This is a genomic window from Cupriavidus taiwanensis LMG 19424 (genome assembly GCF_000069785.1).
GTDB classification, from domain to species: domain Bacteria; phylum Pseudomonadota; class Gammaproteobacteria; order Burkholderiales; family Burkholderiaceae; genus Cupriavidus; species Cupriavidus taiwanensis.
Genome location: NC_010528.1, coordinates 3140001 through 3250385, shown reverse-complemented (window position 1 = coordinate 3250385; position 110385 = coordinate 3140001). Strand labels below are relative to the sequence as shown.

Annotated in this window: 109 protein-coding genes, 2 tRNA genes and 2 riboswitches (2 of these 113 running past the window's edge); of the genes, 49 read left to right on the top strand and 62 right to left on the bottom strand. The window is 68.5% G+C overall.

The window, feature by feature from the left end; all coding sequences use genetic code 11:
- The 7 genes from RALTA_RS15055 to RALTA_RS15025 all read right to left on the bottom strand — a co-directional run.
- Nucleotides 1-283 carry the 5' portion of an OsmC family protein gene (locus RALTA_RS15055; protein ID WP_012354265.1) on the bottom strand. It extends 191 nt beyond the left edge of the window, so only the first 283 of its 474 coding nucleotides appear in the window; it begins with the start codon at nt 281-283; its stop codon lies off the left edge, out of view.
- Nucleotides 284-312: 29 nt separating this feature from the next.
- Nucleotides 313-1050, bottom strand: a complete 738-nt coding sequence (locus RALTA_RS15050; RefSeq protein WP_012354264.1) for an MBL fold metallo-hydrolase — start codon at nt 1048-1050, stop codon at nt 313-315.
- Nucleotides 1051-1105: 55 nt separating this feature from the next.
- Complete coding sequence (locus tag RALTA_RS15045) at nt 1106-2482, bottom strand: L-serine ammonia-lyase (RefSeq protein WP_012354263.1); 1377 nt, start codon at nt 2480-2482, stop codon at nt 1106-1108.
- Between the two features lie 92 nt (nt 2483-2574).
- Nucleotides 2575-5505, bottom strand: coding sequence for an aminomethyl-transferring glycine dehydrogenase (gene gcvP / locus RALTA_RS15040; protein WP_012354262.1), 2931 nt, complete (start codon nt 5503-5505; stop codon nt 2575-2577).
- 151 nt (nt 5506-5656) lie between these two features.
- The gene (gene gcvH / locus RALTA_RS15035) at nt 5657-6037 is read right to left on the bottom strand and encodes a glycine cleavage system protein GcvH (RefSeq protein ID WP_012354261.1); all 381 of its coding nucleotides are present in this window, start codon (nt 6035-6037) and stop codon (nt 5657-5659) included.
- 99 nt (nt 6038-6136) lie between these two features.
- Nucleotides 6137-7264 carry a glycine cleavage system aminomethyltransferase GcvT gene (gcvT, locus tag RALTA_RS15030; protein WP_012354260.1) on the bottom strand — a complete coding sequence of 376 codons (1128 nt, stop codon included), beginning with the start codon at nt 7262-7264 and terminating at the stop codon, nt 6137-6139.
- A gap of 94 nt (nt 7265-7358) precedes the next feature.
- A riboswitch (glycine riboswitch) is annotated at nt 7359-7484 on the bottom strand.
- Nucleotides 7485-7505: 21 nt separating this feature from the next.
- A riboswitch (glycine riboswitch) is annotated at nt 7506-7593 on the bottom strand.
- A 74-nt stretch (nt 7594-7667) separates the two neighbouring features.
- Complete coding sequence (locus RALTA_RS15025; protein WP_012354259.1) at nt 7668-7895, bottom strand: glycine zipper 2TM domain-containing protein; 228 nt, start codon at nt 7893-7895, stop codon at nt 7668-7670.
- Between the two features lie 269 nt (nt 7896-8164).
- Between RALTA_RS15025 and RALTA_RS15020 the strand changes: the two genes are divergently transcribed.
- On the top strand, nt 8165-10261 hold the full coding sequence (locus tag RALTA_RS15020; RefSeq protein ID WP_012354258.1) for a UvrD-helicase domain-containing protein: 2097 nt from the start codon (nt 8165-8167) through the stop codon (nt 10259-10261).
- Nucleotides 10262-10285: 24 nt separating this feature from the next.
- Here RALTA_RS15020 and RALTA_RS15015 read toward each other — a convergent pair whose 3' ends face one another.
- Nucleotides 10286-11320 (bottom strand): ABC transporter substrate-binding protein, encoded by a 1035-nt coding sequence (locus tag RALTA_RS15015; RefSeq protein ID WP_012354257.1) that lies wholly within the window; start codon nt 11318-11320, stop codon nt 10286-10288.
- A 295-nt stretch (nt 11321-11615) separates the two neighbouring features.
- Between RALTA_RS15015 and hemN the strand changes: the two genes are divergently transcribed.
- The gene (gene hemN, locus RALTA_RS15010; protein ID WP_050976462.1) at nt 11616-13088 is read left to right on the top strand and encodes an oxygen-independent coproporphyrinogen III oxidase; all 1473 of its coding nucleotides are present in this window, start codon (nt 11616-11618) and stop codon (nt 13086-13088) included.
- An 81-nt stretch (nt 13089-13169) separates the two neighbouring features.
- Here the strand turns inward: hemN and RALTA_RS15005 are convergent, their stop codons facing one another.
- Nucleotides 13170-14069 carry a c-type cytochrome gene (locus RALTA_RS15005; RefSeq protein ID WP_012354255.1) on the bottom strand — a complete coding sequence of 300 codons (900 nt, stop codon included), beginning with the start codon at nt 14067-14069 and terminating at the stop codon, nt 13170-13172.
- Nucleotides 14070-14533: 464 nt separating this feature from the next.
- Here RALTA_RS15005 and RALTA_RS15000 point away from each other — a divergent pair.
- The 5 genes from RALTA_RS15000 to arfB all read left to right on the top strand — a co-directional run bounded on the left by RALTA_RS15000 (nt 14534) and on the right by arfB (nt 16994).
- Nucleotides 14534-14609, top strand: a tRNA-Arg gene (locus RALTA_RS15000).
- A gap of 321 nt (nt 14610-14930) precedes the next feature.
- Nucleotides 14931-15200: a BrnT family toxin gene (locus RALTA_RS14995; protein WP_012354254.1), complete on the top strand. Its 270-nt coding sequence runs from the start codon at nt 14931-14933 to the stop codon at nt 15198-15200.
- Entirely contained in the window at nt 15184-15531 is a 348-nt protein-coding gene (locus RALTA_RS14990; protein ID WP_012354253.1) for a BrnA antitoxin family protein, read from the top strand. Before RALTA_RS14995 ends, RALTA_RS14990 begins: the two co-directional genes overlap by 17 nt.
- Before the next feature lie 312 nt (nt 15532-15843).
- Nucleotides 15844-16551: a MipA/OmpV family protein gene (locus RALTA_RS14985; RefSeq protein ID WP_157877131.1), complete on the top strand. Its 708-nt coding sequence runs from the start codon at nt 15844-15846 to the stop codon at nt 16549-16551.
- A 38-nt stretch (nt 16552-16589) separates the two neighbouring features.
- On the top strand, nt 16590-16994 hold the full coding sequence (gene arfB, locus RALTA_RS14980) for an alternative ribosome rescue aminoacyl-tRNA hydrolase ArfB (RefSeq protein ID WP_012354251.1): 405 nt from the start codon (nt 16590-16592) through the stop codon (nt 16992-16994).
- 9 nt (nt 16995-17003) lie between these two features.
- Here the strand turns inward: arfB and htpX are convergent, their stop codons facing one another.
- Nucleotides 17004-17882: a protease HtpX gene (htpX, locus tag RALTA_RS14975; RefSeq protein ID WP_012354250.1), complete on the bottom strand. Its 879-nt coding sequence runs from the start codon at nt 17880-17882 to the stop codon at nt 17004-17006.
- Nucleotides 17883-18006: 124 nt separating this feature from the next.
- Nucleotides 18007-18396, bottom strand: coding sequence for a hypothetical protein (locus RALTA_RS14970; RefSeq protein ID WP_012354249.1), 390 nt, complete (start codon nt 18394-18396; stop codon nt 18007-18009).
- Nucleotides 18397-18602: 206 nt separating this feature from the next.
- Between RALTA_RS14970 and RALTA_RS14965 the strand changes: the two genes are divergently transcribed.
- The 3 genes from RALTA_RS14965 to RALTA_RS14955 all read left to right on the top strand — a co-directional run bounded on the left by RALTA_RS14965 (nt 18603) and on the right by RALTA_RS14955 (nt 20644).
- Complete coding sequence (locus RALTA_RS14965; protein WP_012354248.1) at nt 18603-19034, top strand: Cd(II)/Pb(II)-responsive transcriptional regulator; 432 nt, start codon at nt 18603-18605, stop codon at nt 19032-19034.
- Between the two features lie 517 nt (nt 19035-19551).
- A complete protein-coding gene (gene rnk / locus RALTA_RS14960; RefSeq protein WP_012354247.1) occupies nt 19552-19971 on the top strand; it encodes a nucleoside diphosphate kinase regulator in 420 nt (139 codons plus the stop codon).
- A 259-nt stretch (nt 19972-20230) separates the two neighbouring features.
- The gene (locus RALTA_RS14955) at nt 20231-20644 is read left to right on the top strand and encodes a hypothetical protein (protein ID WP_012354246.1); all 414 of its coding nucleotides are present in this window, start codon (nt 20231-20233) and stop codon (nt 20642-20644) included.
- A gap of 113 nt (nt 20645-20757) precedes the next feature.
- Here RALTA_RS14955 and RALTA_RS14950 read toward each other — a convergent pair whose 3' ends face one another.
- From RALTA_RS14950 to gcl, 7 genes are all read right to left on the bottom strand, one after another.
- Nucleotides 20758-23898, bottom strand: a complete 3141-nt coding sequence (locus tag RALTA_RS14950; protein ID WP_012354245.1) for an efflux RND transporter permease subunit — start codon at nt 23896-23898, stop codon at nt 20758-20760.
- A gap of 300 nt (nt 23899-24198) precedes the next feature.
- Entirely contained in the window at nt 24199-25068 is an 870-nt protein-coding gene (gene ypfJ, locus RALTA_RS14945; RefSeq protein ID WP_012354244.1) for a KPN_02809 family neutral zinc metallopeptidase, read from the bottom strand.
- Nucleotides 25069-25314: 246 nt separating this feature from the next.
- A complete protein-coding gene (pyk, locus tag RALTA_RS14940; RefSeq protein WP_012354243.1) occupies nt 25315-26778 on the bottom strand; it encodes a pyruvate kinase in 1464 nt (487 codons plus the stop codon).
- A gap of 107 nt (nt 26779-26885) precedes the next feature.
- Entirely contained in the window at nt 26886-28208 is a 1323-nt protein-coding gene (locus tag RALTA_RS14935) for a glycerate kinase type-2 family protein (RefSeq protein WP_012354242.1), read from the bottom strand.
- 81 nt (nt 28209-28289) lie between these two features.
- Nucleotides 28290-29210 carry a 2-hydroxy-3-oxopropionate reductase gene (locus tag RALTA_RS14930; protein ID WP_012354241.1) on the bottom strand — a complete coding sequence of 307 codons (921 nt, stop codon included), beginning with the start codon at nt 29208-29210 and terminating at the stop codon, nt 28290-28292.
- A 68-nt stretch (nt 29211-29278) separates the two neighbouring features.
- Entirely contained in the window at nt 29279-30061 is a 783-nt protein-coding gene (gene hyi / locus RALTA_RS14925; RefSeq protein WP_012354240.1) for a hydroxypyruvate isomerase, read from the bottom strand.
- Between the two features lie 128 nt (nt 30062-30189).
- Entirely contained in the window at nt 30190-31974 is a 1785-nt protein-coding gene (gene gcl, locus RALTA_RS14920) for a glyoxylate carboligase (RefSeq protein WP_012354239.1), read from the bottom strand.
- Nucleotides 31975-32256: 282 nt separating this feature from the next.
- On the opposite strand from gcl, the gene RALTA_RS14915 reads away from it, so the two are divergent.
- The 3 genes from RALTA_RS14915 to RALTA_RS14905 all read left to right on the top strand — a co-directional run bounded on the left by RALTA_RS14915 (nt 32257) and on the right by RALTA_RS14905 (nt 34407).
- Nucleotides 32257-32955, top strand: a complete 699-nt coding sequence (locus RALTA_RS14915) for a hypothetical protein (protein WP_012354238.1) — start codon at nt 32257-32259, stop codon at nt 32953-32955.
- A 142-nt stretch (nt 32956-33097) separates the two neighbouring features.
- The gene (locus RALTA_RS14910) at nt 33098-34018 is read left to right on the top strand and encodes a LysR family transcriptional regulator (RefSeq protein ID WP_025586057.1); all 921 of its coding nucleotides are present in this window, start codon (nt 33098-33100) and stop codon (nt 34016-34018) included.
- A 17-nt stretch (nt 34019-34035) separates the two neighbouring features.
- Nucleotides 34036-34407 carry a DUF2784 domain-containing protein gene (locus tag RALTA_RS14905; RefSeq protein WP_012354236.1) on the top strand — a complete coding sequence of 124 codons (372 nt, stop codon included), beginning with the start codon at nt 34036-34038 and terminating at the stop codon, nt 34405-34407.
- Between the two features lie 10 nt (nt 34408-34417).
- On the opposite strand, the gene RALTA_RS14900 is transcribed toward RALTA_RS14905, so the two are convergent.
- From RALTA_RS14900 to RALTA_RS14880, 5 genes are all read right to left on the bottom strand, one after another.
- A complete protein-coding gene (locus RALTA_RS14900) occupies nt 34418-35251 on the bottom strand; it encodes a crotonase/enoyl-CoA hydratase family protein (protein ID WP_012354235.1) in 834 nt (277 codons plus the stop codon).
- A gap of 34 nt (nt 35252-35285) precedes the next feature.
- Nucleotides 35286-36065: an enoyl-CoA hydratase-related protein gene (locus RALTA_RS14895; RefSeq protein ID WP_012354234.1), complete on the bottom strand. Its 780-nt coding sequence runs from the start codon at nt 36063-36065 to the stop codon at nt 35286-35288.
- A 52-nt stretch (nt 36066-36117) separates the two neighbouring features.
- On the bottom strand, nt 36118-36921 hold the full coding sequence (locus tag RALTA_RS14890; protein ID WP_012354233.1) for an SDR family oxidoreductase: 804 nt from the start codon (nt 36919-36921) through the stop codon (nt 36118-36120).
- Nucleotides 36922-37516: 595 nt separating this feature from the next.
- Nucleotides 37517-38209, bottom strand: coding sequence for a GntR family transcriptional regulator (locus RALTA_RS14885; protein WP_012354232.1), 693 nt, complete (start codon nt 38207-38209; stop codon nt 37517-37519).
- Between the two features lie 47 nt (nt 38210-38256).
- Complete coding sequence (locus tag RALTA_RS14880) at nt 38257-39654, bottom strand: C4-dicarboxylate transporter DctA (RefSeq protein ID WP_012354231.1); 1398 nt, start codon at nt 39652-39654, stop codon at nt 38257-38259.
- Nucleotides 39655-40050: 396 nt separating this feature from the next.
- Between RALTA_RS14880 and RALTA_RS14875 the strand changes: the two genes are divergently transcribed.
- Together RALTA_RS14875 and RALTA_RS14870 are read left to right on the top strand one after the other, a co-directional pair.
- Nucleotides 40051-41307: an allantoate amidohydrolase gene (locus tag RALTA_RS14875; RefSeq protein ID WP_012354230.1), complete on the top strand. Its 1257-nt coding sequence runs from the start codon at nt 40051-40053 to the stop codon at nt 41305-41307.
- Between the two features lie 57 nt (nt 41308-41364).
- A complete protein-coding gene (locus RALTA_RS14870; RefSeq protein WP_012354229.1) occupies nt 41365-42633 on the top strand; it encodes a M20/M25/M40 family metallo-hydrolase in 1269 nt (422 codons plus the stop codon).
- 123 nt (nt 42634-42756) lie between these two features.
- On the opposite strand, the gene RALTA_RS31085 is transcribed toward RALTA_RS14870, so the two are convergent.
- The 3 genes from RALTA_RS31085 to RALTA_RS14860 all read right to left on the bottom strand — a co-directional run bounded on the left by RALTA_RS31085 (nt 42757) and on the right by RALTA_RS14860 (nt 44001).
- A complete protein-coding gene (locus RALTA_RS31085) occupies nt 42757-43053 on the bottom strand; it encodes a type II toxin-antitoxin system RelE/ParE family toxin (RefSeq protein WP_354002660.1) in 297 nt (98 codons plus the stop codon).
- Entirely contained in the window at nt 43026-43310 is a 285-nt protein-coding gene (locus RALTA_RS14865) for a hypothetical protein (RefSeq protein ID WP_012354227.1), read from the bottom strand. The genes RALTA_RS31085 and RALTA_RS14865 overlap by 28 nt, the downstream gene beginning before the upstream one ends.
- Before the next feature lie 97 nt (nt 43311-43407).
- Nucleotides 43408-44001, bottom strand: coding sequence for a GNAT family N-acetyltransferase (locus RALTA_RS14860; RefSeq protein ID WP_012354226.1), 594 nt, complete (start codon nt 43999-44001; stop codon nt 43408-43410).
- Nucleotides 44002-44174: 173 nt separating this feature from the next.
- Between RALTA_RS14860 and arsC the strand changes: the two genes are divergently transcribed.
- The gene (gene arsC / locus RALTA_RS14855) at nt 44175-44534 is read left to right on the top strand and encodes an arsenate reductase (glutaredoxin) (RefSeq protein ID WP_012354225.1); all 360 of its coding nucleotides are present in this window, start codon (nt 44175-44177) and stop codon (nt 44532-44534) included.
- A gap of 87 nt (nt 44535-44621) precedes the next feature.
- Here arsC and RALTA_RS14850 read toward each other — a convergent pair whose 3' ends face one another.
- From RALTA_RS14850 to RALTA_RS14840, 3 genes are all read right to left on the bottom strand, one after another.
- The gene (locus RALTA_RS14850) at nt 44622-44849 is read right to left on the bottom strand and encodes a hypothetical protein (protein WP_012354224.1); all 228 of its coding nucleotides are present in this window, start codon (nt 44847-44849) and stop codon (nt 44622-44624) included.
- A 205-nt stretch (nt 44850-45054) separates the two neighbouring features.
- On the bottom strand, nt 45055-45711 hold the full coding sequence (locus RALTA_RS14845; RefSeq protein ID WP_012354223.1) for a 3'-5' exonuclease family protein: 657 nt from the start codon (nt 45709-45711) through the stop codon (nt 45055-45057).
- Nucleotides 45712-45715: 4 nt separating this feature from the next.
- Entirely contained in the window at nt 45716-46366 is a 651-nt protein-coding gene (locus tag RALTA_RS14840) for an MBL fold metallo-hydrolase (protein WP_012354222.1), read from the bottom strand.
- A gap of 270 nt (nt 46367-46636) precedes the next feature.
- Here RALTA_RS14840 and RALTA_RS14835 point away from each other — a divergent pair, with 270 nt between their 5' ends.
- On the top strand, nt 46637-47383 hold the full coding sequence (locus tag RALTA_RS14835; RefSeq protein WP_012354221.1) for a septal ring lytic transglycosylase RlpA family protein: 747 nt from the start codon (nt 46637-46639) through the stop codon (nt 47381-47383).
- 90 nt (nt 47384-47473) lie between these two features.
- Here the strand turns inward: RALTA_RS14835 and rsmI are convergent, their stop codons facing one another.
- Complete coding sequence (gene rsmI, locus RALTA_RS14830) at nt 47474-48379, bottom strand: 16S rRNA (cytidine(1402)-2'-O)-methyltransferase (RefSeq protein WP_012354220.1); 906 nt, start codon at nt 48377-48379, stop codon at nt 47474-47476.
- Between the two features lie 18 nt (nt 48380-48397).
- Here rsmI and RALTA_RS14825 point away from each other — a divergent pair, with 18 nt between their 5' ends.
- From RALTA_RS14825 to RALTA_RS14740, 18 genes are all read left to right on the top strand, one after another.
- Entirely contained in the window at nt 48398-48790 is a 393-nt protein-coding gene (locus RALTA_RS14825) for a YraN family protein (RefSeq protein ID WP_041232225.1), read from the top strand.
- A 61-nt stretch (nt 48791-48851) separates the two neighbouring features.
- Nucleotides 48852-49439: a phosphoheptose isomerase gene (locus tag RALTA_RS14820; RefSeq protein ID WP_012354218.1), complete on the top strand. Its 588-nt coding sequence runs from the start codon at nt 48852-48854 to the stop codon at nt 49437-49439.
- Between the two features lie 55 nt (nt 49440-49494).
- Nucleotides 49495-50373, top strand: coding sequence for a BON domain-containing protein (locus RALTA_RS14815; protein WP_012354217.1), 879 nt, complete (start codon nt 49495-49497; stop codon nt 50371-50373).
- A gap of 163 nt (nt 50374-50536) precedes the next feature.
- Entirely contained in the window at nt 50537-50902 is a 366-nt protein-coding gene (locus RALTA_RS14810; RefSeq protein WP_085960180.1) for a c-type cytochrome, read from the top strand.
- A 12-nt stretch (nt 50903-50914) separates the two neighbouring features.
- Nucleotides 50915-52180 carry an NAD(P)/FAD-dependent oxidoreductase gene (locus RALTA_RS14805; protein ID WP_012354215.1) on the top strand — a complete coding sequence of 422 codons (1266 nt, stop codon included), beginning with the start codon at nt 50915-50917 and terminating at the stop codon, nt 52178-52180.
- A 141-nt stretch (nt 52181-52321) separates the two neighbouring features.
- Nucleotides 52322-53212, top strand: a complete 891-nt coding sequence (locus RALTA_RS14800; RefSeq protein ID WP_012354214.1) for an O-acetylserine/cysteine exporter — start codon at nt 52322-52324, stop codon at nt 53210-53212.
- Between the two features lie 51 nt (nt 53213-53263).
- Nucleotides 53264-53683, top strand: a complete 420-nt coding sequence (locus RALTA_RS14795) for an ArsR/SmtB family transcription factor (protein WP_025586038.1) — start codon at nt 53264-53266, stop codon at nt 53681-53683.
- 118 nt (nt 53684-53801) lie between these two features.
- Nucleotides 53802-55160 carry a sulfite dehydrogenase gene (soxC, locus tag RALTA_RS14790; protein WP_012354212.1) on the top strand — a complete coding sequence of 453 codons (1359 nt, stop codon included), beginning with the start codon at nt 53802-53804 and terminating at the stop codon, nt 55158-55160.
- On the top strand, nt 55144-56181 hold the full coding sequence (locus RALTA_RS14785) for a c-type cytochrome (RefSeq protein ID WP_012354211.1): 1038 nt from the start codon (nt 55144-55146) through the stop codon (nt 56179-56181). The genes soxC and RALTA_RS14785 overlap by 17 nt, the downstream gene beginning before the upstream one ends.
- 117 nt (nt 56182-56298) lie before the next feature.
- A complete protein-coding gene (locus RALTA_RS14780; protein ID WP_012354210.1) occupies nt 56299-56625 on the top strand; it encodes a c-type cytochrome in 327 nt (108 codons plus the stop codon).
- A 156-nt stretch (nt 56626-56781) separates the two neighbouring features.
- Nucleotides 56782-57237 (top strand): thiosulfate oxidation carrier protein SoxY, encoded by a 456-nt coding sequence (gene soxY, locus RALTA_RS14775; protein ID WP_012354209.1) that lies wholly within the window; start codon nt 56782-56784, stop codon nt 57235-57237.
- Between the two features lie 56 nt (nt 57238-57293).
- Complete coding sequence (gene soxZ / locus RALTA_RS14770) at nt 57294-57605, top strand: thiosulfate oxidation carrier complex protein SoxZ (RefSeq protein ID WP_012354208.1); 312 nt, start codon at nt 57294-57296, stop codon at nt 57603-57605.
- A 97-nt stretch (nt 57606-57702) separates the two neighbouring features.
- Nucleotides 57703-58158, top strand: a complete 456-nt coding sequence (locus RALTA_RS14765) for a DsrE family protein (RefSeq protein ID WP_012354207.1) — start codon at nt 57703-57705, stop codon at nt 58156-58158.
- An 82-nt stretch (nt 58159-58240) separates the two neighbouring features.
- Entirely contained in the window at nt 58241-59065 is an 825-nt protein-coding gene (gene soxA, locus RALTA_RS14760; RefSeq protein ID WP_012354206.1) for a sulfur oxidation c-type cytochrome SoxA, read from the top strand.
- A 19-nt stretch (nt 59066-59084) separates the two neighbouring features.
- Nucleotides 59085-59747 (top strand): sulfur oxidation c-type cytochrome SoxX, encoded by a 663-nt coding sequence (gene soxX / locus RALTA_RS14755; protein WP_012354205.1) that lies wholly within the window; start codon nt 59085-59087, stop codon nt 59745-59747.
- Between the two features lie 5 nt (nt 59748-59752).
- A complete protein-coding gene (locus RALTA_RS14750; RefSeq protein ID WP_041232223.1) occupies nt 59753-60247 on the top strand; it encodes a TlpA family protein disulfide reductase in 495 nt (164 codons plus the stop codon).
- Between the two features lie 57 nt (nt 60248-60304).
- Nucleotides 60305-62026 carry a thiosulfohydrolase SoxB gene (gene soxB, locus RALTA_RS14745; RefSeq protein ID WP_012354203.1) on the top strand — a complete coding sequence of 574 codons (1722 nt, stop codon included), beginning with the start codon at nt 60305-60307 and terminating at the stop codon, nt 62024-62026.
- 73 nt (nt 62027-62099) lie between these two features.
- A tRNA-Ala gene (locus RALTA_RS14740) sits at nt 62100-62175 on the top strand.
- A gap of 93 nt (nt 62176-62268) precedes the next feature.
- On the opposite strand, the gene RALTA_RS14735 is transcribed toward RALTA_RS14740, so the two are convergent.
- Both RALTA_RS14735 and RALTA_RS14730 read right to left on the bottom strand, forming a co-directional pair.
- Nucleotides 62269-63300 carry a hypothetical protein gene (locus tag RALTA_RS14735; RefSeq protein ID WP_012354202.1) on the bottom strand — a complete coding sequence of 344 codons (1032 nt, stop codon included), beginning with the start codon at nt 63298-63300 and terminating at the stop codon, nt 62269-62271.
- 202 nt (nt 63301-63502) lie between these two features.
- Nucleotides 63503-65539: a hypothetical protein gene (locus tag RALTA_RS14730; RefSeq protein ID WP_242405235.1), complete on the bottom strand. Its 2037-nt coding sequence runs from the start codon at nt 65537-65539 to the stop codon at nt 63503-63505.
- Between the two features lie 715 nt (nt 65540-66254).
- On the opposite strand from RALTA_RS14730, the gene RALTA_RS14725 reads away from it, so the two are divergent.
- Nucleotides 66255-66977: an aspartate/glutamate racemase family protein gene (locus RALTA_RS14725; protein WP_012354200.1), complete on the top strand. Its 723-nt coding sequence runs from the start codon at nt 66255-66257 to the stop codon at nt 66975-66977.
- Nucleotides 66978-66985: 8 nt separating this feature from the next.
- Here the strand turns inward: RALTA_RS14725 and RALTA_RS14720 are convergent, their stop codons facing one another.
- Nucleotides 66986-67237, bottom strand: a complete 252-nt coding sequence (locus tag RALTA_RS14720) for a hypothetical protein (RefSeq protein ID WP_012354199.1) — start codon at nt 67235-67237, stop codon at nt 66986-66988.
- A gap of 218 nt (nt 67238-67455) precedes the next feature.
- Between RALTA_RS14720 and RALTA_RS14715 the strand changes: the two genes are divergently transcribed.
- Entirely contained in the window at nt 67456-68400 is a 945-nt protein-coding gene (locus RALTA_RS14715; protein ID WP_012354198.1) for a cation diffusion facilitator family transporter, read from the top strand.
- A gap of 362 nt (nt 68401-68762) precedes the next feature.
- On the opposite strand, the gene RALTA_RS14710 is transcribed toward RALTA_RS14715, so the two are convergent.
- Nucleotides 68763-69389, bottom strand: coding sequence for a DNA-3-methyladenine glycosylase I (locus RALTA_RS14710; RefSeq protein ID WP_012354197.1), 627 nt, complete (start codon nt 69387-69389; stop codon nt 68763-68765).
- Nucleotides 69390-69494: 105 nt separating this feature from the next.
- Here RALTA_RS14710 and RALTA_RS14705 point away from each other — a divergent pair, with 105 nt between their 5' ends.
- A complete protein-coding gene (locus tag RALTA_RS14705) occupies nt 69495-69851 on the top strand; it encodes a DUF2314 domain-containing protein (RefSeq protein WP_025586021.1) in 357 nt (118 codons plus the stop codon).
- A gap of 73 nt (nt 69852-69924) precedes the next feature.
- Here RALTA_RS14705 and RALTA_RS14700 read toward each other — a convergent pair whose 3' ends face one another.
- Nucleotides 69925-71235 carry an MFS transporter gene (locus RALTA_RS14700; RefSeq protein ID WP_025586020.1) on the bottom strand — a complete coding sequence of 437 codons (1311 nt, stop codon included), beginning with the start codon at nt 71233-71235 and terminating at the stop codon, nt 69925-69927.
- Between the two features lie 79 nt (nt 71236-71314).
- The gene (locus tag RALTA_RS14695) at nt 71315-71647 is read right to left on the bottom strand and encodes a hypothetical protein (RefSeq protein WP_012354194.1); all 333 of its coding nucleotides are present in this window, start codon (nt 71645-71647) and stop codon (nt 71315-71317) included.
- 272 nt (nt 71648-71919) lie between these two features.
- Here RALTA_RS14695 and RALTA_RS14690 point away from each other — a divergent pair, with 272 nt between their 5' ends.
- Nucleotides 71920-72804, top strand: coding sequence for a DODA-type extradiol aromatic ring-opening family dioxygenase (locus RALTA_RS14690; protein WP_012354193.1), 885 nt, complete (start codon nt 71920-71922; stop codon nt 72802-72804).
- Between the two features lie 68 nt (nt 72805-72872).
- Here the strand turns inward: RALTA_RS14690 and RALTA_RS14685 are convergent, their stop codons facing one another.
- From RALTA_RS14685 to RALTA_RS14670, 4 genes are all read right to left on the bottom strand, one after another.
- Entirely contained in the window at nt 72873-74072 is a 1200-nt protein-coding gene (locus RALTA_RS14685) for an MFS transporter (RefSeq protein WP_012354192.1), read from the bottom strand.
- Nucleotides 74069-75364 carry an MFS transporter gene (locus RALTA_RS14680; RefSeq protein WP_012354191.1) on the bottom strand — a complete coding sequence of 432 codons (1296 nt, stop codon included), beginning with the start codon at nt 75362-75364 and terminating at the stop codon, nt 74069-74071. Before RALTA_RS14680 ends, RALTA_RS14685 begins: the two co-directional genes overlap by 4 nt.
- Before the next feature lie 99 nt (nt 75365-75463).
- Complete coding sequence (locus tag RALTA_RS14675) at nt 75464-75883, bottom strand: VOC family protein (RefSeq protein WP_012354190.1); 420 nt, start codon at nt 75881-75883, stop codon at nt 75464-75466.
- A 4-nt stretch (nt 75884-75887) separates the two neighbouring features.
- Entirely contained in the window at nt 75888-76238 is a 351-nt protein-coding gene (locus RALTA_RS14670; protein WP_012354189.1) for a GFA family protein, read from the bottom strand.
- Nucleotides 76239-76382: 144 nt separating this feature from the next.
- Here RALTA_RS14670 and RALTA_RS14665 point away from each other — a divergent pair, with 144 nt between their 5' ends.
- Nucleotides 76383-76994, top strand: a complete 612-nt coding sequence (locus RALTA_RS14665) for an HD domain-containing protein (RefSeq protein WP_012354188.1) — start codon at nt 76383-76385, stop codon at nt 76992-76994.
- Nucleotides 76995-77246: 252 nt separating this feature from the next.
- Here the strand turns inward: RALTA_RS14665 and RALTA_RS14660 are convergent, their stop codons facing one another.
- On the bottom strand, nt 77247-80852 hold the full coding sequence (locus RALTA_RS14660; protein ID WP_012354187.1) for an indolepyruvate ferredoxin oxidoreductase family protein: 3606 nt from the start codon (nt 80850-80852) through the stop codon (nt 77247-77249).
- A 340-nt stretch (nt 80853-81192) separates the two neighbouring features.
- Between RALTA_RS14660 and RALTA_RS14655 the strand changes: the two genes are divergently transcribed.
- Nucleotides 81193-82473, top strand: coding sequence for an NYN domain-containing protein (locus tag RALTA_RS14655; RefSeq protein WP_012354186.1), 1281 nt, complete (start codon nt 81193-81195; stop codon nt 82471-82473).
- A 96-nt stretch (nt 82474-82569) separates the two neighbouring features.
- Here the strand turns inward: RALTA_RS14655 and gspF are convergent, their stop codons facing one another.
- The 11 genes from gspF to gspG form a co-directional block, all read right to left on the bottom strand.
- Nucleotides 82570-83787 carry a type II secretion system inner membrane protein GspF gene (gene gspF, locus RALTA_RS14650; protein WP_012354185.1) on the bottom strand — a complete coding sequence of 406 codons (1218 nt, stop codon included), beginning with the start codon at nt 83785-83787 and terminating at the stop codon, nt 82570-82572.
- Nucleotides 83788-83802: 15 nt separating this feature from the next.
- Nucleotides 83803-85278, bottom strand: coding sequence for a type II secretion system ATPase GspE (gspE, locus tag RALTA_RS14645; protein WP_050976489.1), 1476 nt, complete (start codon nt 85276-85278; stop codon nt 83803-83805).
- Between the two features lie 95 nt (nt 85279-85373).
- A complete protein-coding gene (gspD, locus tag RALTA_RS14640; protein ID WP_041232221.1) occupies nt 85374-87863 on the bottom strand; it encodes a type II secretion system secretin GspD in 2490 nt (829 codons plus the stop codon).
- Nucleotides 87864-87897: 34 nt separating this feature from the next.
- A complete protein-coding gene (gene gspN, locus RALTA_RS14635) occupies nt 87898-88707 on the bottom strand; it encodes a type II secretion system protein N (RefSeq protein WP_012354182.1) in 810 nt (269 codons plus the stop codon).
- Nucleotides 88707-89312, bottom strand: coding sequence for a type II secretion system protein M (locus tag RALTA_RS14630; RefSeq protein WP_041232391.1), 606 nt, complete (start codon nt 89310-89312; stop codon nt 88707-88709). The genes gspN and RALTA_RS14630 overlap by 1 nt, the downstream gene beginning before the upstream one ends.
- A gap of 16 nt (nt 89313-89328) precedes the next feature.
- Nucleotides 89329-90783, bottom strand: coding sequence for a type II secretion system protein GspL (gene gspL, locus RALTA_RS14625; protein ID WP_012354180.1), 1455 nt, complete (start codon nt 90781-90783; stop codon nt 89329-89331).
- 270 nt (nt 90784-91053) lie between these two features.
- A complete protein-coding gene (gspK, locus tag RALTA_RS14620) occupies nt 91054-92100 on the bottom strand; it encodes a type II secretion system minor pseudopilin GspK (RefSeq protein WP_085960206.1) in 1047 nt (348 codons plus the stop codon).
- Nucleotides 92100-92807 (bottom strand): PulJ/GspJ family protein, encoded by a 708-nt coding sequence (locus RALTA_RS14615; RefSeq protein ID WP_012354178.1) that lies wholly within the window; start codon nt 92805-92807, stop codon nt 92100-92102. Before RALTA_RS14615 ends, gspK begins: the two co-directional genes overlap by 1 nt.
- Nucleotides 92785-93195, bottom strand: coding sequence for a type II secretion system minor pseudopilin GspI (gene gspI, locus RALTA_RS14610; RefSeq protein ID WP_012354177.1), 411 nt, complete (start codon nt 93193-93195; stop codon nt 92785-92787). Before gspI ends, RALTA_RS14615 begins: the two co-directional genes overlap by 23 nt.
- Nucleotides 93192-93692 (bottom strand): GspH/FimT family pseudopilin, encoded by a 501-nt coding sequence (locus RALTA_RS14605; RefSeq protein ID WP_012354176.1) that lies wholly within the window; start codon nt 93690-93692, stop codon nt 93192-93194. The genes gspI and RALTA_RS14605 overlap by 4 nt, the downstream gene beginning before the upstream one ends.
- 33 nt (nt 93693-93725) lie before the next feature.
- Nucleotides 93726-94187 carry a type II secretion system major pseudopilin GspG gene (gspG, locus tag RALTA_RS14600; RefSeq protein ID WP_012354175.1) on the bottom strand — a complete coding sequence of 154 codons (462 nt, stop codon included), beginning with the start codon at nt 94185-94187 and terminating at the stop codon, nt 93726-93728.
- A 243-nt stretch (nt 94188-94430) separates the two neighbouring features.
- Between gspG and RALTA_RS14595 the strand changes: the two genes are divergently transcribed.
- The 5 genes from RALTA_RS14595 (at nt 94431) to RALTA_RS14575 (ending at nt 98760) form a co-directional block, all read left to right on the top strand.
- Nucleotides 94431-94883, top strand: coding sequence for an RrF2 family transcriptional regulator (locus RALTA_RS14595; RefSeq protein WP_012354174.1), 453 nt, complete (start codon nt 94431-94433; stop codon nt 94881-94883).
- 93 nt (nt 94884-94976) lie between these two features.
- Nucleotides 94977-96197 (top strand): globin domain-containing protein, encoded by a 1221-nt coding sequence (locus RALTA_RS14590; protein WP_012354173.1) that lies wholly within the window; start codon nt 94977-94979, stop codon nt 96195-96197.
- A 126-nt stretch (nt 96198-96323) separates the two neighbouring features.
- On the top strand, nt 96324-97091 hold the full coding sequence (locus tag RALTA_RS14585; RefSeq protein ID WP_012354172.1) for a type II secretion system protein N: 768 nt from the start codon (nt 96324-96326) through the stop codon (nt 97089-97091).
- Nucleotides 97092-97245: 154 nt separating this feature from the next.
- Entirely contained in the window at nt 97246-97851 is a 606-nt protein-coding gene (locus RALTA_RS14580) for an EF-hand domain-containing protein (protein WP_012354171.1), read from the top strand.
- Between the two features lie 414 nt (nt 97852-98265).
- Nucleotides 98266-98760 (top strand): Lrp/AsnC family transcriptional regulator, encoded by a 495-nt coding sequence (locus tag RALTA_RS14575; RefSeq protein WP_010813460.1) that lies wholly within the window; start codon nt 98266-98268, stop codon nt 98758-98760.
- A gap of 83 nt (nt 98761-98843) precedes the next feature.
- Here the strand turns inward: RALTA_RS14575 and RALTA_RS14570 are convergent, their stop codons facing one another.
- Nucleotides 98844-99542, bottom strand: a complete 699-nt coding sequence (locus RALTA_RS14570) for a GNAT family N-acetyltransferase (RefSeq protein ID WP_012354170.1) — start codon at nt 99540-99542, stop codon at nt 98844-98846.
- Between the two features lie 329 nt (nt 99543-99871).
- On the opposite strand from RALTA_RS14570, the gene kefF reads away from it, so the two are divergent.
- On the top strand, nt 99872-100426 hold the full coding sequence (kefF, locus tag RALTA_RS14565; protein WP_025585997.1) for a glutathione-regulated potassium-efflux system oxidoreductase KefF: 555 nt from the start codon (nt 99872-99874) through the stop codon (nt 100424-100426).
- Entirely contained in the window at nt 100423-102237 is a 1815-nt protein-coding gene (gene kefC / locus RALTA_RS14560; protein ID WP_012354168.1) for a glutathione-regulated potassium-efflux system protein KefC, read from the top strand. The genes kefF and kefC overlap by 4 nt, the downstream gene beginning before the upstream one ends.
- Nucleotides 102238-102264: 27 nt before the next feature.
- Here the strand turns inward: kefC and RALTA_RS14555 are convergent, their stop codons facing one another.
- The 7 genes from RALTA_RS14555 to paaA form a co-directional block, all read right to left on the bottom strand.
- Complete coding sequence (locus tag RALTA_RS14555; RefSeq protein ID WP_012354167.1) at nt 102265-102882, bottom strand: TetR/AcrR family transcriptional regulator; 618 nt, start codon at nt 102880-102882, stop codon at nt 102265-102267.
- Between the two features lie 10 nt (nt 102883-102892).
- The gene (locus RALTA_RS14550) at nt 102893-103690 is read right to left on the bottom strand and encodes a DUF1835 domain-containing protein (protein ID WP_012354166.1); all 798 of its coding nucleotides are present in this window, start codon (nt 103688-103690) and stop codon (nt 102893-102895) included.
- Between the two features lie 196 nt (nt 103691-103886).
- Nucleotides 103887-104990 (bottom strand): 1,2-phenylacetyl-CoA epoxidase subunit PaaE, encoded by a 1104-nt coding sequence (paaE, locus tag RALTA_RS14545; protein ID WP_012354165.1) that lies wholly within the window; start codon nt 104988-104990, stop codon nt 103887-103889.
- A 24-nt stretch (nt 104991-105014) separates the two neighbouring features.
- Nucleotides 105015-105584: a 1,2-phenylacetyl-CoA epoxidase subunit PaaD gene (gene paaD / locus RALTA_RS14540; protein WP_025585992.1), complete on the bottom strand. Its 570-nt coding sequence runs from the start codon at nt 105582-105584 to the stop codon at nt 105015-105017.
- A gap of 31 nt (nt 105585-105615) precedes the next feature.
- Nucleotides 105616-106467, bottom strand: a complete 852-nt coding sequence (paaC, locus tag RALTA_RS14535; RefSeq protein WP_012354163.1) for a 1,2-phenylacetyl-CoA epoxidase subunit PaaC — start codon at nt 106465-106467, stop codon at nt 105616-105618.
- A 10-nt stretch (nt 106468-106477) separates the two neighbouring features.
- Nucleotides 106478-106765: a 1,2-phenylacetyl-CoA epoxidase subunit PaaB gene (gene paaB / locus RALTA_RS14530; RefSeq protein ID WP_012354162.1), complete on the bottom strand. Its 288-nt coding sequence runs from the start codon at nt 106763-106765 to the stop codon at nt 106478-106480.
- A gap of 26 nt (nt 106766-106791) precedes the next feature.
- Nucleotides 106792-107811 carry a 1,2-phenylacetyl-CoA epoxidase subunit PaaA gene (paaA, locus tag RALTA_RS14525; protein WP_012354161.1) on the bottom strand — a complete coding sequence of 340 codons (1020 nt, stop codon included), beginning with the start codon at nt 107809-107811 and terminating at the stop codon, nt 106792-106794.
- A 202-nt stretch (nt 107812-108013) separates the two neighbouring features.
- On the opposite strand from paaA, the gene RALTA_RS14520 reads away from it, so the two are divergent.
- On the top strand, nt 108014-108484 hold the full coding sequence (locus tag RALTA_RS14520) for a universal stress protein (protein ID WP_012354160.1): 471 nt from the start codon (nt 108014-108016) through the stop codon (nt 108482-108484).
- Between the two features lie 18 nt (nt 108485-108502).
- Here the strand turns inward: RALTA_RS14520 and RALTA_RS14515 are convergent, their stop codons facing one another.
- Complete coding sequence (locus RALTA_RS14515; RefSeq protein ID WP_012354159.1) at nt 108503-108781, bottom strand: DUF1488 family protein; 279 nt, start codon at nt 108779-108781, stop codon at nt 108503-108505.
- 387 nt (nt 108782-109168) lie between these two features.
- A protein-coding gene (locus RALTA_RS14510; protein ID WP_012354158.1) for a nucleoside recognition domain-containing protein crosses the window boundary here: on the bottom strand, nt 109169-110385 show its 3' portion. It continues 28 nt past the right edge of the window; 1217 of the gene's 1245 nt are visible here — the last part of the coding sequence; its start codon lies off the right edge, out of view; the stop codon is at nt 109169-109171.

Genomic DNA, 110385 nt, shown 5'->3' with positions numbered 1-110385 from the left:
TCACACCGGTGGCCGCGTCCAGGTAGCGGTCGACCACCAGGCGCTGCTTGGCGGCGAGCGACAGGAACCACAGCATGTGGCAGCTCGACAGCGAGGCGATGAACATCTCCTCCGGATCGACCGCGCTGGCGTCGGACATCGGCACCGGCACCACATGGGGTGATGACGAGCCCGGTACTTCGGCGCCGCCGTCGAAGCGCAGCAGATGCCGGCGGCTGTAGCGGTTGCCGGCGAAATCCTGTCCGTCGCGTTGCCACAGGACTTCAGCGGTGTAGGTGGACATGCAGGGACTCCTGGGGTTGGGGAAAGATTTCAGGCGCCGTGCGGCACGCTCTCGCCATCGCGCAGGCCCAGGCGCTGGTTGGCCGGCACGGCGACATCGATCAGCCTGGGGCGCGGCAGGTTCAGGTTGCGCATCATCTCGACGAACTGCTCGCGCGTGCGGCCGGCGACGCGGCTGTTGTGCGCGCGTTCATGGCCGATGGTGGACACGGTGCGGCCCTTGTAGTCATGGGCCGGATAGACCAGCGTGTCGTCGGGCAGCGCGAACAGCTTGCGGGTCAGGCTGTCGTACAGCGTGCCGGCGTCGCCGGACTGGAAATCGGTGCGGCCGCAGCCATCGATCAGCAGCGCATCGCCGGTGAAGACGCGGCGCACGATGCCGTCGGCGGTGGGCTCTTCCCACAGGTAGCTCATGCTGCCGGCGGTGTGCCCGGGCGTCTGGATCGCGCGCAGCAGCTGCTTGCCGAAGGCGACGGTATCGCCGTCGATCAGCTGCTTGTGCGCGGGCTTGATGTCGCAGCCGGACGGCGCCGCGGTATGCGCGCCGGTCTGCAAGGCGAGGTGGCCGGCCGAGGTGATGTGGTCGGCATGGGCATGGGTCTCGATCACCCACGCCAGGCGCGCGCCGGTCTCGTGCAGCAGCTGGAGGTCGCGCTCGAGCTGATGGTCGACCGGATCGATCAGCAGCGCGTCCCCGGTGGCGGCGTCGATCAGCAGGTAAGTGAAGGTGGACGAGGTCTCGTCGAACAGCTGGTGGAAGGTCTGCATGGCCGTCCTCTTGTTGTTTGGCCGGGGAACGCCGCCATGATACGCCGCGCCAGCGCTAGCACTCCACGATATTCACCGCCAGGCCGCCGCGCGCCGTTTCCTTGTACTTGGTCTTCATGTCGGCCCCGGTCTCCCGCATGGTCTTGATCACCGAGTCGAGCGACACGTAATGCGTGCCGTCGCCGCGCAGCGCCATGCGCGCCGCGTTGACTGCCTTGACCGACGCCATCGCGTTGCGCTCGATGCACGGGATCTGCACCAGCCCGCCGACCGGGTCGCAGGTCAGGCCCAGGTTGTGCTCCATGCCGATCTCGGCAGCGTTTTCCACCTGAGCCGGGCTGCCGCCGGTGACCGCGGCGAGTGCGCCGGCCGCCATCGAGCACGCCACGCCGACTTCGCCCTGGCAGCCGACCTCGGCGCCGGAGATCGATGCGTTGAGCTTGTACAGCAGGCCGATCGCGCCCGCGGTGAGCAGGAAGTCGACCACGCCCTCGCGATTGGCGCCAGGCACGAAGCGGTCATAGTAGTGCAGCACCGCGGGGATGATGCCGGCCGCGCCGTTGGTCGGCGCCGTGACCACGCGTCCGCCGGCGGCGTTTTCTTCATTGACGGCGATGGCGTACAGGTTGACCCAGTCCATCACCGAAAGCGGGTCCGACAGCGTGCGCTCGGCACGCTCGGTCAGGCTGCGGTACAACTCGGGCGCGCGCCGCTTGACCCTGAACGGCCCCGGCAGTTCGCCATCGGTACGGCAGCCCCGCGCCACGCAGGCCTGCATCACGTCCCAGATATGCAGCAGGCCGTCGACGACTTCCTGCTCGCTGCGCCACGTCAGTTCGTTCTCCAGCATCAGGCGCGCAATGCTCTTGCCGCTGTCCTGTGCCATCTGCAGCATGTCCTTGCCGCTGCGGAACGGATGCGGCAGCTGCTGCGCGGCGTTGAGCACCTGGGTGTTGGGCGCACCCGCCGTGACCACGAAGCCACCGCCCACCGACAGGTAGCGCGCTTCGCGCAGGCTCGCGCCGCTGCCGTCGAAGGCATGGAACTTCATGCCGTTGGGATGCTCGGCCATGGCCTCGCGCCGGTAGAAGGCGATGTGCTCCTTCTCGACGAAGGGCACGATGTGGCGGCCCAGCAGCGACAGCTCGCGCGTCTTGCGCAGGGCCGCCAGGCGCGTGTCGATGGAATCGGGGTCGATGGTGTCGGGCGCCTCGCCCATCAGGCCCAGGATCACGCCCTTGTCGGTGCCGTGGCCCTTGCCGGTGGCGCCGAGCGAGCCGTACAGCTCCACCCGCACGCTGGCGACTTGCGGCAGCAGCCCGTCGCGCTCCAGCCCCTGCGCGAACATCAGCGCCGCGCGCATCGGGCCCACGGTGTGCGAGCTCGACGGGCCGATGCCCACCTTGAACAGATCGAATACGCTGACTGCCACGGACGGCCTCCAGATTGACGCCGGACCAGGCCGGCGGGCGCCGCGTTGCGCGGCGCCCTGAGTACAGCTTAGCTTGTGGCCGGGATGCCGGCTCAGTCCACCACGTAGTCGCTGACCGGCACGCAGGCGCAGAACAGGTTGCGGTCACCGTACACGTTGTCGGCGCGGCCGACCGGCGGCCAGTACTTTTGCGTGCGCAGCGATGCCACCGGGTAGGCGGCTTCCTCGCGCGTGTACTGGTGGGTCCACTCGTTGGCGGTCACCACCGCGGCGGTGTGCGGCGCGTGCTTGAGCGGGTTGTCCTCGCGGTCGAACGTGCCGTCGGCAACGCGGCCGATTTCCTGGCGGATCGCGATCATCGAGTCGATGAAGCGGTCCAGCTCATGCAGCGCCTCGCTTTCGGTCGGCTCGATCATCAGCGTGCCCGGCACCGGGAAGCTCATGGTCGGCGCGTGGAAGCCGTAGTCCATCAGCCGCTTGGCCACGTCTTCGTTGCTGATGCCGGTTTCTTTCTGCAGCGGGCGCAGGTCCAGGATGCACTCGTGCGCGACCAGGTCGTGCTGGCCGGTGTAGAGCACCGGGTAGTACGGTGCCAGGCGCTTGGCGACATAGTTGGCGGCAAGGATGGCGTTTTCGGTCGCGGCGGTCAGGCCGGCCGAACCCATCATCGCGATATACATCCACGAGATCGGCAGGATGCTGGCCGAGCCGAACGGTGCCGCCGACACGCCGCCGATGCCGCGCTCGTCGCGCCGGTAGCCGACGCTGTCCTGGTTGGGCAGGAAGTCCGCGAGGTGCGCGCCGACCGCGACCGGGCCCACGCCCGGGCCGCCGCCGCCGTGCGGAATGCAGAAGGTCTTGTGCAGGTTCAGGTGCGACACGTCGCCGCCGAACTGGCCCGGCGCGGCGGTGCCGACCATCGCGTTCATGTTGGCGCCGTCGACATAGACCTGGCCGCCGTGCCTGTGCACGATCTCGCAGATCTGCTGCACGCCCTGCTCGAACACGCCGTGCGTGGACGGGTAGGTGATCATGATCGCAGCCAGGTTCTGGCTGTGCTGCTCGGCCTTCTTCGCCAGGTCTTCCAGATCGACGTTGCCGTTCTCGTCGCAGGCCACCACCACCACCTTCATGCCGGCCATCTGCGCCGACGCCGGGTTGGTGCCGTGCGCCGACGACGGGATCAGGCAGATGTCGCGATGGCTTTCGCCGCGGCTGGCGTGATACGCATGGATGATCAGCAGGCCCGCGTACTCGCCCTGCGAGCCGGCGTTGGGCTGCAGGCTGACCGCGGCGTAGCCGGTGGCGGCGCAAAGCATGGCCTCGAGCTGGTCGATCATCTCGCGGTAGCCCACGGTCTGGTCCAGCGGCGCGAACGGGTGGATCTGGCTGAACTCGGGCCACGTCACCGGGATCATCTCGCTGGTGGCGTTCAGCTTCATCGTGCACGAGCCCAGCGGGATCATGGTGCGGTCCAGCGCCAGGTCCTTGTCTGCCAGCATGCGCAGGTAGCGCAGCATCTCGTGCTCGGCGTGGTGCGTGTTGAAGACCGGGTGCGTCAGGTATTCGCTGGTGCGTGCCAGCGCTGCGGGGAACGCGTCCTGCGTGGCGGCTTCGAGCTTGTCGAAGTCCAGGCCAGCGGGCAACGGCTTGCCTTGCGTAAAGACTTCCCACAGCGCGACCACGTCGGCGCGGGTGGCGGTCTCGTCCAGCGAGATGCCCACACGCGTGGCGCTGACATGGCGCAGGTTGATGCCGCGCGCAGTCGCAGCGGCGTGGATGGCTTCGGTGTTGAAGCCCGTTTCCACGGTCAGCGTGTCAAAGAAGGTAGCGTTGGTACGCGCGAAGCCGAGCGTTTCCAGGCCGGCAGCCAGCGTCGCGGTCAGGCGATGCACGCGCTGCGCGATGCGTTTCAGGCCTTGCGGGCCGTGGTAGACCGCGTACATCGACGCCATCACCGCCAGCAGCACCTGCGCGGTACAGATGTTGGAGGTGGCCTTCTCGCGGCGGATATGCTGCTCGCGCGTCTGCAGTGCCAGGCGGTAGGCCTTGTTGCCCTGCGCGTCGATGGTCACGCCGACCAGCCGGCCCGGCATCGAGCGCTTGAACGCATCCTTCACCGCCATATAGCCGGCGTGCGGGCCGCCGAAGCCCAGCGGCACGCCGAAGCGCTGCGAGTTGCCCACGGCCACGTCGGCGCCCCATTCACCCGGCGCGGCGATCAGCGTCAGCGCCAGCAGGTCGGCGGCAGCCACCACCAGGCCGCCGGCCGCGTGCACGGCGTCGGCGATGGCGCGGTAGTCATGGATGTCGCCGTTCACGCCCGGGTACTGCAGCAGCACGCCGAAGGCGCCCGCGGAAGCGGCGTCGGCGGCGGGGCCGACCTTCACTTCGATGCCCAGCGGCAGCGCGCGCGTGCGTACCACTTCCAGCGTCTGCGGCAGCACGTCGTCGGCGACGAAGAAGACGCTGGAATCGTGCTTGTTCACGCGCTGCAGCAGCGTCATCGCTTCGGCGGCGGCGGTGCCTTCATCGAGCATCGACGCGTTGGCGATATCCAGCCCGGTCAGGTCGGTCACCATCTGCTGGAAGTTCAGCATCGCTTCCAGGCGGCCTTGCGAGATTTCCGGCTGGTAGGGCGTATAGGCGGTGTACCAGGCGGGGTTTTCGAAGATATTGCGCAGGATGACGCCGGGCGTAATGGTGTTGAAGTAGCCCTGGCCGATGAAGCTCTTCAGCACCTTGTTCTTGCCCGCCAGCGCGCGCAGCTTGGCCAGCGCGGCCTCTTCGCTCAGCGGCTCGGTGAACTCGCCCATCGGCATGCCGTCGCGGCGGCGGATGGCGGCGGGGATGACGGCGTCGATCAGCGCGGCGCGGCTGTCATAGCCGAGCACCTTCAGCATGTGCTGCTGCTCGGGGGTATCGGGGCCGATATGGCGGGCGGCGAAGGCGTCGCGCGCCTCCAGTTCGGCCAGCGTGGGCCGGTTCACTTGGGCGGCGGTCATGGGAAGCGGGGCGTTCATTGGCAAGAACCTCGTGGGGCGCGTCGGCAGGTGGTCAGCCCGCCGGCGCGCTGTCAATTTGCTTGTCGTTCCCGCGAAGGCGGGAACCCAGTGACTTTTTCAGCGGCGCAAGCAAGCCACTGGATTCCCGCCTGCGCGGGAATGACGAAAATCAGGCGCCGACGCTGGCCTTGTAGGCGTCGGCCGACATCAGGCCGTTGACGTCGTCGCCGTTGGCCGGCTTGAGCTTGAACAGCCACGCGTCGAAGGCGTTGGCGTTGACGCTTTCCGGCGCCGCGGTGGCGGCCTCGTTGACGGCGATCACTTCGCCGGCCACGGGCGCGTAGATGTCGGAAGCGGCCTTCACCGACTCGACCACGGCCAGCGCGTCGCCGGCACCGACCGCCTTGCCCACTTCGGGCAGCTCCAGGAAGACGATGTCGCCCAGCGCGTCCTGGGCGTGGTCGGTGATGCCGATGGTGAGCGTGCCGTCGGCTTCGACGCGCACCCACTCATGCGACTCGGTGTACTTCAGGTCAGCGGGGAAATTCATGAAGGTTCTCCGGATTCAGATCTGTTTCTTGTTGGGTGATGCCTGCCCGGCAACGTTGCCGGCAGGCGAGGGCGACCGTTGGGTGAGCGGGGCGTTCCCTTAGCTCACGAGTGCCTTGCCATGACGCACAAACGGCAGTTTAACCACAGTCGCGTTGAGTTTGCGGTCGCGGATCTCCACCTGCACGGTGTCGCCCACGTTCACGCCTTGCGGCAGGCGCGCGAACGCGATCGATTGCGACAGCGAGGGGCTGAACGTGCCGCTGGTGATTTCGCCGTCACCGGCGGGGGTGATGACTTTCTGGTGGGCACGCAGGACGCCACCTTTGTCGCGCAGGATCAGGCCGAGAAACTGCTGGCGCGAACCGGCCGCGGCCAGCGCCGCCTTGCCGGTGAAGTCGCGCTCGCTCTGCAGGTCGACCGTCCACGCCAGGCCCGCATCCAGCGGCGAGACCTTGATATCCATGTCCTGGCCGTACAGGTTCATGCCGGCTTCCAGGCGCAGCGTGTCGCGCGCACCCAGGCCGGCCGGGCGCACGCCGGCGGCTTGCAGCTTTTCCCACAGGCCGGCGACGCTGGCGGCCGGTACCACCAGTTCGAAGCCGTCTTCGCCGGTGTAACCGGTGCGTGCCACCATCACTTCGCCGAGGGCCGGATCCTGCACCACCACCGCGTTGAACGGCTTGAGCGCGTCGGAAGGCTGGGTCGACGGGAAGGTGCTCCAGACCTTGGCGCGGGCATTGGGCCCCTGCACCGCGACGATCGCCAGCGGCGGCACGCCCGCGGGCGCAACGTCCTCGCGGCGCGGCGTGATGGTCACGCCGCTGCCGGTGGCCTCGTTGCGGGCGCGGATCCAGTCGATATCGCCGACCGCGGTGCCGGCGTTGACGACCAGGCGGAAACGGTCTTCCGCAAAGAAATAGACGATCAGGTCGTCGATGACGCCGCCGTGCTCGTCAAGCATGCAGGAATAGAGTGCCTTGCCCGGGGTCTGCAGCTTGTCGACGTTGTTGGCCAGCAGGCCGCGCAGGAAGGCGCGGGTATTGGGGCCGGCGAGGTCGACCACGCACATGTGCGAGACGTCGAACATGCCGGCATCGTTGCGCACGGCATGGTGCTCCTCGATCTGGGAGCCATAGTTGACCGGCATGTCCCAGCCGCCGAAGTCGACCATGCGGGCGCCGAGGGCGCGGTGGATAGCGTTGAGGGGCGTGGCCTGGAGCGTCATGGAATCCTCGGGGGCAGTCTCGGTTGGCGAAAACAAAAAAGGGTCATCCGCCGCAACGATCGCCAGCCGATATGGCCAGCAATCCGCTGCGGCGGATGACCCCTCTGTCCTCGATACCTGAGAGATTACGAGGCGGATCCTGCGGATTCCAGTCCTCGCGCGCCCCTTCGGTGGGCACGCTCGCCACGAATGGCGGGTGCCGCTCTCCAGAGTGCGGCATGCATCGTGTGCATGTTGCATGCCGATCCGACCGGTCCGTGGTGCCTGAGAGTTTTCGGGTGATACCCCTTCGGCGGCGCAGGCGATGCGCGCTCTCCCGGTCGGATGCGCGCAATGTACGGGAGGCCCCCGCCTTTGTCAAACCAAGGCAGAGGCTGCCGTACCCGCCGCTGCGCGACAGTGCTTACTTCTTCTTGTCGTCGGTGACGACGTTACCGATAACACCGCCCACTGCCGCCCCGCCCAGCGTACCCAGGGCGCTGCCGTCCGTCAGCACGGCGCCGCCCACCGCGCCGGCACCTGCGCCGATGGCGGTATTACGTTGTTTCGGGGTCATGTCCGCGCAACCGGCAAAGGCCGCGACCGTCATGCCGATCAGGGTCACCTTGGTCAAAGTTTGCAGGGTTTTCATTGTTGGCTCCGATGTGATGATTTGTGCATGCCCGAGCGATCCGGCGGACCGGGGGACACACTGGTTAGAGTGTCGCGTTATGTCATTGGCTCCGGTCTTTACGAAGTGTTACGCCAGTGACACAGCCGGGCCCGCGCGCGCGGCTTGCGCTGACTGACCCGCCGCGGCGCGCGTGTTAACATCGACGGCTTTGCCGCAGCCCCGGGTGACGGGATGCCGGCAAATCCCTTCTTTTCCTCGATTCCGCTGCCGCCCCGACATCTGCCCGCATGACCCATGGCCTGAACCCCGCCCAATCCGAAGCCGTCCGCTACCTGGACGGACCTTGCCTGGTGCTGGCCGGCGCGGGCTCCGGCAAGACCCGGGTGATCACGCAGAAGATCGCGCATCTGATCGAGGACAAGGGTTTCGAGCCGCGCCATATCGCCGCCGTCACGTTTACCAACAAGGCGGCCAAGGAGATGCAGGAGCGCATCGCCAAGCTGATGGAGGGCAAGACCACGCGCGAGGGCAAGCGCATCCCGCTCAAGCAGCTGACGGTCTGTACTTTCCACTCGCTGGGCGTTCAGATCCTGCGCATGGAGGCGGAGCACGTCGGCCTCAAGCCGCAGTTCTCGATCATGGATTCGGACGACTGCTTCGGCCTGATCCAGGAGCAGCTGGGTACCACCGACAAGAAGCTGATCCGCGGCGTGCAGAGCACGATCTCGCTGTGGAAGAACGGCATGGTCGATCCCGAGGCCGCGATCGCGCAGGCCGCCAATGCCGACGAGCACCAGGCCGCGCTGGTCTACCGCAACTACGTCGCCACGCTGAACGCCTACCAGGCGGTGGATTTCGACGACCTGATCCGCCTGCCGGCGGAGCTGTTCGCGCGCGATGAAGCGGTCCGGCTCAAGTGGCAGAACCGCCTGCGCTACTTCCTGGTCGACGAGTACCAGGACACCAACGCCTGCCAGTACCAGCTGCTCAAGCTGCTGGCGGGCGGCTCGCACCTGCGCGCGCCGGCCTTCACCGCGGTGGGCGACGACGACCAGGCCATCTATGGCTGGCGCGGCGCCACGCTGGACAACCTGCGCGGGCTGCAGACCGACTTCCCCAACCTCAAGGTCATCAAGCTGGAGCAGAACTACCGCTCCACCGTGCGCATCCTGGAAGCGGCCAACGCGGTCATCGCCAACAATCCCAAGCTGTTCGACAAGAAGCTGTGGAGCGAGCACGGCATGGGCGATCCCATTGCCATCCACCCGATGAACGACGAGGAGCACGAGGCCGAGTCGGTGGTGTTCCGCCTGTCGGCGCACAAGTTCGAGCGCCGCGCGCAGTTCCGCGACTACGCCATCCTGTACCGCGGCAACCACCAGGCGCGGCTGTTCGAGCAGATCCTGCGGCGCGAGCGCATCCCCTACGTGCTGTCGGGCGGCCAGAGCTTCTTCGACAAGGCCGAGATCAAGGACATCTGCGCCTACCTGCGCCTGATCGCCAATCCCGACGACGATCCCGCCTTTATCCGCGCGATCACCACGCCGCGCCGCGGCGTCGGCAACACCACGCTCGAAGTGCTGGGCACGTTCGCCGGGCAGGCCAAGGTGTCGCTGTTCGAGGCGGCGATGATGGGGGGCATCGAGGGCAAGCTGCAGCCGCGCCAGCTGGAGCCGCTGCGCGTGTTCTGTGAATCGATGGTGCGGCTGGCCGACCGCGCGGCGAAGGACCCGGCCACCGAGGTGCTCGACGACCTGATGGCCGGCATCCATTACGAGGCCTACCTGTACGACAGCTTCGACGAACGGCAGGCGCAGTCGCGCTGGACCAATACGCTCGAGTTCCTCGAATGGCTCAAGCGCAAGGGCACCAAGCCGGAAGCGGCCGAGGGCGAGGAAGCCACCGGCTACGACAACGCCGACGGCTTCGGCAGCGAAGGCAAGAACCTGCTCGAGCTGACGCAGACCGTGGCGCTGATGAGCATGCTCGAAGGGCGCGAGGAAGATCCCGACGCCGTGCGGCTGTCCACGCTGCACGCCTCCAAGGGACTGGAATATCCGCACGTGTTCCTGGTCGGCGTGGAAGAGGGGATCCTGCCCCACTGCCGCGAAGACGACGACATGACCGACGAGAAGATCGAGGAAGAGCGCCGGCTGATGTACGTCGGCATCACGCGCGCGCAGCGCAGCCTGCAGATCAGCTGGTGCAAGAAGCGCAAGCGCGCGCGGGAGACCTACTCGTGCCAGCCGTCGCGCTTCATCGGCGAGATGAAGCTGGAAGAGGCGCCCGCGCCGGTCGACGCAACCCCGGCAATGAGCCCGAAGGACCGCCTCGGCGCGCTCAAGGCGCTGCTGGGCAATGGTGGCAAGGCGGTCGCCGGCTGAGCGTGCCCGGCGCCCTAGCAACGTCTAGCGCGCGCCTGTCACCGCCAGTGTCACGTACTGCGAGCCGCGCTGCCCGTGCGTGAAATCCAGCGTGAAGTCGCCCACGTCGACGCGCCCCTGCAGCGCCCGCCGCAGCTCCGCCGTGCCGCCCGGGCGCGCGCCCTGCAGCGACCGCGCCAGCCAGGCGGCGCCGATATAGCCCGCCAGGGTCGCCGGCGACGGCGGCTCGTCCAGGTATTGCTTCATGCGCGCCACGTGTTCCTTCACCACCCGCAACGTGGCCTGCTGCGGGCCCGGCGCTACCTGGGTCAGCACCAGGCCGCCGGCGTAGCCGCGGCCGAGGATCTCGCGCGCGGCATTGGCGCTGACCGAGGACAGGCCGACCAGGAACCCGTACCAACCCTGCGCGGCCAGTGCCCGGCCCAGACCGGCATAGGCCAGGGTGTCGCCGGCGACGATCACCGCGCCCGGGCGCGCGGCGGCAATGCGTCGCGCCGCCGCTTCGCCGGTGCCTTCGAGCACCACCGCCCGGGTGCCGGTCTGCGCCTCCAGCCGGGCCAGCGACGACACGGCAAAATCCGGTGCCACGGCCAGCGCGATGTGCGTCAGCCCGTAGCCGCGCAACTGCTGCGCGGCGGCGTCCAGTTCGGCCTGGTAGTCGGCGCGCGTGAACCAGACATTGTCCGCGGACAGCGCCAGCCCTGACAGCGGTGCCACGATCTGGATGCCGCGCCGGACCAGTTCGGCCGAAGACGCCAGCACGGGCAGCAGCCGGTCGCCGGGACCGAACAGCAACCCGGCCTGTTCGCTATCGGCCAGCGACACCGCCTGCGCCAGCGCGCGGCGCGGATCCGGGTCGGCATCGCGCACCACATGGCGGATGCGCATCGCGCCGCCGGCGGCATTGACGGCGTCGAACAGGACCTTGGCCCCGGCCAGGTAATCGCGCGCCAGGTCAGCCTGCGCGCCGCTGCGGTCGACCAGATGGCCGACTACCACCGTGCGCGGCGCCTGTGCCAGGGCGGAACCCACCGGCACCGCCGGCAGCGCCAGCGCCATGCCGCTCGCGGCCAGCAGCCGGCGTCGACCCGCATCTGCCGGCGGGTGTGCGCGCAGCGGTGGGTACGGCGCGGGCGTGGTGGATCGAGAGGGACGTGACATGGTTGGCAAGGACGGATCGCGCGGGCGTGGTGGCGCGCAGCGTATCCGCTACACATGACGCCAATGTGACGTCCGCGCGCATCCCGGCAGGCAGCGTTGTTGCCGGTCCGTGCCGGGCTTGACGGCGGTCAAGCTGCGGGCGCCGGCCCGGTCCTACGATGACGTGTCGCATACCCATTCCCCCGCGCCCCCCATGAACCCGTCTGCCATGACTTCCCCCGCGCTCGACCGCCGCGCGCTCTCCGACTTCCGCGCGCTGGCCGGGCGCATCGACGGCAACGGTCCGCGCTATACCTCGTACCCGACGGCCGACCGGTTCCATAACGGTCCCGACCTGTCGCTGTATCACGATGCGCTGGACGCCTGCCGCGCCGACGCGCCGGCGCCGCTGTCGCTATACCTGCATATCCCGTTCTGCGAGAACATCTGCTACTACTGCGGCTGCAACAAGATCATCACCCGCGACCACGGCCGCAGTGCGCGCTACGTCAGCTACCTGGGGCGCGAGATGGCGCTGGTGGCCGGGCGCCTGGGCGCGCGCCGCCAGGTTATCCAGTCGCACTGGGGCGGCGGCACGCCGACCTTCCTGAACCCGGACGAAATGCGCCGCGTGATGGCATTGCTGAACACGCATTTCGACCTGGCTGGCGAGGGCGAACATTCGATCGAGATCGACCCGCGCCGGGTCGACCGGGACCGCATGGCGCTGCTGGCCGAACTGGGCTTCAATCGCGTCAGCCTGGGTGTGCAGGATTTCGATGCCGAGGTACAGCAGGCCATCCACCGCATCCAGCCGTTCCAGGAGACCCGCGCCGTGGTCGACGCCGCGCGCGCGCTGGGCTTCCGCTCGGTCAGCCTGGACCTGATCTACGGGCTGCCGCACCAGACCGCGGCGCGCTTCGGCCGCACCATCGACCAGGTGCTGGCGCTGCGCCCGGACCGGCTTTCGGTCTACAGCTATGCGCACCTGCCGCACGTGTTCAAGCCGCAGCGCCGCATCGACGAACAGGCGTTGCCGCCGGCCGGCGAGAAGCTCGACATCCTGGTCTCGACCATCGAGCGGCTGACCGCCGAGGGCTACGTCTATATCGGCATGGACCACTTCGCGCTGCCCGATGACGACCTCGCGGTGGCCCAGCGCGAGGGCCGGCTGCAGCGCAATTTCCAGGGCTATTCGACGCACGCCGGCTACGACCAGGTCGGGCTCGGCATCTCGGCCATCGGTGCGATCGCGGGGCGCTACGTGCAGAACGCGCGCACGCTCGACGACTACTACGGCGCGCTCGACCAGGGCCGCCTGCCGCTGGCGCGGGGCGTGGCGATGACGGGCGACGACCACCTGCGGCGCGAGATCATCGGCGACCTGATGTGCCATGGCGTGCTCGATCTCCCCGCCATCGAGGCGCGCCATGGCATCGATTTCAACGAGGCATTCGCCGCGGAACTGGCCGAGTTGGAGCGCCTGGCTGCCGACGGGCTGGTGTGCCGCGAGCCCGGCCGCCTGACCGTCACGCCGCTGGGCCGGCTGCTGGTGCGCCGCGTGGCGATGGTGTTCGACCGCTACCTGCGCGACGACGCCGCCCAGCCTGCCGACAACGGCGTGCGCGCCGCCAACGACGGCACCCGGCCGATCCGCATCGTGCCGCGCTACTCGCGCGTGGTGTAACCCTAAACACCGATCCTTGCGGCTGGACGAAAAAAAACCCGCGCGAGATGCGCGGGTTTTTTTTGTTGCGGTCAGACCGGCTTACTTGGCGGCGTTGGCCATGTAGTCCGACGCGGCGATCACGTCGGCGTCCGGGCCGGCATAGCCGCCCTTGGGCGGCATCACGCCCTTGCCCTTGAGCGCGAAGTTGTGGACGGCATCCATGCCTTCCTTCAGGCGCGGCGCCCAGGCGGCCTTGTCGCCGAACTTGGGCGCACCGGCCACGCCGGCGGCGTGGCAGGCGGCGCAGACCTGTTCGTAGACCTTCTTGCCCACTTCGGCCGAAGCAGCTGCCGGCGCCGCGGCAGCGGCGGCCGGGGCGGGGGCGGCAGCGGCAGCCGGAGCCGCCGGCGCAGCGGGGGCCGGCGCCGCCGCGGCAGCCGGAGCGGCGGCGTCAGGCGCTGCGGCGGTGGCCGGCGCGGCAGCGGCCGGGGCAGGCGGCTCGGGGAACTTGGCGCCGCCGGCGTCGGCCAGGTAGACCACGGCGCGGGCCAGTTCGTAATCGGTGTAGTCGTCAGGCGTGCTGCCGGCGCGCGGCGGCATCGCGCCCTTGCCGCCGAGCACCGACTTCATCAGGCCGTCGAAGCCCTGGCCGATGCGCGCGGCCCAGTCTCCGGCGGCGCCGTGCTTGGGCGCGCCCGCCGCGCCGGTGGCGTGGCAGGCGGCGCAGATTTCCTTGTAGACCTGTTCGCCGGTCTTGAACACGCGCGGCGCGTTCGGATCCTTGATTTCGAGCGAGGCGACCGGCTTGATGCGATCGTTGACGGCTTCGGCGGCGGTGCTGGCGCCAGCGCTTTCGGTCGAGCCGTGTCCGACGAAGTTGACCAGCAGGATGATCACGATGATCGGCACCAGGAACGCCGCGATCACGACTGCGATCAACTGCTTCGGGGTTTTGATGGGAGACTCGTGCTCGGGGTGTTCGTTGTGGACGTCGCTCATACAGAACTCTCAGTTTTGCAGGAAACCTTCTGGCCGCTTACGCTCGGCTTGCTTTTTCTGGCCCTGGAGTGGCCCTTCGCTGACCACTATCCGGCCCCATCCGGACCGCCCGCGCTCCCCTGCGGCCCTTGCCTGACTTGGGTCTGTTGCCATTTGCGTACCTCGGACTGTCTCCCGGACCGGGGCCCGATTGTCGCCGACAAGCAGCCGCCCGGATTTGACCCTGGTCGACTCGCTGCGCCGACGGCGCGACGGGCACGATTTGACGCAAATAGCTGGCGATTATAGCGCCAAAGCCCCCCTGCCAGTGCCAAAAAGCGGCGGTTGCGAGACGTTCCCCGGCGCCCCTGTCCGTTCCGCATGGACGGCGCCCGGTAAACGCGGTATCCTATGCGACTTTCCTGCGGCGGCATTCGCCCGCCGCAACCGCTGTACCCGCAAAACCGGTTGCAAAACCGTCCTGTGCGCCCGTAGCTCAATGGATAGAGTACTGCCCTCCGAAGGCAGGGGTTGCTGGTTCGATCCCAGCCGGGCGCGCCAATCCCCACAAGCATCGTCAACTTTTCCCACCACCACTGCGAACGGCGCTTGCGTCGAAATTAGCACCCGTCTTTGGCGCCGGCACGACCGTTAGCCGCCGCCGTCATCGCCGCGCCATGTGAACGGAAAGGCGGGCGTAGAGCTGCCCCTCCCAACGTTTCCCACCCAAGTTTTCTACAAGAACGGCAATCACGCCGATTTCCACCGTCGCACAGAAGCAGGAGGATGTCGGGCGCTGCCCAAGGCTCGCTGGATAGCTGAGTTTGCATGGGGCAACAAATAATACTTGTACGCTCAAATTAATGTAGCCACAATAATTTCATGCTGATCGATTTCGACCCAGCAAAAGACCGTGTCAACCAAGCCAAACATGGCATTTCTCTGGCGGCCGCTGAATCGTTCGAATGGGACTGCGCCGTGATCGACCCGGATACCCGCTTCGAATATGCCGAGGAGCGTTTTCAAGGCCTTGGCTTGATCGGCAACCGAGTCCACATGGTCGTCTTCACGGTGCGCGGTGACAGCATCCGCATCATTAGCTTGCGCAAAGCCAACAAGCGAGAGGAAAAACGCTATGCCGACCAAACGTAAAATTGTCCGCGTCACCGACGCGGAAGACGCCGCGATCCGCCGCGCGGCTGCCTCGGATCCGGATGCGCGCGAGCTGACCGACGCCGAATTGGCACGTATGCGGCCCGCCCGGGAGGTTCTCCCCAAGATTCTGGGCAAGGAAAGGGCGGAAGCATTGATGAAGCGGCGCGGCCGGCCGGCGTTGCCCGAGGGAGAGCGCAAAGTCTCTGTCAATGTGCGCTACGACCGGGACGTGATCGACGCGTTCAAGGCCACCGGCGATGGATGGCAGACGCGCATCAACGAAGCGCTGCGCGACTACGCCAAGTCCCACAACATGCTGCCACGCTGATTTCCTGTCACGGGACGCTGGCGCACCCCGCGCACTTCCAACAGCGGCGCCTGGAGCGCCGCTGCGGTCTGCTCCCTCGCGGCAGGCTTTAACTCGCGCGACGAAAACTTTCAGCACGCGTGTGTCGGCGGCGCGCGCCGGTGCTGATAGATTCACACACTCCACCGAACCGCGCGCGCCGATGGTGCCGCTCCGCAGACAGCCATGGCGATTCCGACGAACCTCCTGCGTAGGATGGCAGCACTGGTGCTCGCCGGCGCTAGCGCCGCAGCCGTTGCCACGCCACTGAGCCTACCAGGCTCCCTGCCCAACATGGCCGGCCTCGGCGTGGGCTCGACCACCGAATTCGCCGGCGGCAAGGATCGCATGCTCGGCGTGGTGCCCGGCGTGCGCTATGTGACCGCGGGCGGGCGGCTGCTGGAATGGTACGGGCCTTATGCGCAGTTCAATTTCGGCGGACTGACGGGTTTCCAGTGGGGGCCCGCGGTTGGGCTGCGACTGGGCCGCAACAACGTCGACGATCCGGTCGTGGCGCAGGTGCATGAGATCGACACCACGGTGGAGGCGGGCGGGTACATCGGCTATGAATACCTGAGCCCCGGGCGTGTCCCGTGGCGGCTCCGCGGCGGCATCAACGTGATGACCAATGCCGGCATCGTCTACGGCGGCAGCCGCGTTACCGCCACCGGCACCTTCTGGATGCCGCTGCACCAGCGCATCTACGCGGGCATGGGCCTGGGCGCAACCTGGGTCAGCGGCAGCTTCAACCGTACCTACTTCGGCGTCACCCCGACGGACTCGGCCGCCAGCGGCCTGCCCGTCTACAGCCCGGGCGGCGGGCTGGAGCAGTTTACGGGCTGGCTGGCGATGATCTACCAGTTCGACAAACACTGGTATGGCGGCGCGATGGTCTACGCGCAGCGCCTGGCCGGCGACGCGGCCGAAAGCCCCATCGTGACGCAGCGCGGCACGCGCAACCAGATCACCTATGGCATCGGCCTGGCTTATTCGTGGCGCTAGCGCGGTCCGGCGCGAACCGTGCTTGCTATGATGCAGCCATGGTCGACGAGCTGGTTATTCCCCACCACGAATACCTGGTTACCGCGATCCGCGCGCAGGGCGCGGGCGGGCAAAACATCAACAAGGTATCCAATGCCGTGCACCTGCGCTACGACGTGCGGGCATCTTCGCTGCCGCCTGACCACAAGGAACGCCTTCTGGCCCTGCATGACCACCGCATCACGCGCGACGGCGTGGTGGTGATCAAGGCGCAGCAGTTCCGCAGCCTGGACCAGAACCGGGACGAGGCGGTGCGCCGCCTGCACGAGCTGGTGCGCAGCGTGGCCACGCCGCCGCGCGTGCGCCGGCCGACGCGGCCGACGCTGGCATCCCGCCAGCGCCGGCTGGAGAGCAAGAGCCAGCGCAGCCAGGTCAAGGCGCTGCGCGGCCGCGTGTTCGACTGAGCCCTGGCGTCAGCGCGCCGACTGCAGCGCGGCGATGCGCTGCTCGATCGGCGGGTGGCTCGAGAACAGCGCCATCCACGACTTGCCGCCGGCGATACCCATCGCCTGCATGTTCTGCGGCAGCCCGTCCGGGTCCAGCCCGCCGAGGCGGCGCAGGGCCGCGACCATCGGCGTGGGGGTGCCCATCATGCTGGCGGCGCCGGCGTCGGCGCGGAACTCGCGGCGGCGCGAGAACCAGGCCACGATGATGCTGGCCAGGATGCCGAACACGATTTCGCACACGATCACCGTGACCATGTAGCCGATGCCGGGGCCGCTCGACTCTTCGTCGTTCTTGCGCAGCATGGAATCGACGAAGTAGCCCACCACGCGCGCCAGGAAGATCACGAAGGTGTTGACCACGCCCTGGATCAGCGTCAGCGTGACCATGTCGCCGTTGGCGACGTGGGCGACCTCGTGTGCGAGCACGGCCTCGACCTCTTCATGCGACATCGATTGCAGCAGGCCGGTGGACACCGCTACCAGCGAGCTGTTCTTGGTCGCGCCGGTGGCGAAGGCATTGGGCTCCCCCTCGTAAATGGCCACTTCCGGCATCGGCAGGCCGGCACGCTGCGCCAGCTTCTCGACGGTCTGCACCAGCCACAGCTCGGTGCTGGTGCTGGGGTGGGTGATGACCTGCGCGCCGGTCGACCACTTGGCGATGGTCTTGGACATCAGCAGCGAGATAAAGGCGCCGCCGAAGCCCATCAGCGCGGCAAATGCCAGCAGCGTGCCGAGGTTCAGACCGTTGGCGGTCAGGAAGCGGTTCACCCCGAGCACGCTGGCGGTGATGCTGAGGACAAGCATGACGGCGAGGTTGGTCGCCAGGAAAAGCAGTACGCGTTTCATGTGTGTGTGGAGCAGTGGTAGGTCGCGCCGTGTGGCGCAGGGACGCGGTCGGACCGCAGGCGCGCGCCGCACTCGTGCGCGGCACGCGGGTTCGGCGGGCGCGGCCTGGCCGCGCCGTGGGGAATCAGGCGCGCGGCGGTCGCGGCAGCCGCGGCAGGTCGGGTTCGGGCAGCAGGGCGCCGGCATAGCGCGGCGGCCCCGCGCGGCCGGACCAGGGAGCCAGGCGCAGCGGGGCGGCCGGCAGCAGTTGCTCGGCCAGGTCGGCGCCGGGCTGCCACTGCGGCTCGGCGGCTTCGGGAAGCGGCAGGGGATCGTTCGCCGGCTCGCCGGTTACGGCGGCCTGGTGCGCACCGTCGGCGCCGGCGACATCGACGTCGGCATCGACGATCGCAGCGCCAGGTACGCCCGCGGCTGCGGTGGTGGATACCACGGCGTGCGCGAGCGCGGCCGCCCAGCCCGGCAGGGGCAGGAAGGCCAGCATCATGACCAGCAGGAGCAGCCGCAGGGCGCGCACGAAAGGGGACGGCTTATCGGTGGAAGTGGAAGGAATTCTACAGGATGCCGCAAGGCGCTGGCGCCGCCGTGGCGGCGGTATCACACCGACGACTCGGACGACACGGACGGTTGCGGCGGCTTCGCCACCGTCTGCAGGATGCCGCAGGCTGGCCTACACTATCGTCAACCCTGTAGTCGTTACAGGGTACGACGAGGAACAGGCTAATGCGTATCGGCGAACTGTCACGGTCCAGCGGCTGCGATGTCGAGACCATCCGTTACTACGAGCGCGAAGGGCTGCTGGACGCCCCCCGGCGCGAGGCCAATGGCTACCGCCGCTATGACGAGGCCCATGTCGTGCAACTGAACTTCGTGCGCCATTGCCGTTCGCTCGGGATGAGCCTGGCCGACGTCAGGCGGCTGCGCGAGTTCGAGCGCAACCCGTCGCAGGACTGCGACGACATCAACACGCTGCTGGATCGCCAGATCGCCCAGATCCATGCCCAGCGCGTGGCGCTGGAGTCCCTCGAGGGCCAGCTGCGCGCGCTGCGCGAAACCTGCCGCCATCACCAGCCCGCCAGCGCCTGCGGCATCCTGCAAAACCTGCAGCAGGCCGCGGCCGGGGCGGGCTGCGAGTGCCATGCCACCAATGGGTGAGCACCCCGAACCCGGCGCTGTGCTACGATGGTTGCTCCGGCTTCGCACCAGCACGGTGCACGGACCGGGGCAGCAAGGCAGGTGAGCCACCACTTCCAGGCTCGCCGTTACAGCACGCCATCCGCTGCCGCTTATCCATTTCCGCCCTGACCATGACCGATCGCCTGACGCCGATGCCCGATGCGCCTGTCCGCCCGCTGCGGACCGGCCGCGCGCCCGCGTTCGCGATCGCCCTGGCCCCCAGCCTGCCCCAGCGCCCCAAGCGCGCGATGTCGCCCCGCCGGATCAGCGCACCGCCTGATTCCGCCCGGTTCCCAGCCTGATTCGTCTCCCATAGCGGGGCCCGGGCCGAACCGGGCCCGAGCCAGCTTTTCCGTTGTTGCCGGCGATCGCCGCAACGCTTTTCCGATTCGTTGATGCGCGCGCCGCTGCGCGGCACGCCAACCCGCAAGACCTGACCGCCGCCGTCTGCCATGCAGGCCGGCCGCGCCCACCCACGACTGCCGGAGGACCCGCCATGACGGCCACCAAGACCCAGACCGCCACCCTGTACCTGACCGAACTCGACGTCACCCGCCTGGAGCGCATCGCCAGCCGCGCCGGCTCGGCCCAGCTCGAGGACATGCTCGACAGCCTGCTGGCACGCGCCACCATCGTCGCGCCCGAGGAGATTCCGACCGATGTGGTCACCATGAACACCCGTGTGGTGTGCACGCTGCCGGGCGAGCAGGCGCCCCGCAACTGGACGCTGGTGTATCCCGACGCCGCCGACTTCGACGCCGGCCGGCTTTCGGTGCTGTCTCCGGTCGGCCAGGCGCTGCTGGGCGCGCGCGCCGGCGAGACCGTCAGCTACCGCCTGCCCGATGGCCGCGAACAGCAGGTGCAGATCGCCGAGATCGCATTCCAGCCGGAAGCCGCCGGCCAGTACACGCTCTGAACCCGCCCTCGGGGGTGCGGCCGCCGCCACGCGGCTGGCTCCGTGGCGGCGTGTCGCGGGCGATCCGCGGACACCATTCATCGGCAAGCGAGTCGTTTCACGACTCGCAACGCACCATTCGTCGCAGCGGTATTTCTGCTGGCGCGGGCTGTGACTAATCTTCAGTCCGTGCTCGCATCGCAACATAGATTGCAGAGCGGCCGGAGTCTTATCCCGGACCTACAAGAAAGAACGACGAAATCAGTTGAAGGAGTCCCAAATGATCGCCAGACGTATCCTTGGCGGCGCGCTCGTGTTCGCGGCAGTGGCCGCGTCCGCTACGGCGATGGCTGCCCCCGCTGCCAGCAAGGTTGGCAAGTTCGATGTGTATGCCGACGCGCTGCGGGTCGGCAAGTACGATGTGTATACGGACGGCGCCAAGCAAGGCAAGTTCGACACCTACACCGACGGCGCCCGCACCGGCCGCTTCGATCCGTACTCGGAAGGCTCGCGCCGCGACGGCAAGTTCGACACCTTCAGCGAAGGGGCGCACAGCTTCAGCGGCGAGATCTCGAAGCGCGGCAAGTTCGATACCTTCAGCGAAGGCACGCACACCTTCACCGGTGACGTGGCCGAACGCGCGCTCGACAACTCGCGCTCCGGCGACGGTTCGCTGTACGGCTATCGCGTCTGATACCCCGGGTCTGCTCATGACCCGACGCGGCCACCGCGGGTGGCCGCAAATTTTCTCTCCCGCCTGCCCGGCCGACCTCCTCCTCCTTCTCTATTCGCCTGGCAGGCGTTTTTCTATTCCGCAGGGCTTGCTGCTGCCGCAGGTTCCGGCGCCGGCCGCGCACGCGGCAAGCGGCGCGCGATGGCCGCGTACAGCAGCGGCACCGCCAGCGTGCCCAGCACCGTCGCGCCCAGCATGCCGCCCAGCACGCCGGTGCCGACCGCCTGTTGCGCGCCCGCGCCTGGGCCGGTGCTGATCGCCAGCGGCACCACGCCCAGCACGAACGCCAGCGAGGTCATCACCACCGGACGCAGCCGCTGGCGCGCCGCGCGCGTGGCGGCCTCGACCACATCCATGGCGCCCGCGGCGCCGCGCCGCAGCTGCTCGGCATATTCGACGATCAGGATGGCGTTCTTGGCCGCCAGGCCCATGATCACCACCACGCCGACCTTGAAGTAGACGTCGTTGGGCATGGCGCGCAGCCAGATCGCGGCGGCCGCGCCCATCAGGCCGGTGGGCACGATCGCAATCACCGCCAGCGGCAAGGTCCAGCTTTCATACAGCGCCACCAGGCACAGGAAGATAAACAGCAGCGACAGCGCGAACAGCCACGGCGCCTGCGTGCCGGTCTGCTCCTGCTCGTAGGCGCGCCCGGTCCAGCGCACGTCGAATTCGGGACCCAGCTCACGCACGAGTTCCGCCAGCCGCGTCATCGCCGCGCCGGTGGTGTAGCCCGGCGCCACTTCGGCATTGATGCGCACCGAGCTGAAGCCGTCGAAGCGCTCCAGCGTGACCTCGCCTTGCCCCCATTCCAGCGAAGCAAACGCGGCAAGCGACACCATCGCGCCCTGGGCGTTGCGCACGTGTACGCGGGCAAGCTGATCCGGGTGCATGCGGAACGGGGCGTCGGCCTGCAGGATCACGCGCCGTACCCGGCCTTCGCGCGCCACCTCGTCGATATAGCGCGAGCCCAGCGTCGCCGACAGCGTGTGGTGCACGAGCTCGGCATCGACGCCGAAGGCCTCGGCCTTGGGGTAGTCGAACTTCAGGTCCAGCGCCGGTACCGGCTGGCCGGTGGTGGCGCGCACCTCGCCCAGCACCGGGTCTTGCCTGGCGCGCTCGATCAGCTTGTCGCGCGCGGCGAACAGCGCCTCGCGCCCCACCGGCTGGCGCGCCACCAGGCGCATGTCCAGGCCGCCGATGCTGCCCAGTTCCGGCAGCGCCGAGCTGTTGTAGGCGAACAGCTGCGCGGCGCCGCGGCCGGGCCAGCTTTCCAGGCCGGCCGAGAGCCGTTCCAGTACCGCCTGCGCCGACTGCCCGCGCCCGCGCACCTTCCAGTCGGTCAGGCCGATGAACAGGCTGGCGCGCTGCTCGCCGCTGCCGCCGCTGCTCCAGCCCAGCACGGCAAAGCTGGAACGCACCGGGTAGTGCTGGTCGCGCATCCACTGCTCGAGGCTGGCGACCAGGCGTCGCGTGTCGGCCTGCGTGCTGCCGGCGGGCAATTCCACATCGACCACGATCTCGCCGGTGTCCTCTTCGGGCAGGAAACCGCTGGGCATTTTCCACAGGGCATAGCCGCACGCCAGCGTCAGCGCCAGGTACACCGCCAGCCAGCGCAGCCGCCGCCGCTGCAGCGCCTGTACCCAGCCGGCATAGCGCGCGGTGAACGCGGCAAAGCGCGCGTCGAACCACGCCAGCGGTCCGCGCGCCGGCGCCGCGCTGTGGCGCAGCAGGCTGGCGCACATCGCCGGCGCCAGCGTCAGCGCAAAGAACAGCGAGAACGCGATCGACACCGCCAGCGTCACGGCGAAATGCCGGTAGATCACGCCCACGGCGCTGCCGAAGAACGCCATCGGCACGAACACCGCGCACAGCACCAGCGTCACCGCGACCAGCGCGCCCGAGACTTCGCGCATCGAGCGCGCCGCGGCCTCCATCGCGCCGACGCCATCGGTGCGCATGATGCGCTCGACGTTTTCCACCACCACGATGGCGTCGTCGACCAGGATGCCGATCGCCAGCACCACGCCGAACAGCGTGATCACGTTCAGCGACAGGCCCAGCGCATACAGGCACGCGACCGTGCCGAGCAGCGACACCGGCACCACGATGCAGGGGATCAGCGTGGCGCGCAGGTTGCCGAGGAACAGGTAAAGGATCAGGAACACCAGTACCGTGGCCTCGATCAGCGTCAGCACCACGCGCGAGATCGACGCCTGCACGAAGGTGGCGCCGTCATACGAGATCTCATAGCGCACGTCGCCCGGGAAGCCCTTGCTGGCGGCATCCAGCGCCGCGCGCACGGTACGCGAGGTCTGCAGCACGTTGGCGCCGTCGGCCAGCTTCAGGCCGATCGAGGCGGCGTTGCGCGTGTTCAGCGTGGAGCCGTAGCGGTAGTCGCTGGCGGCAAGCTCCACCCGCGCCACATCGCGCAACAGCACCGCCGAGCCGTCGGTGGCGGCGCGCACCACGATGCGCCCGAACGCCTGCGCGTCGCTCATCGGCGCCGGCGGACGCACGATCGCCTGGAACGGCTGGCCCGGCACGGCCGGCGCGCCGCCCAGCTGGCCCGGCGTGACGTTGCCATTGCGCGCGCGGATCGCGGCCTCGACCTCGGCCGTAGTCAGGTTGAAGGCGTTCAGCTTGTCCGGGTCGAACCAGATCCTCAGCGCGTACTCGGCGCCGTAGGGCTCGGCCTTGCCGATGCCGGGCAGGCGGCGCAGCAGCGGCAGCACCGAGCCCGCGGCAAAGTCGCCTAGCGCGGTCTCGTCGAGCTGGCCGCTGTCCGACACCAGCGACACATACATGAAGGCGCTGCTGCTGGCCTGGTCGACATAGACCCCGCCGCGGCGCACCGCCTCGGGCAGCAGCGGTTCGGCCTGGGCCACGCGGTTGCGCACGTTGACCTGCGCCAGCTGCGGGTCGGTGCCCTGGCGGAAGCCCAGCGTCACCGTGGCGGTGCCGCCCTCGCTGCTGGAATCCAGGTAGAGCAGGCCCGGAATGCCGTGCATCTGCTGCTCCAGCACCGCGGTGACGCGATCCTCGACCGTGCGCGCGGACGCGCCGGGGTAATCGGCATAGATGATCACCGTGGGTGGCGCCACCGCCGGATACTGGGCGATGGGGATGCGGTTCAGGGCCAGCAGGCCCGCCACCACGGTCAGGATGGCCAGCACCCAGGCAAACGCCGGGCGCTTCAGGAAAAACGACGCCATGTCAGGTCAGGGCTGGCACGGGCGCACGGCAAGTGAAGATCGCCGTGGCTCCGGTGCGGTTGGAACGGAACGGCTTGGGTGCGGAGACGCCGCAACGACTGCGGCAATGGCGCGTACCGGTGGTACGGGGGTCCGGCGGGGAAGGGACCCGGCGCTGCGGCGGGGAAGACCGGTGAGGATCGACGCCGGCGACCGGCCGTCATACTGCGGCCTTGCCGGCGATTATAGACAGGGAAGCCGGCCGGGACAACGCAAACGTCACATTGTCGGCCCCCACCAAGGTTGGGATGAGGCCGGGAACTACAGGTCGCGCGCGGCGAAGGCGTCGCACTTGCGGATGTCGCCGGACTCGATGCCGCGGCGCAGCCAGCGCACGCGCTGCTCGCTGGAGCCGTGGGTGAACGCTTCCGGTACGACATAGCCCTGGGACTGCCGCTGCAGCCGGTCGTCGCCGATCGCGGCGGCGGCCTTCAAGCCTTCTTCGATATCGCCGGGTTCCAGCAGCTGCTGGTTGGCGCGCTGCGCGGTAGCGGCCCACACCCCGGCGAGGCAGTCGGCCTGCAGCTCCATGCGCACGGACAGCTGGTTGGCCTGCGCCTGGCCCATGCGCCGGCGCGCGTTGTCGACCTTGTCCGAAACGCCGAGCAGGTTCTGCACATGGTGGCCGATCTCGTGCGCGATCACATAGGCCTGGGCAAAGTCGCCGCCGGCGCCGAAGCGCTGGCGCAATTCGTCATAGAAGGCGAGGTCGATATAGACCTTCTGGTCGCCGGGGCAGTAGAACGGACCCATCGCCGACTGGCCGGTGCCGCACGCCGTCGGCGTGGCGCCGGAGAACAGCACCAGCGTCGGCGGCGCATAGCGGCGGTTGAGCTGCGTCTCGAAGATGTGTTGCCAGGTGCGCTCGGTATTGCCCAGCACCCTGCGCGTAAAGACCGTCATCTGGTCCGTTGCCGGCGGCCGGTTGGCCTGCTGCTGTTGCTGCGGCGGGCCGGAGCCCTGCAGCACCGACGCGCCCTGCATGATCAGCATCGGATCGATGCCGAAGAAATACGACGCCGCCAGCGCGATGATGACCGTACCGATGCCGATCGACTTGCCGCCAAGACCGCCGAATCCGCCGCGGCGGTCTTCAACGTGCTGGCTTTCGGCTTCGTCGTCTAGGCGCATGGGGGCTCCGGGGCTTGGCAAAGAGGGCAGGGGAAGTGGAATCCAGTATAGCAATCCCCGCTTCGGTGCTGGTCGTGGCGCCGCGCCGGGCCGGCGGACGCACGCGCCGGCACGCCAAAAAAAACACCGCCCACTCGCCCTGGAGACGGGCAATGCGGGCGGTGTGCGGCAAAGCGAAGAAACCGGGTTTGCACCCGGTTCCGTCATGGCGTGGTCGTTCCGCAGCGGGAACGCGCGGGCGCGCGCTCAGGCCAGTGCGGCCTCGCGTGCGGCAGGCGCGGCAGCCACCACGCTGGCGCTGACTTCGGCCACGCGCAGCAGGTTGGTGGTGCCGCCCTGGCCGAACGGCATGCCGGCGGCGATGGTGATCTGGTCACCCGGCGCGGCATAGCCTTCGGCGACCGCGGCGCGCGTGGCGGCTTCGACCATTTCGTCGACGCTCTGCACGTCCGGGCTCACGGTGGAGTGGATGCCCCAGGCGATCGCCAGCCGGCGCGCAATGTCCAGGTTGGGCGTGATGCTGACGATCGGCGCGCACGGCCGCTCGCGCGCGGCGCGCAGCGCGGTCGAGCCCGACGAGGTATAGGTCACCGTCGCCGCGGCGCCGATGATGTGTGTGACTTCGCGCAGCGCGGCGCAAATGGCATCCTGGCGCGTGTTCAGCGGGGTCTCGTGCTGGGCGTCGAGCAGGTTGCGGTACAGCGGGTCGCGCTCGACCTCGGTGACGATGCGGTTCATCATCGAGACCGCCTGCACCGGGTAGCGGCCGTTGGCCGACTCGGCCGACAGCATCACGGCATCGGCACCTTCATAGATCGCGCTGGCCACGTCCGAGGCTTCGGCACGCGTCGGCACCGGCGAGTCGATCATCGATTCGAGCATCTGCGTGGCGATCACCACCGGCTTGCCCAGCTGGCGGCACACGCGCAGGATGCGCTTCTGCACGCCGGGCACGCGCTCGGGCGGCAGTTCCACGCCGAGGTCGCCGCGCGCCACCATCACCGAATCGGACACCCGCACGATCTCTTCCAGCTGCTGCAGCGCTGCCGGCTTCTCGATCTTGGACAGGATGCCGGCACGGGTGCCGACGATCTCGCGCGCCTCGACGATGTCGGACGGGCGCTGCACGAACGACAGGCCGATCCAGTCGGCGCCAAGCGACAGCGCGAAGTCCAGGTCCTTGCGGTCCTTCTCGGTCAGCGCGGGGATGGGGATCACCGCGTCGGGCACGTTCACGCCCTTGCGGTCGGACAGCGAGCCGTTGTTGGCGACGCGCGTGGTAATGGTGCCGGTGGTCACCGACTCGATCGCCAGGCGCACCTTGCCGTCGTCGATCAGCAGCGACTGGCCGGGCTGCGCGGCCTGGAACAGCTCCGGGTGCGGCAGGTAGACGCGGGTGCCGTCGCCCGGGGTCGGGTCGCTGTCGAGCACGAACACATCGCCGGTGCGCACCGCGACCTTGCCGGCGGCGAAGGTGCCAATGCGCAGCTTGGGGCCCTGCAGGTCGGCCAGCACGGCGATGGGGCGACCGGTCTCGGCCTCGACCTGGCGCACCGCGTCGTAGCGCGCGCGGTGGTCCTCGTGCGTGCCGTGGCTGAAGTTCAGGCGGAACACGTCCGCGCCGGCCTCGAACAGCGCGCGGATCACCGCGATGTCGGTGCTGGCGGGGCCGAGCGTGGCCACGATCTTCGCTTTGCGCTGGCGTCTCATGATGTCTCCTCTTCGATTCTCGGTAGCGGCGCGTCGGCGCCGCGAGTCAATTGGTACTGCTGTACTCAGCTGCTTGTCATTCCCGCGCAGGCGGGAACGACAAAAAATCAGGTAATCAAAATGGCGCGGAAGTCGTTCACGTTGGTACGGGTCGGGCCGGTGACGATCAGGTCGTCCACGCCGGCAAAGAAGCCGTAGCCATCGTTGTTTTCCAGATGCGCGCGCGCGTTCAGCCCACGCGCGGCGGCGCGGGTCAGCGTGTCGGGCGAGAGCAGCGCACCGGCGTTGTCTTCGGAACCGTCGATGCCATCGGTATCGCCGGCAATCGCATGCACGCCGGCCAGGCCATCGAGCCCCACCGCCAGCGCCAGCAGGAACTCCGCATTGCGCCCGCCACGGCCCTTGCCGCGCACGGTCACGGTGGTCTCGCCGCCGGACAGGATCACGCACGGCTTGCTGAAAGGCTGGCCGCGCTGGGCGACCTGGCGCGCGATGGCCGCATGCACTTCGGCCACTTCGCGCGCTTCGCCTTCGATGCAGTCGGACAGGATGTGGGCCTCGAAGCCCAGTTCTCGCGCGCGCGCCGCGGCCGCTTCCAGCGACTGCTGCGCGGTCGCCAGCGTCACGCTGCGGTGGCCGTTGAAGCGCGCGTCGCCGGGCTTGGGCGTTTCGCCGGCACCGCTTTCCAGGTGCGCGCGCACGTTGGCGGGCACGTCGATGCCGTACTTGGCGATCACGGCCAGCGCATCGGCGCAGGTGGTCGCGTCGGGCAGCGTCGGGCCGCTGGCGATCAGGGTCGGGTCATCGCCGGGAATATCGGAAATCAGCAGCGTTTCCACGCGCGCCGGCGCGCAGTGCAGCGCCAGGCGTCCCCCCTTGAGCGCGGACAGGTGCTTGCGCACGCAGTTCATCTCGCCGATGCTGGCGCCGCTCTTGAGCAGCGCCTTGTTCACGGCTTGCTTGTCGGCCAGCGTCAGGCCCGGCGCGGGCGCGGCCAGCAGCGCGGAGCCGCCGCCGGAAATCAGGCACAGCACCAGGTCGTCGGCGGTCAGCCCCTGCACCAGTTCGACCATGCGCTGCGCGGCACGCGCGCCGGCTTCATCGGGGACGGGATGGGCGGCTTCGACCACTTCGATCCGCTTGCAGTCGGCGCCGTGGCCGTAGCGCGTCACCACCAGACCCGACAGCTCGCCTTGCCAGTTCGCTTCCACCGCCTGCGCCATCGCCGCGGCGGCCTTGCCGGCACCGATCACCACGGTGCGCCCCTTGGGCGGCGCGGGCAGGTGCGGCGGCAGGCAATGGCTGGCGCTGACGGAAGCGACCGCGGTATCGAACAGGTCGCGCAGCAGCGCGCGCGGATTGAGCTGTCCGGGATGGGCTGCCGTGCGCTGGGGCGACAGCAGGGCGGCTTGGGGTTCGGTGGCGAGCATGAAGAATCCTGGTGCTGACGGGGTACTGGCTGACTGCGAAAGCTAGTCGTCCCCGCAGGGCGGGGACGACGGGGTTGCTGCTTACTTGGCGTTGGCGATCTGGTGGTTAGACATGATCTCGATCGCGCGGCACAGGGCCGAGTGGTCCTGCTTGCCCAGGCCATTGGCCGAGCAGGTGTTGAACAGCTCCTGCGCGGTCGCGGTGTTGGGCAGCGCCACGCCCAGCGCCTTGGCACCCTGCAGCGCCAGGTTCAGGTCCTTCTGGTGCAGCTCGATGCGGAAGCCCGGATCGAAGGTGCGCTTGACCATGCGATCGCCGTGCACTTCGAGGATGCGGGAAGCGGCAAAGCCGCCCATCAGCGCCTCGCGCACCTTGGCCGGATCGGCGCCGGCCTTGGAGGCGAACAGCAGCGCTTCGGACACGGCCTGGATGTTCAGCGCGACGATGATCTGGTTGGCCACCTTGGTGGTCTGGCCGTCGCCGTTGCCGCCCACCAGCGTGATGTTCTTGCCCATCAGCTCGAACAGCGGCTTGACCTGGTCGAAGGCTTCCTGCGGGCCGCCAACCATGATCGTCAGCGACGCGGCCTTGGCGCCCACTTCACCGCCCGACACCGGCGCGTCCAGGTACGAAGCGCCCAGCTTGTTGATGCGCGCGGCGAAGTCCTTGGTGGCGATCGGCGAGATCGAGCTCATGTCGACCACGATCTTGCTGTAGCTGGCTTCCTTGCCGGCCGCCTTGAACGCGGCGGCCACGCCCTTCTCGCTGAACAGCACCGCTTCCACGTGCGGCGTGTCCGGCACCATGATGATGATGATGTCGGCACGCTTGGCGACTTCCTCGGCGCTGGTGCAGACGGTCACGCCTGCATCGACCAGCGCTTGCGGGGCCGGGTTGACGTCATGCACGAACAGCGTGTGGCCGGCGGCGCGCAGGTGGCCCGCCATCGGTGCGCCCATGATGCCCAGGCCGATGAAGCCGACGTTGCGTTGGTTTGCCATGTTGATGTCTCCTTGAATGAGATTAAGTCTGTGTGGGTTCGCGTAGGTGTTAGCGGGTTACCGCAGGCTTACTGCACGCCGTGCGCGGCGCGCCAGCCCAGGCCGGCTTCGGTGGTGGTCTTCGGCTTGTATTCGCAGCCGATCCAGCCGGTGTAGCCGATCTCGTCCAGGAACTTGAACAGGTACTGGTAGTTCAGCTCGCCCGTGCCCGGCTCGTTGCGGCCCGGGTTGTCGGCCAGCTGGATGTGCTTGATCTTCGGCAGGTTGGACTTGATGGTGTTGGCGATCTCGCCCTCCATCCGCTGCATGTGATAGATGTCGTACTGCACGTACAGGTTGGGCGCGTTGACCTGGTTGATCAGGTCCAGCGCCTGCTGCGTGCGCGACAGGAAGAAGCCCGGGATGTCGAAGGTGTTGATCGGCTCGATGAGCAGGTCGATATGCTCGGCAGCCAGCGCGCCGGCGGCGAAGCGCAGGTTCTCCACCAGCGTTTCCTGGGCCTGCTCGCGCTTGACGTTCTGCGGCAGGATGCCGACCAGGCAGTTCAGCTGGCGTACGCCCAGCACCTTGGCGTACTTGATGGCCTCGCCCACGCCGTCCTGGAACTCGCCGACGCGGTCCGGGTGGCAGGCAATGCCGCGCTCGCCCGCGTCCCACTTGCCGGCCGGGAGGTTGTGCAGCACCAGGTCGAGCTGGAAACGGTTCAGGCGGTCAGCGATCTGGTCCGCATGGAACGCATAGGGGAACAGGAATTCCACGCCGCGGAAGCCCGCGCGCGCAGCGGCTTCGAAGCGGTCGAGAAAACCGGCTTCGTTGAACAGCATGGTGAGGTTGGCCGCAAGTTTGGTCATTTGTCATCTCCTGTGACTTGGTTTTTCTTGTCGTTCCCGCGAAGGCGGGAACCCAGTGACTTTCAAAGACGCTGGATCCCCGCCTGCGCGGGGATGACGGTCTGGTCCTGCAGGGGGCGGGAAGGGTCTTACGCCGTTTCCACTTCTTCTTTCAGGATTGCTTCCTCGATGTCCTCGAGGTCTTCGATCGGCTCGAACTCGTTGATGTTGTCGATCTCGGTGCCCATCGCGATATTGGTCACGCGCTCCAGGATCACCTCGACCACCACCGGCACCGAGAACTCGGCCATCAGGTCGCGCGCCTCGGCGAAGGCCGGGGCGATGTCTTCCGGCTTGAACACGCGGATCGCCTTGCAGCCCAGGCCTTCGACCACCTTGACGTGGTCCACGCCATAGCCGTTCAGCTCCGGTGCGTTGACGTTGTCGAACGCGAGCTGGACGCAGTAGTCCATCTCGAAGTTGCGCTGCGCCTGGCGGATCAGGCCGAGGTAGGAGTTGTTCACCACCACGTGGATGTACGGCACCTTGAACTGCGCGGCCACGGCCAGCTCTTCGATCATGAACTGGAAGTCGTAGTCGCCCGAGATCGCCACCACGTCGGAGTTCGGCGAAGCGGTCTTCACGCCGATCGCGGCGGGGATGGTCCAGCCCAGCGGGCCGGCCTGGCCGCAGTTGATCCAGTGACGCGGCTCGTTGACCGACAGGAACTGCGCCGCGGCGATCTGCGACAGGCCGATGGTGCTGACGTAGCGCACGTCGCGCGGGAAGTACTGGTTCATCTCGCGGTACACGCGCTGCGGCTTGACCGGCACGTTGTCGAAGTCGCTCTTGCGCTGCATGGTGCGGCGGCGCTTCTGCACGTCGGCGACCCAGCTCTTGCGGCACGGCAGGCGGCCGGCCATCTTCATTTCGCGGGCGACTTCGACGAACAGCTCCAGCGCGGCCTTGGCGTCGGAGACGATGCCCAGGTCCGGGCCGAACACGCGGCCGATCTGGGTCGGTTCGATATCGACGTGCACGAACTTGCGGCCCTTGGTGTAGACATCGATGCTGCCGGTGTGGCGGTTGGCCCAGCGGTTGCCGATGCCCATCACGAAGTCCGAAGCCAGCAGCGTGGCGTTGCCGTAGCGATGCGAGGTCTGCAGGCCGACCATGCCGGCTTGCAGCGGGTGATCGTCGGCCAGCACGCCCCAGCCCATCAGCGTCGGCACCACCGGCACGTTGACCAGCTCGGCGAACTCGACCAGCAGGTCGGACGCGTCGGCGTTGATCACGCCGCCGCCGCAGACGATCAGCGGGCGCTCGGCCGCATTCAGCATGGCGATGGCCTTCTCGATCTGGGCGCGCGAGGCGGCCGGCTTGTACGGCTGCAGCGACTGGTAGGTGTCGGGATCGAACTCGATCTCGGCGACCTGCACGTCGAACGGCAGGTCGATCAGCACCGGACCCGGACGGCCCGAGCGCATGATGTGGAACGCCTGCTGGAACACCTGCGGCACCAGCGCCGGCTCGCGCACGGTCACGGCCCACTTGGTCACGGGCTTGGCGATCGACTCGATGTCGACGGCCTGGAAGTCTTCCTTGTACAGCCGGGCGCGCGGGGCCTGGCCGGTGATGCAGAGGATGGGGATCGAGTCCGCCCAGGCCGAGTACAGGCCGGTGATCATGTCGGTGCCGGCGGGGCCCGAGGTGCCAACGCAGATGCCGATATTGCCGGGTTCGGCACGGGTGTAGCCTTCGGCCATGTGCGAGGCGCCCTCGACATGGCGGGCCAGCACGTGGTTGATGTTGCCCGACTTGCGCATCGCCGAGTAGAACGGGTTGATGGCCGCGCCCGGCACGCCGAACGCTGTGGTCACGCCTTCCTTCTCCAGCACGGCGATTGCCGCGTCGATTGCTCTCATCTTTGCCATGATCTTGTCTCCGGTAATGGTGGGAATTTCGTTGGAGTCGATCCTATTCCCGCAACCCGGTTGGGATAAACAGAAGAGCGATCAGTTGATTCGATACCTGAGGTACGCAATAGGGCCGGAAAGCCCGGTTGGATGGTCTGCACGGGTACACGGACGCCGGTCATTCCGTATGCGGTGTGACGGTACGGCCACGCCGCGCAGCACCGGGTACGCCAGCACGAGGCGGGGCGGCCGCGGCGCGCTGCGGCAAAATGGCGGGATTCCAAGCGATCCGGGCCGACCATGTATTCCAGGCTGCCGTCCACCTACGAACTGCTAGAAGCGCTGGCCTCCACGTCGGCCTCACCGGCGCCCACGCCCGGGCCGGACAGCCGGCTCGGACGCGCGTTGTGGCTGGGCTTTATCGCGGCGCTGGCCGCGACGATGCTGTGCGGGGCCGGCCTGGCAGCCTGGCGTCTCGGGCTGAAGCAGGCCGTGCCGGTGTGGTCGCTGCGCGGCTTCGAGGCCCTGCTGGCCCTGGCGGCGGCGTGCTATGTCGGTGCGGTCCTGGCCCGTGCCGGCACGGTGCTGGCGCGGCTGCGCCATCCGCTGCGATGGCAGGCCGCGGAGCTGGATCGCGACAGTGCCGCCGAAGACGCGCTGCTGCGCCGGCTGGCGCGCATCCCGCCGCAGCAGTTGCAGGCGCGCCAGCGGCGCGTGGCGCTGCAGCTGCGGCTGTGGGAGGGGGCCGCGCGCACGCTGGCGGTGTTGCTGGCGCTGGCGCCGGCCGCCGCGGTGCTGGCCGCGCTGCCGCGCCAGCAGGCCTTGGCCGGCACGCTGCTGTGGCTCTACGGCGTGATGTTGGTGACCGGCGCCGCCGGCTACCTGTACCTGCATCTGCAATGCAGCCGGCCGCTGCGGCGCCTGGCCCATGTGCTGGGCGAGGCGGCCGAACTGAACGCGCAGCTAGGCAAGCGCACGGCTGGCGCGGGTTCAACGTAGCCGCGCACCGGGTGCCGCCGCATGCCCGTGGCCGGGCCTGGCGGCTGCCCTTATGCGGCGGCCTCGATCCGGTCCATCAGCCGCGCAGGGATGCCACAACCCCGGCGATGCCGCACAATGGCGCCCGGGAGACGAATATCCGATGGACAAACTCAAGCAAATCGAAGCCTTTATCGCCGTGGTGGAGCACGGCAGCATGGCGGCCGCGGCACTGACGCAGAACGTCACGCCGGTGATGATCGGCCGCCGCATCAACGCACTCGAAGCCCGCATCGGCGTCAAGCTGCTGCACCGGTCCACGCGCCGCATCGCCGTGACCGAGCAGGGCGCGGTGTTCATGGAGCAGTGCAAGAAGGCGCTGGCCGACCTCGACCGCGCCGAGATGCTGATTGCCGAAGGCAAGCACAAGGCGACCGGCCACCTGATCGTGTCGGCGCCGGCGGCATTCGGGCGCAAGCACGTGGCGCCGCACGCGCCGGCATTCCTGGCCAGCAATCCCGAGGTGCAGATCTCGTTCAACCTGACCGACCGCGTGGTCGACCTGGTGCGCGAGGGCTATGACGTCGGCATCCGCATTGGCGGTGCGATCGACCCGAACTTTGTCGCGATCAAGCTGGCGTCGAACAAGCGCGTGGTGTGCGGCACGCCGGCGTACTTTGCCAAATACGGCGTGCCGCAGACCCTGGACGACCTGGCCCAGCACAACTGCCTGGCGTTCAACCTGCAGGGCGGGCAGCAGCGCGGCTGGTACTTCAGCCAGAACGGCAAGACCGTGACCGTGCGCGTCAACGGCAACCTGGACTGCAACGACGGCGAGCTGCTGCACCGCTGGACCGGTGAGGGACTGGGGCTGGGCTGGCGCTCCACCTGGGAGATCCTGCCGCAGCTCGAGAGCGGCGAGCTGATCACGGTGCTGGACGAATACGCGCTGCCCGCCTACGACATCCTTGCGGTGTACCCGCAGCAGCGTCCGGTGCCGGCCAAGATCCGCTTCTTCATCGAGCACCTGAAGGCGCAGTTCGCGCGCCCGGGTTACTGGATGGACACCGCGGGCGGCAACTGAGGCCGCCGCGCGACGCCATGCCCATCGCCGCCTGGCTGGCCGACCTGGTGGTCGTCGCGCACGCGCTGTTCATCGTGTTCGTGGTGGCGGGCGGCCTGCTGGTACTGCGCTGGCCGCGTGCGGCATGGGTGCACCTGCCCGCGGCAGTGTGGGGCGTGCTGATCGAATGGGCCGGCTGGATCTGTCCGCTGACGCCGCTGGAAAACTCGCTGCGCCAGGCTGCCGGGCAGGCCGGCTACAGCGGCGGCTTTGTCGAGCGCTACCTGTTGCCGCTGATTTATCCGGCGGGGCTCACGCCCACGGTGCAGCTGTGGCTGGGCCTGGTGGTGCTGGTGGTGAACGTCGCCATCTATGCGCTGTGGTGGCACCGGCGGCGGCGCCACCACTGACCGGCTGGCTTCAGCCTGCCGGCACGAAGCGCGGCACGCGCTTCTCCAGGTTGGCCAGCACCGCCTCGCGCTGGTTGGGCGAGCCCACCAGCCGGTCCTGCTCGTCGGACTCGGCCTGCAGGATGGCGGCGTGGTCGCCGCGTTCGGCCACCGCCATCAGCCGCTTGGCGGCGCGGATCGCGTGCGGGTTTTTCTGCGCGACCTCGCGCGCGGCGGCCAGCGCCGCGGCGTGCGGGTCGTCGGCCAGGCAGGTGCCGAGCCCCAGCTCGCATGCCTCGCTGCCGCTGAGCACGCGCGCACTGTAGATCAGCTCGCGCAGCACATCGGGGCGCACCAGCCCGCGCGTCAGCACCATGCCCGCCATGTCCGGCACCAGTCCCCACTTCAGCTCCATCACCGACAGCCTGGCGTCTGGCGCGACGTAGCGCACGTCCGCGCCCAGCGCCACCTGCAGGCCGCCGCCGAAGGCCACGCCGTGCACGGCGGCAAAGACCGGCACCGGCAGCTCGCGCCAGACCATGCAGGCGTATTGCGGGCGATTGGAGATGCCGTGGGTGCGCTGGCCGAGCCGGCCCGCGCCGATGCTGTCGTGCTGCGACGCACCCGCATCGTCCGCCAGCATGCCGGCCATGCGGCCCATGTCCAGCCCGGCGCAGAAGGCGCGGCCTTCGCCGGACAGCACCACCGCGCGCAGGTCCGGCAGGCGCGCGAGCCGTTCGCCGGTCTCGATCAGGGCATCGAACATGGCCTGGTCGAGCGCGTTCATTTTGTCGGGGCGGTTCAGGCGGACGTCGGCGACGCCGCCTTCGATCGTCACGAGGATACGTTCGTTGCTGGCGCTCATGCGAGGGCTCCTTGGAAAGTGGGCGGCGCCGCGCTCAGCGGCCCTTGAACTGCGGCTTGCGCTTCTCGACGAAGGCCGCCACGCCTTCCTTGCAGTCTTCAGTGCGGCTGGCGCGCGACTGCAGCGTGGCTTCCACCTCGAGCTGCGCGGCAAGGTCATTGCTGAAGCTCTGGTTGAGCGCTTCCTTGATCATGGCGTAGGCCATGGTCGGCATGCTCGCCAGGTGGCGGGCCAGCTTGCCGGCCTCGTCCTGCAACGCGGCGTCCTCATGGACCTTCCACACCAGGCCGATGCGGTGGGCTTCTTCGGCGTCGATCTTCTCGGCCAGGATGGCCAGCGCGCGGGCGCGCATCTCGCCCGCATAGCGCGGCAGGAAGTAGGTGCTGCCGGCATCCGGGATCAGGCCGATCTTGGAGAACGCCTGCAGGAAACTGGCCGAGCGCGCCGCCAGCACCACGTCGCCCGCCAGCGCCAAACTCATGCCGGCGCCGGCCGCCACGCCGTTGACCGCGGTGATGACCGGCTTGGGCATCTCGCGCAGCGCCATGATGATGGGGTGGTAGCGCTCGCGCAGCAGCGTGCCGGAATCGGACACGCCGCCACCCTGGCGCGCGGCCAGGTCGGCGCCGGCGCAGAAGCCGCGGCCGGCACCGGTCAGCAGCACGGCGCGCACCTCGGCGTCGGCCGCGGCGCGGTCCACGGCCTCGCGCAGTTCGCGCAGGATGTCGGCGTTCAGTGCATTGAGCACGTCCGGGCGGTTCAGGGTCAGCGTGGCCACGCCTTCGCTGGCTTGGTAGAGGACGGTTGAAGTCATGGTTGTTCTCCTGGTGTTCTGGGTCGTTGCGGGTGCGGGTATCGATGTCGGTCTATTGCGGCTTCTTCAGCGCGTCGGCCGAGGCGTCGCCCAGCTTGCTGCCGCCGTCGCAGTCGAGGATGGTGCCGGTGACGTAGCGGGCGTTGTCGCTGCTCAGGTACATCGCGGCGTCGGCGATGTCGTCCTTGGTGCCGTAGTCGCGCAGTGCCAGGCGCGCCTTGTAGCGGGCCTCGATCTCGGGCGTGGGGGCCAGCCGCGCCATGCCCTCGGTGTCGGCGATCGGGCCGGGGGAGATGCCGTTCACGCGCACGCCGGCCGGGCCCCATTCCATCGCCAGGCACTTGATCAGCATGTTGATGCCGGCCTTGGCGGCGCAGGCATGGGCCTGGAACATCATGGCGTTGACCGCCTGCGGCGCGGTGATCGCGATCAGCGACGCGCCCGGCTTGTTGAGGTGGTCGAAGCTGGCGCGGAACACGTTGAAGGTGCCGAGCAGGTCGATATCGACCACGGTCTTGAAGGCGTTGGCCGACATGCCGACCACGGGCGCCAGGAAATTGCCGGCGGCGCCGGAGATGACCACGTCGATCGGGCCCAGTTCGTCCTGCACGCGTACAAAGGCCGCTTCGACCGCGGCGTAGTCGCGCACGTCGGCAGCCATGCCGATGGCGGTGCCGCCGGCCGCGGTGATGGTGTCGGCAGCGGCCTGGATGCGCTCGGCGGTGCGGCTGATCAGCGCCAACCTGGCGCCGGCGCGCGCAAAGCCGTGCGCGATGCCAAGGTTGATGCCGGATGAGGCGCCGGCGACGAATACGGTCTTGCCGGCAAAGGCGTCGGGGCGGAAGGCGCTGGGCATGGGAAGTCCTTTTTCGATCGGGAAGCAGGGGATTCAGGCGAGAGCTAGCGCCGGCAGTGCGGCGGCACGGCAGGTATCGCGCGATGGCGCATGGCGGTCTCCCTGTGATCGTTATCGTGTGCGGCTGCCACCGCAGCGTGGCGGGACAGCGCGGGCCTCTTGGCGGGGCCTGCGGCATGCTAACCCGAAGGCGCGATTCGCTTTTCGAGCGTGGCCGGCGCGCAAGCCCGCGCGGGATGCGCACGACCCGACCGGGCGGCAATCCCGAGCGTGGGCGCGGCGCACCGCAACCCGCTGTCGGAAAAGGGAAAATCCGGTGCGGGACGGCACCGGTTCGAGGCCGCGGGGCAGCGCGCCATTCGGCGCCGCGGAACCCCGTCCTCAGAAAAAAGAAAGCCCGCACACCGTTGCAGCGTGCGGGCTGCCTGCCGACGATGAGGTGCCGGCAGGCGAGTGCTCATGAAGTGCGCCCCCGCGTCTTCATGGCGAGATGAAGTTTGCGCGCGGGCGGCCCGGGGTGCTTTGACTCACATCAAGCGGCCTGCACCAGGACCGGAAGGGGATGCCAATGCGGCAGCAGAAGAGCGTGTCGCGGCTAGGCCAGCAGTGCGGCAACCAGGTCCTTGCCGCGCGCCACCGGCGCCGTTTCCTCGAAATGCAGCGCGCCTTCCACGTGGCCCAGGTGGTCCACCATCAGCGTGACGGCGCGCTCGACATCGCCGGCACGCGCCGCCTCGATAAACTCGCGGTGCTCGTCCGACGAGCAGGCCGCGTCGCGGCGCGACTGGTACAGCATGGTGATGACCGCGCTGCGCGCCGACAGCTCGCGCATCATCTCGGTCAGCACGCCGTTGCCGACCACCTCGGCCAGCACGATATGGAAGTCGCCCAGCAGCCGGGTGCGCACCTGGGCATCGTTGCCCGCCAGCGACTTGCGCTCGGCCGCCAGGTGGCGGTCGATGCGCTTGTAGTCGGCGGCGGTGGCCTTGGCGACAAACTCGCGCGCCAGCGCGGCTTCCAGGATGCGGCGCACGGCGAACACCTCGCGCGCCTCCTCGGCGCTGGGCTTGGCCACGAACGCCCCTTTGTCCGGCACGATCTGGATGACCTTGTCCTTGGACAGCATCAGCAGCGCCGCGCGCACCTTGGTGCGGCTGACGCGGTAGACACTGGCCAGCGCCTCCTCGCGCAGCTTGGTGCCGGGCGGCAGGCGATGCGAAACGATGGCCGCGACGATGTCGTCGGCGATCGCTTCGGCGGTCATGTCAGGATCGATATGCTCGGGCATGGCAGCGCACTTGCGCAGAGGCTGCGCGGTTGGGGAGATGCGTGATTCTAGCGCCCCGCGACCGGGCCCGGCACGATGGCCGGGGCCGCGGCGTCTTGCGCCATCGCGGCCAGGCCGGCGTCCAGGTCGGCTGACTCGATGGTGCCGTTCAGCACGCCATGGGCCCGGGCGCGGTCGATATCTTTCTCCCACGCGGCCACTACCACGGTGGCGACGCAGTTGCCGATCAGGTTGCCCAGCGCGCGCGCGATGCCGATGAACCAGTCCACCGACAACACCAGCACCAGGCCGATCGCCGGGATCGCCGGATGTGCCGACAGCGTCGCGGCCAGGATCACGATGGCCGAGCCGGGAATGCCGTGCGCGCCCTTGGAGGTAATCAGCGCCACCGCCAGGATGCCGAGCAGATCGGCCATCGCCAGCGGCGTGTTGGTCGCCTGCGCGATAAAGACCGCGGCCAGCGTCAGGTAGATCGAGAACGCGTCGAGGTTGAATGAGTAGCCGGTCGGAATCACCAGGCCCACCACCGACTTCTTCACGCCCATGAACTCGAGCTTCTTCATCACCTGCGGCAGCACGCTGTCGGACGAGGCGGTGCCCAGCACCACCAGCAGCTCGGCGCGCAGGTAGCGGATCAGCTTGATCACCGAGAAGCCGCACGCGCGCATGATGCCGCCCAGCACCACGAGCACGAATACGCTCACCGCGCCGTAGAACAGCAGCACCAGGAAGCCGAGCTGCTTGAGCGAGCCGATGCCGTACTTGCCGACCGTGAACGCCACCGCGCCCAGCACGCCCAGCGGCGCCAGCTTGATGATGAAGCCCATCATCTTGAACAGAGTGTGCGAGAAGGTATCGATCAGGCTGACCAGCGGCCGGCCGGGCTCGCCCACCAGCGACAGCGCGCAGCCGAACAGGATCGATACCACCAGCACCTGCAGCACGTCGCCGTTGGCGAAGGCGCCGAACACGGTATTGGGAATCAGCTTGAGCAGGAAGTCGACCGTGCCCTGGTCCTTCACCTTGGTTGCATTGTCGATAAAGCCTGCGATGGCCGAGGCGTCGAGCGAACGGGGATCGACGTTCATGCCCACGCCCGGCTGGAACACGTAGGCCAGCACGATGCCCAGCGCCAGCGCGATGGTGGTGACCACCTCGAAGTACACCACCGCCTTGATGCCGACGCGGCCCACCTTCTTCAGCTCGCCGGCGCCGCAGATGCCGGCCACCACCACGCAGAACACGATCGGGCCGATCAGCATCTTGATCAGCTTGATAAAGGCGTCGCCGAGCGGCTTGAGCTTGGCGGCGAATTCGGGAAACGCCAGGCCGAGTGCGGTGCCGATCACCAGGGCGATCAGCACCTGGCCAAACAGCGAGCGGGTAAAGCGGGTGTGCAGGCGGGGTGTGCCCGGGCGCTGCTGCGAGGGAACTGCGTGCTGCATGGTTGTCTCCGTGCGGGGCCGGTCCGGCGCAAGTGCGCTGGCTGGCCCATTTCGATCCAGGAATCACCGGCGGCCCCGTGCTGCTCTGACGGCTGGGTTGGACTGCCGGCCTTACGTTCCGGGCTGGTCTCCCGGGTCGGGAGCACGCCACCGCGCGGACAGCCCCCCTGTTGGGGCGGACTCCACGCCATCCGTTGTCTGGACCGGATTGTCCGCAGCGGATTGTCTGAACGTGGAAGCGAATATAGTGCATATCATTTTTGTATGCAATTTTTGAATTCACTGTGCTACCATGAATCGCACAGAATAGAGCTTCGGCCATGGGCGTCCCGCCCGCACTGGCGCCCCGCCAGCCACGCCGCCGCGGCTTTCACGCACTTCCAGCAGGAGACACGCATGGCAGCAAATCCGTCGCCGTCCGCCGCAGAGACTGGCACGCGCATCATGGCCTGGGCCGACGCCTTGGCCGTCCACACCGAGCAGCCCGGCATGCTCACCCGCACCTACCTGACCGACGCCCACCACGGCGCCGCCGCGCAGCTGACCGAGTGGATGCAGCAGGCCGGCATGACGGTGCGGCGCGATGCCGCCGGCAACGTGATCGGTCGCTACGAGGGCACCACGCCCGATGCGCCGGCGCTGCTCACCGGCTCGCATTTCGACACCGTGCGCGACGCCGGCCGCTATGACGGCAACCTGGGCGTGATCCTGCCGATCGCCTGCGTGGCGGAATGGAACCGCCAGGGCAAGCGCTTTCCGTTCGCGCTCGAGGTGGTGGGCTTCGCCGAGGAAGAAGGTGTGCGCTTCAAGGCCACGCTGCTGGGCAGCCGCGCCATCGCCGGCACCTTCGACAACAACGTGCTGGACAACGTCGACGACAGCGGCAAGACCATGCGCGAGGTGATGCGCGAGGCCGGCTTCGACGCTGCCGCGCTGCCCGCGGCCAGGCATGACCGCAGCAAGGTGGCGGCCTTTGTCGAAGTGCATATCGAGCAGGGTCCGGTGCTGCTGAACGAAGGCCTGCCGGTGGGCGTGGTGACCGCGATCTCGGGCGCGACCCGCTTTATCGTCGAGCTGGAAGGCCTGGCCGGCCATGCCGGCACCGTACCGATGGACATGCGCCGCGACGCCGCCATGGCCGGTGCGGAAATCGGCCTGTATATCGAGAAGCGCTGCGGCGGCAAGCCGGGCCTGGTCGGCACCGTGGGCCAGTTCAACGTGCCCAACGGCGCGACCAACGTGGTGCCCGGCCGCGCGGTGTTCTCCATCGACATCCGCGCCGGCGAGGACGCCGAGCGCGAGGCCGCCGTCAACGACGTGCTGGCCGAGATCGAGCGCGTCTGCGCGCGCCGCAACGTGCGCGCGCAGATCCGCAAGACCCACGAGGCGAAGAGCGTTCCCTGCGCCCCGTGGCTGCAAGAGCAATGGGCCGCCGCCATCGCCCGCCAGGGCGTGCCGGTGCGCCACCTGCCGTCGGGCGCCGGCCACGACGCCATGGCCATTGCCGCCATCGCCGACGTCGCCATGCTGTTCGTGCGCTGCGGCAACGGTGGCATCAGCCACCATCCCACCGAAACCATGACCGCCGAGGATGCCGCACTGTCCGCGCGCGTGTTCAGCGATTTCGTCGAGCACTTCCGGCTGCCGCAGTAAGCCAGCGCAGATTCCCCGGAACCCACCCGAACCCCTCCGTAGTTAAGAGAACAAGTCATGACCGCACGAGACAATATGAACCCCACTGAAACCACGCTGACGCAGTTCATCGACCAGCACCGTCCGCAGCAGGAAGCCTTCCTGGCCGAACTGGTCAAGGTGCCCTCGGACAACCCCGCAGGCGACTGCGACGCCCATGGCAAGCGCGCCAAGGAACTGCTGGAGGGGCTGGGCTTCACGGTGGAGGCGCACAAGGTGCCGGATGAGCTGGTCAAGGCGGCCGGCATGATCAGCGCCACCAACCTGATCGTGCGAAAGCAGTTCGGCACGGGCGGCCCGACCATCGCCATGAACGCCCACGGCGACGTGGTGCCCCCAGGACTGGGCTGGACCAAGGATCCGTACGGCGGCGAAGTCGCCGACAGCGAGCACGGCCCGGTCATGTACGGCCGCGGCGTGGCGGTGTCCAAGTCTGACTTCGCCACCTACACCTATGCGGTGCTGGCGCTGATGGAAGCGGAGAAGCAGGGCGCGAAGCTCAACGGCGCGGTCGAGCTGCAGTTCACCTATGACGAGGAAACCGGCGGCGACATCGGTCCCAAGTTCCTGCTCGACAACAACCTGAGCAAGGCCGACTACGCCATCTCGGCCGGGTTCTCGTACGGCATCACCTCGTCGCACAACGGCTGCCTGCACGTCGAGGTGACGGTCAAGGGCAAGCAGGGCCACGCCGCCATGCCGCACACCGGCGTCGACGCCATCGAGGCCGCCACTCATATCCTGCAGGCCATCTACGGCCTGCGCGCCGAACTGGCCACGCGCAAGTCCAAGGTGCCCGGCATCGACACCGCCACGCTGAACGTCGGCCTGATCAAGGGCGGCATCAATACCAACGTGGTGCCGGACCTGGTCACCTTCCGCGTCGACCGCCGCATGATCCCTGAAGAAATCGGTTTCGACGCCGAAGGCGAGATCCGCGCCGTGGTCGAGAAGGCCGCCAAGGACCGCCCGGGCATTGAAGTGAAGGTCGAGCGCATCATCCTGGCCGAGCCGCTGTCGGAACTGCCGGGCGTGGAAAAGCTGATCGGCGCGCTGAAGAGCCGTGCCGAGTCGGTGTTCGGCGTCGAGATTCCGGTGCAGGGCGTGCCGCTGTACACCGATGCCCGCCACTACACCAAGCGTGGCATCCCCACCGTGCTGTACGGCGCCGGCCCGCGCACGCTGATGGAAGCGCGCGGCCACAACTCGGACGAGAACCTGCGCCTGAACGACCTGAACCGTGCCACCAAGGTGGTGGCGCTGGCGCTGTCGGACCTGATGCAGTAAGACGAGTCGATTTGCCAGAGCGCCAATAGGCGACTGGCTAATGCAAAACGCCACGGGTATCCGTGGCGTTTTGCATTGTGTTGCGGCTATGGCCGGGATGATTGCTATTGTTGTCCTGGCCGGCTATAGAGAACGACGCGATGTGTGCGCGATCCCTATGATCCAGATCACTCCTTCATTGAATTCGTAAATCAGTCGGTAGTGCTCGTGCGCCACGTACTCACGAGCTCCGGTACAGCGGCTCGCCGTTCCAAGTTCAGGAAAATGCAGCAGCCGCGCAGCCGCCTCATTTAACCGCCTTTCCATTCGGACAGCGGCAATGGGATCATGCTGTGCGATGAAGCTCCGGATCGCTATACGCTGTTTCAGTGCCTGTGGCGTCCATAGCAGTTTCAAGCCTGCCGTAACATCGCGGCACACCAGTCGGCGGAGTCGGCTTCCACTTGTTCATTTGGAATGCCAATGCCGGCGCGCACGAAAGTCCTGCCCTGCTCGACCATCTGCTGAAAAAGGGCGTCGTCGTCGCGCGACTTCTGGCACTGCTCGAGGTACTGACGTATCAATTCTTCAGCTACCTGCGAGATGGTATGACCCTCGGCCTCAGCCGCGGCGATGAAGGCGTCACGCAATTGACGCTTCAGTGTGAAAGTGAACTGGATTTCTTCCGACACAAGCATGTCCGGTGTCCTTGTGATGACAAAGTATAGGCATTGTCGACATCAGGACACCTGCACGGCGATAAGACCCGTCTGAACTTGCCGCAGCCGATTCCGCCTACCCCGGCAGCGTGGTCGCTCCCGCACCCAGCATCCGCTGCATCAGCACCGTATCGATCCACTGCCCGTGCTTGAACCCCACCGCCTCCAGCCGGCCGACGGTGCGGAAGCCCAGCCGTTCGTGCACGGCCAGCGAGCCCGCGCCTTCGCCGGCCGCGGTGCAGGCGATCACGGCGACCATCTGCCGCCACGGGCCGGTTTCGCAGCGCGCGATCAGCGCGGCCAGCAGCGCCTGGCCCAGGCCTTCGCCGACGCGGCGGTGGTCGATGTAGATCGAGTCTTCGATGGCGAAGCGATAGGCGCTGCGCGCGCGATAGGCCGAGGCATAGGCGTAGCCCAGTACCTCGCCGTCGCGCTCGGCGACGAGGTAGGGCAGGCCCTTGCGGCGCACTTCGGCCAGGCGCAGCTGCATCTCGTCGGCGCTCGGCGGCACTTCCTCGAACGAGGCGCGGCCGTGCTGCACGTGGTGGGCATAGATGGCGTGGATGGCGGGAATGTCGGCGGGGGTGGCGTCACGCAGCGTAAAGGCGTGGCGCGTGCCATGGCCGCGCGGCCCGGTGGCGGTGGTGGTGGAAGCGGGAATGGAGGTCATCGGAAATGAGGCGCCTGGGGCAAGAACCGGTGCAACGCAGGATGCGTGCCGATGACGATGCACCGCATGCTGCTGCGCGCCGGCCGCGGTCTTGTATATAGTGCGATGGATTTGCACCGCATTAGTGCCGATGCCCCGCTGCGGGGCGCGGCCATGACAAGAAAGGACCTGCCATGATCACCATCTACCACAACCCCCGCTGCTCCAAGTCGCGCGAGACCCTCGCCCTGGTCCAGGCCGCCGCCGAGCGGCTGGCAGAGCCGGTGGAGATCGTGGAGTATTTGAAAGACCCGCCGTCGCTGTCGACGCTGCGCCAGTTGCACACCATGCTGGGCGTGCCGGTGCGCGAGATGCTGCGCGACAACGAGGCACCCTATGCCGAACTGGGCCTGGCCGATCCCGGCCTGACCGATGCCGAGCTGCTGGCGGCAGTGGCCGACAACCCGATCCTGCTGCAGCGCCCGGTGGTGGTACGCAACCGCCGCGCCGCGATCGGCCGCCCGCCAGAGAACGTGGCGCCGCTGCTGGCCTGACCCGGGCGGGTCGCCTCAATAGAACCGGCCCCCACGGTGAGTGGGGGCCGGCCGGTCTGCGAGGCAGTCTGCTTCAGGCTGGGTCGTCTAATGAACACCCAGCCAGTGCATGGCCTCCTGACCGAAAGCGATGGCCGCCAGCACCACCAGCAGCACCACCAGCGTCACGGTGCTGACGTAGAGCGTGGCCTTGGCGACTTCGGCGTCCTCATCCGAGGAATGGCGATGGGTAATGGGCGTGGCGTCCCGGGTGGCATGCGGCCAATGGATCCGGCCGGCCAGGTCCCTCAAGTGCAGGTCGGTAGGGAAACGCATGATCGACACCTCCTCGGCGGCGCCGCGCGGTCCGGGCAAGATGGCTCAAACGGCATATGGCGTGGCTGCGCAAGGGCGCCGGTTAGTCATGGCTCGTTTCGCCCGGTAACGCCATATCCTCTTCTACTATAGGCGGGCTGGCGCCAGATGCGAGCCGCGCTCTGCAAAGGACATGCCGCCGCGCTTGACGCGGCGCAAAAGCCGATCAAGCCTGTGTCGGGGGAGGTGAGGGCTCGCTCGCGCCGCTTCCTTCGTCGGGCGTGAGCGTTGCCAGCGCCGCCTCGCGTTCGCGCAGCGTCGCCAGCATGTTGCAGAACAGCGCACCCTGTTCCATCGCATCGTCGAGCGCCACGTGGGTGTGCGGCAGCGGATCCATCCACGCCGCCGGGAAGGCCGCCTTGACCGTCTTGCGATAGGGCCGCCCGGTCAGCGCAAATCCCAGCGTCTTGACGTCCAGCGCGGCCCAGCCGAACGGCGAGCGCCCGGCAAAGCGCATCATGTACCAGAACATCCAGGTGAAATCGAAGCCCGCGGGGAAGGCGACGAAGACCGGCTTGCCCGGCAGGGCCTCGACCCATTCGACGTAGCGCACCATGGCGTCCTCGGGGCGCTGCAGGTCGCGCCGGCACGCGCTCCAGGCTTCGGGCTGGGTTTGCCACCACTGCATCTGCACCGGGTGGCCGGCGGCACCGGGCAGGGTGTCGAGATTGGCCGAGAAGGTGCCCAGCACGGTCTTGTCCGCCAGCATCGCCACCGACGCGAACGACAGCATGGAGTGCGGGCCCGGGATCGGGCCGTCGGCCTCGACGTCGGTGCTGACGTAGATCTCGGGGCGGGTGTCGGGCGCCTGTCGCTTGGCCATAGCCTCAGCCCGCTTCAACCAGGTGATCGGCGACGAAGGGGTTGGTGCGGCGCTCTTCGCCGAAGGTCGAGACGGGGCCGTGGCCGGGGATAAAGGTCACGTCCTCGCCCAGCGGCCACAGCCGCGTGCGGATCGAGCGGATCAGGTCGGCGTGATTGCCGCGCGGAAAGTCGGTCCGGCCGATCGACCCCGCGAACAGCACGTCGCCGACCACCGCCAGCCGGTTGGGACGCGAGAAGAACACCACGTGGCCCGGCGTGTGGCCGGGGCAGTGGTACACCTCCAGGGTTTCGTTGCCGAACTGCACGGTGTCGCCGTTCTCGAGCCAGCGGTCGGGCTCGAAGCTCTCGGCGTGGCCGAAGCCAAAGCGGCGCGTTTGCTCGGGCAACTGCTCGATCCAGAAGCGCTCGTCCTGCTGAGGGCCCTCGATCGGGATGCCGAGTTCGCGCGACAGCGCGGCGGCGCCGGCGCAATGGTCGACGTGGCCGTGCGTCAGGAAGATCTTTTCCAGCGTGACGCCTTGCTCTTTCACCGCAGCGCGAATGCGGTCGAGGTCGCCGCCGGGATCGCAGACCGCGGCGGCGCCGGTGCTTTCATCGATCAGCAAGGAACAGTTCTGCTGGAAGGGCGTGACGGGAATGAGCAGGGCTTTCATGGAGGTCTTATGTGGCCGCGGATACCGGACGCGGCCGCTTGGCGGCGCGCTCGGCGGCAGTGCCCAGCATTGTAGCGCCGGGACGATCGGGCACGCCCGCCGGCTTTGGAGTGATCAATGGGGCAACCAACGCGAGCCCCGCGGCATCGGCCCGAATCCCTTGCTGCGAGCGGGATTCAGGCTAATTAGGCCCCGATCGTGCGAAATCGCACAGATTTCGTAACAAATTGAAAGAGATAGTCCGGAACAGTCAATGTTAGACTGCCGCCCATGTTACGGATCTCCGCTCTCACCAAGCGCTGGCAACGGCTGGCCAAGCTCGGCGCCTGCACCGCATGCGCCGTGGTGCTGGCCGCTTGTGCCACGCCGCCCGAAAGCGATATCGCCGACGCCGGCGATGCCGTGCCCACGCGCGCGGCAAAAAACAGCAAGCCCGCCAAGACCGAGCGCGCCGCGCGCACGCCCGACACCGGCAGCTGGAACCTGTTCGGCTATGACCCGGACGAAGGCCGCAGCGGCAACTCGCTCGAAGGCCTGCGCGCCGACATCGGCACGTACGAGCAGCGCGGCGTGGCCTCGTGGTACGGCAAGGGCTTCCATGGCCGCAAGACCGCCAACGGCGAGCGCTTCGACATGCGCGCCATGACCGCGGCGCATCCGTCGCTGCCGCTGGACAGCTGGGTGCTGGTACGCAACCTGCGCAACAACAAGGTGGCGGTGCTGCGCATCAATGACCGCGGGCCGTACCACGGCAACCGCGTGCTCGATGTGTCCTACGGCGCCGCGCGCCGCCTGGGCTTTGTCGAGCGTGGCGCCACCAACGTCGAGATCCGCCGCCTGACCCGCACCGAAGTCGCCGCGCTGGGCCCGCAGGTGGATGCCGGCGGCACCGAGGCCGGCGACGGCAGCGGCGACGACGACGTGTCCGTGCCCGAACTGGCCAATTCGCTGGCACCTGCCAAGTCTGGCAAGGCGGCCAAGGCCAGCGGCAAGACCGTCAAGCGCAAGCGCCGCTGACCGCGCCAGCGCCGCCGGATGCCGCCGCGCGCTGACACTTGCTGCTTACATTCTTTCCTGCAGGCCCGCGCGTGCGCGCGGGCCGCGGCATCAATCGTCGGCGTCGCCGGCTCGCTGCGCCAGCGCCAGCCGATACAGCGCGCCGGTGTCGGCGCCCGTGATCGCCGCCGCCAGCTTGGCGGCGCGCTTGGCCGGCAACTCGGCCAGCAGCAGCGACAGCACACGCTGCGCTTCGGCATCCGGCAGGCCATCGACGATGGCGCTGCCGGCCCCTTCCACCACCAGCACGAATTCCCCCTTGCCACGGTTCGGGTCGGCCGCCAGCCAGGCCGGCGCCTGCGCTACCGGCAGCACCGCGATCTCCTCGAACAGCTTGGTCAGTTCGCGTCCGACCAGCAGCCGGCGCTCGGCCGGCAGGCCCGCTGCCAGCGCCGCGAGCGTGTCGGCGATGCGGTGCGGCGCCTCGTAGCAGACCCAGGCATGGTCCAGCGCCGCCAGCCGGGCGATGACCTCGGCGCGCGCCTTGGGCTTGGGAGGCAGGAAGCCGGCAAAGGTGAAGCGGCCCGCGCCGGCCTCGAGCAGGTCGCCCGCCACCGACAACGCCGCCACCGCGGCACTGGGACCGGGCAGGGGCACCACCGGATGGCCGGCGGCGCGCACCGCCTCGACCAGCCGCGCGCCGGGGTCGGAGATGCCCGGCGTGCCGGCGTCCGAAACATAGGCGATGCGCTCGCCCGCCGCCAGGCGCTCGGCGATGCGCACCGCGGCCTCGCGCTCGTTATGCTCGTGCACCGCCATCAGCGGCCGCTGCAGGCCGACGCGCGACAACAGCTGGCCGGTAATGCGGGTGTCTTCGCAGGCCACCGCGTCGGCCAGCCCCAGCACATGCAGCGCGCGCAGCGACAGGTCGGCGACATTGCCGATGGGCGTGGCCACGACATACAGCGTGCCGGCCGGGTACGACTGGCTTGCCGCCAGGGAGATCCAGTCACTCATGCTTGAGAACTTCCGTTGATGCGATCATTCAAATCCACGCAGGAGCCGAGCCGGCAGGCACGCGGGGCGCAGGCTGAGGACCGGGCCCTGGCCCACTTGCGGCGCCAGGGCCTGGAGCCCGTGGTGCGCAATTATCGCTGCAAAGGCGGCGAGATCGACCTGGTGATGCGCGCGCCGGACGGCACGCTGGTGTTCGTCGAGGTGCGCCAGCGCAGCGGGCGGGGCTTCGGCGGTGCCGCGGCCAGCATCACGCCGGCCAAGCAGCGGCGCGTCGTGCTGGCCGCCAGGCACTACCTGGCCACGCTGGCCCGGGTGCCGCCATGCCGCTTCGACGTGGTGGCGCTCGAACCCGACCGGCTGGAGTGGCTGCAGCATGCCTTTGACGCGGATGCCGCCGGGGCTGGGTCATAATGCGCGGCAGACATGAACGGCGATCCGTGGATCGCCATGGCAACAAACAGGCCCCCGAGCCATGAGTATCGACAGTATCCAGCAACAGTTCCTAGACAGCGCCGAAGCCAAGCGACAGGCCGCGGCGGTGATGGCTCCCTATATCGACGCGGCGGTGGAGCGCATGGTCGGCGCGCTGACCAGCGGCAACAAGATCCTGGCCTGCGGCAATGGCGGCTCGGCGGCGCAGGCGCAGCATTTCGCCGCCGAGCTGGTCGGGCGCTTCGAGCGCGAGCGGCCCGGCCTGGCCGCGATCGCGCTGAGCACCGACAGCTCGATCCTGACCGCGATCGGCAACGACTACGACTTCGGCAAGGTCTTTTCCAAGCAGGTCGAGGCACTCGGTCAGCCCGGCGACATCCTGCTGGCGATTTCCACGTCGGGCAATTCGGACAACGTGATGGCCGCCGTGGCAGCCGCGCGCCAGCGCGAGATGGCGGTGGTGGCCCTGACCGGCAAGGGCGGCGGCGCCATCGCGGGATTGCTCGATGAATTCGACATCCACCTGTGCGTGCCGAGCGAGCGCACCGCGCGCATCCAGGAAGTGCACCTGCTGACGCTGCACTGCCTGTGCAACGGCATCGACGAGGCACTGCTCGGAGAAGCGTGATGCGCGGCATCCGCCCGACCCTCCATTCCCAACATCCCGACACAGCAAGGAACGCATGACCCATCTGCCCACTACGCAAGCTCCACGGAACGGCGCGGACGCGCGCCATCCTTCCCGTTACCAGGCCGGCTCCGGCCTGCGCCGCGCCGGCCTGGCCGCGGCCGCGCTGGTATGCGCCACGCAGCTGGCGGGCTGCTTCCCGGTGATCGCCGGCGCCATGGGCACCGGCGTGGCCATGGCCACCGATCGCCGCCCGGCTGCCACCCAGACCGTCGACCGCGGCCTGCAGCTGGAGGCCGAGAACACCATCAACGCGCGCTACAGCGGCCAGGCGCGCGTCAACGTGACCGTCTTCAACCGCAAGGTACTGCTGACCGGCGAGGCGAAGAACGACAGCGTCAAGCAGCAGATCGAGCAATACGTGCGCGGCCTGCAGAATGCGCGCGTGGTGATCAACGAGCTGGAGGTGGTCAACTCGCCCGGCTTCATGACCCAGAGCCAGGACGCCTACCTGACCAGCAAGGTCAAGACGTTGCTGATGACCGCCGAAGGGGTGCCGTCCAACTCGATCAAGGTCACGACGGAAAAGAGCGTGGTCTACCTTCTGGGCGTGGTCACCAGCGCCGAGGGCGACCGGGCCACCGACGTGGCGCGCAACGCCTCGGGCGTGACCAAGGTGGTCAAGGCCTTCGACTACGTCAACGACGCCGAGCGCGCGCGCCTGGATGCCGCCTCGACTTCGGAGAACCCGTCGTTCGACGGCAGCGTCGGCACGCCGGCGCCGGTGCAGTCGGTGCCGGGCGTGGGCGGGCCGATCGATGCGCCGGCCGGCGCGGCATCGGGTACCGCCGGCAGCGCGGGCGCCACCACCGCGCCGGTCGCGGCCCCGGTCACTTCGCCGGTGGCGCTGCCGCCTGGCCGCAACCTGCCCTGAAGCGACCCGGATCACTGACCTGGCAGGTCAGCACGGCGCCCCTTATGCGGGCGCCGTTTTTCGTTCTGCGGTTTGCAGCGCACACCGGGGGCGGCCAATGTGCTACGGTTGCCACGCTGGCAGATGGCGATCACGCTGCGCCGGCCCCAGACGGAGCGAGACCATGACAACAACGATCCCCCGGCCTGCCTGGCGTATGCCGCGCCGACTGGCGCTGCTGGCAGCAATGCTCTGCGCGCAGCCGGCGCTGTCCGCCGACCCTGGCGCCGCCCCGGCCCAGCTCTCCGATGCCGCGCTGCGCGCGCGCAGCCACGCCGCCGCCTGCACCAGCTGTCATGGCCCGTCCGGCCGCGCTCCGGCGGGCAGCACGATTCCGCCGCTGGCCGGCCGCCCGCAGGCGGAGCTGGCCGCGCAGATGCAGGCCTTCAAGGCCGGCACGCGCCCCGCCACCGTGATGCACCAGATCGCCAAGGGTTACAGCGACGACCAGATTGCCGCGATCGCGGCGTGGTTTGCCGCCGTGCGCTGACAGGAGCCAGCCATGCAAAGACGAAGCTTCCTCGGCGCCGCGGGCGCCGCAGTACTGGGTACGGCCGGGATCCGGCCGGCGCGCGCCGCGGCCCGCGCCCGGGTGGTGGTGGTGGGCGGCGGCTATGGCGGCGCCACGGCGGCGCGCTACCTGCGCGAATGGAGCGGGCAGGCCATCGAGGTGACACTGGTCGAACCGAATCCGGCCTTTGTCTCGTGCCCGCTGTCGAACCTGGTGATCGGCGGCAGCCGCCAGCTCGGCGACCTGACGCTGCCATACGACGCGCTGGTGCGCCGGCACGGCGTGCGGCTCGCGCGCGATACCGCGGTCGCCATCGATCCGGCCAAACGGATGGTGCGCCTGGCGGGGGGCAGCGTGCTGCCGTATGACCGCCTGCTGCTGTCGCCCGGCGTCGAGATGATGCGCGACGCGCTGCCCGGGCTGAAGGGGCCCGGCGGCGACCAGATCCTGCATGCCTGGAAGGCCGGGCCCGAAACCGTCGCGCTGCGCCGCCAGCTGGAGGCGATGCCCGACGGCGGCACCTATGCCATCAGCGTGCCGCTGGCGCCGTATCGCTGCCCGCCGGGCCCGTACGAGCGCGCCTGCCAGGTGGCGCACTATTTCAGGCAGCACAAGCCGCGCAGCAAGGTGCTGATCCTCGACGCCAATGCCGACATCACCTCCAAGGCCGCGCTGTTCCGCCAGGTGTGGGCCACGCAATACCCGGGCATGGTGGAATACCGGCCGCAGCACGAGGTGGCCGATGTCGACCCCGCCACGCGCACGCTCAAGTTCGAGGTGCAGGACGATGTGCGCGCCGACGTGCTCAACGTGCTGCCGCCGCAGCGGGCCGGCGCGATCGCGGTGTCGGCCGGGCTGGCCACCGCCAATGGCAAGTGGTGCGAGGTGGACTTCCTCAGTTTCGAGTCGCGCGCCGCGGCGCATATCCACGTGATCGGCGACGCCATCCAGATCGCGCCGCTGATGCCCAAGTCCGGCCATATGGCCAACCAGCACGGCAAAGTCGCCGCGGCGGCGCTGGTGGCGCTGCTGTCGGGCCGCGCCCCGGACCCGGAGCCGCTGTACAACAACACCTGCTACAGCTTCACCTCCGACCGCGAGGCGGTGCATGTCGCCAGCGTGCATCGCTACGACGCGGCGCAGAAGACCATGGTCACGGTGCCGGGCTCGGGCGGGCTGTCGCCGGCGCCGACGGCGCTGGAGGGCGATTACGCGCTGGCCTGGGCCAGGGGAATCTGGGCGGAAATGCTGGGCTGATCACCGCGACCGACGCGACCGACGCGGCGGTGCGGGCGGCGCGCTGCCCGCACAAAACCGCAAGAACGTGCAATGCCGCGCGCGCCGGCGCTGCTACGCTAGGCGTCCGATCGAACTCGCGCGCCCGCGCCCGGCATCGCCATGCAAGCCAGAGACCGTCTCCTCGCCCTCGCCATCGTCTGCGTCTGGGGCGTCAACTTCGTCGTGATCAAGGTGGGGCTGGCGGGCGTGCCACCGATGCTGCTGGGTGCGCTGCGCTTCCTGCTGGTGGCGTTCCCGGCGATCTTCTTCGTGCCGCGCCCGCGCGTGCCGTGGCGGCTGTTGCTGGCCTATGGCGCCACCATCAGCCTGGGCCAGTTCGCTTTCCTGTTCTACGCCATGGCGGTCGGCATGCCGGCCGGCCTGGCATCGCTGGTGCTGCAGTCGCAGGCCTTTTTCACGCTGGCGATCGCCGCGCTGTGGCTGGGCGAGCCGGTGCGCTGGCATAACCTCGCCGGCATGGCGGTGGCGGCGGGCGGGCTGGCCCTGATCGGCGTCGGTGCCGGCGGCATGGGCAGCCTGAGCGCGGCGGGCTTTGTGCTGACCCTGTGCGCGGCGTTCTGCTGGGCCAGTGGCAATATCGTCAGCAAGAAGATCGGCCCCGTGGACCTGCTCGGGCTGGTAATCTGGGGCGCGCTGGTGCCGATCGTGCCGTTCGCGCTGCTGTCGCTGTGGTTCGAGGGCCCGGCGCGTATCGTGCAAAGCGTGGCGCAGGTGTCGGGCACGGCGGTGTTCGCGGTGGCGTACCTGGCGTTCGCGGCGACGGTGTTCGGCTACACCATGTGGGGCCGGCTGCTGACGCGCTATCCGGCCAGCCAGGTGGCGCCGCTGACGCTGCTGGTGCCGGTGGTCGGGCTGGTGTCGGCGCACGTGCTGCTGGGCGAGGACTTGTCCGGTGCGCAGTGGGTCGGCGCGGCGGTGGTGATGGCGGGGCTGCTGCTCAACGTGTTCGGCCAGCGCCTGTGGGCGGGCAGGGCGCTGGCGCGCCGCTGAGCCGGCGCGCGCGGCACCTCATGTTGTGCTGCATCAATGGGTAAACACTATATGCGCATTCACGCATATACGAATATATTGGACGGCATGGAAGAGCTGGATCGCGTGTTCGAAAAGGTATCGGGTTACTTCAGCCTGCTGGCGGAGCCGACGCGGCTGAAGATCCTGCACGCCTTGTGCGATGGCGAGAAGCCGGTCAGCACGGTGGTCGAGACGGTAGGTTCGTCGCAGACCAACGTGTCGCGGCATCTCAACGCGATGTACCGCTCGGGCGTGCTGTCGCGCCGCAAGGAGGCGAACCTGGTGTTCTACGCCATTGCGGACGAAAGCGTGATCGAGCTGTGCCGCACGGTCTGCGTGCAGGTGGCGAGCCGGCTGGAGGACAACGCCTTGCCCTCCGGCGTGGTCGACCGCTTCATGGCACAGCCCGCGCCGGAAGCCCCGGCGCGCCGCCGGCGCAGCGCAGGCTGAGCTGCGCCACCACTCTTCCGGCAGCAAACGGCGGCGCCGCACCCGTTGCGGCGCCCTGTACAACAGGCACGCCGACCGGTCCCTGGGGACCGTGGCGAGCGCGCCGGAGGAGACCGCATTGCAGGAACGGAACCGGCCCGGGCGCATCGTGCCCGCGCCCGAGCACTTCGTCAGCGCATCGCTGCAGCAGGACATCGGCCGGCACGGCCTGGACGCGCCGCGGCGCGACTTCCTGCGCAAGAGCTTCCTGGGCGCCGCCGCGGGCATTGCCACGGCCGCGGCAGGCCGGCATGCGCTGGCCGCGGACGGCGCGAATGGCGATCCCGCCATCCTGCAACCGCAGCCCTGGGCCACGTCGCTGGGGCAGCCGGTGGCGGCCCGCGCCTACGGCCAGCCCTCGGTCCATGAGAAAAACCTGGTCCGGCGCGAGTCGCCCGGGCTGACCCGGGTGTCGGCGGCCTCGGTGGCGTTCGCGCCGCTGCAGGGTTTCTTCGGCATCATCACGCCCAACGGCCTGCACTTCGAGCGCCACCACCAGGGCTGGCACGATATCGACCCGGCGCGCCATCGGCTGATGATCAACGGCCTGGTGCGCACGCCGCGGGTCTACACCATGGACGACCTGATGCGCCTGCCGGCGGTGTCGCGCATGCACTTTATCGAGTGCGGTGCCAATACCGGCATGGAGTGGGGCAACGTGGCGGTGCCGACGGTGCAGTACACCCACGGCATGCTGTCTTGCTGCGAATTCACCGGCGTGCCGCTGCGCGTGCTGCTGGACGACGCCGGCGCCGACCTTCGCCGCGGCCGCTACCTGCTGGCCGAAGGCGGCGACGGCTCGTCGATGACGCGCACCATCCCGATGGAGCTGGCCGACGAGATCATCGTTGCGTGGGGCATGAACGGCGAGATGCTGCGCCCGGAGAACGGCTACCCGCTGCGGCTGGTGGTGCCGGGCGTGCAGGGCGTGTCGTGGGTCAAGTGGCTGCGCCGGCTGGAGTTGGGCGACCAGCCCTGGAATGCCAAGGATGAGACCATCCACTACGTCGACATGATGCCGGACGGCAGGCTGCGCCAGTACACCTCGATCCAGGAGTGCAAGTCGGTGATCACCACGCCGTCGGGCGGGCAGCAACTGGTGGGCAAGGGCTTCTACAACATCAGCGGCCTGGCGTGGTCCGGGCGCGGACGGATCAAGCGTGTCGATGTCTCGACCGACGGCGGGCGCAACTGGCGCACCGCGCGGCTGGAGGCGCCGGTGCTGTCCAAGTGCCTGACGCGCTTCAACCTGGACTGGGTCTGGGACGGCGGCCCGGCCATCCTGCAAAGCCGCGCCATCGACGAGACCGGCTACGTGCAGCCCAAGCTGGGCCAACTGCGCGCGGTGCGCGGCACGCGCTCGATCTATCACAACAACGCGATCCAGAGCTGGCAGGTGGCGGCGGGCGGCGAGGTGACCAATGTCCATGTGGGTTGAGCTCAGGATCGCCGCCGCGCTGCTGCTGGCGGGCGGCTGCGCCGCGCCGGCATTGGCGGGCACGGCCGACGCGCGTGCGGCACTTGGCCGCACCGCCACGCCGGCCGAGGTGGCCACGTGGGACACCGACGTGCGCCCGGACTTCAAGGGCCTGCCCAGGGGCAGCGGCACGGTGGCCCAGGGCCAGAAGGTCTGGGACGGCAAGTGCGCGTCATGCCACGGCGACTTCGGCGAATCCAACGAGGTGTTCACGCCGCTGGTCGGGGGCACCACGGCCGACGACATCCAGCGCGGACGCGTCGCCGGCATGACCGGCAACCAGCCGTACCGGACCACGCTGATGAAGGTCAGCACCGTCAGCACGCTGTGGGACTACATCCATCGCGCGATGCCGTGGAACGCGCCCAAGAGCCTGAGCGTGAACGAGGTCTACGCGGTCACCGCCTACCTGCTCCACCTGGGCGAGATCGTGCCCGCCGACTTTGCGCTGTCCGACGCCAATATGGCCGAGGTCCAGCGGCGCATGCCTAACCGCGCCGGCATGACCACCGAGCACGGTATGTGGCCGGGGCGCGGGCGGCCGGATACGCGCAACACCGCCTGCATGTCGCGCTGCGCGGACCAGGTCACGATCGCCTCGTCGATGCCGGACTACGCCCGCGACGCCCATGGCGACCTGGCGCAGCAGCAGCGCGCTTTCGGCCCGGTGCGCGGCATTGCGGCGGCTGCGGCGACCAAACCGGGCGGCCAAGCCGTGGCCGCGGCGGCGCCCGCGCCGGGCGCGCGCCTGGCCAGCCAGTACCAGTGCGTGGCCTGCCACGCGATGGACCGCAAGCTGGTGGGCCCGTCGTTCATCGACATCGCGGGCAAGTACAAGGGCCAGGATGCGCATGCGGCACTGGCGCGCAAGGTCAAGGCGGGCGGGCAGGGCGCATGGGGCGCCGTGCCGATGCCGCCGCAGCCGCAAATCCCGGATTCGGACGTGCAGGCCATGGTGGGCTGGATTCTTGAGGCAAAATAGCGGACTGGCCGCCGCAGTGCCCCCAGGCGGCGGCCAGTGTGTGCCGCCAGGCCATTGCAGCACGGCCGCGCGGCCCTTGCCGTCCCCACGGCTTTACAGAGCTTGGAGAGCTTAACAATGAAGCAGTTTGTCATCGCAGCGCTGATGCTCGGCGCCGCCGCATCGGCTCAAGCGGTCGATGCCGCCAAGGCACAGGAGATCGCCAACAAGAACGCCTGCATGGGTTGCCACCAGGTCGACAAGAAGCTGGTCGGCCCGTCCTACAAGGAAGTGGCGGCCAAGTACAAGGGCGACAAGAACGCCCTGGCGACCCTGAGCAAGAAGGTCAAGAGTGGTGGCTCGGGCGTGTGGGGCCCGGTGCCGATGCCGGCCAACGCCGCCCTCAGCGACGCCGACCTGAAGACCGTGGTCGAGTGGGTGCTGGCAGGCGCCCCCGCCAAGTAAGACCGACTGCCACAGCGGGCAGTCCGCCGATGCACCGGGCCGGGCGGTCAATGCCGCGCGGCCTGGGACAACCAGCGGCCGGCCATGTACCGGCCGCATGCAACACCCCTGAAACGGTCCACGACCGACTGGAACGGAGTAGCCGGAGAGCAAGCAATGAATTCCAAACGACGAGAAGTGCTGCGGGTTTCCGCTGTCCTGTCGCTGATGGCCGCCACCGGCCTGATCAGCGAAGCGCAGGCGGCCGAGTGGAACAAGAACGCCTTTGACGGCAAGAGCGTTGCCGACGTGATCAAGGCCCTCGGCGGCAGCGGCACCGAGAAAAGCACCGCCATCACCTTCACCGCTCCCGACATCGCCGAGAACGGCGCCGTGGTGCCGGTGGCCGTGACCAGCACCATCCCGGATACCGAGCAGATCGCGATCCTGGTGGAAAAGAACCCCAACACGCTGGCCGCCGACTTCATCATCCCGGCCGGCACCGAGCCGTTCGTCTCCACGCGCGTAAAGATGGGCCAGACCTCGGTGGTACACGCCGCGGTCAAGGCCGGCGGCAAGTGGTACGTGGCATCGAAGGAAATCAAGGTCACGCTGGGCGGCTGCGGCGGCTGACGCCGCGCCCCGGACCCCGGACCGAGATTCCCGCCAAACTGCAACAGGAGAAACACATGGCAGACCCGATGCGCGTACGCGCCACCGAAAACGGCGGCGTGGTGGACGTCAAGATTCTGATGAAGCACGACATGGAGACCGGCCAGCGCAAGGATGCGTCCGGCAAGGTCGTCCCGGCCTGGCATATCCAGACCGTGACCGCCCAGTGCAAGGGCAAGGAAGTGTTCCGCGCCCAGTTCGGCCCGGCGGTATCCAAGGACCCGTTCCTGAACTTCAAGTTCAAGGGCGGCGCCAAGGGCGACAAGGTCGCCGTCACCTGGACCGACAACAAGGGCGACAAGCGCACCGACGAGTCCACCATCGCCTGAGCCGCGCGGCGACGCCTGCATGACCCCGGCACGCCGCGCCGTCCTCTGCTAAGGTTCGGGGCGGAATGCCGGGACGGACCCGGCCCGAAGGAGCATTATGCGGCGAGCATTTATTCGAGCATCGGCGGCGCTGGCCGCGATCGGCCTGGCGGCCAGGGCCTCGGCCCAGTCGGCGCCGACAGGCGCGGGCAAGGGCGGGCGTGTGAAGGTGGTGTACCAGCTGTCGGAAGGCATCGACCAGGCGGTGCGCGCGATGGGCAACCTGCGCAACCACCTGAATGGCGCCCCCGGCACCAGGATCGTGGTGGTCGCATTCGGCTACGGCATCGACTTTTTGGTCGAAGGCGCCAAGGACGCGCGCGGCAACGGCTTCGAGAGCCCGGTTGGCGCGCTCGCGGCGGACGGTGTTGAGTTCCGCGTGTGCCGCAATACGCTGACCGCGCGCAAGATCAGTGAATCGCAGCTGTTGATGGAAGCCAAGGTGGTCCAGGCCGGCGTGGTCGAGATCGCCCGCCTGCAGGCCGAGGAAGGCTACGCGTATATCAAGCCCTGAGCCGGGCTGGCGCGGCCTGACGGCAAGACAAGACAGAAGAATCGGCCCGCCCCGCAAGGCGCGGCCGCGAGGAGGAAGCCCCATGAAACCGATCCCAAGCCTGGCCCGGCGCACAGTGCTGGCGCTGGCCGCCACCGCCACCGCCGCCGCTGCCGCCGTGCACGCGCAGGGCAGCACCGCCGACGAAATCGCCAAATACCGCCAGATGCTGGCCGAAGGCAATCCCGCCGAACTGTGGGAAGCCGCCGGCGAAGAGCTGTGGAAGAAGCCCGCCGGCCCGAAGAACGCCTCGCTCGAGCAATGCGACCTGGGCAAGGGCCCGGGCGTGACCAAGGGCGCCTACGCCGAGCTGCCGCGCTACTTCAAGGACACCAACAAGGTGATGGACCTGGAGCAGCGGCTGGCCCACTGCCGCATGACGCTGCAGGGGCTGAGCAAGGAAGAGGCCACCAAAAACCCGTTCTCGTCGTCGGGCAAGCCTTCGGACATCGAACGCCTGGTGGCCTACCTCACTGGCGAATCGCGCGGCGTGAAGATGAACGTGCAGCTCAGCCATCCGGAAGAGAAGCGCACCTATGCGCTGGGCGAGAAGATGTTCTTCTACCGGGGCGGCGCCTATGACTTTGCCTGCGCCACCTGCCACGCGGTGGACGGCCAGCGCATCCGCCTGCAGGACCTGCCCAACCTGCTGACCGACAAGGGCGCGCAGGCGGCCTACACCACCTGGCCCGCCTACCGCGTGTCGCAGGGCGAGGTCCGCACCATGCAGCACCGCCTGTACGACTGCCTGCGCCAGCAGCGCTTTCCCGAACCCGCCTATGGCTCGGACGTGATCACCGCGCTGACCATGTTCCTGGCGAAGAACGCCAACGGCGGGACCTACGACGGCCCGGCGATGAAGCGCTGACCAGTACGGGAGAGACGACATGCAACAACATACCAAGGCAGTGGCCGTCGCGGCCCTCGCCGCCCTGCTGGCAACCGGCGCGTATGCGCAGGACAGCGCGAAGCCCCGCCCCGCCAAGGGCAAGCCCGCCGCCGTCAGCGGTGCCGACATGAAGCAGCTGATCGAAGACTCGTTCTCTTCGCGCGGCCCGGTCACGGTCGAGGGCGTGCTGAACCAGGACGGCATGCAGCAGGCCTGCAGCCAGTACCCGGACCGCACCAAGGTGCCGGCAAAGCTAGCCAAGAAGATCGAGGCCGCCGAGCTGAAGCAGGTCAAGTATCCGGCCGACGACAAATGGCTGGGCGATTGGAAGGAAGGCGAGAAGGTCGCGCAGAACGGCCGCGGCATGCAGTTCACCGACCAGGTCGGCGGCACCAATGGCGGCAACTGCTACGCCTGCCACCAGATGACCAAGGCCGAGATCTCGTTCGGCAATATCGGACCGTCGCTGTACCAGTACGGCAAGCTGCGCGGCAACTCGCAGGAGGTCATCCAGTACACCTGGGGCAAGATCTGGGACTCCAGCGCCTACGCCGCCTGCTCCAACATGCCGCGCTTCGGCCACAAGGGCATCCTGACCGAGGCCCAGATCCGCGACGTGATGGCGCTGCTGCTCGACCCGGCCTCGCCGGTCAACCAGTAACGCCGATGCGCGCGCCCGCCATGCTGCTGCGCGCGCTGCTGGCTGCGGGCCTGGTCATGGCCGCGGCCGGCGCTGCCGCGCTGGAGGTGGGCGACACCGTGCGCCTGCCCGAAGTCCGCACGCTCGACGGCCGCACGCTGAGTGCGGCCGCGCTGGCCGGCAAGCCGCTGGTGGTCGAATACTGGGCCACGTGGTGCCCGTTCTGCGCGATGCAGAACCCGCGCCTGCAGAAGCTGTACGAGCGCACGCGCGGCACGCCGCTGCAGGTGCTGGCCATCAGCATCGACAAGGACCCGCGCGAGGCCGCCGACTACATGAACAAGCGCGGCTATACCTTCCCCGCGACGATGGATTCGCCCGCGCTGCAGGCCGTGTTCGGCAAGCGCAAGGGCCTGCCGGAGCTGTACGTGATCGACGCGCGCGGGCGCGTGGTGCAGAAGGAAGTGGGCGAGATGCTCGAAGACGACGTGGCTGCGCTGGAGCGTTACGCCAAGCCATAGCGACGCGATGCCGGACGCCATGCGCCCACCGGCACGCACTTATCCACAGGACGAGACATGAACCGACGCGAGTTCCTGCAGGTGCTGGCCATCGCCGGCGCCGGCGGCATGACTTTCCCCCACCAGGACGCGCTCGCCGCGCAGGCCGCCGAGTCGATGTACGACCTGCCGCGCTTCGGCAACGTCCACCTGCTGCATTTCACCGACTGCCACGCGCAGCTGCGGCCGGTGTACTTCCGCGAACCCAACGTCAACCTCGGCATCGGCGACTATGCCGGCAAGCCGCCCCACCTGGTCGGCGACGCGCTGCTGCGCCATTACGGCATCCGCCCCGGCACGCCGCAGGCGCATGCGTTCACGTATCTCGATTTCAATGAGGCCGCGCGCCGCTACGGCAAGGTCGGCGGGTTTGCGCACCTGGCCACGCTGGTCAAGCGGCTCAAGGCGGGCCGGCCGGGCGCGCTGCTGCTCGACGGCGGCGATACCTGGCAGGGCTCGGCCACGGCGCTGTGGACCAAGGGGCAGGACATGGTCGATGCCGCGCTGGCGCTGGGCGTGGACGTGATGACGCCGCACTGGGAGATGACGCTCGGCGCCGACCGCGTCAAGGAAATCGTCGACAAGGACTTCGAGGGCAAGGTCGCCTTCCTGGCGCAGAACATCAAGACCAACGACTTCGGCGACCCGGTGTTCGATCCGTACGTGATCCGCGAGATCAACGGCGTGCCGGTGGCCATCATCGGCCAGGCGTTCCCGTACACCCCCATCGCCAACCCGCGCTACTTCGTGCCGGACTGGACCTTCGGCATCCAGGAAGAGAACCTGCAGCAGGTCATCGACGCGGCCCGCGGCAAGGGCGCGCAGGCAGTGGTGCTGCTGTCGCACAACGGCATGGACGTCGACCTGAAGCTGGCCTCGCGCGTGCGCGGGCTCGACGCCATCCTCGGCGGTCACACCCATGACGGCGTGCCCGCGCCGGTGGCGGTAAAGAACGCCGGCGGCACCACGCTGGTCACCAATGCCGGCTCCAACGGCAAGTTCCTGGGCGTGCTCGATTTCGACGTGAAAGGCGGCAAGGTGGCGGATTTCCGTTACCGGCTGCTGCCGGTGTTCGCCAACTACCTGCCGGCCGACCCGACCATGGACGCGCTGATCAGCAAGGTGCGGGCGCCGTACGAAAAGAAGCTGTCCGAGGTCCTCGCCGTCAATCGGGGCCTGCTGTACCGCCGCGGCAATTTCAACGGCACCTTCGACCAGCTGATCCTGGACGGCCTGATGCAGGTGCAGGGCGCGCAGATCGCGTTCTCGCCCGGCTTCCGCTGGGGCACCACGCTGCTGCCGGGCCAGGCCATCACCATGGAACACCTGATGGACCAGACCGCCATCACGTACCCGTACACCACGGTGACGCAGATGAGCGGCGAGACCATCAAGACCATCCTCGAAGACGTGGCCGACAACCTGTTCAATCCCGACCCGTACTACCAGCAGGGCGGCGACATGGTGCGCGTCGGCGGCCTGCAGTACACCATCGATCCCGCCGCCGGCATGGGCAAGCGCATCACCGACATGCGCCTGGCGGGCAAGCCGCTGGAGGCTGGCAAGACCTACAAGGTGGCGGGCTGGGCGCCGGTCGCCGAGGAAGCGCGGGAGTCAGGCGGGGCACCGGTATGGGACGTGATGGCGCAGTGGCTGCGCAGCACCCGCGAAGTCAGCGCGCGCCCGCTGAACCTGCCGCGGGTGCGCGGCATGGATGGCAATGCCGGCATCGCGGCGTGATGTGGCAAACAGCACGCATGGGCGCGCGGAGGATTGAAGCGCGCCGCCCAAGTACGCTACAATCCTCCGCGACGGGCCGATAGCTCAGCTGGGAGAGCGCTGCGTTCGCAATGCAGAGGTCGGGAGTTCGATCCTCCTTCGGTCCACCAGGATTCTTCGCAACATCGCGCAATACATACCGAATACCCCGGAGTCGCCAGGCTGCCGGGGTTTTTTGTTGCCGGCGTTCCCGCCGTCACCCCTCACAACGCCGCAGCGACCTGCACCGGCAGCGTTTCCAATCCCAGCAATTCCCTGAACCCGGCCTCGTGGTGCCGCAGCGCATGCGGCGCATACCAGGCGTTGGCCGCCCGGCCGATGCGCGAGGCAGCGCCCAGGTCCGGCGTCATGGCGTCGATCGAAGGCAGGTAATGCCCGGGCGTGATGCCATCGTGCACGCCGCTGCTGCGGGACAGCAGCACGGGGCATATTGCGTGGGCGCAGTATGCGGCGAATACCCCGCTCTTGGCCGCATAGTCGACCGGGTAGGCCAGTACGCCATAGGTCGATGCCGACAGCAGCCGTGCCGCTTCGGCGGCTTCGACCCGGCCGTGCACCACCGCGCCGCGCCGGGCGATGCGCCCGGCGAGGCCGGCGTCGCCGAGGGGCGGTCCGACATCATGCAGCGTGAAACCGGCACGGCCCACCCAGTCGAACAGGGCGTCGCCAGCCTCCTGGTAAGTCTGAGCACGCAGCGCGGGGCCCCCGAGCACCACCACGGCGGCTTGCCGGTCCCGCTGCTGCGTGCCGCTTTCCCCCAGATTGGAGAACACCGGCAGCACCCGATGCGGCCGCGCCGGCGCGTGGGCGTTGAGCCAGCGCGCCGAGCCCTCGCGGTTGGTGACCCAGAAGTCGGACAGCGATGCCAGTTCGGCGGCAATGTAGCGCTGCACCGGTGAGAGCCAGAACGCCGAGCGCCATGGGGCGCCGTCGGCATACAGCTCGTGGAAGAAGATGCCGAGGCGGCGCATGTGCGGCCGGGCCTCGCGCAGGCGCCGCAGCAGCCACAGCGGCGTGCCGCGCCTGGCGTAGCCGTAGCCCACGTAATGGAGGATCACGTCGGCGCCGGCCAGCGCGGCAGCCGGCAGGTCCGGCGTGGCTTCGACCAGATGTCCCTGCAACAGCCCGTTGAGCGTCTGGGCATAGTCCCTGACGCCGCCTTCGCCGGGCGCGACCAGGCTGATCGGGGCGGCGGTGCCGCTGGCGTTCGGGTCGTGGGCGGACGGATTCGGCATGGGACAGGCTCCTTGCGCATAGGGCGAGGTTGTCATGTCCCCCGGCAGGACATCTGTGCTCCAGCGCACGCGGCGTCACGGCGCAGGCGGCGTCTGCCCAATGGAAAAGGCCCGCACGGCGAACCGTGCGGGCCTCGAACAAGCACTATCAGGGGGAGAAGCTTGCCGGGTTCAACCGGCGCGCTTCAGGCTGACATGGCGCTCAGGGTACATTGCTCTGGGTGAAGTTGAACGGCTTGCCGGCCACCGCATAGGAACCGCCGAACTCGAACTGTTCATTGCCCGACTGGCCCACGCCGATATACATCGGGCTGTTCCCGCCCTGGAGGTTGATCGGCGCATAGCGATAGTTCAGCACCTGCTTGCCGGAATAGTCGGTCACCGAGATCACGCTGGTCAGCAGCGGGCTTTGCTGGGTTTCAGACACCGTGATCGGGTCGACGATACGCGAATCCTGCAGCGTCTTTTCGACCGTCAGCTTTGCCATGTCGACCAGTTGGACCTTCTGCTCGCCACGCGACACCACCCACAGCTTGGTGTTCGAGTTGCCGAAGCTCTCGCGATTCACCTGGTGGATCATGCTGGTCGGGTTCTTGCCCACTTGCAGGCTGGTCACTTCCTTGATCAGTTCCGGATCGAGGTTGGTACCGGACTGCACACCAGCCACCGAGATCGCGTGGATCACGCCGTCTTCCGTCGCCACCCAGGCCTGGCCGGGGTTGGCCAGCATCGAGACCCTAACCGCGGTCGGCTTTTCGGCCAGGTCCATGGTCTTGACGATGGTCGGAGCGTAGTTGTCCACCGAGAAAGTCTGCGGCCATTGCGAGTCTTCCAGGCCGGTATTGTTCAGGGTGTTCTGCAGATCGCTGAAGCTGCCTTCGAAGTAGGTGTTGTTGACCTTGTCGAACAGCGGCTTCAGGTCCAGGAACACCACCTTCTTTTCCGACTTCGAGATCACTGCGGCCACACCGGCGCGGGAGATCAGGTCAGCGTTGACGCCACCCACGGCGTAGCTCTTCTGGTTGGCTTCGCTCAGGCCAGGCGTCGCTTCGTCGCGACCCAGGCTCGCGCCGCGGTCACCCACCGGGTCACGCATCCAGCCCTGGGTGGTGTTGTCCTGCATGGTGCTGAAGTCGGTCACGGCGGAAATCTCCGTCGGGGCCTTCATATCCGGCAGGTCAACGAAGCCCAGCAGCTTCATGAAGACGAAGTTCGACATGTTGCGGAAGCCCGGATAGAGGCCATGCCACGACATATCGCTGGAGTCATACGGACCGCCCACCTGGCTGCCGTCGGCGAGGCTGCCCAGCGCAATCACCGCCACCTGGCCCTTCAGGTTCTTGGTGTCCCAGATGGTCACCAGGGCAAATTCGGAATTCGACGTAATGGCGATTGCCGTGGGCACCTTGCCCTCCGGCAGCTTCACCGAAGCCGAGTGCGAAGCCGTATTCATGCCGACCGAGGCAATCAGGCCGTTCTGGAAAGCCACCAGCGATTGTGCGCAATCGTGCTCGCTGCAGCGGCCCATGGCGATCGGCTGCGTCGGCATCGCGCCACCGTTGGCCGTGACGTGTTCCTTCAGCAGCGGATTGGTGGTCGTATGGCCCCAGAACCACGGGGTCTGCGGCTTTTCGGCAATGGTGCCGGCGCTCAGCGCGAGCGTCAGCAGCGGCGTGACGCCGGAGTCCGAAGCGGAGTCCGCACGGAAAATCACGTCGCCCATGTTGCTGCCGTAATCATTGCGGGCGCAGTCGATGTTACCCAGCTGATAGATCACGTTGGTGCTGGTATCCATCGTGGCGCCCGGGTAATCCTGCTGGTAACAGGTATTGCCGTGCGGGTAAAAGGTCTTGTCGTCCGGTTTCCATACCGTACCAACTGCTGCGGCGGCGGAATTACTCGCGCCGTAGCGATAAGCCATGGCTTTTTCGCCGGAATAATCCGAGGCAATGGCGACATATTCGTCGGCATTCAAATTGCCAGAACCGTCGAAAATCTCGTCTGCAACCTGGGTGGTTTTTACCGGCTGGGTTGTTTTTGACGGCTTGCCCTGACCGCGCGAAGCTTCGGTTGCGGAGGTACTACCGGAGGTGGCGGCATCGTCGCCGCCGCCGCCGCATGCCGTAAGCACCACAGCGGCGCAGGCGGCAGCCAGGAAGTTCAGGCTCGGCAGAATGTAAGAATTGCGCGCTCGGCGCAGGTCGGATGGGTTATCGCGAGGTAGATTTTTCCCAGTCATTGATTTTTAAGTGAATGGATAAAAGATGAAAGTGAATAAACATCACCACGCCCGTTCTTGTGCCGGTTTGCAGTGTGCGCGACGAATTGCAGTGGCATAAAAAGCGGATCGGGTTAACCCCTTGGAAAACCCGGCAGCGGCGATACTAGGGGCACGTGTCCGAGACCGTACAGGACAGTAACAATGGGTTACGTGTGATTTTCGGGCGGGGCACCTGTGCACTAATGCGGTGCGCAGTTGCGACGTAACGATTACTCGCGGCTGGATCACATGTAAGGATTTGTTCGATTTGTGGACAGCCTTCCGTACGCGGAAATATCATCGCGCGCGATTTACGAGGCTAAAAAAACCGAAATTGAGGGGGTTTGAAACGAGTCGAGGCGCGCATTAAATGCCGGCACAACGCCAGCGGCACGGTGGGTTAATGCCACCTGCATCCCACATGAATGCCAGCTGCAGGCGGCGTTAAGCGCCACGCGCAGCGGTCGCCCAGGCCGGCGCCTGCCACTCGCTTCGCGCATCGCCATACGTTATCGTTGAGCCTCTTAGAGACCCGGGCGCGCGCCCGGTGCTATTGAACGACCCTGTGCATCAGAGCCGTCTTGTCCCCGGCAAGCACCGAGGAAATCGTTGCGGACGCCCGCGAACCGCAGGCGCCGCACCCAGGTACTCAGCCGACTGCGCCGTGCGCCGTCCAGCACCCCTAGAGACGTGAATGCGCCATATCCTGCTGGTCAACCCGAATACCTCCACCGCCACCACGCAGATGATGGTGGGCATCGCGCGCGCCTGGTTCGGGCAGCAGCTGGCGGCCCCGCCGGCCGTGGTCGGCGCGACGGCTGCGCGCGGCGCGCCGATGATTGTTGACGATGGAGATCTGGCGGTGGCTGCCGGCGCGGTCAATGACGCCGACATGCTTCGGCTGGCGCGGCTTGCCGGGGGCGTGATCGTCGGAGCTTTCGGCGATCCGGGCCTCGACGCGCTACGCGCGCAGCTGGCGGTGCCGGTGGTGGGCATCGGCGAAGCCGCGATGCGTGCCGCCGCGGCGGGCGGGCGGCGCTTTGGCATCGCCACCACTACGCCGAGGCTGGCGGCGTCGATCGAATCCGCCGTGCGCGGGTATGGGCTGGCGGCCGGGTTTACCGGCGCACGCTTCACCGATGGCGACCCGCGCGCGCTGGCCAGTGCGCCGCAGCAGCAGGAAGAACGGCTAGCGGGCGCGGTGCAGGCGTGTATCGACGACGGCGCGCAGGCCGTGATTATCGGCGGCGGGCCCCTTGGCGAGGCCGCTCGAGCCCTGGAACGGCGCTTTGCGGTTCCCGTGATTGGGCCCATCCCGGCCGCGTGCGAGGCACTGGCCCGCGCATTGGGGCTGGCCTTGCGCCAGGGACCGGCGGCATCGCCAGGGGCTGCCCCGACAGGCGTCGCAGACGCGTAATGCGCCGCCTAGGCCACGCGCGTCGGGCGTCTGGCCTTCATCGCCGAGGGGCGTACCTGTTGCAGCGCGCGCAGCGACTGCAGGGCATCCTCGACCGCTTCAATGCCGTCGCGCAGGCGGCCGGTGGCATAGCCGAGGCGGCTTTGCGCATCGGCATCGGGCGTGGAAAGGTTTTCGAGTGCGTCGACTTCGGCCTGCATCTGTCCGATCAGGCGGCGTAGCTGGGATGTGCTGTGCGAGGCTAGCGAACGGATCGCCATCGTGAGAGCCCTCCTTGCAAAGACCGGGTGCGCCCGCTGGCGCTGGTTCGCACCTTCCGTGCGGTGCCCGTCCTTTCTACGGTAAAGGCGGCGCAATAAGTTAGCCAGCGCTGTTACGAAATCGGCACGATGCCATCACCACCTAGCACCGCGCTGTGCTCCACCGAGCTCCACGCAGGTTCGGCTATAGTCACCCGATGGATGCAAACTCCTCCCGCATGCGCCCAAAACCGGACAGCCTGCTCGACGATGAGCTCACTCCCGCGGCACAAGCCGAGGCACGCCATCGCGCCGGGCGGAACAGCACGCTGGTCAGCGTAGCGGTCAATATCGGCCTGACCGCCGTGCAGGCTGTCGCGGGCGTGATCTCCGGATCGCAGGCGCTGATCGCCGACGCCGCCCATTCGCTGTCTGACCTGCTTTCGGACTTCGTCGTGCTGGCCGCCGCCTGGCAAAGCCGCAAGGATCCGGATGCCGATCACCAGTACGGCCACCTGCGCTTCGAGACCGGCGCCTCGCTGGCGCTGGGCGTGCTGCTGCTGACGGTGGGGGTGGGCATGCTATGGGCGGCGCTGGGCAAGCTCCAGTCCGCGGGCGGCGCGCAGCCGGTGCAGCCGGTGGCACTGTGGGTGGCGCTGGCGACGCTGGCGTCCAAAGAACTGCTGTTCCGCTACATGCTGGCCGTGGCGCGGCGGGTGCGGTCGAGCATGCTGGTGGCCAACGCCTGGCATGCGCGCTCGGATGCGGCGTCGTCGCTGGTGGTGGCGCTCGGCATCGGCGGCAACCTGATGGGCTACCACATCCTCGACCCGGTCGCGGCGATCGTGGTCGGGCTGATGGTGGCGCGCATGGGACTGCGCTTCGGCTGGGACGCGCTCAACGACCTGATGGACCGCGCCGCCGACGACGAGACCGTCAGCGCCATCCGCGCCACCATGCTGGCGACGCCCGGCGTGCTTGGCCTGCACGACCTGCGTACGCGGAAGATGGGCGACCAGGTGCTGGTCGACGTACATCTGGAGATCGACGCCACCCTGACCGTCGCGCAGGGCCATGCCATAGCGGTCGAGGCGCGGCGCCGCACGCTGGAGCACCATCATGTGCTGAATGTGATGACGCACGTCGACCCGGTATACGTGGGCGCCCGCACTGCCGATGGTTGAGCCGGCGGCTGTGGACAGCTTTGCCCGAGCCTGGGGATAACCCGCCGGACAAGCTGTGTCGCGCCTGGGGACGCGCTGTGGGACGTATACGGACAACTACCGGGGGCGCGCGGCAGATGTATACCCTGTGGCCGTCTTGTCCCGGCAAATCAGGGTTATCCCGGAGCCGTTATCTTTGCTGCAAGTCACTGAGCCAGAAGGGAAAAGGTGACTTATCCACGGCCCGGAGCCCGGTTTACCTACTACTACTATGTTTACATACGTAAACAATATAAAGACGACAGCCAGGACCTTTGCGCGCGACGGTGGTGTCTGGTCGACAGGGTCTGGCTGCCATGTATACGCCGAGGCCCGTATACAGGCTAGCGCGGCACCTTGAACGCCTTGCGCGCAGCCAGCACGTGCGCGCGCGTGGCGCAGCCCTCCTGGTGGTCGTTGACCAGGCCCATGGCCTGCATCAGCGCATACATCGTGGTGGGGCCGACGAAACGCCAGCCGCGCTTCTTCAGGTCTTTGGACAGCGCGGTGGATTCGGGCGAAGTGGCCATGGTACGCAGCACCTCGGGCGTCAGCACCTTGGGCCGGCTGGCCGGATCGGGCTCGAAGCGCCAGAAGTAGGCCGCCAGCGAGGACTCGGTTTCCAGCAGTTCGCGGGCGCGTTGGGCGTTGTTGATCGCGGCCTCGATCTTGCCGCGATGGCGCACGATGCCGGCATCGCCCAGCAGGCGCGCGATATCGCGCTCGGTGAAGCGCGCCACTTTCTCGATGTCGAAATTGGCAAAAGCCTTGCGGAAGGCGTCGCGCTTGCGCAGGATGGTCAGCCAGCTGAGGCCGGACTGGAACCCTTCCAGGCACAGCTTCTCGAACAGCCGGCGGTCGTCGGCCACCGGAAAGCCCCACTCGGTGTCGTGGTAGTGGCAATAGTCCTCCAGCGTGCCGCACCAGCCGCAGCGCACCGGCGCGGCCAGCGCTTCCTTGTTGCTCGTCATGCGTACCTTTCCAGTATTGAATGAATAGGGCGCCGCTCGGGCTCTCGCCGGCCGGCGCGTTTGCTGCGATCATGCCCGCACCTGAGAGATTGCGGAAGGCTGAAAATGGACATGCGATTGACCACCCTGGACGAGGACGGATGGGAGCTCGACGACGCCGAGCCCATCGCCGTCGCCCACCCTGACACTTTCTGGATGCCGCCGCGCGCGGAACGCGACGCGCTTGCCGCGGGCCAGCAGGTCAAGCTGATCTTCCGCATCCTGGTCGCGGACGAGGACGGCAACGAGGAAGTGCACGTCGAGCGGATGTGGGTCAATGTCACGGGGCGCGAAGGGGCGCTTTATACCGGCGAACTCGACAACCAGCCCTATTGCACCGACGAGATGAATCCCGGCATGCCGCTGTGTTTCGAGGCGCGGCATGTGATCCATATCTATCGGGAGGGCGACGAGGACGCTTGAGCGGGCCACCGGGGGGCAACAAAAAAGCCAGCCTCGCGGCTGGCTTTGCTTCTTGCACGGGCGCGCGGCGCGCTCAGGCCAGCTTCCTGCCGGTCCGGTCGTGCATGAACACCAGCGCGACAAAGCTCACCGCGGCGGCGGCGATCACGTAGTAGGCCGGCGCCAGCTTGTTGTGGGTCGACTCGATCAGCCACGTCACGATCAGCGGGGCAAAGCCGCCGAAGATGGTGACGGCGAAGTTATAGGCCAGCGACAGGCCGGTGGAGCGCACTTCGGTCGGGAACTGCTCGGCAAGCACCGCGGGCGCGGGGCCGGTAAAGGCCGCCAGCAGGATGCCCAGCACGATCTGCACCTGCAGCAGCGTCTGCGTGGTCGGCGTCACGTTGAGCCAGTGGAACAGCGGATAGGCGAGCACGCCGATCAGCAACGCCACCACGCCCAACATGCGCTTGCGGCCGACGCGGTCCGACAGCATGCCCATCAGCGGGCACAGCACAAGGATGATGGCGCCGCACAGCGCGGTCGACTGGAAGGTCGCGCCCAGCGGCAGGCCCAGCTGCTGCTTGGCGTACGACGGCATATAGAACACCAGCACGTAGGTGCAGACGGTCCACAGGATGGTCACACCCAGGCCGGCCAGCACTTCGCGGGGGTGGTCGCGCAGCACCTGCGACAGCGGCGAGAACTTCACCTTCGCGGCCTGGCGGGCGGCCTGGCGCGCCTCGAATTCCGGCGGCTCGTGCAGGTGCGAGCGGATATACATGCCCACCGGCCCGATCAGCAGGCCGAACAGGAACGGGATGCGCCAGCCCCAGGCGTCGATCTGTTCCGGCGACAGGCCGTTGGTAACCAGCGCCCCCATGGCGGCGCCGAGCATGAACGAGATGCCCTGGCTGGCCTGCTGCCAGCTGGCATAGGCGCCGCGCTCGGCATCGGGCGCGTGCTCGATCAGGAAGGCGGTGGCGCCGCCCACTTCACCGCCGGCGGAAAAGCCCTGGATCAGGCGCGCGACCACGATCAGCGCCGGGGCCCACAGGCCGATCTGGTCGTAGGTCGGGGCCAGCCCGATGATGGCCGTGCCCAGCGCCATCAGCAGGATGGTCAGCGTCAGCGCCGCCTTGCGGCCGACGCGGTCGGCATAGACGCCCAGCACGATGGCGCCGACCGGGCGCATGAAAAAGCCCACGCCAAAGGTGGCGACGGTGAGCAGGAACGAGGTCAGGTCATTGCCGGTGGGGAAGAACAGCTTGGCAATGATGACAGCGAAGAAGCTGTAGACGGTGAAATCGAACCACTCCAGGCCATTGCCGATGGTAGCGGCGATGATTGCCTTGCGTCGGGTGGCGTTGGTCAGTTCCGGAACGGGGACGGTAGTCGCGGTCATGAAGCGTTGGTCATGCGGGGAAACCGCCATATTAAGCGATTCCTTAATCGCAGGCCTGCGCGCCGTCGCGCGCGCGACTTCAGCCGGGCAGTGCGGGCTCAGTGGCGCGGGATTCCGGCTTTGGCGGCTTCGCGGGAACAGCCTCGGCGGACACCGCGGGGGCAGGGCGGCGTCGCGTGAGCCACAGCAGCAGGGCGCTGGTCACCCAGCCGGCCACGAACACCGTGTCCCCGGCCCCGTTCAGCCAGGCGGGTGCGGCCGGCGTGCCGGTCACGGACAGCAGCAGGCCGGCCGGCAGCCGCGCCAGGATCCACAGCGCCACAGCGGGCATGCTGCCGTAGACCCCCGGCTGCCACCAGTGACCGGGGATGGGGTTATGCCGTCCGGCGCGGCGCGGATTGCGCGATGCCACCTCAGTCTCCTGCCATCCGCGCGGGAAAAGCGCCGTGGCGTTGTGGGTTGCGGAAGTCCCCGCGGAGCGTGTGTATGGCGGGCTTCCGGTTGCAGCATAAGCCTCTCGCAACACCCGCGGTGCGGGCTCGGCGCGACTTGTGTGGGCCGCGCCACGGAGAGCCCCGCGGTTCAATTTTTTTGCATGACGTGTCCGCAAACGGCGTCCGCGAGCGCCGCCGTTCTTTGCCAAACTGGAAGCCAGTACACAAACCGTTTGAAGGCGGTATTGCCATGCTTCCCTCGCTCTATATCTCCCACGGCTCGCCGATGCTGGCCATCGATCCCGGCCCCACCGGCGCCGCGTTCGAGGCGCTCGGCGCCCGGCTGCGCGCGCAGCGCCCGCGCGCGGTCTTGGTGATTTCGGCGCACTGGATCTACAGCACGCTGGCCGTCACCAGCCGCGAGCGCCAGGAGGCCTGGCACGACTTCGGCGGCTTCCCGCGCGAGCTGTACGCGCTGCGCTATGACGTGCCGGGTTCGCCGGAACTGGCGGCGCGGGTCAAGGTGCTGGTCGAGTCGGCGGCGATTCCGGGCGCGGGCTTTGTCGGCCACGACGACGAGCGCCCGCTGGACCACGGCGCCTGGATGCCGATGCGGCACTTCTTTCCCGATGCCGACGTGCCGGTGGTGCAGCTGGCGCTGAACCCTTACCTGCCGCCCGCGACGCAGATCGCGATCGGGCGCGCGCTGGCGCCGCTGCGTGACGAAGGCGTGCTGGTGCTGGCCTCCGGCAGCTTCACGCACAACCTGCAGGAAGTGTTTGGCGGCGGTCGCCGCGAACAGCACGGTCCGGCAGCCGAGCCCTATGTCGAGGCGTTCCGCAAGTGGATGGCCGAAGCGCTGGACCAGGCCCTGGCCACCGGCGACATCGGCCAGATTGCCGACTACCGTGCCCAGGCGCCGTATGCCCGCCGGGCGCACCCGACCGACGAGCACCTGCTGCCGTTCTATGTGGCGCTGGGCGCGGCGCTCGGCCCGGAGGGCGCGCATGCAGCGCTGCCGGGGCCGGCGACGGTGTCCCGGGTCGCCGACGAGGTCACCTATGGCGTGCTGGCGATGGACAGCTTCGTGTTCGAGGGCATGGGCGCCGGAGCACCGCTGCGCGCCGCGGCCTGAAGGTCTGAAGGTCTGAAGGTCTGAGGGTCTGAGGGTCTGAAGGTCTGAAGGTCTGAAGGTCTGGAGGCTTACCGGCCCGACGGCGCGCGCGGCGGCAGGTAGCACCGCGCCGAGCGCGCGCCCGCCAGCGCGATCCAGCCCATGGTCAGCGCCACCAGCGCCAGGCCGGCGCGCAGGCTGGCCAGATGCGCCACGCCGCCGATCAGCACCGGCCCCAGCAGCAGCCCCACATAGGCGAAGCGGGCCACGCGCGCAATCGCTTCGGCCGGCGCCACGCCCGGCAGCCGGGACGCGGCGACAAAGAAGATCGGCACCATATTGGCCGCGCCCAGCCCCATCAAGGCAAAGCCCGCCAGCGCGGCCAGCGGCAGCGGCACGGCCAGCGCCAGCGCAATGCCGGCAAAGCCCAGCCACGCGCTGCCGGTCAGCGTGGCGCTGTCGCCCAGGCGCGCGCGCAGGCGGTCGCCGCCGAAGCGCCCGCACGCCATGCCGCCCGAGAACGCGGCATAGCCCAGGCTGACCCAGCCGTCGGGCGCCCGTGCCACGTCGCGCATATAGACGCTGGTCCAGTCGTACATCGCGCCTTCGCCAATCAGCCCGAGAAACGCCAGCAGCCCCAGCAGCCATAGCGCCCGCACCGCATGGTCGCAATGATGTGGCGCGGATGGCGGCACCGGATGGTCGGCCAGCAGGCCCGGCAGCGTGGCCAATGCCACCGCCGCAGTCACGCCGGCCATCAGGGCCGCATGCGCCAGCGGCGGCACGTCCAGCGCCAGCATCAGGCCGCCAAAGCCCGCGCCCGCCATCCCGCCCAGGCTGAACATGCCGTGCAGCGACGACATCACCGGGCGCGCGCGGCTGGCCTCAACGGTCGCGGCCTGCGCGTTCATGGCGACATCGAACGCCGCATTGGCCATGCCGAAGGCCAGCAGCGCAGGCAGCAGCAGCCAGAACGACGGCATCGCCAGAATGGCGACGGTAGCCAGCGCGAACAGCAGCCCGCCGGCCATCGAGGCGCGCGCGCTGCCGGCGCGCGCCACCCAGCGCCCGACCGGGCCCATTGCCATGATGGCGCCGCCGGCCACCGCCAGCATCGCCAGCGACAGCATCGCGTCGGACAGGCCGAAGCGCGCCTTGATGGTGGGGATGTGCACGCCCCAGGTGGCGAAGGTGGCGCCGTTGACGAAGAACAGCGCCATGGTGCCGCGCGTGGCGCGCGCGACCTGGCCGGCAGGCAGCGCGGCGGCGGACGCGGGGGATCCGCTCATGGGCGGCCCGCCTCCACGCGCAGCAGCCCGCGCCGGTGCAGCGCGTAGCCGAACGCCAGCAGCGCGGCCAGCGCCAGTGCCAGCATCACCCACAGCATCAGCCAGTAGCCCCCGGCCGCGCGCCACAGCAGCGCGCCCAGCCACGGCGCCGCCGCTTGCATCAGCAGCACCGGCGTCATCATCAGCCCGTTGAGCGTGGCGTAGTGGTGGCGCGAGATCAGTTCCGGCATGGCCATCGCGCGCAGCATGGTGTTGACGCCGTTGGCGCAGCCGTACAGTACGGCCGCTACCATCAGCCACGCGCCATGCCCCAGCGCAAAGCAGAGCAGCCCCGCACTCATCAGCGCATACACCGGCAGCGACAGCCGCACCGGGTGGCGCACGCCCGCGCGCATCATCAGCATGCGCCCCGCCACCTGGGCCGGCCCGATCAGCGCCGCGACCGCCAGTTGCTGCGCCACCGGCATGCCTTTCTCGGTCAGCATCGGGATCAGGTGCGCGCCCAGCAGCGACGCCACCACCGCGGTCGCGGTAAAGGCGAGCACCACCGCCCAGAACACCGGCTGGCGCAGCGTGGCGCGGGCAATGTCGTGGCCGCCGGCGACGCCCTCGGCGGCACCCGTCCCGGTGCCGGTGTAGGAGGGATGCAGCGCGTAGCGCATGCGCGCATGCAGCGGCGCGCAGACCAGCAGGTTCAGCAGGGCAAAGCCGACCAGGGTCGGGCGCCAGCCGACATGCAGCACCAGCCATTGCGCCAGTGGCACGAAAATCGTGCTGGCAAAGCCGGCCATCAGCGTGACCGCGACGATCGGCTTCTGGTACTGGTCGCCATAGGCCTGGCGCAGCACCACGAAGGCGGGCTCGTACAGCGTGGTCGCCATGGCCAGGCCGAGCGGCACCCACATCAGCAGGAACACGGACTGCGACGGCGTCCACGCCCACAGCAGCAGGCCCAGCCCGGCCAGCACCGAGCCCGCGCCCATCACCTTGCGCGCCGGCGCGCGGTCCAGCAGCCGGCCGACCGCGAACGAGCACAGCGCCCACACCAGCAGCCCCAGCGAATAGCCGCCCGCCAGGAAAGGCTTGGACCAGCCCAGGCTGCGGATCATGGGATCGATGAAGACGGTGAAGGCGAAGAACAGCGTGCCCCAGGAGATGGTCTCGGTCAGGCCGAGGATCCACACCAGCCGGCGCGGCGGCGTGGCGGGCTGCGCGGGCCCGGTGCGGGCCGCGCTGGCATCCTGGCGGTGGTCGGCAGCGTCCGTGCCGGGGCTGGCTTCAAGTGTGGTCATGGCGGGCCCGGCGGGGGAGGGCCGCCACGGATGCGGCGCGCCTGGGGCCAGTCAGAAATTGTAGCGATCCTGCGCGCGCCGCGCCGGACGCCACGCGCGTTACTGTGCGGTCACCGGCGTGGGCGGCCCCTTGAGCTCGACCACGTTGCCGTCGGGGTCCTGCACATACAGCGAGGGACCCTTGCCTTCGGCGCCGAAGCGCTGCGCCACGTCGCCCGCATCGAGGCCATGCCGCGCCAGGTGCGCGCGCAGCGCGTCGGCGTCGAACGGGTCGATGCGCAGGCAGAAATGATCGAGGTTGCGGCCTTCCTCGCCCGGCCCGGCGCCGCCCGCGCGGCCCAGCGGACCGTCGAGCGCGACCAGGTCGATCAGGGCGGCACCCGCGCGCAACTGGGTCAGGCCCAGGTCGGCCTGCTCGCGCTCGACACTGCAGCCCAGCACGTCGACATAGAAGCGCCGCAGCGTGGCCACATCGGCGCTGCGCAACACCAGGTGGTCGAGGCCGAGGATGCGGAACACGGGGTCAGTGGTGCAGTCCGTCATAGTCGATGACCTTCAGGCTGTCGAGGTCGACATTGTCCAGGCAACGCACGTTGACCGCGGCCATCGGCTTGCCGTCCTTGTCCTGGCCATCCGCGTACGGGCCGCAGCCGCACACCGGGCAAAAGCGGTGCGCGATCTTCATGGTGTTGAAGCGGTAGGTGGAGGCGTTGTTCTCGGGCGTCTCCAGCTTGAAGGTCGCGCGCGGCACGAACCACAGCAGATGGCCGCGCCGGCGGCAGATCGAGCAGTTGCAGCGGATCACGCTGGGGATGCTGTCGGCCTCGACCGCGAAGGCGATGTTGCCGCAATGGCAGCTTCCGTTGAAGGTCATGTCTGTCTCCTTGCGACTGGGTCCGTTCGCCCCGGCATCTCAGCAACGCTGCTGCGCCGCAATATGCCGGCACATTGTTTGGTTTTTGACAGTGTAGTCCGGTCACGGGTGCCACAATGCCTGCACCCACAAAAGGAGACCCGCATGAGCGACACCCACACGCCCGCACGCGCCACCTTCAGCCATATGGAACATGGCACCCGCGAAGACTGGGCCGCCATCTCCGCCGAGTTCATGCCGTTCGCACGCGCGCTGCCTGACCGCGTGCTGGCGCACCTGCGCCTGCTCGATGGCGATTGCGGCGGCTTTCCGGTGGACCGGCTCACGCATTCCTTGCAGACCGCGACGCTCGCCCACCGCGACGGGCGGGACGAGGAGTACGTGGTCTGCGCGCTGCTGCACGATATCGGCGATACGCTGGGCAGCTTCAACCATCCCGATATCGCCGCCGCCATCCTCAAGCCTTTCGTCAGCGCCGAGAACCTGTGGATGGTGGAAAAGCACGGCGTGTTCCAGGGCTACTATTTCTTCCATCATCTCGGCCTCGATCGCAACCTGCGCGAGCAATACCGCAGCCAGCCGGAGCTGTTCGAGCGCACCGCTGAGTTCTGCCGCAAGTACGATGCCGCCGCCTTCATGACCGACTACGACACGCTGCCGCTGTCGTTTTTCGAGCCGATGGTGCGAAGGGTGCTGTCGCAGCCGAAGCACTCGATGTATGTGAAGCCCGGGGAAACGACGCTGGCGCAGGCGTAAGCCGACGACTGACCCGAACCGATTGCGTTTGCTCTCCCCTCATGGGGAGAGGGCAGGTACCACTCAAGGATTCAATACCACTGTCATTCCCGCGAAGGCAGGAATCCAGCGTCTTTAAAGTCCCCCTGCGGGGGACAGAAAGCCACTGGGTCCCCGCCTTCGCGGGGACGACAGCCGACGGTTCCTGGGGCAAGTCGGCATGGGCCACATGCGGCAATCTCTCCCGCAAGCGGGAGAGGGGAAGAAGCCGCCTCAAGCCGCCCGCTGCGCCGTCTCCGGATGCCGGAACTGCTCCAGCAGTTTCGCCCAGCGTACCCGCACCGCCTTCAGGTTGTTTTCCTTCACGTGGCCAAAGCCGCGGATATCCTCTGGCAGGTTGGCCAGCGCCACCGCGGTGTCGTGGTTGGCAGCATTCAGGCCCGCCACCAGCTCATCCAGCAAGGCACGGTATTCGCCGATCAGCGCGCGCTCGGTGCGGCGCTCTTCGGTCTTGCCGAAGATGTCGAAGATGCCGCCGCGCAGCCCCTTCATCTTCGCCAGCACGCGGAACAGCTTCATCGTCGACGGGCCGAACTTGCGCTTGACCAGGTGTCCCTTGTCGTCGCGCTTTGCGTTCAGCGGCGGTGCCAGCCAGAAGTTGAGCTGGTAGTCACGCCCGGGCTCGCCCTCGAACTGCGCGCGCAGCTTGTCCAGGAAGGCCGGGTCCGTATAGAGCCGCGCCACTTCGTACTCGTCCTTGTACGCCATCAGCTTGGCCAGGTTGCGCGCCGCCGCCTCGGTCAGCGGCAGGGCCTTGCCGCTGCCCAGCAGCGTGCTCTCGGCCGCGCGCACGCGCTCGATCGCTTCGCGGTAGCGGCTGGCATACGCCGCGTCCTGGTACGCCGTCAGGTGTTCCACGCGGCGCGCGATCAGCTTGTCGAGCAGGGCGCCGGTCGATGCCGGCAGCTTGACCACGGCCGCGCCTTCGGCGGTGCTCCTGAGCTTGCCGCTCAGCGACAGCACGTGCTCCGGGTCGTGCGCCATATGGCGGCCCCAGTCGAACGCGGCCTTGTTCTTTTCCACCGCCACCCCGTTCAGCTCGATGGCGCGCTCCAGCGCCTGCAGCGTCAGCGGGATCCAGCCCTTCTGCCAGGCGTAGCCCAGCACCAGCGGGTTGGTGTAGATGGCGTCGCCCAGCAGCGCCACGGCCAGGCCCGAGGCATTGATGAAGTCGCACTTCTCGCCCACCGCATTGCGCACGTCCTGCTCGGCCGACAGGCCTGGGAACTGCCACTTCGGGTTCTTGATGAAGTCGGCGGTCGGGGTTTGCGCGGTGTTGACCACGGCGCGGGTGCGGCCGGCCTGGGTCTTGGAGATGACCTCGTCGGAGGCCGACACGATGGCGTCGCAGCCGATCACCAGGTCGGCCTCACCCATGGCGATACGGGTGGCATGCAGGTCGTCGGGGCGCGCGGCCAGCTGCACGTGCGACAGCACTGCGCCGCCTTTCTGCGCCAGCCCGGCCATGTCGAGCACGGTGACGCCCTTGTTTTCCAGGTGCGCGGCCATGCCCAGCAGGCCGCCGATCGTCACCACGCCGGTGCCGCCGACGCCGGTGACCAGGATGCCATAGGCACGGCGGATCGCCGGCAGCTGCGGCTCAGGCAGCGGCGGCAGGCTGTCCATCGACACGCCATGCTGCTCGGGCTTGCGCACCTGCGCCCCCTCGGCGGTGACAAAGCTGGGGCAGAAGCCGTTCACGCACGAGAAATCCTTGTTGCACGACGACTGGTTGATCTGCCGCTTGGTGCCGAACTCGGTTTCCAGCGGTTCCACCGACAGGCAGTTGGACTTGACCGAGCAATCGCCGCAGCCCTCGCACACCGCATCGTTGATAAAGGCGCGGCGCGGCGGGTCTTCCATCGTGCCGCGCTTGCGGCGGCGGCGCTTTTCCGTGGCGCAGGTCTGGTCGTAGATCACGATGGTGCAGCCCGGCACCTCGCGCAGCTCGCGCTGCACGCGGTCGAGCTGGTCGCGGTGATGAATATCGATGCCCTGGGGCAGCTTGATCGCCGCGTTGTACTTCTCCGGCTGGTCGGTCACGATGACGATCTGCTTCGCGCCCTCGCTGTGCACCTGCCAGGCGATGTCCTGCACCGACAGCTGGCCGTCGACCGGCTGGCCGCCGGTCATCGCCACCGCGTCGTTGTACAGGATCTTGTAGGTGATGTTGACACCCGCGGCGATCGACGCGCGGATCGCCAGCAGGCCCGAATGGAAGTAGGTGCCGTCGCCCAGGTTGGCGAACACATGCTTGTCGCCGGCAAACGGCGCCTGGCCGATCCACGCCACGCCTTCGCCGCCCATCTGGCTGAAGGTGCTGGTGCTGCGGTCCATCCACACCGTCATGTAATGGCAGCCGATGCCGGCCAGCGCGCGCGAGCCCTCGGGCACGTTGGTCGAGGTGTTGTGCGGGCAGCCCGAGCAGAACCACGGCTTGCGCTCGGCCTTCTGCTGTCCGACCACGCGCGGCGTGGCCAATGCCTTTTCTTTCGCCTCGATGATGGCCAGGCGCGCGGTGATGCGCGCGCGCACGTCCACCGGCAGGTCGAACTTGTCCAGGCGCGTGGCGATGGCCTTTGCGATGATCGCCGGCGACAGCTCGTAGTGCGCCGGCAGCAGCCAGTGGCCCTGCGGGATCGACCATTCGCCGCCGGCGTTGTCCTTCTCGTCGAACTTGCCGTAGACCTTGGGGCGGACATCGTCGCGCCAGTTGTACAGCTCTTCCTTGAGCGCGTACTCCATGATCTGGCGCTTCTCTTCGACCACCAGGATTTCCTGCAGCCCTTCGGCAAAGGCGCGCGCGCCATGGGCTTCGAGCGGCCACACGCAGCCCACCTTGTACAGCCGGATGCCGATCTGCGCGCAGGTGGCGTCGTCCAGGCCCAGGTCGGCCAGCGCCTGGCGCGTGTCGAGGTAGGCCTTGCCGCCGGTCATGATGCCGAAGCGTGCGTGCGGCGAGTCGATCTCGATGCGGTCCAGCTTGTTGGCGCGCACATAGGCCAGGCCGGCGTACCACTTGTAGTCGAGCAGCCGCGCTTCCTGCTCCAGCGGCGGATCGGGCCAGCGGATATTCAGGCCGCCCGGCGGCATGATGAAGTCACCCGGCAGCGCGATCTCCACGCGGTGCGGGTCCAGCTCGACCGAGGCCGACGATTCGACCACATCGGTCACGCACTTCATCGCCACCCATAGGCCCGAGTAGCGGCTCATGGCCCAGCCGTGCAGGCCGTAGTCGAGGTACTCCTGCACGTTGGACGGATACAGCACCGGCAGGCCGCAGGCCTTGAAGATGTGCTCGGACTGGTGCGCCAGCGTCGAGGACTTGGCCGAGTGGTCGTCGCCGGCCAGCACCAGCACGCCGCCGTGCGGGGACGAGCCGGCGGAGTTGGCGTGCTTGAACACGTCGCCGGTGCGGTCCACGCCCGGCCCCTTGCCGTACCACATGCCGAAGACCCCGTCGAACTTCGCATCGGGGTACATGTTGACCTGCTGCGAGCCCCACACCGCGGTCGCGGCGAGGTCTTCGTTCAGCCCGGCCTGGAACACGATGTTGTGCGCGGCCAGGTGCTTCTTGGCCTTCCACAGCGACTGGTCGAGCGCGCCCAGCGGCGAGCCGCGGTAGCCGGAGATAAAGCCGGCGGTGTTCAGCCCGGCGGCGCGGTCGCGTTCCTGCTGCAGCATCGGCAGGCGCACCAGCGCCTGGGTGCCGCTGATATAGATGCGGCCGCGTTCGAGCGTGTATTTGTCTTCGAGGGAAACGTTGGCGAGCGCCTGGCGGATGGCGTCGCTGACCGGCGAGGTCAGGGGGGCATTCATGCGTGCTCCTCTATGGGCGTGCTGTCGGGATCACCGAAACCTGCAGTTGTGGGCAACCGCCTCGTCGCCTCTTGTGAAGGCCCGGGGTGGCTGTGTCTCTGCGCGGCATGGTAGCACCGCCACAAAATCGGCGGTACCTTGCATTGCAGCACAAAGCGTGCCGGTAGTGCCTGTGATTTCCCGTATGGACGCGGCCTGGCGTGTACACTGCGTTGCATCGAGACTGCCCGTGCCCGGCACCCGGCGGTCTCCCATGCGTCATATCTGCGTTGCCGTCCTGGTGCAACCCGATCTCTTGACCGCCCGCGCCGATGCGCGGCTTGCCAGCGAATATCCGAACATGACCAATTCCCCCCGCCAGGGCACCGCGACCCTGGCCGTGCTGATCGACGCCGACAACGCGGCGCCCGCCATCGTCGAAGGCCTGCTGGCCGAGGTCGCCAAGTACGGCGTGGCCGCCGTCAAGCGCATCTACGGCGACTGGACCCGGCCCAACCTGGCCGGCTGGAAGGAGCGCCTGCTGTCGCACTCGATCCAGCCGATCCAGCAGTTCCGCTACACCGTCGGCAAGAACGCGACCGACAGCGCGATGATCATCGACGCCATGGACCTGCTCTACACCGGCCGCTTCGATGGCTTCTGCATCGTCTCCAGCGACAGCGACTTCACCCGGCTGGCCTCGCGCATCCGCGAGCAGGGCCTGACGGTGTATGGCTTTGGCGAGCGCAAGACACCCAAGCCATTCGTCACCGCCTGCGACAAGTTCATTTACTCCGATGTGCTGCGCGCCGAGGTCGACACCGAAGGCGCGGACGGGGCCGATGGCGCCGCCGCGCCCACGCGCAAGCGCAGCACCGGCGAGCTGCGCCAGGACTCGCGCCTGGTGCGCCTGCTGCAGAACGCGGCGCAGGCCGTGTCCGACGAAGACGGCTGGCTGGCGCTGGGCAGCATGGGCAACCATATCGCCAAGCAGGCGCCGGAATTCGATTCGCGCAACTACGGCTACGGCAAGCTGTCGGAACTGGTCGTGGCGACCGGGCTGTTCGAGGTCGAGACCCGCAACGGCGGCAACAACAAGACCATCTGGGTGCGGCTGAAGAAGCGCGCCAAGGGCGGCGACCCGCAGCAGCGCGCGCCGCAGCCGCCGGCTCCCCAGCCGCCGGCCCAGCACGCCGAGCCGGCGCGCCGCCAGCCCGCTCCCGCCCCGGCGCCAGCGCCGGAGCCGGCGCGCGGGGTCGAGCCGCTGCCAACGCCGGAGACGGTCGCCCCCGCACCCGAGGCGCCGGCGCAAGCCGAGCCGCCGTTCGTCGCGGCCGACGCGGTGCAGGCCGAGCCCGAGTCCGAGTCCGAGCCGCAACCGGTGCCGCCGCTGGAAGCCGCGCCGCAGCCGGATCCCGAGCCGAAGGCGGGCAGCCGCGCCACCGCACGCAAGCGCCCGGCGCGCCGGCCGGAGGTAACGCTGAGCGAGACGCCGTGGCCGATCGACCAGTCGGTGTTCGCGGCGCCGGGAACGACCGTGCTGACGGCGACGGTGGAGGCGGAACCGCAACCGGCCGCTGCTGAAGCCGCACCGGCACCGGCGCGCAAGACGCGCAAGCGTCCGAGCAAGAAGTCAGAGTAGAGCGGCCTGCTGGTTGTCTGCCTCTCCCGCTTGCGGGAGAGGCGAGCGTCCGCAAGGGACGTCAGACCCGTTCAAGCGCCATCAGCGCTGCGTCCCTTACCGCACCAGCTGATTGATCTCGATGATCGGCATCAGCACCGCCAGCACGATCAGCAGCACCACCACGCCCATGGTCAGGATCAGCAGCGGTTCCAGCAGGCTGGTCAGGAACAGCGTGCGGCGTTCCAGTTCCTGCGCTTCGCCCTGCGCGGCGCGCTCCAGCATGACTGGCAGGTTGCCGGTGGCTTCGCCCGAGCGGATCAGGTGCACCAGCACCGGCGGGAACTGGTTCTGCGCCGCCAGCGCGCGCGCCAGCGAGGCGCCTTCGCGCACGCGGGTGTTGGCGTCTTCAACGTTGGCGCGCAGCGCCTCGTTGGTCAGGGTCTCGCCGGCGGCCTGCAGGCTGCGCAGGATCGGCACGCCCGCGGAAACCAGGATCGCCAGCGTGCCGGCAAAGCGCGCGGTGTTGTAGCCGCGCACCAGCTTGCCGAGCAGCGGCGCGGTCAGCAGCCAGCGGTGCCATTCCAGCCGCACCGCGGGCTGGCGCAGCAGCCTGCGGATGCTGAACGCGGCCACCGCGATCACCGCCAGCGCCGCCCACCACCAGTTGCGCACGAAATCCGACAGCCACAGCATGATGATGGTCAGCGTGGGCAGCTTCTGCTTGGTGTTGGCGAACACGCTCACCACCTGCGGCACCACGTACGACAGCAGGAAGATCACGATCGCGAATGCCACCACCGTGACGATGGCCGGATAGGTGAAGGCCAGCCGGATCTTGGAGGTCAGCGTGTTGCGCGATTCGATATAGCCGGCGAGCCGCTCCAGCACCACGCCCAGGTGGCCGGAGTGCTCGCCGGCCGAGACCAGCGCGCGGTAGATGTCAGGAAAATCGCGGGGATGCTGCGCCAGCGCCACCGACAATGCGCTGCCGCCCATCACTTCGGCGCGGATCCCGGCCAGCAGTTCATGCACGTAGGGCCGCTCGGCCTGGTCGGCCAGCGCGCCCAGCGCCTCGTCCAGCGGCAGGCCGGCCACGATCAGGCTGGCCAGCTGGCGCGTGAACAGTGCCTGCTCCTGCGTCGACAGCTTGCGCGCGAACAGCTGGCTGCCGCTGCGCGGCGCCAGGCCGGCGCCGGCGAGCGCGTCGACGGTCAGCGGCGTCAGCCCGCGCGCGCGCAACTGGGTGCGGGCCTGGCGCGCGCTGTCGGCCTCGATCACGCCGCGGTCGGTCTTGCCGGCGGCGTCGGCGGCTTCATAGCGGAAAGCTGGCATCCGGGCGGCTCCGCGTCAGTCGCGCGTGACGCGCAGCACTTCCTCGAGCGAGGTCGCGCCGCTGTCGATCCAGCGCTGCGCGTCGCCGCGCATGGTGTGCATGCCGTGCGCCAGCGCCACCTGCTTGATTTCCGATTCGGGCGCCTGGCGGTGGATCATGGTGCGGATTTCGTCGTCCACAGTCAGCAGTTCATAGACGCCCATGCGACCCTGGTAGCCCGACTGGCCGCACTTGTCGCAGCCCACCGGATGCCACACGGTCTGCAGCGGCTTGCCTTGCGCGTGCAGCACGTCGGCCTCGGCGGGCGTGACCTCGATCACTTCCTCGCGCTTGCAGTGCGGGCACAGGCGGCGTACCAGCCGCTGCGCCAGCACCCCCAGCAGCGACGACGACAGCAGGAATGGCTCGATGCCCATGTCGACCAGCCGCGTCACTGCCGAGGCCGAGTCGTTGGTGTGCAGCGTGGCCAGCACCAGGTGGCCGGTCAGCGACGCCTGCACCGCGATCTGCGCGGTTTCCAGGTCGCGGATCTCGCCGATCATGACCACGTCCGGGTCCTGGCGCAGGATCGCGCGCAGGGCCTTGCCGAAGGTCATGTCGATGCGCGGGTTGACCTGGGTCTGGCCGATGCCGTCGAGGTCGTACTCGACCGGGTCCTCCACCGTCATGATGTTGGTGGTGCGCGCATCGAGCCGCGACAGCGCGGCATACAGCGTGGTGGTCTTGCCCGAGCCGGTCGGCCCCGTCACCAGCACGATGCCGTGCGGCTGGCGGATCAGGTGGTCGAAGCCGCGCAGCGTGTCGGGCGCCATGCCCAGCTTGGCCAGGTCCAGCCGGCCGGCTTCCTTGTCCAGCAGGCGCAGCACCGCGCGCTCGCCGTGGCCGGTGGGCAGCGTCGACACGCGCACGTCGACCGGGCGCCCGCCCACGCGCAGCGTGATGCGGCCGTCCTGCGGCAGCCGTTTCTCGGCAATGTCGAGCTGCGCCATGATCTTGATGCGCGAGATCAGCGCGCCGTGCAGCGCCTTCTTGGGCCGCACCACGTCGCGCAGCGTGCCGTCGACGCGGAAGCGCACCACCGACGACGATTCGAACGGCTCGATATGGATATCCGAGGCACCTTCGCGCGCCGCCTGCGTCAGCAGCGCGTTGATCATGCGGATGATCGGCGCGTCGTCTTCGGATTCCAGCAGGTCTTCCACCGCGGGAATGTCCTGCATCAGGCGCGACAGGTCGACCTCGCCCTCGACCTCGCCCACCACCTGCGCGGCGCTGCCGTCCTGGCGGTTGTAGGCGTCGGACATGGCATGCTCCAGCGCCTCGGGCTCCAGCACGCGCAGGCGCAAGGCGCCGTGCACGCGCGCCACTTCGGCCAGCGCCGTCGGCGAGGTGGCGCGGCTGACCCATACCTCGAGCCCGTCGGGGCGCTGGTGCGCGATCAGCAGCGGCGCCTCGCGCGCAAAGCCGTAGGAGACCAGCCGCGCCGCCATCGGCGAGGGCGGCTCGAGTTCGGCCGGCGGGTTGATGCCGGCGATGCCGGTGGCAGTAGGCGGGGCGGTTTGGACTTCGCTGGCCATGACGGGCCTCAGTACGGGAGTGCGGCTTCGCCGCGCGAGTTGAGCGGCTGCGGGCCGCCCACGGGCGCTTGCGGCGCGGGTTGGGGCGCGGGTTGCGGGACCGGCTCGGGCAGCGGCTGCGGCACCGCCTGCGGCGGCTGTGGCTGACCGGGCACGCCGGGCTGCGGCGCGCTCTGCGGCAGCGTCTGGGGCAGCGGCAGCGGTCCGGCCACGGGGCCGTTGGTGCGCGGGTTGACGAACGGCGTGGTCGGCGCGTCGGCCGGCGGCAGCAACGGCGTGTTGGTGTCCCGCACCATGATGTTAGGCGATACGAAGCCCTGCTGCTGCGCGCGCATGTAGTCGTAGCGGTCCGCGGTCAGGCGGTCGGTGGCGCCGGCCGTGCGCATCACATAGGGCCGCAGGAACACCAGCAGGTTGGTCTTCGAGCGGTTCTTGTTCTCGTAGCGGAACAGGCCGCCGATCCACGGGATGTCGCCCAGCAGCGGCACCTTCTGCACGCCGTCGCCATAGTTGTCCTCGATCAGGCCGCCCAGCACGATGATCTGGCCGTCGTCGACCAGCACGTTGGTCTCGATCGAGCGCACGTTGGTGGTCGGGCCCTGGATCAGGTTGGCGGTGGCCTGCACTACGTTCGACGATTCCTGGAAGATTTGCATCTTCACCAGCCCGCCGTCGGTGATCTGCGGCTTGACCCGCAGCGTGATGCCGACGTCCTTGCGGTCGAAGGTCTGGAACGGCGTGACCGAGGCCGCGCCGCCGGTCTGGGCGTAGGAGCCGGTGGTGATCGGGATGTTCTGGCCGATCAGGATCTTGGCTTCCTCGTTCTCCAGCGTGATCAGGTTCGGCGTCGACAGCAGGTTGACGCTGCCGTTGGTGCCCAGCGCGCGCAGCAGCGCCCCCAGGCCCATGGCGCGGTTGACGATGCCCAGGTTCAGGCCGCCGATGTCGGGGACCAGTTGCTGCGCGGCAACGATGCCGGCGGAGCGGTTGCTGTCGGCCAGGGCGCCGGCCAGGGTCAGGTTGAGGATGTTCTGTCCGCCGGTGCCGAAGTTGGTGCCGGCAAAGACGTTGTTGTTGCCGCTTGACGAGCTGATCAGGCCCTGCCACTGGATGCCGAGTTCGCTCGCCTGGGTGGCGGTGACCTCAACGATCATCGACTCGATATAGACCTGCGCGCGGCGCGCATCGAGGTCGTCGATCACGCCGCGCAGGTTGCGGTAGACCGGCTCGCTGGCGGTGATGATCAGCGAGTTGGTGGAGGGGTCCGCCTGGATGATGCCGCCCGTGGTCGGCTGCGTGGTGGTGCCGAACGAGGCCGCGAAGGCCGAGTTGCCGTAGGCGCCGCCGGTGCCGCCCCCGGTGCCGCTGCCGCTGCGCATGCCGGTCTGGGTGGTGGTGGCGCCGCCGGTGAACTGGCCGCCGGTCGGCGTCGAGACATTGGTCATGCCCGCCGCGCCGCCGATGCCGCCGGCCTGCGCGCCGGGCTGGGTGGAGGTGGCGAAGCTGCTGTCGGCGGCGACGATGGCGCGCAGCGTGGCGGCCAGTTTGACCGCGTCGGCGTTCTTCAGCGGCACCACCCAGATGTTGCCGGGGCGCGCGTAGGGCTGGTCGAGCTTCTCGATCAGCTGGCGCGCCTGCTGCAGGCGCGCGCGGCTGGTGGCGCGGATCATCAGCGAGTTGCTGCGCGGCTCGGCCACCACCGAGGTGCGCAGGCTGGCGTCGACGGCCGCGGCACCGCCGCCGCCGGCTGCCCCCGCGGCGGCGGGATCGAGCAGCCGCTGCAGGACCCCCGCGGTATCGCTGGCCAGCGCATGCTTGAGCGGCACCAGTTCGACCTCGCCCGAAGCCGGCGCATCGACCGCGGCGATGATGCGGGCAATGCGGCGCAGGTTGTCGGCGTAGTCGGTGATGACCAGGGTGTTGTTGGCCGGATAGGCGGTGATGGTGTTGTTGGGCGCGATCATCGGCCGCAGCACCGGCACCAGGTTGTTGGCCGACTCGTAGTTCAGCCGGAACACCTGGGTCACCACCTGGTCGCCGCGGCTGGGGCTGCCGCCGATCACGGTGGGCGAGCCCTGCAGCTTGGCGTCGGCCTCGGGCACGACCTTGGTAAAGCCGTTGCTCTCGACCATGGCATAGCCCTGCATGCGCAGCACCGAGCCTAGCGTCTGCAGCGCCTGCGCGCGCGAGACCGGCTGCTCGGTGACGAGGTTGACGGTGCCCTTCACGCGCGGGTCGATGACGAAGTTCTTGCCGGTGGCCTGGCCGACCGCCTTGATCACGGAGTCCAGGTCGGCGTTGACGAAGTTCAGCACCACCTGGTCGCGATTGGCGGGCGTCACGTCGGGCGGCGCCGGCGGGGTGCCCTGCGCGCGCGAGGCCGGTGCCCCGGGCTGGGCCCATAGCGGCGCGGGCGCCAGCAAGGAGAGCCCGCAGAGCAATGCCACGGCGCGGGCGCAGGCAGTCTTGAAAACAGGTCGGTTGGCGTGGGTGGTCATAGTCATTCCCGTGGGCTGTGCGCTCTGCGTGGCATCAGAAACGCAGCCTAGTCACATTGTTGTCTCGTCGTCCCAGCAGGCTCAGCAGGCTGGTCAGCTGCGTGGCGGCCTCCGGTTCGGCATGCGCGGTGCCTTCGAAGCGCGCCTGCCGCCCGAGCGTGCCGCTGCCCTCGAGGTGCAGCGGGCCATCGATGGTGCTCAGCTGCAGCTTGCCGCCGCCTGCGCCGGTCCAGTCGATCTCGGCGCGGTAGCTGCCCAGCGGGCGCAGCCGGCTCACCGCGGCGGAAACCTGCTCGATGCGCAGCGTCATATGGCCGGTCATGCCCTGGCCGGAGAATCGGCCCTGCAGCGCGGACCAGTCCACCCGCATCAGGCCGTCCGGGCGCAGCGTGTTGAACGGCGCGCCGACGCCTTCGAGCAGCGAGGCGGGCAGCCGCATGGCGCCCGCTTGCGCGGTCCAGCCGCCCGGCGTCGCGGTGATGGCGACCGGCGCGGCCATGGCCTCGGAGTGCGTCAGCACCAGCTGCGCGCGGCCGACCAGCAGCGGCCAGAACGCCAGCGTCCAGTGCAGCCGGCCGGGCAGCACGGTGGCGGTCTGGCTGCCAGCGCCGGCCGACAGCGCCAGCGTGGCGCTGCCGCGCCACAGCGAGCCGCTGGCATCGGCCAGCAAGACGCGTCCCTGCGTTTGCGTGGCGACGCGCGTGGCGATCCATGTTGCCGGCAGCATCGCCAGCGTGGTAACCGCGGCCGTCGCCAGGCCGAGCCCAAGCCAGCGCAGGCGCCGCGCGGTGGCCGGCTGGCGCAGCGCGCGCCGCGGCAGGCGCAGGGTTTCCAGCCGCACCATCAGCTGCGGCCGCCCGGACCCTGCAGGGTCGCGGTAACGTTCACCAGCGCCGTCGCGCCGACGTAGACGACGCGCGCGTCGATCACCTTCATGCGCTGCTGCTGGCGCACGTCCTGCAGCCAGGTGCTGACCGCCCCGAACGGGACCTTGTCCAGCTGCACCTGCACGCTGTTGTCGGCGGCGGCGGCCAGGCGCGTGGCCTTCAGGCCGTACTGGCCCAGGCTTTCCTGCAGCGCCTGGGTCAGTTCATCGCCGCGCAGCGACGGCGCCGGCGTGGCCTTCAGGCCGCGGGCTTCCTGCGCCAGCGTTTCCATCTCGGCCAGGTCGGCACGCAGCTGCGGCAGGTTGCGCGCGGCCCGGTCGCGGCCGTCGGCGGCCGGCTCCCATAGCAGCAGGTAGCCGAGCACCAATGCCAGCACCGCGGCACCGCCGGCGAGGATGGCCTGCTCGCGCGGGTTGCGCGCCGACCAGAAGGCGTCGAAGCGTTCCCGCCAGGCCTGCGGCACCGACGGGCGCAGCCGCGCCAGGCGCGTGCGCAGCGCGGCGGCGCCGTTGCGGCGGGCAGCGGGCGAGGGGTGGCGGGTGGTGTCTTTCAATGGGTTCATGTCGGGCATCCGCCGGTCACAGTCCTGGCTTGATGGTCCAGCGCGAGCCGGGTGTCACAGGCGTGCCTGCGCTGGAGCCGGTGCTGCCCGCGGCATTGCCGGCCTTGTCCTCTTCCATCTGCAGCCCGGCCTGGCGCGCCGCGCTGCGCAGGCCGGCGGTGTCGGTGCCGGGCTTGAGCGTCACCACCAGCATGCGGCCGCGGTACTCGAGCGCCTGCAGCGCATCGGGCGGCAGCCGGCGCGCCGCCTGGGCGAAGCGGTCGGCCAGCGGCAGGAAGTCATCCGGTGTGCTGCGGCCGCTGGCGATGCGCAGCTGCTCGACCTGCCGGCGCATCTGCAGCGGGGCGTCGATCACCGTCGGCGTCTGCGGAAAGGCGCCGCGCAGGGTCTGTGCCTGCGCCGCTTCGAGCCGTTGCTGCTCGTTGCGCAGCAGCAGCCAGTGCGTGTTCATGCCGATCAGCTGGACCAGCACCAGGCCTGCCGCCAAAGCCAGCGGCAGGCGCCACGCCACGAGGTTCCAGCGGTCGGCGCGGCCCTGCGCGAATTCAAACTGCGCCAGGTCCAGCCCGGGCTCGCGCAGGCACGCCTGCGCGCCATCGATCCACAGCGGCCAGCCCGCGCGCCCGGCCTGGCGCAGGGCCGGCACCGGCGCCAGGGCCGTGGCGTCGGCATCGGCATACCAGTTGCCTTCCGGCGCCAGCGCCTGCCATGCGGCCAGGGCGTCGTCGCCCAGCAGGAGGCCGTAGCCGGCGTGCGCGCCGGTGCGCACGGTCAGTTGCCACTGGCGCGTGCCGCGGGTGGCGGTGTCCGGCAAGGCCTCGCCGAGCGCGTCGCCGAGCGCACCGCCCTGGGCCAGGGCACTGGCGGCGGCCTCGACCACCAGCGTGGCCGGCACCGCCGCCGTTTCCGCCGCCGGTTCCGCGCCGGGCGGCGTCAGCGACGGCTCGGCGCCGGCTTGTTCTTCAGCCTGCGCGGCCAAAGGCACGCACAGCTGGGCAGGCAGTATGTGGCGACGCCGATGGCGGTGCTCGGCAAAGGCATCGAGCACGGCGCGCACCCAGGCACGGTCCGCCACCATCAGCAAGCGCCGGCGCGGGCCGCGGCCGGGCGTGGCGCCCTCGAGGGCAGGGCCGATGCCGATGTGGCAGGGCTGCGCGTCGGTGGCGAGGGCGTCCTCGACCAGGTTGGGCAGCGCCTGCTTCAGGCGCGCGGGCGGCAGCGGCGGCACGCTGGCTGTGGTCAGCAGTACGTCGCTGGCGGCCAGGATCAGCACCAGCCGTTCCGCCGCGGGCAGGTCGGCGATGCGGGCGTGGCCTTCTCGCAACACTTCCGGTGCGGCACGAGGCAAGCCGCGCCGCGCGGCATCGCCCGCCGCCGTGCGCACCAGCGCAAAGGGCAGGGCGCCGAACTGCCACGGTTGCGGCTGGTCATGCGGCCGGTGCGGCAAGCGCACGTACAGAGTGGTGCTCAAGGTGTCCTTGCTTTGGCTTCAGTAGAACGGCTCGATAAGGCGCATGGCCCATGGGGGTGCGCCCGGGAACGCCCCGGCGCAGGAAACTTGCCGGAGTGCGGGGATGCCGGCGGGCGGCCTGGGAGGCCGATCAGCGGCGAGCGGGCTGGTGTCAGGCTCGCGCCAGCGCCGCAGCATACCTTGCCTGCGTGACAAAACCGCGTCAATACCATTCTCCCCGTCTGCTCCGGTGTGCTGTTTTCATGTGTGCGCCAGGCCGCCTTGCAGGGTTCAGCGCAGATCCGGCAGCCGGTCCGCGTCCTGGATCCACACCACGCGGGTGGTGTTGGCCGCACCGAGCGGTTCGCCGCGGTAGATCAGCGACACCTGCAGCCGCCTGGCGCGCTCGTGCCGCACCAGCCCGTAGACCAGAAAGTAATGCGTGCGCACGTCGAGCAGGTTGCCCAGGTTGCCGCTGCTGGCCTGCGGCGCCAGCGTGGACAGCTGCGTCTGCAGGTTGCCGATATTGTTGAAATAGGCACGGTCGCGCTGGCGCACCAGCTCGCGCGCGCGCTCCAGCGGCAGCTTGTCGATCATCGCCGCCAGCACCTCGGCCTCGGCGGTGTTGGCATTTACCAGGGTGCGCTCGGGCAGCACGATCACAAAGGGCTCAAGCACGGCCACCATCTCGGGTGTATAGCTGGGCAGCGCCAGCAGGCCCTGCACGCTGTCGAGCGGGCGCGGCGCCTGCCGGCCCGAGCCCTCGCCGCCATGGCCACCCTGCGCGGCCTGCAGCATGTGGCGCGCGGTGGTCTCGGCCAGCGCCGGGTTCAGGCCCACGGTGCGCAGCAGCCGGCCATAGGCAGCCTGCGCCGACTGGTCGATATTGGCGACGCGCCCGACCGGCGCGCCCTGGCCGCCGGTGGCGGACCACGTCACCAGGTTGGCAAGGTTGAAGCGCGCCTGCGCGTCGAGGATGCGCCCGGACAGGAACGAGGTCTCGCCTGCCACGTCCGTGCGCAGCGACGCGCCCAGGAAATCCGACAGGCGGGTCTCGGCGATCGGCACCGCCCACGGCTCGCCCAGTTCGTCGACGTTGCTGCGGCGCTGGTCGTCGCGCAGGATCAGCCGCGCCCAGTCGACCGCGGCGCGCTCGATCCAGGTGGCCTGGGCCAGCAGCCGCTGGTTCTCGATGGCGCGGATCTGCACCTGCTGCCGCCACAGCATGCCCGACACCACCACCACCGCCAGCGTCACCATCAGCAGCGCGGTCACCACGGCGGCGCCGCGTGCACGGCGGCGCAAGGGACGGAGGCGGAAGCGAAGGCGGGCGCGCATCATAGCCCCGACATGCAGATCTTCTGGAACTGCCGCGGCGTGTCGCCGTCCCCCATGCGGGCGAGAATGGTCAGTTCCACCGCGCGCACCGCGGTGTCGGGCACCGCCGCGCCGACATCCGAGGCGGCCACCGCGCTGGCCGCATTGCCGCTGAACAGCACGTTGCGGATGCGGTTGCTGTCGGCCTGCCAACCGCCGGGTTCGACCCAGGCACGCGCGCTCATGCCAGCCACGTCGCCCAGCAGGCGCCGCACCTGCGCGTTGTTGCCCCCGCCCTGGCGCAGCGCCAGCAGCGACGACTGCAGCGCCGGGCGGTTGTCCACCGGCGGCGCGGCCACGCGCACCAGGGTGTTGCCGTCAAGCTGGTAGGACAGCGCCTGCCATGCGGGCGGCTGGCCTTCGTCACGGCGGTCGCGTACCAGCAGCACGCGGTTCTGGCCGATCTCGACCGGGCTGCCCTGCAGCAGCGTCGGGTTGGCGAGGTGCTCGCAATCGGCCTGCAGCTGGCCATAGAGCACCTTCAGCGCATCCAGCCGGGCGTCATGGTCGGTCAGCCGTTCGCGGCTGCGCGTCAGGCTGTCCAGCGCGCGCCAGCCGATCACGGCCATCACCGCCAGCAGCGTGATGGCGACCAGCATTTCCAGCAGCGTGAAGCCGCCGGCGGATCGGCGCCCGCGCCGGCGCTCAGAGCACGTTGCGGACTTCATTGGGAACGATGGTGACGAGCCACGCCAGCCGTACCGACTTGTCCGTGGCCGAGGGATAGACCGCGATCTCGACGCGGCGGAACACCGGGTTGGGCGTGGCCGACACGGATTGTTCGCAATACAGCGGCGTGCCGCCCTGCGGGCAGGCATAGCCGCTGACGCCGGGCTCGGGCCAGGTCTTGGCCAGGCGCAGCGCGGCCAGGTGGTTCTCGGCGCTCCATTCGGCCAGCATGCGGGTCTGCAGCGATGCGCTGGCATCGACCATCGACCCCATCGCGCGCATCGCCGCGGTCAGCGCCACCGCCAGGATGGTCAGAGCCACCAGCACTTCGATCAGCGTGAAGCCGGTCGCGCGGTAGCGGCGTGCGGGAAAGCGCGGGGGCGTCATGGCGTGCTGGCGAAATAGCGGCCACTGCCGTCGCCGGCCACGTCCACGCGGATATCGCCGCGCACAAGAACCAGGCGCTGCGGGGCATCGATCAGCTCGCGGCCGAATATCAGCCGCGGCGGGCTGTTGGTGCCGGTGCTGCGGCCGCCCTCGGCGACGATGACCTGGTCCAGCGCCAGACGCCAGTTGCCGGGGGCGAACACGTCGGTGCGCAGGGGGATCCAGCCGTTGGGCGTCGACTCGAGGAAGCGCCAGCCGCCGGCGTCGCCTTCCCAGGCGATCGGGCGCGCGCCCAGCTGCGCTTCTTCCTGCGCCAGTTCGAACAGCCGCGCGATGCGCTGGCCGTCGTCAAGCACGCGGCCGCGCTCGTTGGGCGAGGCATTGACCGCGACCAGCGAGATCACGATGCCGGCGATCACCATCACCACCAGCAGTTCCAGCAGCGTAAAGCCGGAATGCCGCTGCCGGGGGGCGCGGCGGCGCGGCGCCGTGGTCATCAGGGAAGCGGCAAGGGCGGGCGGCAGAGGTGCTTACTCCCAGTTGCCGATATCGGCGTCGTTGGCGTTGCCGCCGGCCTGGCCGTCGGCACCGAAGCTGAACACGTCGATTTCGCCGCGTACGCCCGGGTTCAGGTACTGGTACGGATGGCCCCACGGATCCTTGGGCAGCTTTTCCAGGTAGCCGCCGCCCTTCCAGTTGTTGGGCACCGGCTCGGTGGTAGGCTTGGCCACCAGCGCGCCCAGGCCCTGCTCGGTGGTCGGATAGCGGCTGTTGTCCAGGCGGTACAGCTTGAGCGCCTGCATGATCGACGAGATATCCTGTCGCGCCGCGACGATGCGGGCTTCGTCCGGACGGCTCATGATCTTGGGCACCACCAGTGCTGCCAGCACGCCGAGGATCACGATCACGACCATGATCTCGATCAGGGTAAAGCCGCGCGCGCGGCGGGCAGGACGGGCGGGGCGGGCAAGCTGGGAAGTGAATCTGCGCATTGTTGGTAAGACCTCATTGCTGGAATGGCGGGACCCGCGCCAGGGCACTGGCGGGGCCGGGTTCGCCAATCAGTATAACCGGCGCCTTATGACTCTTTTATGGGCGGGCCCTGCACGGGCCGCAGGAAAGTTTGCTGTGAATCACAAAATGCGCCAGACCCTTTTGGCGACCCCGAACCGTAGCACGCCTGCGCCAGAAATAACTTGCATCCTAGATGCATCTTTTTTTAACATAGCACCACGATGCAACTGACCCGCTTCTCCGACTATGCGCTGCGCCTGTTGATGTACGTCGCCCGTGGCGACGGCAGCCGGCCGATCACGATCGCCGAGGTGGGCCAGCAGTTCGGCATCTCGCACAACCACCTGGTCAAGGTGGCGGCGCGTCTGTCGAAGCTGGGCTGGGTCAGCGCCACGCGCGGCCGCCATGGCGGCCTGCAGCTGGGCCCGGGCGCCGAGCGCCTCACCATCGGCACCATCCTGCGCGAGCTGGAAGGGCACCGGCCGGTGATCGACTGCGACAACCCGCCTTGCGCGCTGCACGGCAACTGCCACCTGAAGCGCGCGCTGGACGTGGCCGAGCAAGCCTTCTACCGCGCGCTCGACGACGTCACGCTGGCCGATGTCAGCGGCAGCCACACCGCCGAATCGATCATCCGCCTGCATCGTGATTTCCTGGACCGGCGTTCGGCCTGAGCGGACGGAATCCGCGCGTGGCCGGCGAATGCCGGTTTTTTGTTGTCCAAAAACATGCATATTTTCTGCATGAATAAAACGGAGTGATACCTGATGCTGTCCGCTGCTTCCCGCCCCTATATCGATGCAAGCGTGCCCGTGCTGCGCGAGCACGGCCTGGCCATCACCACGCATTTCTACCGCGAGATGTTCGCCGACCGGCCCGAACTGACCCAGCTGTTCAACATGGGCAACCAGGCCAACGGCAGCCAGCAGCAGTCGCTGGCGTCGGCGGTGTTCGCCTACGCCGCCAACATCGACAACGCGGCGGCGCTTGGGCCGGTGGTCGAACGCATCGTGCACAAGCATGCGGCCGTGGGCATCACGCCGGCGCACTATCCGATCGTCGGCCGCCACCTGCTCGGCGCGATCTCGGCGGTGCTGGGCGAAGCCGCCACGCCGCCGCTGCTGGCGGCCTGGGACGAGGCCTACTGGCTGCTCGCCGGAGAACTCATCGCCGCCGAGGCGCGCCTGTACCAGCGCACCGGCGTGGCCGCCGGCGAACTGATGCCGGTGCGCGTGGTGCGCCGAGAGGCGCAGGGCGCCCAGGTGGTGGCACTGACGCTGGCCGCGGCCGACGGCCAGCCGCTGCGCGAATTCCGCCCGGGCCAGTACATCAGCGTCGAGGCGCGCCTGGACCATGGCACGCGCCAGCTGCGCCAGTACTCGCTGTCGGCCGAGGCCGGACTGCCGACCTGGCGCATCTCGGTCAAGCGCGAGGACGGCGACCAGGCCACGCCGGCCGGGGCGGTGTCCAACTGGCTGCACGCCAACGCCCACGAGGGCGCCGAGCTCAGGGTGAGCGCGCCGTTCGGCGAGTTCACCCCCGCGCTGGAGAGCCGCCGCCCGCTGGTGCTGCTGTCGGGCGGGATCGGCATCACGCCGATGCTGTCGGTGCTGCGCACGCTGGCCGCGCAAGGCTCGCAGCGGCCCGTGCTGTTCGCCCACGCCGCGCGCGACGGCCACCACCATGCCCATCGCGCCGACCTGCAATGGGCGCGCGAGCGCATGCCGGGACTGGTCACGCACATCAGCTACGAATTCCCGCAAGCCGGCGACGCCGCAGGCCGCGATTACGACCACGCCGGCACCATGCCGCTGACCGACATGCTGCGTCAGCCCGACCTGCAACGCTTCATCGACGGCCGCTTCTACCTGTGCGGGCCGCTCGGCTTCATGCAGGCGCAGCGTCACGCGCTGCTCAGCGCGGGCGTGCCGGTGGCGCATATCGAGCGCGAGGTGTTCGGCCCCGACCTGCTGGACGACCTGCTGTAAGCGCCCCGGCCGGGCCGGCGTCAGCATCGCCGGCGCGGCAGACAGCGTCATGGGGCTCTGGTACGCTTGGCGCGTCCGCGCTCTCGCGCCATGACCCGCCGCGGCGGGTATCCAGGGTCCCGATCCATGCAATTGTCCCTCCGGCCTTCGTTCCGCTTCGATGCCTCCGCGCTGTGGCTGCCGCGCCTGGCCAGCGTGGCGCTGTTCATCGCGCTGTGCGCGCTGGTCACCTACTGGGTGCTGACGTTCAGTGCGATGCGGACCATTCCGGTGCCCAAGAGCGCGCGCGTGGCGCAGACCGAGGCAGTCGAAACCGGCGCGATCGCGACACTGTTCGGCGGCTCCGCCCAGGCCGGGCCGAGCAACGTGCAGCTGCTAGGCGTGGTGGCCGAACTCGGCGGTGGCGCCAGCGCGGCAATCGTGTCCATCGATGGCGGCCCGGCCAAGGCGGTGCGCATGGGTGCCGACCTCGCGCCGCAGATCCGCCTGGTGGAAGTCCGTCAGCGCGCGGTGGTGATCGAGCGCAACGGCGTACGCCAGGAAATCGCCTTGCCGCTGCAGGCGGCGGCCACGCGCGGTGCGCCACGTGCCGCCAGCCCGCTGCCGACGCCGCCCGCCGGCGCGGCGGCGCCCCTGGCCACGCCCATGCCGCCCCCGGCGCAGGCTGCCGCACAAGCCGCACCGGCCCAGCCGCCGCGCGGCCAGCCGCCCGGGCAACAGGCCCAGCCGCAGCCGCAATCCCAAGTGCAGCCCCAAGTCCCGCCTCAGCCCCAGCCACAACCGGTTCAGCCGGCACCGTCGGTCCAGCCGGTCCAGCCGGCACCATCGGTCCAGCCAGGCATCTCGCCCGAGGCGGCCGATGAAGGCCAGCTCGTGCCGAAAGTGCAGCCCTAGGCGGCAGGCACCTCGAATATTCGCGCTTGCTTGCGTTCCCTTACGCCGCCCGCGGCTTTCAGTGAGGCGGGTAACATCGTATTAAAAGCGCCAACTTCGCTGCATCGTCTGCGTTCTAATCCGTACATGCCAACGTGATGAAAAGGAGCACGACATGCAACGCAATCACAAGCCGCAGATCCTGAAACAGTTCCTGGCCGCCTCGGCCGCGCTGCTGGTCGCCGGCGGCGCCTTTGCCCAGGCCAGTGCGCCCGCTGCACCGGGCGCATCGCCGGCACCGGACGGCAAGCACGGCATGGGGCACCACCATCGCCACCATGGTGGCGGCATGTGGATGAAGGCCATCGATACCGACGGCGATGGCGCCATCTCCAAGGCCGAGGCCGACGCATGGTTCAACAAGCTCGACACTAACCGCGACGGCAAGATCGACAAGTCCGAGATGGACGCGCACCGCAAGGCAGCGATGGCCGAGCATCACGCACGCATGCAGGCGGCCTTCGACGAGAAGTTCAAGGCCGCCGACAAGAACGGCGATGGCGCGCTGACCAAGGCGGAAGCCAATGCCGGCTTGCCGCGCCTGGCCAAGCGCTTTGATCAGCTCGACGCCAACCGCGACGGCAAGCTCACCCGCGACGAAATCCGCGCCGGCATGGAGAAGATGCACCGCGACGGTCCCCATCGCGGCGACCGCGGCCCCGCCCCGGGCAGCCAGCCGGCTCCGGCCAATCCGGCGGCCCCGTCGACCAGCGGCGGCTGACCAGGCCCCGCGGCGGCGCGCCTGCGCGCCGCTGCCGGTGAATCCACCAAGCGCGCGAGCCTGAGGGCCGCGCGCTTTTTTTGTCCGTTCAGCGGACAGCGCGGACCGCTTTACTGCAGTTACGCGCTGGCGCGGGCGCAAACGCCCTTAGAATGCCGCTTCCCCGTTTGCCGGACCTGGGTACCACCTTGCCCGTGGTTCGGTCAGCGGGCGCGTCCGCGACACCGGCAGCGCCCCCAGACAGGGAAATTGCCCGGCCCGACCGGCCGACGCATGAGTGACCGATAAGGCTGTCGACCCCACAAAATCTCATGCCAATCGGATGTAATTTCACAAAAAATTGCGTACTTGTGCACGGCTTGCTAAATTTGCGCAAAAAAATTGCCAATAAACATATTGCGGAGCAACAATATCGTGAGCAAGGTGGAGTTGGACAAGATCGACCGGAAGATCCTGGAAGTGCTGCAGACCAACGGGCGGTTGACCAACCTGGAGGTGGCCGAGCGCGTGAACCTGTCGCCCAGCCCCTGCCTGCGCCGCATCCGTCGGCTGGAAGAGATCGGCGTGATCCGGCAGTACGCGGCACTGCTGGAGCCCAACAAGATTGGCCTCGGCCTGCTGGCCTATATCAATGTGCGGCTGGAAAAGCATGGCGGCGCCCCCAAGGGCAAGGCCCCGCTGGACCTGTTCCGCGCCTCCATCGCCGTGTGGCCGGAAGTGGCGGCCTGCCATGCCATGACCGGCGAGATGGACCTGCTGCTCAAGGTCTATGTCGAGGACATGGAGCACTTCGCGCGCTTCATGCAGGAACAGCTGCTGGCGCACCCGTCGGTGATCGACGTGCGCTCGAGCTTCGCGCTCGAAAGCATCAAGGACACCACGGCGTTGCCGGTGGGCGGCGCGGCCTGAGCAGGCGGGCCCGCAAAGCAAAACGGCGCATCGTTGCGATGCGCCGTTTTTGTCTGGGCCGTGCGGCTCGTGAGCCAGGCCGGTCAGGCGGTATGCTTCTGCGGCACCATGGTGCGCCAGAAGCGCAGGCCGAAGCGGCGTGCGTCGCGCAGGTTGCGGCGCACGGCGTAGTCCAGGTCGGCGAGCTGTTCGTCCAGCGCCTCGCTCAGGCGGCTGGCGGTATCCGCCGGGGGCAGCTCCAGGTAGGCGTCGGCTTCGCCGTAGGCGTACTGGACCTTCATGCCGGCCTTCTTGGCGATGTGCATCATCGCGGCATTGCGCGACAGGCAGTGCATGTACAGCGTGCGGACGTTGGTATTGCGGCCATGGATGGCGGCACGCTCGAACAGCGCGCTGCCGATGCCTCGGCCGCGGGCGCTGCCCGACACCGACACGCCGAACTCCGCCACGCGTCCCTGGGCGTTGTCGCGCAGGTTGGCGAAATGCCCCACGCCGATCAGCTCGAGCTTGTCGTCGTAGACGCCGAACACGCTGTCATGGTCGAAGTCGATGCTGTCGACGTAGGCTTCGATCACGTGGTCGCCCACCGACTGGCCGAAACGGAGCAGGCGATCCTCCTCGCCGAGCGCGAGGAAATGCTTCAGCAGGCGCGAGCGGTGGTGGGCCGACAGCTCGCGCACCAGGACGGTGGCGCGATGGGCGGCTTGGGCGGCTTCGGCTGCCTTGCGCAGATCTTCGTCGGTCAGTGCGCCGACGGCCTTGCTCAGTTCGAGCGGGTTCACGATGATTCCTTCCGGTGCAGTCAGATAAAAATAGCACTGCGGCGGTGTTTTTCCAGGCACTTTTCCCAAAGCCCGTGAGAGACTCGGGGGAAACACCAACTTGATGCAGCACGAAAAGTATTGTAGTGGAATTGTCAGTTTGACGTAAGCATCCTGCGTCGCAACAGAGCCACGCCCTGCCACGCTGGCAAATAAAGTCGAATAAAAACAATGGATTAAAAAAATGTGATGAATTGTTGCACGTCCTTGGCTGTGGATTTTGTGCAACGCGACAATTCCTCGTCCCTACGCGGTTCTTTCCTACTACCAGTCAGCTCCAACGCCTTTCGATGACCGAGCCCCCCATCGTTGTGATTTACGCGCACCCGACGCCCAGCCGCTCGCGCGTCAACCGGCCGTTGGCCGACGCCCTGGATTCGCTGCCGCAGGTCCAGGTACGCGACCTGTACCGGCGCTATGTCGACTACGACATCGATGTCGTTGCCGAACAGCGCGTGCTGTCGGTCTCTGACACCATCGTGCTGCAATTCCCGGTGCGCTGGTACAGCGTGCCGGCCCTGCTCAAGCTGTGGCTGGACGAAGTGCTGGAACCGGGCTGGGCCTATGGCCCCGGCGGCACCGCGCTGCGCGGCAAGTCGCTGCTGGCGGTGGTCAGCACCGGCGGCACGGCGGACGCGTACGGGCCCGAAGGCACGCATGGCCACCCGATCGCCGAATTCCTGCTGCCGCTGGAGCAGACCGCCTTGCTGTGCGGCATGACCTGGCTGCCGCCGGTGGTGCTGCATGACGCCAACAACGCCGACGCGCAGGCGCTGGCCGACCATATCGCGCACGTCTGCGGAAGGCTGGGCACCCATGCGGTGCCGGCGGAGGTGCAGGCATGAACCAGCATGACTTCCTGATTGCGCTGCTGGTGTTTCTGGTCGCCGCGGTGGTGGCGGTGCCGCTGGCGCGGCGCGGCGGTCTGGGCGCGGTGCTGGGCTACCTGCTGGCCGGCGCGGCGATCGGGCCGTTCGCGCTGCGCCTGGTGACCGATGTCGAATCGATCCTGCACTTCTCCGAATTCGGCGTGGTGCTGATGATGTTCGTGATCGGGCTGGAACTGGAGCCGCGCAAGCTGTGGGCGCTGCGGCGTAGCATCTTCGGCTACGGCGGCGCGCAGCTTGCCGCCTGCGCGCTGGTGATCGGCGTGGCCGCGGCGCTGGCGGGCGCGTCCTGGCAGGTAGCGCTGGTGGCCGGGCTGGGGCTGGCACTGTCGTCCACCGCGATCGCGCTGGCAACGCTGACCGAACGCAACCTGTTCGGCACGCCGGCGGGGGCGGCCAGCTTCGGCATCCTGCTGTTCCAGGACATCGCCGCGATCCCGATGATCGCGCTGCTGCCACTGCTGGCCACGCAAGGCGCCGAAGGTGCCGGCACCGGCGCGGCCGGCTGGCTCGCGGCGGCCAAGGCCGTGGCTGTCATCGGCGCGGTGGTGGCCGGCGGCCGCTACCTGGTGCGCCCGGCGCTGCGGTTTATCGCCCGGACCGACATGCGCGAGATGTTCACGGCCTTTGCGCTGCTGCTGGTGGTGGGCATCGCGCTGATGATGGACGCGGTGGGGCTGTCGATGGCGCTGGGCACCTTCCTGGCCGGCGTGCTGCTGGCCGACTCGGAATACCGCCACGCCCTCGAGGCGGACCTGGAGCCGTTCAAGGGCCTGCTGCTGGGGCTGTTTTTCATGGCGGTCGGCATGTCGATCGACTTTGCCGTGCTGGCGCGCTCGCCCTGGCTGGTGATGGGCCTGGTGGCCGCCTTCGTGGTGGCCAAGACCACGGTGCTGGCGCTGCTGGCAAAGCATTTTGCGATTGCCCGCGGGCAGCGCCTGCTGTTCGCGCTGCTGATTTCGCAGGGCGGGGAATTCGCCTTCGTGGTGTTCGGCGTCGCCGGCGGTGCCGGGCTGCTGCCGCGCGAGACCGAGGCCTTGCTGGTGCTGGTGGTGGCGCTGTCGATGGTGGCCACGCCGCTGCTGCTGCTGGCCTATGACCGGCTGGTGGCGCCGCGCATCGGCGCCGGCAAGAAGCGGCCGGACGAGGTCATCACGCCGCAGCACAACCCGGTGCTGATCGCCGGCTTCGGGCGCTTCGGCCAGATCATCGGGCGCCTGCTGTACACCCAGGGCGTGGGCGTGACGGTGCTGGACCACGATCCGGACCAGATCGAATTCCTGCGTCAGTACGGCTTCAAGGTCTTCTATGGCGACGCCACCCGGCTGGATCTGCTGGAGGCCGCCGGCATTGCCGACGCGCGCATCCTGGTGGTTGCCATCGACAGCATGGACGACAGCCTGGCGCTGATCGATCGCGTGCGCGAGCGCTTCCCCGATCTGCAGATCTACGCCCGCGCGCGCCATGTCTCGCATGTCTACCAGCTCAAGGACCGCGGCGTGCAGCTGTTCGAGCGCGAGATGTTCGAGGGTTCGCTGATGCTGGGCCGGCGCGTGCTGGAAGGGCTGGGCTTCGACCCCGGCGAGGCGCGCAACGTGGCGCTGCGGTTCCGGCGCCACAACATCGAGGCGATCGACCGCTTCTACCCGCACTACACCGACCAGAAGAAGCTGGTCTCGCTGGCTCGCCAGGCGCGCGACGAGCTGGAAGAGATGTTCCGCCAGGACCGCGAGCAGCGGCGCCAGCGTGAAGAGGCCGAGTGGATGTAAGCGCGGGCGCGGCCCGGCGCGGCCAGCCTAGCGCCCGGCCGCAGTACGGCCGGGCAGGCCGCCTTCGAGCAGGTCGACCACCATCTCGGCAAAGTCGGCGTACGAGAGCCGGCCGCCCGGCTTGAGCCAGGTGAAGGTCCAGTTGATCATGCCGAAGATGGTCATGGTCAGCGCGGTCTGGTTCTCGCGCGTGACGCGCTCCGGATAGGCGCGGCGCAGCAGGCGCGAGAACGCCGCGACCACGTCGCGCTCGCGGCCCAGGATCACGTCGCGCTGGGTCTCGGCGAGGAACTTGACGTCGTTGATCAGCGCAATATGGCGCGTCTGCGAGGTCTCGTACTCGGCCAGGAAGGCGCGGATCAGGTTGCCGAAGGCTTCCTTGTCGGTGCGCGCATGGCGCTCGGCGTCAGCCTCGACTTCGGTGACGAGCAGCATCAGCCGGCGCGTGTAGCGGTCCAGCAGGTCGAACAGGATCGCTTCCTTGCTCTCGTAGTAGTGATACAGCCGCGCCTTGGAGGTGCCGCAGGCGGCGGCCAGGTCGGCCATCGAGGTGCTGGGGTAGCTGCTGTTGGCAAAGGCTGCGGCGGCCAGGTCCAGGATCTGCTCGCGCTGCGCCTCGAAGTCGGGTGCCTTGGTACGGGCCATATATTCTTGTTTATTCGCCTCCGCTGCCGCCGGCGTGGCGGCGCAGCTCGCAGGTGTCGAGCGAGTCGGCGTTGCCGCGCAGGACCAGCTGGCCCATGGCGATCAGCTCGCGGCAGCGCCAGAACACGAACCAGTCGCTGGCCAGCAGGCCCTCGATCGCGCCCATCACGCTGCCCACCACCTGCGCCGCGGGGGTCCAGTCGGCCGGGGCGCGCTCCATGATGATGTCGTCGATGGTGCGATAGGCCGCCGGCACCAGGGTGTTGCCCTTCCACAGCCGCACGTCGGCGTTTTCCTTGACGTTCTGCTGCCACTCGTAGCCGAGGCGCCCCAGCCGCAGCACCGAGACCGGCGCGATGGTCGAGAAGCGCCGCGCCAGCCGCGCGGGCGAGTACATGCCGATCGCCGCCAGGTTGCCCTGTGCTGGCGTTTCCAGTTCGCGCAGGTCCATCGCGACCTCGTTGATCCGCTGCGGCGCCTGGTACAGGTGGAACACCACCCGGCGCAGCATCAGCTGGTCGGCCGCGCTCTGGCCGTGCCAGATTGCCACTTCCATGTCGTCCTGCCGCAGCGCCAGCAACTGGTCCAGCGCCTGGCGCATCTCGGCGGCGAAGTCGATGTCGGTGTGCGGGGCGACGCGCTGCCAGAAGCCGGAGCGGATCATCCCGGTGCTGTCGATGTCCGCCAGCGGACCGACCGCGAGATCGTCGCGCAGCACCACGACAGGATCCGGCCGCGCCGCCTGGGCCAGCGCCTGGCGCAGGGTCGTGCCTGCTACATCACCGTTGACGACGTGGATATATTGCATGGCCGTGATTGTATATGGGTGGGGCGGTTCGCTGGCGCCGCCGCGGCGGCGGCGCGACAGCTGCCCGCACCGCGCGCCCGATCACCCGCCTGCAAGCATCGCGCCAGCAGGGGCGCCGCCTGCCGCCATTGTAGTCACGGCCCGTGCTGGCCAATGTCGGCGACTGTCTGACGACGCACGCGGCGGCGTGCGCGGATCAGCGTTCGTCGTAGCTGACCACCACCCGCGGCGTCAGGGCGCGTGCCTGGCAGGTGAGCACGAAACCCTTGTCCATCTCCCAGGGCTCGAGCGTGTAGTTCTTTTCCATCTCCACCTTGCCTTCCAGCACCTTGGCCCGGCAGGTGCAACAGACGCCGCCCTTGCAGGCGTAGGGCAGGTCGAGCCCGGCGGCGAGCGCGGTGTCCAGCACGTTGGCATCCTCCAGCGGCAGGCGCATGCTGTGCTGCTTGCCGTCGAGCACCACCACCAGTTCCGCCGTGCCCGCGTGGCCGGCGTCATCGACATGACCGGGATGGGCGGCCGGCTTGCGCCGGGTTTGTGCCAGCGGCACCCCGAAGCGCTCGGCATGGATGCGATGCGGGTCCAGGCCCGCATCGCGCAGCGCCGCTTCCACCTCGTCGATCATCGAGGCCGGGCCGCAGACGAAGGCCGCGTCGATGTCGTCGACCGGGATCAGCGTTTGCAGGAAGGCGGTCACCCTTGCATGGTCGAGCCGGCCATGCAGCAGGTCCACCTCCTGCGGCTGGCGCGACAGCACGTGGTAGAGCGTGAAGCGCGCCATGTACTGGTTCTTCAGGTCCTCCAGCGCTTCGGAAAAGATGATGCTGTCGACATTGCGGTTGCCATAGACCAGCGTGAAGCGGCTGTGCGGCTCGGCCTGCAGCGTGGTACGGACCAGCGACAGCACCGGCGTGATGCCGCTGCCCGCGGCAAAGGCGACATAGTGGCGCGCGGCTCCGGCATCGAGCGGCACGTGGAAGCGCCCGTCGGGTGTCATCACGTCGATGAGCTGCCCGGGGGCGATGGAATCGTGCAGATGGCTGGAAAACAGCCCGTCCTCCACCAGCTTGACCGCGACCCGCAATTCGCCGTGGGCGTCATAGTCCTGCACCGCCGAACAGATCGAATACGAGCGCCGCAGGTCCTTGCCGTCGACCGGTGCCTTCAGCGTCAGGAACTGCCCCTGCGTAAACCGATAGGCATCGCGCAGCGCGTCCGGGACTTCAAACGCGATCGAGATGGTGTCGGCGGTCTCGGGGCGCACCTGCGCCACGCGCAGCGGGTGGAACTGGGGAGTCATGGCAGCCTGGCTCGGCCCGGGGGCTCAGTAGGGTTTGAAATAGTCGAACGGCTCGCGGCAGTCCAGGCACCGGTACAGTGCCTTGCAGGCGGTCGAGGCAAAACGCGAGATCTCGTGCGTGTGGACGCTGCCGCAGCGCGGGCAGGCCACGGCGTCGGGCGCGCCGGCGCGCGCGGCGCGCGGCACGAAGCGCAGCGGCTGCGCCCCGGCCGGCGCACTGCACTGTCCCGGCGGCGCGATGCCGAACGCGCGCAGGCGCTCGCGCGCGGCGGGCGTGATCCAGTCCGTGGTCCAGGCCGGCGCCAGCGCGGTGCGGAGGCGCCACGGCCCCAGCCCGGCGCGGTCCAGCGCCTGGCCGATGTCCTCACCGATCTGCGACATCGCCGGGCAGCCAGAATAGGTGGGCGTGATGACGATCTCCAGCACGCCGTCCGGCGCCGCTACCACCTCGCGCAGAATGCCCAGCTCGCGGATCGACACCACCGGGATCTCCGGGTCCGGCACCGCCTCGAGCGCCGCCCACGCGCGCGCGACGCGCCCGCTGGTGGCGCCGTCGTTGTGCACGGCATGGGAGGGGAGGGAGGTGACGTTCATGCGGATCAACCCTTTGCGCCGAAGCGTGCGCTTACCATTGCGCGCCCGGATGGGCCCGCGCCAGCCCCTGCATCTCGCCCAGCAGGTAGCTCATGTGTTCCGAATGCACGCCGTGCTTGCCGGTCGAGACAAAGCCGGTGGCCGGCGGCAGGCTCAGCGTGGCCGCTTCCAGCGTCTCGGCGACGGTGGCGTCCCAGGCCGGGCGCAGCGTGGCGGTGACCACCCCGATGCCCTGAGCGGCGGCCTCGCTTTCGACGGCATCTTGCGCAAAGCACTCATTCATATAGGGCAGCAGGTGCTCCAGCGCGCGCTGCATGCGCGCGTGCGAGGCCTCGGTGCCGTCGCCCAGGCGCACCATCCAGCCAGCCGCGTGGTGCAGGTGATAGCGCGTTTCCTTGATGGCCTTGGCGGCGATCGCGGCCAGTTGCTCGTCCCGGCTGTCCTGCAACGCCTGCCAGAGTTCCACCATCAGCGCGCTGTACAGGAAGTTGCGCACGATGGTGACGGCGTAGTCGCGCCCGGCGGCGGCGTTGCCGGCCAGCGGGCCGCGATGCGGCAGTTCCAGCAGCGTCCAGTTGCGGAAGTCGCGCTCGGCGCGCCAGTAGGCATAGTCATCCTCGTGGCGGGGCAGGCCGGTCAGCTCGCCCTCCAGTTCGCCGGCACGGCCATAGAGCAGTCGCGCCTGGCCGATCAGGTCCAGGCTGATATTGGCCAGGGCGATGTCTTCTTCCAGCACCGGCCCATGGCCGCACCATTCGGCGTTGCGCTGGCCCAGGATCAGGGCGTTGTCGGCCAGGCGCAGCACGTAGCGCAGCGCGGCGGTGCGCGCCGGCGGCAGGTGGTCGAGCGAAGCGGGCACGGCAGGCTGTGGGGACGCGGTCATCGTGCGGGCCTTACATGTGGTTGACTTCGTCGGGCAACTGGTAGAACGTCGGATGCCGGTAAATCTTGTCGGCCATCGGGTCGAACAGCTCCGGCTTTTCCTCCGGCACGCTGGCGGTGATGGCCGCGGAGGGCACCACCCAGATCGACACGCCTTCCTGGCGCCGCGTATAGACGTCGCGCGCCATGTGCAGCGCCTGCTGCGCGTCGGCCGCGTGCAGGCTGCCGCAATGCTTGTGTTCCAGGCCTTGCTTGCTGCGCACGAACACTTCCCACAGCGGCCATTCCTTGCGTTGCATCGGGATCTCCTCGGCGATGTCAGGGGTCAGGCGGCGGCGCGACCGGCGCCGGACTCGCGTTCGGCCAGCTTGGCGGCATGGGCCAGCGCGGCTTCGCGGACCCAGGCGCCGTCCTCGTGCGCCTTCACGCGGGTGGCCAGGCGTTCCCTGTTGCAGGGGCCGTCGCCGTTGATGACTCGCCAGAATTCGTCCCAGTCGAGCGGGCTGTAGTCGTAATGGCCGCGCTCGGCATTCCACTGCAGCCCCGGGTCTGGCAGGGTCACGCCCAGCACGCGCGCCTGCTCGACCGTGGCATCGACAAACTTCTGACGCAGGTCGTCATTGGAAATGCGCTTGATCCCCCAGGCCATGGTCTGCGCGCTGTTGGTCGAGGCCGCATCGGGCGGACCGAACATCATCAGCACCGGAAACCACCAGCGATTGACCGCGTCCTGCACCATCTCGCGCTGCGCATCGGTGCCGCGCATCATGGCCAGCAGCGCGTCGAAGCCCTGGCGCTGGTGGAAGGACTCTTCCTTGCAGATGCGGATCATGGCGCGCGCATACGGCCCGTACGAACAACGGCACAACGGGATCTGGTTCATGATCGCGGCGCCATCGACCAGCCAGCCGATCACGCCCACGTCAGCCCAGGTCAGCGTCGGGTAATTGAAGATCGATGAATACTTGGCCTTGCCGCTGTGCAGCGCGTCGACGAGGTCGTCGCGCGAGGCGTCCAGGGTCTCGGCCGCCGAATACAGGTAGAGGCCATGGCCGCCTTCATCCTGGACCTTGGCCAGCAGGATGGCCTTGCGCTTGAGCGAAGGCGCCCGGCTGATCCAGTTGCCTTCCGGCAGCATGCCGACGATCTCGGAATGCGCATGCTGCGAAATCTGGCGCACCAGGGTCTTGCGGTAGGCCTGCGGCATCCAGTCCTGCGGCTCGATCTTGCCGTCGGCGGCCATGCACGCGTCGAACGCCGCCTGGCGTGCGGCTTCATCGGGCGGCGCACTGGCCTGCGCTGCATCGGCGTGCTGGCCGGGCAGGTCAAGACTCTGCGTATACATGTCGTCTCCTCTGGCGGGGCGCCACGCCCCATCGGGGCTCTTGCGGCTGGCCCTATTATATATAAGCCGACCGGTCGGTCAATTTAAGGGGCCGCACCGCCGCGCATTTGCGCAGGCACATGACGCCGGCTTCGCGCGATGTGTACTATCCAAGACAGGCGGCACGGTGCCGCATCTCTTTTTCATCGACGGAGGTAGCCTTATGACTGGCGCGGCATACAGCAAGATCGTGGTGGCGGTGGATGGCAGCAGCACCTCGGAACTGGCGGTGGACGAAGCCATTCGCGTGGCGTCCGCCGGCGGAGCCACCGTCCTGGCGCTCTATGTCGTCGACACCGGCACGCCCATGTTCGACGCCGGATACTACGACCCGAGCCAGCTGCAGAAAGCCTTCGAGGAAAGCGGGCAGCGAGCCTTGCAGGGCGCCGCGCAACGCCTGGCCCGGGCGGGCGTCGCGCATGAAAGCCGCCTGGTTACCGCCGCTGCGGTGCCAGGCGATATCGGTGCTTCCATCAACGAGGCCGCGCGCGAATGGGGGGCAGACCTGCTGGTGATTGGCACGCACGGCCGGCGCGGGGTGCGCCGGCTGGTGCTTGGCAGTGTGGCCGAGGCGGTGATCCGCCAGTCCACCGTGCCGGTGCTGCTGGTGCGCGGCGAAGCGAAAAACGATTGAAACGTCCGACCGGCTGGGTTAGCCGGCGAAGCGGAAGTGTCCGCTGCGCAGCACGATCTCTCGCGCCTTGGTCAGCTCGAACAGGCTCTCGGCCAGGCGCTCGATCTGCTGGCGGTTATTGGTGAAGGCCGCCACCAGGTCTTCCTCGCGCGGCGAGCGCGCGCCGAAATGGGCTTCGAGCGCCTCGGCGGTGACGGAATAGAGGGTGGGACTGCCGTTGACCGTCGCGGGGCAGGACAGCGTCAGGCTGGCTGCACAGTAGGTGGGGAGGCTGCGAGGGAACGTGATGTCGGACATGGCGTGCCTCGTGCTGGCGGCGGCGTTATCCCATCAATATAGGTCAAGCGCGCGTTCCGTAAAGTCCCGCCGGCGGCTCGGTCGTACGGGCAATGCCGGCCTGACAGGCAAGAGTCCTTTCCGCCAGCCATGCCGTCGCCTTTGGCGCAGCTTGTTGCGTTGCGGAAATCCATCCGGGCAAATAGCGGACGATGTCGCCACAGCAGCCGGACACAGGCGAAAAAAAAACCCACGCAGGTTGTGCGTGGGTTGGAATCCACCGAGGTGGTGGAGGAGACAGACTTCACTATACACGTTTTGTTGCGACGCACCAAGTCTCAATGTGTCAATGTAGGATGATGAGCACAATGGCGTTGTACGCGAGCAACAAATTGCGTTTTCGGCGGGTCAGCGGAAAAGATAGGCGGCGCCTACAGCACAAATAATGCCGACAGCGTCCGCTACCAGCGCGCAACCGAGTGCATGCCGCGTATCGCGCACGTTGATGCTGCCGAAGTACACCGCCAGGACATAGAAGGTGGTTTCGGTCGACCCCTGGATGATCGCCGCCAGGCGGCCCTGGAAAGAATCCACGCCATAGGTCGTCATCACGTCGACCATCAGCCCGCGCGCGCCCGCACCCGAAAGGATCTTCATCAATCCGACCGGCAGCGCCGGCACAAAGTCGGTGTTGACGCCCAGTCCGGCGATGGCGTGCGTGAGCCAGGCCATCAGCACGTCCATGCAACCCGCGGCGCGGAACAGGCCAATGGCGACCAGGATTGCGACCAGATAAGGAATGATCTGCACGGCTACGCCGAAGCCTTCCTTCGCGCCGTCGATGAATGCGTCATATACATTGACTCTGCGCAACGCCCCGCAGATCAGGAAGAGAGTAATCAGGGACAGGATGAAGCCGGCACCGGCGAGTGCTGTCACGGTGCCTACATGCTCCGGCGGCGCATGCTGTAACCACGCAAACATCGCCCCAAGCAGCGCGATCACCAGTCCGAATGCCACCAGCACCGCGGGCCGCAGCAAGTTGATTCGCTGGACCCATGCCACCGCCAGCAGCCCGGCCAGGCAAGAGCCGCCGGTGGCCAGCAACGTCGGCAGGAAGATGTCGGCGGCGTTGAAGCCGACCAGCCCCTGCTTGACGGCGATGGTCTGGCGGATGGCGATGACCGAAGTCGGGATCAGCGTCAGCCCGGCGGAGTTCAGCACGATGAACATGATCTGCGCGTCGGTAGCGACATCCGGGCGCCGGTTCAGCGTCTGCAACTCGCGCATGGCGTTCAGGCCCAGCGGCGTGGCAGCGTTGTCCAGCCCTAGCAGATTGGCCGACACGTTCATCATCATGGCGCCCTGCGCGGGGTGGCCCCGCGGCACCCCTGGAAAGAAGTGCCGCAGCAGCGGGTTCACCAGCCGGGCGAAGACGTCGACAACGCCAGCGCGCTCGCCGATGCGCATGATGCCTAGCCACAGGCTCATGACCCCTGCCAGCCCGAGCGCGATCTCGAACGCTGTGCGCGCGCTGTCGAACAGGCTGCCGAGCATCGCCGGAAAGACGGCAAGGTCGCCCTGGGCCACGCGGACGCAGGCTGCGGAGAAGGAGATCAGGAAAA

Excerpts from the sequence above, each read along its gene's own strand:
- RALTA_RS15050 (WP_012354264.1), bottom strand. The coding sequence starts at position 1,050 with ATGCAGACCTTCCACCAGCTGTTCGACGAGACCTCGTCCACCTTCACT.
- gcvP (WP_012354262.1), bottom strand. The coding sequence starts at position 5,505 with ATGAACGCCCCGCTTCCCATGACCGCCGCCCAAGTGAACCGGCCCACG.
- gcvH (WP_012354261.1), bottom strand. The coding sequence starts at position 6,037 with ATGAATTTCCCCGCTGACCTGAAGTACACCGAGTCGCATGAGTGGGTG.
- gcvT (WP_012354260.1), bottom strand. The coding sequence starts at position 7,264 with ATGACGCTCCAGGCCACGCCCCTCAACGCTATCCACCGCGCCCTCGGC.
- RALTA_RS15025 (WP_012354259.1), bottom strand. The coding sequence starts at position 7,895 with ATGAAAACCCTGCAAACTTTGACCAAGGTGACCCTGATCGGCATGACG.
- RALTA_RS15020 (WP_012354258.1), top strand. The coding sequence starts at position 8,165 with ATGACCCATGGCCTGAACCCCGCCCAATCCGAAGCCGTCCGCTACCTG.
- RALTA_RS15015 (WP_012354257.1), bottom strand. The coding sequence starts at position 11,320 with ATGGCGCTGGCGCTGCCGGCGGTGCCGGTGGGTTCCGCCCTGGCACAG.
- hemN (WP_050976462.1), top strand. The coding sequence starts at position 11,616 with ATGAACCCGTCTGCCATGACTTCCCCCGCGCTCGACCGCCGCGCGCTC.
- RALTA_RS15005 (WP_012354255.1), bottom strand. The coding sequence starts at position 14,069 with ATGAGCGACGTCCACAACGAACACCCCGAGCACGAGTCTCCCATCAAA.
- RALTA_RS14995 (WP_012354254.1), top strand. The coding sequence starts at position 14,931 with ATGCTGATCGATTTCGACCCAGCAAAAGACCGTGTCAACCAAGCCAAA.
- RALTA_RS14990 (WP_012354253.1), top strand. The coding sequence starts at position 15,184 with ATGCCGACCAAACGTAAAATTGTCCGCGTCACCGACGCGGAAGACGCC.
- RALTA_RS14985 (WP_157877131.1), top strand. The coding sequence starts at position 15,844 with ATGGCCGGCCTCGGCGTGGGCTCGACCACCGAATTCGCCGGCGGCAAG.
- arfB (WP_012354251.1), top strand. The coding sequence starts at position 16,590 with ATGGTCGACGAGCTGGTTATTCCCCACCACGAATACCTGGTTACCGCG.
- htpX (WP_012354250.1), bottom strand. The coding sequence starts at position 17,882 with ATGAAACGCGTACTGCTTTTCCTGGCGACCAACCTCGCCGTCATGCTT.
- RALTA_RS14965 (WP_012354248.1), top strand. The coding sequence starts at position 18,603 with ATGCGTATCGGCGAACTGTCACGGTCCAGCGGCTGCGATGTCGAGACC.
- rnk (WP_012354247.1), top strand. The coding sequence starts at position 19,552 with ATGACGGCCACCAAGACCCAGACCGCCACCCTGTACCTGACCGAACTC.
- RALTA_RS14955 (WP_012354246.1), top strand. The coding sequence starts at position 20,231 with ATGATCGCCAGACGTATCCTTGGCGGCGCGCTCGTGTTCGCGGCAGTG.
- RALTA_RS14950 (WP_012354245.1), bottom strand. The coding sequence starts at position 23,898 with ATGGCGTCGTTTTTCCTGAAGCGCCCGGCGTTTGCCTGGGTGCTGGCC.
- ypfJ (WP_012354244.1), bottom strand. The coding sequence starts at position 25,068 with ATGCGCCTAGACGACGAAGCCGAAAGCCAGCACGTTGAAGACCGCCGC.
- pyk (WP_012354243.1), bottom strand. The coding sequence starts at position 26,778 with ATGAGACGCCAGCGCAAAGCGAAGATCGTGGCCACGCTCGGCCCCGCC.
- RALTA_RS14935 (WP_012354242.1), bottom strand. The coding sequence starts at position 28,208 with ATGCTCGCCACCGAACCCCAAGCCGCCCTGCTGTCGCCCCAGCGCACG.
- RALTA_RS14930 (WP_012354241.1), bottom strand. The coding sequence starts at position 29,210 with ATGGCAAACCAACGCAACGTCGGCTTCATCGGCCTGGGCATCATGGGC.
- hyi (WP_012354240.1), bottom strand. The coding sequence starts at position 30,061 with ATGACCAAACTTGCGGCCAACCTCACCATGCTGTTCAACGAAGCCGGT.
- gcl (WP_012354239.1), bottom strand. The coding sequence starts at position 31,974 with ATGGCAAAGATGAGAGCAATCGACGCGGCAATCGCCGTGCTGGAGAAG.
- RALTA_RS14915 (WP_012354238.1), top strand. The coding sequence starts at position 32,257 with ATGTATTCCAGGCTGCCGTCCACCTACGAACTGCTAGAAGCGCTGGCC.
- RALTA_RS14910 (WP_025586057.1), top strand. The coding sequence starts at position 33,098 with ATGGACAAACTCAAGCAAATCGAAGCCTTTATCGCCGTGGTGGAGCAC.
- RALTA_RS14905 (WP_012354236.1), top strand. The coding sequence starts at position 34,036 with ATGCCCATCGCCGCCTGGCTGGCCGACCTGGTGGTCGTCGCGCACGCG.
- RALTA_RS14900 (WP_012354235.1), bottom strand. The coding sequence starts at position 35,251 with ATGAGCGCCAGCAACGAACGTATCCTCGTGACGATCGAAGGCGGCGTC.
- RALTA_RS14895 (WP_012354234.1), bottom strand. The coding sequence starts at position 36,065 with ATGACTTCAACCGTCCTCTACCAAGCCAGCGAAGGCGTGGCCACGCTG.
- RALTA_RS14890 (WP_012354233.1), bottom strand. The coding sequence starts at position 36,921 with ATGCCCAGCGCCTTCCGCCCCGACGCCTTTGCCGGCAAGACCGTATTC.
- RALTA_RS14885 (WP_012354232.1), bottom strand. The coding sequence starts at position 38,209 with ATGCCCGAGCATATCGATCCTGACATGACCGCCGAAGCGATCGCCGAC.
- RALTA_RS14880 (WP_012354231.1), bottom strand. The coding sequence starts at position 39,654 with ATGCAGCACGCAGTTCCCTCGCAGCAGCGCCCGGGCACACCCCGCCTG.
- RALTA_RS14875 (WP_012354230.1), top strand. The coding sequence starts at position 40,051 with ATGGCAGCAAATCCGTCGCCGTCCGCCGCAGAGACTGGCACGCGCATC.
- RALTA_RS14870 (WP_012354229.1), top strand. The coding sequence starts at position 41,365 with ATGACCGCACGAGACAATATGAACCCCACTGAAACCACGCTGACGCAG.
- RALTA_RS14865 (WP_012354227.1), bottom strand. The coding sequence starts at position 43,310 with ATGCTTGTGTCGGAAGAAATCCAGTTCACTTTCACACTGAAGCGTCAA.
- RALTA_RS14860 (WP_012354226.1), bottom strand. The coding sequence starts at position 44,001 with ATGACCTCCATTCCCGCTTCCACCACCACCGCCACCGGGCCGCGCGGC.
- arsC (WP_012354225.1), top strand. The coding sequence starts at position 44,175 with ATGATCACCATCTACCACAACCCCCGCTGCTCCAAGTCGCGCGAGACC.
- RALTA_RS14850 (WP_012354224.1), bottom strand. The coding sequence starts at position 44,849 with ATGCGTTTCCCTACCGACCTGCACTTGAGGGACCTGGCCGGCCGGATC.
- RALTA_RS14845 (WP_012354223.1), bottom strand. The coding sequence starts at position 45,711 with ATGGCCAAGCGACAGGCGCCCGACACCCGCCCCGAGATCTACGTCAGC.
- RALTA_RS14840 (WP_012354222.1), bottom strand. The coding sequence starts at position 46,366 with ATGAAAGCCCTGCTCATTCCCGTCACGCCCTTCCAGCAGAACTGTTCC.
- RALTA_RS14835 (WP_012354221.1), top strand. The coding sequence starts at position 46,637 with ATGTTACGGATCTCCGCTCTCACCAAGCGCTGGCAACGGCTGGCCAAG.
- rsmI (WP_012354220.1), bottom strand. The coding sequence starts at position 48,379 with ATGAGTGACTGGATCTCCCTGGCGGCAAGCCAGTCGTACCCGGCCGGC.
- RALTA_RS14825 (WP_041232225.1), top strand. The coding sequence starts at position 48,398 with ATGCGATCATTCAAATCCACGCAGGAGCCGAGCCGGCAGGCACGCGGG.
- RALTA_RS14820 (WP_012354218.1), top strand. The coding sequence starts at position 48,852 with ATGAGTATCGACAGTATCCAGCAACAGTTCCTAGACAGCGCCGAAGCC.
- RALTA_RS14815 (WP_012354217.1), top strand. The coding sequence starts at position 49,495 with ATGACCCATCTGCCCACTACGCAAGCTCCACGGAACGGCGCGGACGCG.
- RALTA_RS14810 (WP_085960180.1), top strand. The coding sequence starts at position 50,537 with ATGACAACAACGATCCCCCGGCCTGCCTGGCGTATGCCGCGCCGACTG.
- RALTA_RS14805 (WP_012354215.1), top strand. The coding sequence starts at position 50,915 with ATGCAAAGACGAAGCTTCCTCGGCGCCGCGGGCGCCGCAGTACTGGGT.
- RALTA_RS14800 (WP_012354214.1), top strand. The coding sequence starts at position 52,322 with ATGCAAGCCAGAGACCGTCTCCTCGCCCTCGCCATCGTCTGCGTCTGG.
- RALTA_RS14795 (WP_025586038.1), top strand. The coding sequence starts at position 53,264 with ATGCGCATTCACGCATATACGAATATATTGGACGGCATGGAAGAGCTG.
- RALTA_RS14785 (WP_012354211.1), top strand. The coding sequence starts at position 55,144 with ATGTCCATGTGGGTTGAGCTCAGGATCGCCGCCGCGCTGCTGCTGGCG.
- RALTA_RS14780 (WP_012354210.1), top strand. The coding sequence starts at position 56,299 with ATGAAGCAGTTTGTCATCGCAGCGCTGATGCTCGGCGCCGCCGCATCG.
- soxY (WP_012354209.1), top strand. The coding sequence starts at position 56,782 with ATGAATTCCAAACGACGAGAAGTGCTGCGGGTTTCCGCTGTCCTGTCG.
- soxZ (WP_012354208.1), top strand. The coding sequence starts at position 57,294 with ATGGCAGACCCGATGCGCGTACGCGCCACCGAAAACGGCGGCGTGGTG.
- RALTA_RS14765 (WP_012354207.1), top strand. The coding sequence starts at position 57,703 with ATGCGGCGAGCATTTATTCGAGCATCGGCGGCGCTGGCCGCGATCGGC.
- soxA (WP_012354206.1), top strand. The coding sequence starts at position 58,241 with ATGAAACCGATCCCAAGCCTGGCCCGGCGCACAGTGCTGGCGCTGGCC.
- soxX (WP_012354205.1), top strand. The coding sequence starts at position 59,085 with ATGCAACAACATACCAAGGCAGTGGCCGTCGCGGCCCTCGCCGCCCTG.
- RALTA_RS14750 (WP_041232223.1), top strand. The coding sequence starts at position 59,753 with ATGCGCGCGCCCGCCATGCTGCTGCGCGCGCTGCTGGCTGCGGGCCTG.
- soxB (WP_012354203.1), top strand. The coding sequence starts at position 60,305 with ATGAACCGACGCGAGTTCCTGCAGGTGCTGGCCATCGCCGGCGCCGGC.
- RALTA_RS14735 (WP_012354202.1), bottom strand. The coding sequence starts at position 63,300 with ATGCCGAATCCGTCCGCCCACGACCCGAACGCCAGCGGCACCGCCGCC.
- RALTA_RS14730 (WP_242405235.1), bottom strand. The coding sequence starts at position 65,539 with ATGACTGGGAAAAATCTACCTCGCGATAACCCATCCGACCTGCGCCGA.
- RALTA_RS14725 (WP_012354200.1), top strand. The coding sequence starts at position 66,255 with ATGCGCCATATCCTGCTGGTCAACCCGAATACCTCCACCGCCACCACG.
- RALTA_RS14720 (WP_012354199.1), bottom strand. The coding sequence starts at position 67,237 with ATGGCGATCCGTTCGCTAGCCTCGCACAGCACATCCCAGCTACGCCGC.
- RALTA_RS14715 (WP_012354198.1), top strand. The coding sequence starts at position 67,456 with ATGCGCCCAAAACCGGACAGCCTGCTCGACGATGAGCTCACTCCCGCG.
- RALTA_RS14710 (WP_012354197.1), bottom strand. The coding sequence starts at position 69,389 with ATGACGAGCAACAAGGAAGCGCTGGCCGCGCCGGTGCGCTGCGGCTGG.
- RALTA_RS14705 (WP_025586021.1), top strand. The coding sequence starts at position 69,495 with ATGGACATGCGATTGACCACCCTGGACGAGGACGGATGGGAGCTCGAC.
- RALTA_RS14700 (WP_025586020.1), bottom strand. The coding sequence starts at position 71,235 with ATGACCGCGACTACCGTCCCCGTTCCGGAACTGACCAACGCCACCCGA.
- RALTA_RS14690 (WP_012354193.1), top strand. The coding sequence starts at position 71,920 with ATGCTTCCCTCGCTCTATATCTCCCACGGCTCGCCGATGCTGGCCATC.
- RALTA_RS14685 (WP_012354192.1), bottom strand. The coding sequence starts at position 74,072 with ATGAGCGGATCCCCCGCGTCCGCCGCCGCGCTGCCTGCCGGCCAGGTC.
- RALTA_RS14680 (WP_012354191.1), bottom strand. The coding sequence starts at position 75,364 with ATGACCACACTTGAAGCCAGCCCCGGCACGGACGCTGCCGACCACCGC.
- RALTA_RS14670 (WP_012354189.1), bottom strand. The coding sequence starts at position 76,238 with ATGACCTTCAACGGAAGCTGCCATTGCGGCAACATCGCCTTCGCGGTC.
- RALTA_RS14665 (WP_012354188.1), top strand. The coding sequence starts at position 76,383 with ATGAGCGACACCCACACGCCCGCACGCGCCACCTTCAGCCATATGGAA.
- RALTA_RS14660 (WP_012354187.1), bottom strand. The coding sequence starts at position 80,852 with ATGAATGCCCCCCTGACCTCGCCGGTCAGCGACGCCATCCGCCAGGCG.
- RALTA_RS14655 (WP_012354186.1), top strand. The coding sequence starts at position 81,193 with ATGACCAATTCCCCCCGCCAGGGCACCGCGACCCTGGCCGTGCTGATC.
- gspF (WP_012354185.1), bottom strand. The coding sequence starts at position 83,787 with ATGCCAGCTTTCCGCTATGAAGCCGCCGACGCCGCCGGCAAGACCGAC.
- gspE (WP_050976489.1), bottom strand. The coding sequence starts at position 85,278 with ATGGCGGCGCGGCTGGTCTCCTACGGCTTTGCGCGCGAGGCGCCGCTG.
- gspD (WP_041232221.1), bottom strand. The coding sequence starts at position 87,863 with ATGACCACCCACGCCAACCGACCTGTTTTCAAGACTGCCTGCGCCCGC.
- gspN (WP_012354182.1), bottom strand. The coding sequence starts at position 88,707 with ATGGTGCGGCTGGAAACCCTGCGCCTGCCGCGGCGCGCGCTGCGCCAG.
- RALTA_RS14630 (WP_041232391.1), bottom strand. The coding sequence starts at position 89,312 with ATGAACCCATTGAAAGACACCACCCGCCACCCCTCGCCCGCTGCCCGC.
- gspK (WP_085960206.1), bottom strand. The coding sequence starts at position 92,100 with ATGCGCGCCCGCCTTCGCTTCCGCCTCCGTCCCTTGCGCCGCCGTGCA.
- RALTA_RS14615 (WP_012354178.1), bottom strand. The coding sequence starts at position 92,807 with ATGAAGTCCGCAACGTGCTCTGAGCGCCGGCGCGGGCGCCGATCCGCC.
- gspI (WP_012354177.1), bottom strand. The coding sequence starts at position 93,195 with ATGACGCCCCCGCGCTTTCCCGCACGCCGCTACCGCGCGACCGGCTTC.
- RALTA_RS14605 (WP_012354176.1), bottom strand. The coding sequence starts at position 93,692 with ATGACCACGGCGCCGCGCCGCCGCGCCCCCCGGCAGCGGCATTCCGGC.
- gspG (WP_012354175.1), bottom strand. The coding sequence starts at position 94,187 with ATGCGCAGATTCACTTCCCAGCTTGCCCGCCCCGCCCGTCCTGCCCGC.
- RALTA_RS14595 (WP_012354174.1), top strand. The coding sequence starts at position 94,431 with ATGCAACTGACCCGCTTCTCCGACTATGCGCTGCGCCTGTTGATGTAC.
- RALTA_RS14590 (WP_012354173.1), top strand. The coding sequence starts at position 94,977 with ATGCTGTCCGCTGCTTCCCGCCCCTATATCGATGCAAGCGTGCCCGTG.
- RALTA_RS14585 (WP_012354172.1), top strand. The coding sequence starts at position 96,324 with ATGCAATTGTCCCTCCGGCCTTCGTTCCGCTTCGATGCCTCCGCGCTG.
- RALTA_RS14580 (WP_012354171.1), top strand. The coding sequence starts at position 97,246 with ATGCAACGCAATCACAAGCCGCAGATCCTGAAACAGTTCCTGGCCGCC.
- kefF (WP_025585997.1), top strand. The coding sequence starts at position 99,872 with ATGACCGAGCCCCCCATCGTTGTGATTTACGCGCACCCGACGCCCAGC.
- kefC (WP_012354168.1), top strand. The coding sequence starts at position 100,423 with ATGAACCAGCATGACTTCCTGATTGCGCTGCTGGTGTTTCTGGTCGCC.
- RALTA_RS14555 (WP_012354167.1), bottom strand. The coding sequence starts at position 102,882 with ATGGCCCGTACCAAGGCACCCGACTTCGAGGCGCAGCGCGAGCAGATC.
- RALTA_RS14550 (WP_012354166.1), bottom strand. The coding sequence starts at position 103,690 with ATGCAATATATCCACGTCGTCAACGGTGATGTAGCAGGCACGACCCTG.
- paaE (WP_012354165.1), bottom strand. The coding sequence starts at position 104,990 with ATGACTCCCCAGTTCCACCCGCTGCGCGTGGCGCAGGTGCGCCCCGAG.
- paaD (WP_025585992.1), bottom strand. The coding sequence starts at position 105,584 with ATGAACGTCACCTCCCTCCCCTCCCATGCCGTGCACAACGACGGCGCC.
- paaC (WP_012354163.1), bottom strand. The coding sequence starts at position 106,467 with ATGACCGCGTCCCCACAGCCTGCCGTGCCCGCTTCGCTCGACCACCTG.
- paaB (WP_012354162.1), bottom strand. The coding sequence starts at position 106,765 with ATGCAACGCAAGGAATGGCCGCTGTGGGAAGTGTTCGTGCGCAGCAAG.
- paaA (WP_012354161.1), bottom strand. The coding sequence starts at position 107,811 with ATGTATACGCAGAGTCTTGACCTGCCCGGCCAGCACGCCGATGCAGCG.
- RALTA_RS14520 (WP_012354160.1), top strand. The coding sequence starts at position 108,014 with ATGACTGGCGCGGCATACAGCAAGATCGTGGTGGCGGTGGATGGCAGC.
- RALTA_RS14515 (WP_012354159.1), bottom strand. The coding sequence starts at position 108,781 with ATGTCCGACATCACGTTCCCTCGCAGCCTCCCCACCTACTGTGCAGCC.